Here is a 113,551-nt window from a genome sequence, read left to right on the forward strand (position 1 = left end):
GGAGGGTGGGCGCGGCGGCACCCCGCAGCGCCGGGTTGCGCACGCCCCCGAGCCCTACACCGTCTCCAGATACAGGTTCACGTACCGCTCCACGTCCACGTCCAAGGCCACCTCCACCAAGGCCTGTTCACGCATGCCCTCGTGGATCTCCGACTCCCCGGGCCGTGGCCGGCGGTCGACGATCGTCTGGCCGCGCGCGGGCCCCGGCGCCAGGACGACCTCGACCGGCAGGCGCTCGGTGGTCAGGCCCTTCGGGTCGACGACCGCGCAGACCGCACCCGCGTCACCGAGGCCGCCCATGGGCGTGGGATCGCCGGACGTGGCGGGGTCCCGGTGGGCGAGCAGTTCACCGGCCATCCGCAGGCTCGCCTCCGGGCTCGCCCGCAGCCGCTGCACCTCCCCCGCGGGCACCAGGACCTTCTTGAACACGTCCAGCCCGTACATCGTGATCGGCACACCCGCGGTGAGCAGGACCGCGGCGGCCTCCGGGTCGTGCCACACGTTGAACTCCGCGACCGGCGTGGCGTTCCCCGTCGCCACCGCGCCGCCCATGAACACGATCCGCTCGATGTTGCGGGTCACCTCGGGGTGCGTCCGCAGCAGCAGCGCGATGTTCGTCAGCGGCGCCATGGGAATCAGCGTGACCGGCCTCGGCGAGGCGAGGATCTCGCGACGCAGCAGCGTCACCGCGTCCACGTCGACCGGCACACGGGTCGGCGCGGGCAGCCCCAGATCGCCCATCCCGTCCTGCCCGTGCACATGCCGTGCCGTCCGCACGGGCTCGATCAGCGGACGCTCGGCACCCCGGGCGACGGGAATGTCACCGGCGCCGGCCACCTCCAGCACGGTCAGGGTGTTGCGGACCACGCCGTCCACGTCCGTGTTCCCGGCCACGCAGGTGATCGCCCGCACGTCGAGTGCCGGGTGCCGTACGGCGAACAGCAGGGCGAGGGCGTCGTCGACGCCGGTGTCGCAGTCGATGATCACCGGGATGCGCTGACCGTCCGTCACGACTAGGCCTCCTTTCGCTCCGGCCGCTCCCGGGCGGGGCGGCACCCGCGACCCTACGGCCTGGGGTGGTGATGATTCCGGTGCGGGCCGCCGCTCGTTATCGGGGAGAGCCGACGAAGGAGATCCGCCATGCCCGCACCAGGACCCGCGAAGCAGCCCACGACCGAACTCGACGCCCGTTACAGTTCCGCGCTCAATCCGCGGCCGGGTGCCTCGAACGCCACCGCCGTCGCCTGGACCGAGGCCCAGCGGCATCTGGAGGCCGCCGAGATCTTCTGGGTGTCCACGGTGCGGCCCGACGGCAGACTGCACGTCACGCCCTGCATCGCCGCCTGGCACGACGGAGCGCTGTACTTCTCCACCGGCAGGAGGGAGCAGAAGGCGAAGAACCTCGCGCACGACGCGCACTGCGCGCTGACCACCGGCGCGAACTCGCTCGCCCAGGGGCTCGACCTCGTGGTCGAGGGCACGGCGGAGCCGGTTGCCGACCCGGCGCTGCTGGAGGAGGTGATCACGGCGTTCGAGACGAAGTACGGGCCGCACATCACCTCCCCCGAGGGCACCTTCCACGGCATGGGGGACGCGTTCCGCAGCGGGGACGATGTGGTGTTCGCGGTGGCACCGGCGACGGCGTACGGCTTCGGCCGCGACAACGGCGTCTTCAGCCACACGCGTTGGGCGTTCTGAGCCTGATCAGGCAGCTGCCGGTTCCCACAGACCGGTGGCGCGGGCCGCTACCCGGTCCCCGATACGGCGCAGCAGCTCGGCGGCGGGGAGGGGGTCCGGGCAGTGGCCGTCGCGCACCCGGAGTGCCACGAGCCCGGCGGCGGCCTCCCGCTCGCCGATCACCGCCTGGTACGGGACCAGCCGGGCCTCGCGGACACGGGCGGCGAGGGTGCCGTGCTCGGGGCCGGCGACCTCGGCGCGCAGGCCGAGGTCGTGGGCGCGGCGGGCCAGGGCGTGGGCGTCCTCGCTCTGCTCGTCCCCCACCGGCAGGATCACCAGCTGCACCGGGGCCAGCCAGGGCGGGAAGGCTCCCCCGTGGGCCTCGACGAGGTGGGCGACCGCGCGCTCCACGCTGCCGATGACGCTGCGGTGCACCATGACCGGGCGGTGCTTCGCCCCGTCGGGGCCGATGTAGTGCAGGTCGAAGCGTTCGGGCTGGTGGAAGTCGATCTGGACGGTGGAGAGGGTGGCCTCCCGCCCGGCGGGGTCGGCGATCTGCACGTCGATCTTCGGGCCGTAGAAGGCCGCCTCGCCCTCGGCGGCCTCGTAGGGGATGCCCGAACCGTCCAGGACTTCGCGCAGCAGGGCGGTGGCCCGCCGCCACAGGTCCGGGTCCGCCGCGTACTTGCCGCCCTCGCCGGGGAGGGACAGACGGTGGCGGGCCGCGCGGATGCCCAGGTCCGCGTAGGCACGGCCGATCAGCTCCAGCGCGGCACGCGCCTCCTCGACGGCCTGCTCCAGGGTGCAGAAGATGTGCGCGTCGTTGAGGGTGATGGCCCGTACCCGGGTCAGGCCGCCGAGGACGCCGGACAGCTCCGAGCGGTACATGCCGCCCAACTCCGCCATGCGAAGGGGAAGTTCGCGGTAGCTGTGGGAGCGGGAGCGGTAGATCAGGGCGTGGTGCGGGCACAGGCTCGGGCGGAGCAGGACCTGTTCCGAGCCGAGGTCCATCGGCGGGAACATGTCCTCGCTGTAGTGGTCCCAGTGCCCGGAGATCTCGTACAGCTCGCGTTTGCCGAGGGCGGGCGAGTACACGTGCCGGTAGCCGGCCCGCTGTTCCGCCTCCCGGACGTACTCCTCCAGGGTGTGCCGCACGATCGCGCCGTCGGGCAGCCAGTACGGCAGTCCCGCGCCCATCAGCGGGTCGGTGTCGAAGAGGTTCAGTTCACGGCCGAGCCGTCGGTGGTCGTGCATGGCGTGCTCCTCGGGTCTTGAGGCGAGCACCACACGGCGAAGCTCCGGGGCACTCGCCCCGGGGCTTCGGACATCTGCGTCAGCTGTCAGCGCGCCGGGACACTCTCCGGCGTCGTCGTGAGAGACGGGAACGGCTTGGCGCGCTTCATGGGCGTGACCGTAACAGGAGGGCGGCGTGCGGGGCGACGGCTTTTCCGGGGGCCGGCAGCGCGTGCGCGTCGCGGGCACCGGCCGCGCGTACGCCGCCCTCACCCGAACAGCCCGTCGCACTGGTGTGCCGCCCGTCGCGGTGGTGCCGTAAGGGCATGTACCCGACCTTGGAGAGACCGCCCCGTCCCGAGGCACCTCCATGAACTCCCCGCAGGAGGCCCTCCGATGCCCCACCCTCCGGCCGGCCGACGCGGCCCAGGTGCCCGCGGCCTCCTCGCCTACGCCCTGTCCGTGACGGCCCTGCTGGTCACGGCCGCCTGTTCCGTCCAGGACGAGCCGCGGCCACGGTGGTTCTCCGCCTCCGCCACCCCCACCGGCGCGTCGCCCGCCCACGAGCGGCCCGCGAGCTCCGGTGCCGGCCTCACCGAGGCCCAGGCCCAGGCGGCACTGATCACCGCGGTGGATCTGGGGGAGCCGTGGGGACCGACGCGGGGTGCCAGGACCTGGCGCGACGGGCTGCTCAAGGCGACCACGGAGGACCGTGACTGCCAGCGGCTGCTCGACGTCCTCTACACGGAGGAACTCTTCGGTACCCCGGCCGGCCCGCAGGCGACGGCCGCGTTCGACGACGCCGACACCGACGCCCAGTTGCGCTACCACGTCGCCGTCCACCCCCCGGCGGACGTCGACCGCACCCTGGCCTGGCTGGAGTCGCTGCCGGGGAAGTGCGGCGAGTTCACGGCCGCGACCACGCGTGGCGGCGTCCAGACCGTCCAGGTCGGTGACATGCCGCTGCCGCCGGTGGGGGACGCCCGGCAGGCCCTGCGGGTCACCCTGGCCGGCGAGACGGAAGAGGGGGAGCTGACGTACCTCACGATGGACCTCGCGGCAGTGCGGGTCGGGGAGGAGACGATCACGCTCACCAACGCCGGCCTCGACGAGGTGTACGAGGAGGTCACGCAGCAGACCGCGGAACTCGGGGCGCAACGCCTGTCCGAGATCAGGAAGCAGGGAGAGGCACGGATCTGACACATGCGGGCCGGGGCCCCCGGGCTCCATAACGCTCCGACGCGCCGACCGGATCTCGTCATCGCGATTGGCAACGGGATCTCATCACCACTCCCAGGCCGCCAGCCGAGCCTCGCCCCCATCCCCGCGCCACCAGCCAGGCCACGCCACCGACCGGGCCACGGCCCACTCCCCACGCGCCAGCAGGGCCTCGCCCCTCCCCCACATCACCAGCCAAACCTCGACACCGCTCCCCAGCCGCCGGCCGGGTCTCAGTACCGGTCGAAACGCCTGCGGTGGGCGATCACGTCGCGGGCCGCGGCGAGGGCCGTGCAGTCGCGGGCGAAGGCGTCTGCCCGGAGCCGCGCGAGCGCGTCGTCGGCGCTGATGCCGAGCTGCGCCATGATCATGCCGACGGCCTGGTAGACCTCCTCGTGGTCCGCGCCCAGTCCGCTCAGCCAGGGCTCCTCGTCCCGCCACTCGGCCTCGGCCTCGCGCGGCAGTGCCATCAGGGCCACCGTCATGACACCGGCCACGAGCCGGGCCACGTGCAGTTGCCGGTCGGTGAGCCCGCCGGGGCTGTCGCGGTACAGGTCGAGGGTGCCCACCCACACCGCGTCGCTGCCCAGCGGCACCGCGTACACCGCCCGCACCCCGGCCTCCGTCGCCTGCTGGGCGAAGACCGGCCAGCGGCCCGCGTCACGGCCGGTCGTCAGATCGCAGGCGAGCACGGGCGTCCCGTCCTCCACCGCGCTCTGGCAGGGGCCGTCGCCCAGCGTCGCCTGGATCTGCGCGAGGTGCGCGGCGTGCGCGCTGCTCGCGCTCAGCTGGACGGGCATGCCCTCGCTGCGCAGCGATACGCTCGCGCCGACCACCGGCAGCAGCTCGACCGCCACCTCGCACAGCCGTCCCGGGACCTCCCCGGGTTCGGCGCCGCGCACACCACTGGCGATCACATCGGCGGCCCGGAGCCCGTCCAGGTCCAGGTCACCGCCCCCGGTGCGGCGGGGGCCGGGGTCGCCGCCCGGTGCGCCTCGGGGATCGTCCCTGGGCCGCACGACCACCGCCTCCTTCGATCACCGGCCTTCGCCCTCGACGCTCTTCCGGGCCTGGCCCCGCCGGCCGCCGGCTACGGGATGGGCCGGTGAGCGCCGCCCGCCCGGGCCGGCCGGTGTGCGGCGGCTCCGAGCCCTCCCGGAATCGTGCCCCGACTACCCGTCGCAGGTGGGGCGAAACCCCTGCGCAGGGCCGTCGCCTCGGGTCCGGCCCTCAGCGCTTCTCGTACGGGTTGTCCGGCTGCCGCACCCGCCGTACGGAGGTGGCGTCGAGGACCGGCGGCCAGGCGGCGGCCGAGCCCAGCTCGCCCTCCGGATGCCACGTGCCGGTGACGGCGACCCAGGTGTCGACGGGCGGGGCGCCGGCGCCGCGCACCTCGGCCTTGGCGGTGGTGGCGTCGGCGGCGCAGCAGGAGACGAGGAGGCGGGTGACGTACCAGGTGCCGTCGGCGTCGCGGGTGACGAAGCCGGTGAGCCGGACCGTGCGTCCCGTCAGGGAGCGGCCGCTGTCGTAGACCGCCCGGGAGGCGAAGTCCCCGAGCGTGAGGTCGAGCGGGTTCCCGGCCGGCAGGGCCGGAAAGGTGCCGACGCCCCGGGCCGCACGCCGGTCGGCGTCGCGCTCCGCGCTGTAGGAGCCGAGGGCGGGCGGCGGGAACAGCAGCAGGGCCAGGGCGGGGAGAGTGAGGAACCAGGCGACGCGGGGGCCGGCGGGGCCGTGGGTGTGGCCGGGGTGGGAGTAAAGGTCCTCCGGGTCCTCGTGGCTTTCCGGGTTCTCCGGGTTCTCCGGGTCGTCCTGCTCGCCCGCCGTCCGCACCAGCACCGCCACCACCACCGCGAGCAGTGCCAGCACCACCCCCGACACCACCAGGTACGGCCGCAGCCCGACCTGCACGTACCGCAGATACAGGTCGCTGAAGAGCGACACCCGCAGGATCGCCGCGCCGACGAGGGCGAGCAGTACGGCCGGTCCGTAGCGCCTCACAGCAGCCACCACCCCACCAGGACGCTGCTCGCGACGGCCACCAGCCAGGTCACGGAGGAGAACCGCAGCGCGAAGGACCTGCCGAACGTGCCCGTCTGGAGCGCGATCAGCTTCAGGTCGACCATCGGCCCGACCACCATGAACGCCAGCCGCGCTGTGGGCGAGAAGCCGCTCAGCGACGCCGCCACGAACGCGTCGGCCTCACTGCACACGCACAGCACGACCGCCAGTACGGCCAGGAGCAGCACCGACAGCCAGGCCGACCCGGTGAACACCTCCAGCAGTGACCTCGGCACGACGATGGCGAAGGTCGCCGCGGCCGCCGCGCCGAGCACGAGGAAACCGCCGGCGTGCAGGAAGTCGTGCTGGAGGCCGGAGACGAAGGCCCGCGGCCCGCCGCCCGGCTCGTGCGCGCTGTTCCGCTTCGGCGGCCGCAGCCACTCCTCCCGGCCGAACCGCGCCCACAGCCACCCCATCGCCACGGCCGTGGCGAGCGAGGCGACCAGCCGGCCGAGGACCATCTCCGGCTGCCCCGGGAAGGCGACGGAGGTCGCCACCAGGACGACGGGGTTGATCGCGGGCGCGGACAGCAGGAAGGCGAGGGCGGCCGCCGGGGCGACACCCCGCCGCATCAGGCTGCCCGCCACCGGCACGGACGCGCACTCGCAGCCGGGCAGGACGACTCCCGCCGCCCCCGCGACCGGCACGGCGAGCACCGTACGGCGGGGCAGCAGCCGCTGGAACACCCGCTCGGGCACGAACGCGCCGATCGCCGCCGAGACGACCGTGCCCAGCAGCAGGAAGGGCACGCCCTGGACGGTGATCGCGGTGAACACCGTCCACCAGGCCGCGACGGGTGGCGTGTAGAGATCGAGCGCCAGCATCGGCCCGAGCACGGTCACGACCGTCCCGATGGCGATCAGCGCGGCGCCCCCGAGAACGGCGTACACGAGGGCCCGCAGGCCCAGCCGTATGCCGTCGGCCACCGTCCGTTGGTTCTCCACGCGCCCCGCCCCGGTCGTTCGCATCCCCGGAGGAGGCTAACCCGCACGACGGTGCGAAGCCCCTTTTTCCTCAGAGGGGAGGCTGTGCGGGCGCGGGCCCGAGGGTGGTGGTGCCGGGGGCCGTACGGTGCCCGAGACCCGTCCGGTAGGCGTCCAGGGCCGCCTCCACCCGTCCGGTGCGGCGCAGCAGGTCGCCGAGCAGGCGGCACAGGTCGGCCAGGTCGCCGGCCGTGCCCGCCCGCTCCAGCAGGCTCAGGGCGCGGACGTAGTGCTCCTCGGCGTCCTCGGTGCGGCGGGCGTCCTCGGCGATGATGCCGAGGAGGCGGTGCGCGGCGGCGGAGTGGACGGCGCCGCGCTCGGGGGACAGGCCGTCGAGGACGCCGTGCAGCAGGGCCGCCGCCTCGTCGGACTTGCCGCGCCGGTGGAGGACGTCGGCCAGTTCGACTGCGACCTGGCTGCCGTAGAGGGCGGCGCGCCTGGCCGACAGCATGCCGAGGGCCTCCCGCAACTCGGCCTCCGCCCGTTCCAGCCGGCCGTCCCGGGCGTAGACGTAGCCGCGCATCCAGTGGCAGATGGCGAGTTCGGTGCGGACCTGGAGGGCGCGGTACAGCTCGGCCGCCTTGGCCAGCGAGGCGTCGGCCTCGGCGAGGCGGCCCTCGGCGACCAGGGTGCGGGCGACCGACCGGTGCATGCGCGCGACCAGGGCCGGGTCGCCGGACTGCGGGGCGAGTGCCAGGGCGAACTCGGCGGCCTGGGCGGCGCGGGCGTGCGCGCCCATGTCCATGTACGGTCCGATGGCGCTGGCGTAGAGCAGCAGGAGGGCGTCGGGGTCGTGCAGCCCGCCGCGGTTCAGCTCGTCGAGGGTGGTCTCCAGCAGGTAGACGGCGTACCGGAGTTCCCCGGCGAGGTAGTGCGCGACGGCCCGCCCGCGCAGCGCCGGGACCCGGGCGGGCAGCGGCGCGCCGGCCAGACAGGCCTCGGCCCGCTCGAAGTACTGCCGGCCCGCCACGAGCTCGCCCGTCTCCAGGGCGCACTCGCCGAGCCCGAGCAGCGCGGCGGCCTGCTCCCCGGCCAGCCCCTGCGTCTCGGCCTCGACGAGCAGCTCGGCGTACTGCTCCGCCGCCGCCTCGGCCTCACCGACGGCGAAGAGGCGCTGGGCCTCGGTCAGCCGCAGCCGCAGCTCGGTCACGAGCCGGGCCGAACGCCCGGTGGCCAGTTCGTCGAAGGCGACACCGAGCCGCCCGGCGAGATGCCGCAGGGCGTCGTCGGAGGGCCGCACCCGGCCCGACTCCAGGGTGGAGACATAGGCGGGGGTGTACACGGGCTCCGCCAACTGCCGCTGTGTCAGCCCGCGTTCGGCCCGCAGCCGCTGCACCCGGCGCCCGATGGTCCCCGGATCGTCACGCTCCCCCACCCCGACTCCCCCTGCCCCCCTTTCCGTTCGGCTCCGGCAGCCCCTAGGTTAAACCGAGAGTTAAACGTGCTTAATACGCTGCTGTCGTAGTCGCCGCCCCTGTTGCGAGGTCGCCGTGCTCGAACGCACACGCTCCGCCGAGCGGTATGCCAGAGGCTTCGCCGCCGCCGTCGTCGCTGTCGCGACCCTACTGCTCGCGGCGAACGCGGGGCCGGCGAGAGCGGCGGAGCCGCCGGAACTCCGCGGTGTCCAGTTCGAGGCCGAGGGAGGCGGGGCGTCACCCTAGGCCCGTGTCCGATGGGACTGGTGATGAGCTCAGGCCGGTCCGTCGTGCCGTGCCCCACTCCCACATGCTGCGCACCACCGGCTCCAGCGCCCGGCCCTGACTGGTCAGGATGTAGCGGACGCGGGGAGGCCAGCCGGGGGTGCGGTGGCGCTCGATGACGCCTGCGCTGGTCAACTGGGCCAGCCGGTCCGAGAGGACCTTGTCCGAGAGGGCGGGCAGGGCGGCGGACAGCTCGGAGTAAGTGGCCTGACCGCGGCGCAGGAACTCGCGGAGCACCAGGGGCGTCCATCGGCCGCTCAGCGTGGCCAGGGTGATGTCGACAGGGCATCGCGGCTCGTGGCCCGGCGGAACGAGGGCGCTGTCCGGACAGTCCGTGAGAGGGCCGTCCTGATCACCCGCCGGTGCGTGTCCAACCGTTTGGTGAGTCACGAAGGCCCCTCTTAACGTCCGTCGCGAACAGCCCGCCGCTTCTCCTCCAGGGGGCCTTGTGCGCATCCGTCATCTCAACTGCGGTTCCTTACGGAAGATTCCGCCGCTCGGCGAAGAACCCACGGCAGGCGTCGTGAACCGCGAACGGGCCGCTGTCTGCCATTGCCTGCTCATCGAGACGGACTCGGACGGGCTGGTCCTCGTCGACACCGGCCTCGGCACCGCCGATCTGCAACACCCCGACCGGTCGCTGGGTGCGGACTGGGTGGCCTACGCCCAGCCGGCGCTGAACCCCGAGGAGAGCGCGCTGCACCAGGTCGTCCGCCTCGGGTACGCGCCACAGGACGTGCGGCACATCGTGCTCACCCACCTGCACCGCGACCACGCGGGAGGGCTGCCGGACTTCCCCCACGCACGGGTGCATGTGCACCCCGACGAGTACCGGGCCGTCACCGACCCGGCGGCAGCGCACCACCGGTACAGCCTCGACCGCTTCATGCCGGCGCACCGGGCACACAACCCGCTGCTGACACCCGCGCCCGTGGAGGCGGGCACAGAATGGTTCGGCTTCCCAGGCGTGGCGCGGCCGCAGGGGCCGGCGTGCGAACTGCTGCTGGTGCCGCTGCCCGGCCACTCGGCGGGACACGCGGGCGTCGCCGTGCGCGACGGCGGCGGACAGTGGCTGCTGCACGCGGGCGACGCGTACATGTATCACGGCGAGCTCGAGCACACCCCGCCGCTTTCCCACCCCGCCCTCGAGCCGGTCCAGCAGGGAGCACAGACCGACGCCGCGGCTCGCGTCGAGACCCGCGACCGCCTGCGCTGCCTCCGACGCGACCATGCGGATGAGGTCACCGTCTTCAGCGCGCACGACCCGTGGGAGCTTTCCCGCCTCGCAGCCGTCACGGGCCAGGGGGTGTCGGGCACGTCACCTGAGGTGTGATGCACAGAACCAAGGACGAACAGCGCCACCCCTGCCCGATTTCGGGCAGAAATATGGACCTTTCATGGGTCCCAACCTAGGGTGATCACTCATGATCACCCTAGGCAGTAGGGACATGCGCTCGCTCCCCACCCGCACCGAGGCCGTGGTCTTCGACTGCGACGGCCTGCTGGTCGACACCGAAGCCTGCTGGACCGTTGCGGAATCGGCCATCTTCGCAGCACACGGTCATCCCTTCGGTCCCGAACAGAAGGCGCTGGTCATCGGCCGCACCGTGGAGGCCGCCGGAGAGGCCATGGCCCAGTACCTCGGGCGCCCCCGCGCCGGTGCCGAACTCACCACCGAACTCCTCGAAAGGGTCCGCCAAGAGCTTTCCCGAGGCGCCGCGGCCCTCCCCGGTGCGGTGGAGCTGGTGCGCGCCTGCCGGGCGGCCGTACCCATCGCCGTAGCCAGCAACAGCCCCCGGGAACTGCTGGACGCGGCACTGTGGTCGGCCGGCCTCGCCGACTGCTTCACCCACTCGTTCGCCGCCGACGAAGTGCGCTGCCCCAAGCCCGCACCGGAGCTCTACCTCACGGCGTGCGAGGCACTCGGCACGGCTCCCCAACGCTCCGTCGCCTTCGAGGACTCGGCCACGGGCGTCGCCTCGGCGCGTGCTGCCGGGCTCTACGTCGCAGTGGTGCCGTCTCTTCCCGGAGCCGACCTCGACCACGACTGGCGGGGGACCAGCCTGCTCGAACCCGAACTGCTGGCCTGGGCCGGAGGACTGCGAGACGGCCCGGCCCGCTGATCCGCTCGTCCACCGAGCTGGTCGCCGACGTCGTACGCCACACGCCCGACCGGCGTGCCGCGGTGCTGATGACGCGGCGGCCGGACGGGCGCGGGGTGCGGGTGGAGGTCACGGACACGTGCCCGCGACCGCCGCTGTCCACAGCTGTGGACGAACTCGCCGGACGGACGCGGCGTACTGATCGTCGACGCCGTCACGGACCGATGGGGGTGGACTCCACTGCCCGGCCGGCCCGGCAAGACCGTCTGGTTCGAGTGTGACGTGAGCAAGGAAGTCGATGAGTGAATTCCAGGGGTGAATCCCACTGATGAATTCGGTTAGTGCGAATTCCCGCGGGCGCGAATGTAATGCCAGCCGAAGTAACACACCCCGACCGCTCCACCGGCGGCGCCGACCGCGCAGGCCGCCGTCGCCCACGCCGCCATGTCCTGCGTGATCCACAACAGGCTCACCACGACCAGCGCCATGGAGAACAGCAGGCGTTCTCCATAGCCCGGGCCCCGGCGGCCGGTCAGTCCCCGGTAGCCGTGCACTTGTACGTCACGCCCTTCATCCTGATGTCGCGGTACCCCACCTTCACGGTCGGGCTGGCGGGGGCGGCATCCGTGCCGCCGCCACCGCCGCTGCCCTTCTTGCGGCAGTAGTAGCCGAGCGCATCGAGCTTCTTGATGTCACTCATGGCCTGGTACTTCTTGTAGGAGGCGATCATGGCGGCCCGCTTCTGCGCAGGCGTGGCCTCCTTCGCCTTGGTGTACGCGTAACACCCGACGCTGGCGCCGATCCCCACCCACGAAGCGCCCTTGGCCAGCGCCTTGGTGAGGCCCGCCGCGCCGCTGCCGATCCCGAGGACCGCGCAGATCTCGTCCGCTCCGGCGCGGAGTTCCGGCTGGGCCGGAGCCGCCTGTGCCGCCTGCGCCCCGACGCCGCACAGCGCGCCGGTCATGGCGAAGGTGATGACAGCAGAAATTCCCTTGCTTCGTATGCTCACGAAGTCCGTCCCCGTTTCCCCGTTTTTCGAATTGCATGGTCAGTGCGAAAAAGACGCTACCCACCGGGACACACGCAAGCAATGGAGGAGATGTGAACATCACCGGGAGGAGATTCAACCGGGCAAAATCTTCCTCAATGCCTCGTGAAGGCTTTTCGCGACCTCCGCGTCCCCCGGCCGGCTTCCGCCCGGCCCTCGTGGCGGGCCGTACAGGGCGTCGAGTTCGGTGGTGATGGTGTGGGTCACCGCTCCGTAGAGGGGCGTTCGGGGGCGTTCCACCGCCGCGCCCAGGGCCGGGCGCAGGATTTCGCGGAAGTAGCTGGTGCCGTCGGCCATCCGGTCGGGCGGCATACGGCCTGTGCTCTCGCCGGTGGGGGACGCCGTGGGCCCTTCGGCGTACGCGCGGGCGTGCCGGCAGTCGGGGGCGGTGTCGGCCTCCTCGTAGGCCGAGGCGCGGGTCGCGGCGAAACCGGCGCGCAGCAGGCAGCGTTCGCTGTCCGGGTCGGTGAGGAACGCGATCAGTTCGGCCGCCTTCGCCGCCCGCTGCTCGGACGTGGACGAGGTGACGGCCAGGCTCTGGCCGCCGAGCACCGCCTTGCCGGGCAGCCGGGCCACACCGAGGTTCTCCCCGAAGGTCTCGTGCAGGGTCGGGTAGACGTACGGCCAGTGCCGCAGGAAGGTGGTGCGGCCCTCGGCGAAGGCGCTGAGCGATTCGGCCTCGCGGGACTCGGCGGACCCCTCCAGGAGGTACGGCGACTGCGTGCGCTGCCGCAGTTCGGTCACCCCCCTCGTCAACTGCTCCTCGGTCGCGACGTAGTCGCCGTCGTCGTCGGTCAGCCGAAAGCCCGATTCGGCCGAGGCGAACGCCTCGATCGCGTTGACGGTACGGCCCTCGTAGGCGGCGAGCTGGGTGGTCCAGATCGCCTCGTAGTCATCGATCCCGGCGTCGTCGAGGGGGCCGAGCAGTTCCCGGAGTCCGTCCCAGGTGACGTCGTCGCCGCGGAGGTCGGTCCGGGAGGCGCTCGCTTTCACCAGGTGGTCCTTGCGGTAGTACAGCAGGCCCGCGTCGCTGTTGAAGGGGACCGCGTACCGCTTGCCGTCCCAGTACGACGTCCTGTCCACGGACTTGATGAGGTCCTTGGGGTCCTCGACCGCCGAGTCGCCCAGCGGGCGGATCCGGCCGGCGTCCGCGAACTCCGGGATCCAGGTCACGTCCAGGTTCACCACGTCGTACTCGGCGCTGCCGGACTGGAGGGCGCCGAGCAGCTGGCTGCGCTGCTGGTCGGCGGAGCCGGGCAGCTCCACCAGGCGGGCCCGGTAGCCGTGCTCGCCCTCCTTGGCGTTCCAGGCGTCGATGAGCTGCTGGCGGATGCCGTTCTTGCCGGTGACGTCCTGGCCGCTGGCCACCACGATCCGGGGGGAGGAGTCGGCGTTCGCCGGTTGCTCCCGTACGTCACCGCCGGTGCAGGCCGTGAACGTCAGCAGCGACAGCAGGGACATCGAGGCGGCCGTCAGGCGTCGGGCCATCATTCCTCCCCCGTTCCGGTGCGGGCGACGTCGTCGCGCAGGGCGGGCACGAGGTCGTCCCCGGCGTCCAGGCAGCGGCCCCGGCCGGCCTCCGCGATCCGCGTGCCGGGGCGGTCCCGGTCACAGGCCCCGTTCTTCAGGGTCACCATGGCCACGGGCACGCCGGCGGTGCGGGCCCGGTCGACCACCCGCTCGAGTCCGTCGCCGGTCAGTCGGTTGTCGTCCTCGCCGTCGGTGAGGTACACGATCAGCTGCGGCCGCTCGTCGCCGGTGCCGCGCTCCCGCATGAACGCCAGGGCGTCCAGCAGGGCGGCGGACGGATCGGCTTCCGCGTCCCGCACCCGGGCGGCGTCCAGCGCGCGCTCGGCATCCCGGCGGGCGTGCGTGCCGAAGCCCAACAGGTCGGTGTGCGTACGGCCCTTGAGACCGTGCACCGCCCACACCCCGTACTCGTCCTCCCCGCCGAGCCCGGTCAGGGTCTGCTCGATGATGCCGGGGCCGCCGCTGGACCCGTCCCACAGGCCGGCCATCGAGCCGGAGCTGTCGAGGAGGAACAGGACGCGGCCGGGACCGTGCGCGTTGCCGTAGCGCTCCAGCGCCGTGTCCATCTCCGACGGCTCGGCGGAATCCGCCGGCCGGACCTCGTCGATCAGCCCGTCGCGGGCCGACTTCGGGTCGATCAGGCGCCGCTCGCCTCGGGCGGACCTGAAGCCGTGCTCGCCGAGCACCTTCCGGCCGTCGTCGCCCGTCAGCCAGGAGCGGAAGCGGTCCGTCTCGGTGTCCCGCGCGTCGGCGTCCCGCTCGCCGTCCTCCCAGCGCACCCGCACGAACGTGGGTTCCAGACCTGGGACGTCGTCGGGGTAGGCGGCAGTGCGCGGGGCGCGCGTGGCGGGGTGGCAGCCGACGCCGCTCCTCAGCAGGAACTCCGGGACCAGGGCCGCGCTGCGGTCGTCCACGGCGTGGGCGTCGGCCAGCGTGCACAGCAGCCTGACGGCCGAGGGCTCGGGCCGGCCGGACTGCGTGATGAGCAGCTCCGCGCCGCGCGCGTCGGCTCGGCCGCCGTACAGGCCGACCGTCGCCAGCAACGCCGAGTCGGCGAACGCCGGGTCGGGGCGGCGCACCTCGGCCTCGCCGGGCGCCTGTTCGAGATCGGTGAACAGTTGCGACAGCGACCGCCCGGTGCGCTCGACGGCGCCGTCCATGCCCTTAGGGACGGCCAGTACGACCGGCGAGTACACGAACGGCTCGGTGTCCGGCTCCAGGTGGGCGAAGACGCGGTCGTCCTGGTCCGCGGTGACCCGGCGGACGTCCGCGCGGGTGGCGGGGATCCACACGTCCGGCTGCGGGCCGATGTCCCGCTGCGGGTTGTCGTCGTCGCGCGGTTGCTGCCAGGCGTCGGTCCGCTTGCTCAGCGCGGTCACCACGCCTGCGGCACCGGCGCTGTAGACGGTGACGCCGCTGCGCCGGCAGCCGTCGTCCGTGGTGTTGGCGTCCGAGGTGACGTAGGCGTCCGCGGCCGCCTTCATCGCCGGTTCCAGATCGGGGTCGGTGAGGAGACGCAGCTCCAGCGCGGGCCGACAGCTCCCGGAGCCGGCGATCAGGACGAAGAGACCGTATCCCCCGACGCCGGTGAACAGGAGAGCCAGCAGAAGGATGAGGACGGTACGGCCGAGCCGCTCGGCGACGGCCCTGAACAGCGCGAGGGGGCGCCCGAGCCACGGCGGGGACAGAGACGTGGACGACGACGCGGCAGCGGGCAGGGCACCGACTTCAGAAGCCGCACCGGCCTCGGGAGCCGGTTCGGACTCAGGAGCCGGTTCGGACACGGCCCCGGGTGCCGTCGCTCCAGGTGCCGACGTGGCGCCGGATCCCGCAGCCGACCCGGGTGCGAGCCCCGTGCTCGGCACGGCACCGCCCGAGGCCGCCCCGGGTGCGGCCCCGGGAACCGCCCAGGCGCCAGACCCCGAGGCCGGCCCAGGAACCGCCCCGGGATCCGTCCCGGGGGCCGCCCCGGGATCCGTCCCGGGATCCGTCCCGGGGGCCGCCCCGGGATCCGACGCGGAATCGGCCCTCGGTGCCGCCCCAGAAGCCGTCGGGACAGCGGAAACCGCCGAGGTCCCGGAATCCGACGCGACACCGGAAACCGCCGAGACCCCGGAATCCGACGCGACACCGGAAACCGCCGAGACCCCGGAATCCGACGTGACACCGGAAGCCGACGAGCCGCCGGCCCCCGGGGACGCCCCGGAACCGACAACCGGCGCGACGCCGGGCGCAGCCGACCGCACGGGCCCCGCCGCCAGCAGCACATCCGCGTCCCGGTCCCAGGGAGGGGCCAGCGCCTGCGGCTTCTGCGGGTCGTTGTCCTCCGCCTCGTAGCCCGCGTCCTCCATCCGCTGCCTCACCGCGGTATAGAGCTCGGACAACCACACCTCCCCGCCCCCGTCGAGGACGCGCACCACCTCACGGGTGAACGGCGTCGCGACGTCGGCGTCCCCGCCCAGGATCCAGCGGTTGGACTGCACGCTCATCAGGAGAAGGACCTTCTCCTTGCTCTGCTGCGGAGCTTCGAAACGGTGCCAGATCGCCGCGGCGTTGCCCGCGTAGCAGCAGTCCAGGATCACCAGCACCTTCTCGGCGCGGCTCTCGGGGGCGCAGAGCTCGCCCAGCACCCCCGCGAAACTCACCGCACCGGGCAGTTCCTCGCCCGCGACCATCCGCGCGGTACGCATCTGGAGGTGCAGCTTGTGGGTGTAGGTGTCGGTGACGACGGCGTGCCCGGCGAAGTAGAGCAGCAGCAGCCCCTCGGCCTCGCGGACGGCGCGGTGCAGCGCGCCCGTGAAGTCGCCCCGGGACGGCGAGGCCAGCGCCCTGATCTCCCCCGCGCCGAACACGCCGCCCCGGTACAGCGCGTCCTCGAGCGTCTTCCGGTTGTGCCGCACGGCGGGAAGCTGGCCGGACACACCCTGCGTATCCGGCGCGGTGTGGTCGTACTCGGACACACCGACCAGCAACGCCCGGTTCGCTCTGCCGCGCGGGTCGAAGCGGCTCACCGGACTACTCCCCGTCGGGGCCCAGCTGGCGGATGTCCGTATCGGGTTCGCCGCCATGGAGCCTGCGGCGGTTGTTCTTCCAGGTCTTCACCGCGCGAGCGGTGTAGTCGGTCAGCGCCGCGACCGTCGCTACATCACTGAGCAGCCTGAGGATGAGCTCGACATCGGGCCCCAGCCGTCCCTTGGTGCCGTCCGTCCTGGTCCGCTCCTCGATGCGCAGGTGCTGGGCGGAGAGCAGGTTCTCCAACGGCTCGTCCCGCTCCAGCCACGCCCGCAGTGCTCTGACATCCTCCATGGTCGCCCCGTCGCCCAGCCGGACGCGTACGCCTAAGACAGCCACTCGGTCCCCCTCTGTCATGCCCGACATCATGACACCGGGTCAGGCCTCGGCGGCAGACCTGTGACGCGACCTGTGCAAGCGATTGCACGCCCCCTTCACGCCAGGCGCACACGGCGCACGCGTGGTCAGGGCTGGGTCTGCAACTGCCGCAACTGCCGCTGCACATGATCGAGCGCCCCCTCGCGCCGCCCGGGGACCCGTCCCCGCAACTCGGCGAGTGCCGCGCCCAGTTCACGGGCGCGCGCCGTGTCGCGGATCTGGCCCCACTGGTGGTGGGCCCGGTCCACGGCGGCCTCGACGGCGGGCGCGTCCGGCGCCTGCCCGGCGTTCAGGCGGACGGTGGCCACCGTCAGCCAGGTGTGGCAGCTGCGGCCCGCGTCCCCGGCGAACATCGCCAGGTCGGCCCGGACCTCGGCCCAGTGCAGGGCCTCCTCGGAGGCCGGCCCGTGCGCGGCGACGGCGGCCTGCTCGTGCCGGGCGGCGAGCACGTCGGCGTCGGAGTGGCGGCCGGACTGGACGGCGGCGGTGATGGCTGCGTGCGGATCACCGGCCGAGGGGCCCGGCGTGCTCAGCACGAGGTCGGTGCCCGCGCTCTCCGGCGCGATCCGGGCCAGCGCCTGCTGGTGCAACTGCTCCACCGGCGGCCGGAAGCCGCTGCGCAGGATCGTCGCGACGGCCTTCATGTACGCCGGTGCCGCGACCGTGCGTCTGGACGGCGGGGGCGCGATGCGGCCGTGCACGGCGTTGCCGCGGCCCGAGTCCAGCGGGGTGCCGCGCAGCAGCTCCCAGGTCTCGGCGTCCGCGTGCAGGTCGAGCAGGAGGGTCGTCGCGCCGGCCGGTCTCAGCCGCAGTTCGTCCCGGAACCAGTGCCAGGGGAAGGCCGTGTAGCGGGCGGTGGACGCGGTGGTGCGGGCCAGCGCCAGGTGGGGCAGGCGCTGGCGGCGGTCGAGCTGGAGCTGTCCGGTGACGTACACGGTGAGCGGGCCGGGGGCCGCCGCGGCGGCGCGGAGCCGGGTGAGGACGGCCTGCGGCTCCAGCGGGTCGGCGAGTTCGACGACGTTCGCGGTGTCCGTGCCGGCCAGCACGCCGGGTGGGACGGCGGCCAGGACGGGGAGCACGGACGCGGCGTCCACCAGGCGCCCCTTGCCCACCGGCGAGGCCGCCAGCAGCAGCACGGTTCCGGGCATCTCGTCCCTCCCCCTGTCGATCACGTACGGCAGCACCGTAACCGCTGCGGCTGCAAAGGGGGGCCTCAAGGACCGCAAACGTCCGCCTTCGGGGGCTTCGACCCCCTCCTCGGGGACGGTCCGGCGGCGCACGGCGAAGACGGTCGTGTCGTCGGCCAGGCGCCCGCCGCAGTGGCGCAGCGTGCCGTCCCGTACGAAGGCGGCCAGGCGGTCCGGACCGGCGGTGCGGGGGTCGTCGGCGACGGCCCGGGTCACCTCCTGCAGGGCCTGCCGGTCGCGTTCACCCTGACGGGAGCCAAGGCCGACGAGCGCCAGTGAGCGTAGGACGGGCTGTCCGGTGCGGTCGTGATCCGAGCACCGGGGCGAACGGCCGGGAGTGTACGACCCGCGCTCAGAACTCGGCGACAACCCGGAAGAGCGCGGGGTCGGCGATGGCGAAGTCAGGGGAGGTGGACAGGCGCTGTTGGAAGCGGGGGTCGTGGTCTGCTGTGCGCCATGCGTCGGGGCTGTCCCAGTGCGCGATGCCGACCAGCTGGAAGCGAGTGTCCGGGTCCACGGCACGGTGCAGCCGGTTGTCACGGAAGCCGGGAGCCTTGCTCAGCAGCTCTGCGCGGCCGAGCCAGTGCGGCAGGAATTCATCGATCCGCTCGGCGGGCAGCTCGAAGGCATTGACGAAGGTGATTCCCGGCCCTTCGCCCGAACCGTTTCCCACCGTGCGGAATTCGGCCGCCACCTCATACCAGCCGCCGTGCACGGTGGCATAGCTGGCCGCGATGGCTGCCGACGCGGTGAAGCCGGGATTCGCCAGCGCCTCGTCCCGGGCTTCGATGCTGTCCCAGTGCGCCACATTGACCAGGCCGAGCCGGGACTCCGGGAACAGTCTGCGGTGCAGCCGCGCATCTCGGAAACCGGGGGCGGCGTGGATGAGCCCGACGCGCTCCCGCCAGCGTGCGATGGACTCGTCGATCCGGTCCTCGGGCAGTTCCCACGCGTCGATCAGGGTGATTCCGTTATCAGTCACCGCGCCATCGTGAAACCTCAACCATACTTCAGGTCAAGAGGACCGGTCACGCTGCCCGGCGAGCGACGCAACTATGTCCAGGGCCCGACTGCTTGGTGGGGCTTCTGCGCCACCGGCTGACCCATCACCCGATCCCTGTTTTCCGACCGCTGACCCCTTGGAATCGATCACCTGGTCGGCGGCCACCCGCGCCCCCCGTACCGCGGGCGGGCCGGGCGCGAGGTCCCCGAAGCCGGGCGGCAGCCCGTCCCCGGCCGACAGGCCGCGTACCCCGTGCGGCCCGGCCGCCAGCGGCGGCTCGTGCCCGAAGACGACGGCGTCCACCGCCTCCCGGTCGTCCTCGGGGAAGCCGAGCAGGACGGCCGTGGCGGTGGGGCCCCTGTTCGAGCGAAGCCGAGAACTTGGGGAAGGTCGCCGTCCGCCCGGCCCGGCGCCACCGTGTGCCCGCGGTGCCGGACCATCCGCGTCTCCAGCCGCTCGGCGACCGTCGCGAGGTCCGCCTCGTGGTACGCGGCCTCCCGGGAGGTACCGAGCAGCGCGGCCGCCGCCTCGACCGTGCCCAGGGGGTGTCCGCGAAGTCCCGTCGTCCGCCCGGAGAGCGGGCCGGGCGCGAGGTCCCCGAAGCCGGGCGGCAGCAGTTCCTGGCGCCGCACGGCGTCCCGGCGGCCGGCCCCGGGGGGTACCGGTCGAGCCGGCCTTGCCCCGTGGCGGCGCCTCACGGCTCCAGCGGAACACGGTGCCGCACCCGGTCCGGGCGGCGCGTCCCGCGTTCCGCCGACTTGCCGGTGGGTCCCCGCCGGTGTGCCCTGGTAGGCAGGGGCAGGGAGAGAGGAGAGCTCTCATGGCTCATGCGGCACCCGCCTCACGCAAGGTGACCACGCGACGCCGTACACCCGATGTCTTCAGCCCGCGCGCCCACGCGATGGCGAAGGTCGCGGTACCCGTCGTCCTAGGGCTCGTCTACGGCTACTGGGCCGCGGCCAACCGGCGCGACGCCGGGCCCATCACCGGCTGGAACCTGCTGTTCGGCTTCCTCACCGCGCTCGTGTTCGCCGTGCTGTACGCCGCCGTGCGGAAAGTCGCCCCGCGGCTGCGGCGCGAGCTCCACGCGCTGCTCTGGTTCGCCTTCACCGGCTGCGCGATCGGCTTCCTCTACAGCCAGACCGGCGAGTCCGTGCTGCGGTCCACCGGGCTGGGGCTGGTCGTCGGCGCGGGCGTCCTCGTGACGCTGTTCTACCGCTATTACACACACGAGGACGCCGCCGGCCGACGCGTCGACTGACGACATACCAGTGCGACACCTTCGGCTCGGCATGTGGGCCCGAATGCAGTCACGCCGGTCGCGGGCCGGGCCTCCGGCGCCTTGCCTGGAAGGGTGTCCGAACGCGATCGGGCGCCCGAACCCGAACAGGCGCCCCTACGACCGCGGAACGCCCTGTCGGCCGTTCTGCTGGCCCTCGCGTGCCTGCTCGTGCCGTTCGGGACGCTCGCCGCCTGGGCGGCGCACGGGCTGACCGACACCGGTCGCTACGTCCGGGCGATGGCGCCGCTCGCCGCCGACCCGGACGTGCAGCGCGCGGTCGCGGACGCCATTGGGGACGGCATCATGCGCGAGGCCGGGCACAAGCTCGACACAGGCCCGCCGCGCGGCACGGTCGGGCCCTTCGTCCACGACGCGGTGCGCTCGTTCACCCGCACCGAGGCGTTCCGCACGGGCTGGGACGTGGCGAACCAGGCCGTCCACGACGCGGTGCTGCGCGCCCTGCGCGACGACGGCTCGCGCGCCGCCGCGGTCACCGTCGACCTCGCGCCGGTCGTCGCCCGGGTCAAACGCCAGCTCGCCGACGACCACGTGCCGTTCGCCCACCGCATCCCGGTCCTGCACGCCCGGGTCCCGGTGCTCCCGGCCGACGACGTGGACCGACTGCGCAAGGGATACCACGTGCTGGACACCGCCGCCTTCTGGCTGCCGCTCGCCGCCGCCGTGTGCGCCGCGGCCGGGGTCGCCCTCGCCGTGTGCCGCCGCCGCGCGGTCATCGCGCTCGGCCTCGGCACGGCGCTGGGCGGCGGGCTGCTCGTCCTGGCCGTCGCGATCGGCCGCCGCCTCACCCTCGCCGACCTGCCCGACACGCTCCACCGCCCGGCTGCCGGCGCGGTCTACGACGCCCTGACGGCCACCCTGCTGACAGTGTCCTGGCTGCTGTTCTCCTTCGGCCTGACGGTGGCGCTCGGCTCGTGGCTCACGGGCCGGTACGGTCCCCGGCTCGCCTCGCGGCGACGTGCGCGAGCGTCCGCAGCGCCCGGCGCAGATCCGGCTCCGGAGCCGACGCGATCCCGAGCCTGACGGCGTCGGGCGTGTGGCCGGGGGCGACGGCGAAGGCGGGGCCGGGCGTGACGGCGATGCCGTGCGCGGCGGCGGCCCCCGTGAAGGTGTCCGCGCGCCACGGGGCGGGCAGTTCCCACCAGGCGAAGTAGGCGCCAGGGTCGGACCGTACGGCGAAGCCCGCGAGCTCCTCGGCGAGGATCTTCTGCCTGCGCGCCGCGTCCGCCCGCTTGTCCGCCACCAGCCGCGCCACGGTCCCCTCCCCGGCCCACCGCACGGCCGCCTCCAGCGCGAACCGCCCCGCACTCCACCCGCCCGACCGCACGGCACCGGCCACGGCCCCGACCCGGTGCGGCGGCACCACGAGGAAACCGACGGTGAGCCCCGGCGCGACCCGCTTGGAGAGGCCGTCGACGACATGGGTGAGGGCGGGGGCGTGAGCGGCGAGTGGATCGCCCGGCTCGTGCAGGAAGGACCAGATGCGGTCCTCCACCACGGGCAGGTTCAGGTCGTGGACCAGCTGGGCGAGTTGCAGTAAGCGGGCGCGGCTCGTCGTCAGGGACGTCGGGTTGTGCAGCGTCGGCTGCACGTACAGGGCGGACAGCGGCGCCGAACGGTGCGCGGCGGCGACGGCCTCCGGGAGCAGCCCGGCCGCGTCACCGGCCAGCGGCACCAGGATGATGCCCAGCCGCGCCGCGATCTCCTTGGCCAGCGGATACGTCAACTGCTCCACGCCGACCCGGCCACCCGGCCGGACCAGAGAGGCCAGCACGGCGGCGATGGCCTGCCGTGCGTTGCCGGTGAACAGCAGCCGGTCCGGGGCGGGGCGCCAGCCGGGGGTGGCGAGGAGAGCGGCCGCGGCCTCCCGGGCCGACCCGGTACCGGTGGCGGCGGCCGGCAGCAGCGCCTCGGCCAGCACGTCGGGACGCAGCAGCGGCGCGAGAACGGGGGCGAGGAGCTCCGGCTGGCCGGGCGCGCTGGGGTAACTGAGCTCCAGGTTGACCGGGGCGTCGGCCGCGCCGGGCTCGACGAGCGCCTGCCCCGTCGGCCCGTCCGGGGCGGCCCGTACGAAGGTGCCGCGCCCGACCTCGCCGACGACCAGCCCACGCCGTACGAGTTCGCCGTACACCCGCCCGGCCGTCGACGAGGCGATTCCCCGGCGCCGGGCGAACGCCCGCTGCGGCGGCAGCCGCTGACCGGCCTTCAGCCGCCCGCTGGCGATGTCGTCGGCGATCCTGTCGGCGATACGGCGGTAGTCACCCATCGGTCTCCCCCTTGGATTGCACCGAGAGCAAAGATCTTATTGCACTGAGTAGTTGGAGCTGCCTAGGGTCGTCCCATGGCACCCTTCCTCGCATTCGAGGACAAAGGCCCCGTAACCTCCCGGCAGCCCCTTGTCCCCCTGGTTCTCGTACACGGCCACCCCTTCGACCGCACCATGTGGGCCCCGCAGCTCGGCACGTTCTCCGCGGCCCGCCGCGTCATCGCCCCCGACCTGCGCGGCTACGGCGCCTCCCCGACGGCACCGGCCCTCACGGACTTCTCGCAGTTCGCCCGGGACGTCGAGAGCCTGCTCGACGAACTGGGGGTGGACTCCTTCGTCCTCGCCGGTCTGTCCATGGGTGGCCAGATCGCGATGGACTGCTACCGACTGTTCCCAGGCCGCGTCCGCGGCCTGGTCCTCGCGGACACCTTCCCGGCGGCGGAGACCCCGGAGGGCGTCCGCACCCGCGACGCCATGGCGGACCGCCTCCTGCGGGAGGGCATGCGCGGCTACGCCGACGAGGTCCTGGAGCGGATGGTCGCCCCCTACGCCCCCGCCGAGGTCAAGGCCCACGTCCACCGCATGATGACGGCCACTTCCCCCAAGGGCGCCGCCGCGGCTCTGCGCGCCCGCGCCCGGCGCCCCGACTACGCCGCCCTGCTGACCCGCGTGACCGTCCCGGCCCTGGTCGTCGTGGGAGCCGACGACACCTACACGCCCGTCTCCGACGCCCGGGCCATGCACGCGGCCCTCCCGGACTCGTCCCTGCACGTGATCGAGGGCGCGGCCCACATGCCGAACCTCGAACGCCCCGAGAAGTTCGACAGGGCACTCGGGGAATTCCTGGCCCGCGTCGACGCACAGCCCGTGGACGCCGGCCGGCGGCAACCTTCCGCCGCCCCACCCCGTCTTTGAGGGAGGATTCGGGCACCCCACCCGCGAACGGAAGGCCGGGCCTTGGACACCGCCGCTGCCGAGTGGACCGCCACCGACGGGCCGGAACACCGTCCGCCCGGACGGCGGCTCGGCGCCTGGTGCGCCGCCCTGCTGTTCGCCGCGGTCAGCGTGTTCGTCGGCTTCCGGACCGCCGGCAGCGACGGCATCACGCCCGTCCCGCAGGTCCTCGCCTTCCTCCCCTGGCTGCTCGCCCCCACCGCCCTGGCGCTGCTGCTCGCCCTGCTGTCCCGGTGGTGGCTCGGGACGGCCTGGGGCGTGGTCCTGCTCGGCCTGCTGGCCTGGTTCATCGAGCCGTACGGCAAGGTCGGCGACCCCGTCGGCCGCCCGGTCGCCGAACTGCGCGTACTGACCTCGAACGTCGAGTTCGGGCAGGGCACCGGGTCCCTGGCCGCCGCCGTCCGCCGCGAGAAACCGGACATCGTCTTCGTACAGGAATGCGAATACGAGTGTGACGCGCGACTGACGGCCGACCTCTCCCAGGACTACCCGCACCGCCGGGCCGTCGAGGGCGGCGGCTCCGAGGGCTCCGTCATCCTCAGCCGCTTCCCGCTGCGGCCCACCGGCGGCGTCTCCGGCACCATGGGCATGCCCGGGGCGGTCGCCGACGTCGACGGGCATCCCGTACGACTCCAGCTCGCCCACCCCATGCCCCCGGTCCCCGGCCAGGTGGACCTCTGGAACAGGGAACTCGGTGCCCTGCGCGACGCGGCCACCGCCGACCCCGGCACCCCCTTGATCCTGGCCGGCGACTTCAACGCCTCCCAGGACCACGCCGCCTTCCGCCGCATCCTCGACACCGGCCTGAGCGACGCCGCCCGCCTGGACGACGCCGACCGCACGGCCACCTGGCCGGCCGTGACGGCCCCGACGTTCGGCACGCAGATCGACCACGTCCTGGTGTCTAAGGACTTCGCAGCCGACCGCACGCGCGTCCTGGACGTGGCCGACACGGACCACCGGGCGGTGGTGACGGACCTGACGCTGCACTCAGGTCGGTGAGAGGGGAATGAGAGGGAAAGGGGGACGCCGGACAGACGCCCCCCATGAGTCGCTCTCCTGAGTCACTCTCCGGTCAGGCGCCGATGTCGCAGCCGTCCGCACGCCACACGGCCACGACGGCCGGCCGGACGTACGTCCCGGGCCCGTCGGGCCAGGTGCTGGCCGGCTTCTCCACGGACGCGCCGTCGATCTCGCCGGGGTGCTGCACGGCGACCAGCACGCGCCGGTCCTGGATGATCGGACCGCAGGTCTCGGCACCCTTCGGCACGGTCAGGAACTGCTTCAGCTCACCGCGCCGCTCACCCCGGGTCGCCACGCCGAACAGGCCGTCGTGCGAGCCGAGCTGGGCGCCGTCGGTGGAGATCCACAGATTGCCGTAGGGGTCGAAGGCGACGTTGTCCGGGCAGGAGATCGGGCTGACGCCCTCCTTCGGGAACCCGGCGAAGTAGGTCGCCGGGTCGTCCGGGTCACCGGCGACGAGGAACAACGACCAGGCGAACCTGGTGCTCTCGGGCCGGTTCCAGCGCTCGGTGAGCTCAAGCACATGCCCGTGCTTGTTGGCGTTGCGCGGATTGGCCTCGTCCGCCTTGGCGTTGGAGCCGACGCCACGGTTGCTGTTGTTGGTCAGGGCGACGTACACCTTGCCGGTGACGGGGTTGGGCTCGATGTCCTCGGGCCGGTCCATCTTCGTCGCGCCCACCTTGTCACCGGCGAGCCGCGTGAAGACGAACACCTCCTCGGCGCTCATCCCGTCCACGTGCGAGACGGCACCGTCGGCGGTGGCGGTGGCCAGCGCAATCCACTCGCCGCTCCCGTCGAACTCGCCGTCGTTCGGCAGCTTGCCCGTGCCGTCGATCTCGATGGCGGGAGAGTCACCGGTGAGCTTGGCGACGTACAGCGTCCCCTCGTCGAGCAGGGAGAGGTTGTGCTCGCGCACGGCACGCGACGAGCCGTGCCGCATCCGCTTGCTGCCGACGAACTTGTAGAAGTAGTCGAACCGCTCGTCGTCACCCGAGTACACGACGGGCCGCCCGTCGTGCGTGAGCCGCACGGTGGCGCCCTCGTGCTTGAACCGCCCGAGAGCGGTGTGCTTGCGCGGCGTGGAGCTGGGGTCGTACGGGTCGAACTCCACCACATACCCGAACCGATGCGCCTCGTTCGGCTCCTGGGCGACGTCGAACCGCTTGTCGAACCGCTCCCACTTCCGCTCGCTGGCCCCGGTCCCGATGCCGTACCGCTTGTCGGTCGCCCGGCTGCTGTTGGCGAAGTAGTTGTTGAAGTTCTCCTCGCCGTGCAGGGTCGTGCCCCACGGGGTCACGCCGCCCGAGCAGTTGTTGAGAGTGCCGAGCACCTTGGTGCCGGTCGGGTCGGCGGAGGTCTTGACGAGCTCCGACCCGGCGACGGGCCCGGTGAGCCGGAACTCGGTGGTGGCGGTGACGCGCCGGTTGAGCTGGTGCCGCGGAACGGCGGTGAGCTTCCCGGTCTTGCGGTCCCCCTCCACGACGACGGCGGACAGCCCGTGCGCGGCCCAGGCGATCTCAGCCTGCTCCCGGGTCGGGTTGGCGGAGTCGTACCCCCGGAACATGAGCACCTCATCGGTGTACTCATGATTGGCGACGAGCAACTGCCTGTTCCGCTCCCCGGGCAGCGGAAGGAGCGCGAGGAAGTCGCAGTTGTACCCGAACTGCCCGGCCTGCGCCTTGGCGGTCTGCTTCTCCGGGTCGAAGGCGGGCGCACCGCGCAGGATGGGCTCGCCCCAGCGGATGACGATGTTCTGCCGGTACCCCTCCGGCACGGTCACGGCGTCGGTGGTGTTGGGCGCGACGGGCGCGAAGCGCAGCCCGCGCGCTCCCTTGTGTTTACGCCGAGCGGCCTCGGCGGCGGTACCGGCCGGGGCGGCGTCTGCCGGGGCGGCGCCGGCCTGCGGAGCCTGCCCGACACCCACGGCCCCCGCGCCCGCTGCGGCCACGGTCACCACGGCCGCGGCCCGCATCATCGACCGGCGGCTGAGCGCACCGGCGATCACATCACCGACGTACTCGTTGGAGCTGGTGTTGGGCACCTCGTGGAAGCAGGCGTCACCACACCGGAAACGACAGGTCATGGCGGACCGGCCGCCAGGGTGCGAACCGGACGGCGTTCCGATCAACGGCAGCAGCTTTCGCACTTTGCTCTCTCCTTGGATGCCCATGGTGTCAGCGTGACCGTAGGGGCACATATGTGCGGCAGCCGGGCGCCAGAGTGAACAACGGGTGAACCTGCGGCATCCTTACGGCAGTTACGGCGATTCAGCACGGCGACACCTTCGCAGGCCGGATGTCCCTCTTGACAGCCGGTACCCCGCACACCTGACCCTGCCCAAGATCACCCAGGAGGGCCGCTAACCTTACGTGTCCGTCCTGGCCAGGGATTGACGGGCTTCAACTCACGCGAAGGGTTGCGCGCACATGGGCATTCTCACTCTCTTGCGGAACGCGTTCGGACGGTCACGCAAATCACGGACCGCCGAGGCGGAGGGTGCGGCGCAGACCACGACGACCCCGGCGGAAACGCCTCCCCAGGAATCACCGACGTCCGGGACCCCCACGCCCGCCGCGGCGGACCCGAAGGTCCCGTCCCCCTCCCCGGAACCGACCCCCGACCCGGCACCCAACGTCCCGGAACCCCGCGACGAACACGACCTCGTGTCAATGATCTTCGACAATGTGACGGTGCCCAGGCCTACGCGGTCCGCGGAAGGGGAGCCGGGGAGTACGGAGGAGCCGGGGGGTGCGGATCGGCCGGGGGCTGAGGAGCAGCCCAGGGCTGAGGAGCAGCCGACGGCCGTCGAGGAGCCGGTGGCGGAGAAGCCGACGGCCGTCGAGGAGCCGGTTGTCCGGGAGGAGCCGGCGGTTGTCAAGGAACCGGTGGCGGAGAAGCCGCAGGTTGTAGAGGAGCCGACGGTCGCGGAGAAGCCTGCGACGGTGGCGCCGGAGGCTGAGGCTGAGGCTGAGGCGGAAGCGGAGGCCAAGTCGGCGGTGGAGGAGCCGGCGGACGCCGAAAAGCCGACGGAGGAGGCCACGGCGGAGAAGCCGGTCACCGAGGAGCCGACGGCGCCGGAAGAGGCCACGGCGGAGAAGGCGACCGAGACGGAGAAGCCGACCGTCGCCGAGGCCCCGACGCCTGAGGAACTCGAGTCGTCGTCGGCCCCTGAGCCCGCAGCGCCGGAGAAGCCCGAGGACAAGGCCCAGGCCGAGCCCGAGACGCCCGCAGTCCCGCAGCCCGAGACCGAGCCGACGGCAGAAGCCGAACCGACGGCAGACCCCAAGGCGAAGCTCGCACCCGAGGCCGAGCCCGAGGCGACCTCCGACGCCGAGCCGACGACCGAGGCGGACGCAACAGCCGAGGCGGAGCCGACGACCGAGGCGGGGCCGAAGGCCGAGGCCCAGCCGACGGCCAAGCCGGTGGACGCTCCCGCAGCCGCCGACGGCGAGTCCGCCCCACAGGGGCCACCCGCACCCGACGACGAAAGCAGCACGGGTGGTGCCGGTGGGAACGACACGGCCGAAGCCGAAGGCGAGGCCGCGGCACCGGACGCCACCACCCCCGCCGTCGCCCTCACCCGCATCAAAACCCACGCCCCCACCCTCACCACCGCCTACAAGGCCGCCACCACCACCCTCAAGCAGCACAACCTCACCGGCACCCGGGCCAAGGTCTACCTCGTCCTCGACCGCTCCGCCTCCATGCGCCCGTACTACAAGGACGGCTCCGCCCAGGCCCTCGCCGAACAGACCCTCGCCCTCGCCGCCCACCTCGACCCCGAGGCCACCGTCCCGGTCTTCTTCTTCTCCACCGAACTCGACGGCACCGGCGAAATCACCCTCACCGACCACGAGAACAAGATCGACGACCTGCACGCCGGCCTCGGCCGCATGGGCCGCACCAGCTACCACGCAGCCGTCGAAGCGGTCCTCGCCCACCACGGCAAGGAAGCGACCCCCGCCACCCCGGCCCTGGTGATCTTCCAGACGGACGGCGCCCCCGACGCCAAGACCCCCGCCACCCAGTCCCTCACCGAGGCCGCCAAGACCCACCCCGCCGTCTTCTTCTCCTTCGTCGCCTTCGGCGACCCGGAGAACAAGGCCTTCGACTACCTCCGCAAGCTCAAGATCCCCAACACGTCCCACTTCCTCGCCGGCGAAACCCCCCGCGAGCTCACGGACAAGGAGCTCTACGAGGGCGTACTGGCGAACTGGCGGCCGTAGAGTCCCGGGGGGTGGACAGGGCGGAGTCCCCTGTCCACCCCCCGAAACACGTGTGAGTCGATCTTCAGCGGACCAGTAGGATTTCGACCATGGCGGCCACTGGATCCGAGAAGCAGGGAGCGAAGGCGTACTACGTCTCGACCCCCATCTACTACGTAAACGACGCTCCTCACCTGGGCCACGCCTACACGACCGTCGCAGGCGACGTGCTCACCCGCTGGCACCGCCAGCGCGGCGAGAAGGTGTGGTACCTCACCGGCACGGACGAGCACGGTCAGAAGATCATGCGCACGGCCGAAGCCAACGGGGTCACCCCCCAGGCGTGGGCAGACAAACTCGTCACCGAAGCGTGGAAGCCCCTCTGGGAGCACCTGGAGATCGCGAACGACGACTTCATCCGCACCACGCAGAAGCGGCACACCGACCGCGTCCAGGAGTTCGTCCAGGACCTGTACGACAAGGGCGAGATCTACAAGGGCGGCTACGAGGGCCCGTACTGCGTCGGCTGCGAGGAGTACAAGCTCCCCGGCGAGCTCCTCGACGGCGAGGGCGACTTCGCGGGCCAGAAGCTCTGCACGATCCACAAGAAGCCGGTCGAGATCCTCAGCGAGGAGAACTACTTCTTCAAGCTGAGCGAGTACGGCGAGAAGCTCCTCGCCCACTACGAGGCGAACCCCGGCTTCATCCAGCCCGAGTCCGCGCGCAACGAGGTCGTGAACTTCGTACGGCAGGGTCTGCAGGACCTCTCCATCTCGCGCTCGACGTTCGACTGGGGCATCCCGATCCCGTGGGACGACAAGCACGTGATCTACGTGTGGGTCGACGCCCTGCTGAACTACGCCACGGCGGTCGGCTACAACGAGAACCAGGCCAAGTTCGAGGAGACCTTCCCGGCCGACGTGCACCTGGTCGGCAAGGACATCCTCCGCTTCCACGCGGTGATCTGGCCCGCGATGCTGATGGCACAAGAACTCCCCCTCCCCGGCAAGATCGCCGCCAACGGCTGGCTGATGGTCGGCGGCGAGAAGATGTCGAAGTCGAACCTGACCGGCATCAAGCCGCAGGACCTGACCTCGCACTTCGGCGTGGACGCGTACCGCTGGTACTTCCTGCGCGCGATCGCCTTCGGCCAGGACGGCTCCTTCTCCTGGGAGGACTTCTCCGCCCGCTACACCAGCGAGTTGGCGAACGACTACGGCAACCTGGCGTCCCGCGTCGCGGCGATGGTGGGCAAGTACTTCGGCGGCACCCTGCCGGAGGCCGCGGCGGCCGGCGAGGCGGAGCGGGCGATCCACGAGGGCCTGACGAAGGCGGTCACTGAGGCGGACCGCCGGATCGGCGAGGACCTGGACTTCCAGGGCGGCATCCTGGCGATCTTCGACTTCGTCAAGCAGGTCAACGGCTACATCACGGAACAGGAGCCGTGGAAGGTCGCCAAGGACACCTCCGACGAGGGCAAGGCCCGCCTGGCGACGATCCTCTACACGGCCGCGGAGTCCCTCCGCGCGGTAGCGGTCCTCCTGAACCCGGTCATGCCGGAGACCTCCCAGAAGCTCTGGGACTCGCTCGGCGCGACGGCTTCCCTCGGCGCCCTCGCGGACCAGAAGATCGGCGAGGCCGGCGAGTGGGGCAGGCTCCCCGCCGGCACGACGGTCACCAAGGGCGCGGTCCTCTTCCCGCGCCTGGAGGAGAAGCCAACGGCGTAACAGCCGTAACACGCTCGCTACAGCAACGGGGCCCGGGAGAACGAGAGCTTCTCCCGGGCCCCGAGCTTTGCGAGGATCCGGTGAGAGCGGCCACCCGGCCGCCGCCACACACACGGGGGCTCCCATGGCACTGTTCGGCAACGCACACACCGTAGACCCGGCATCGGCCCAGCAGGACTACGCCCGCCTCCTCGGCCACGGCGAACAGGTCCACGCCGCGTTCCTCCTCATCCGCGACACCATCCTCTTCACCGACCGCCGCCTGATCCTGATCGACAAGCAGGGCATCACCGGCAAGAAGGTGGAGTACCACTCCGTCCCCTACCGCAGCATCACCCACTTCGCGGTCGAAACGGCCGGCACCTTCGACCTCGACGCCGAACTGAAAATCTGGATCTCCGGCACCCCGACCCCCATCGAAAAGACCTTCACCAAGGGCGTCGACATCTACGAGGTCCAGGCGATCCTGACCCAGTTCGTGGCGAGGTAGCGGCACTTCCGGCTTACAGGGGTGGGGCTCCCGGCAACAGGCTCTTCATCTGAACGTTTTTGCCGCTCTCGAAGGAGTGAACACAGCCTCGTTCGCCGAGTACGCCGCACGCTGATGGGCCTAGCTTGCGCGCATGGTCACATCAACCCATGAGACCTCGCACCGGATCTTCCAGGACCATCCGGAGGTACTCATCCCCGTCTTCGAGGCGCTGGGCCTGCCACCGCCCGCGAAGGCGACGATGGAGGCGCTCACCCCTGACGCCACGGAGATCAAGCCGCTGGAACGCCGTGTGGACACGGTGCTCAGGGTCGAGCCGTCCGACGGGGACGGCTTCCTGATCGCCGTCGAGGCGCAGACCGCTCGAACCAGTGACAAGGGGTCCAGCTGGTCCTACTACGTGGCATACCTGCACGCGAAGTTCGACCTGCCGGTACTGCTCGTCGCGGTCTGCAGGAACCGGGCGACGGCGTCCTGAGCAGCCGGGCCCTTCGAGTGCCGCGTAGGCAGCTGGACGACGCAGGCCACGCGTCCCTTCGTGCTCGGCCCGGACAACGTACCGGTGATCAGCGACGAGTCCACGGTCACCCGTGAACCGGCGATGGCCACGTTCTCGGCCCTTGTGCATAGCCACAGCAAAGACGCCCCCGCCATACTGGGCATGCTGGCTCGCGGGATGCGGTCGTTCGACAAGGCAACAGCGAAGTACTGGTGCGAATGGCTTGAAGTCGGACTGGAGGACACTCCGGTCCGGGAGACATGGAGAGAGCTGGAGAAGATGGTCGCCACATACTTCCCGGGCAGGGGAACCCTCTTCGAGGAGACGTACCTGGAGGGCAAGGCGGAAGGCAAAGCCGAGTCCATCCTGAGCGTGCTGGAGAAGCGTGGCATCCCCGTCCCCGAGGACACCCGCGACCGCATCACCTCCTGCCCCGACCTCGACACTCTCACCCTCTGGTTCGACCGCTCCCTGACGGCCACCACGGTGGAGGACCTGTTCGCGGAGGAATGACCAAGCGAGAAGAAGGCTGGGCCCGCTCCTACGACAAGGAGCGGGCCCAGCCCGAGTCGGTGCGCGCCTAGCTCACAGCCGCCTTCCCCGTCACCCCCGCACGATCCCCGCCGCCCGCCCGCGGCCCCCGATTGGTGTGCCGCACGAACGCCACCCCCAAAACCGCCAGGATCGACGCCGCCGACAGGGTGTACAGCCCCCCGTTCGTACTGCCCGTCGTGTCCTTCAGATACCCGAACAGCGTCGGCGACACGAACCCGCCCAGGTTTCCGATGGAGTTGACCAGGGCCAGACCCGGCGCGGCGATCTTCAGGTCGAGGCCAGACTGGGCCATCGGCCAGAACAGGGTGGCCGCGCACTTGCCGCCGACCGCGGCGAGCGTGAGGGCGGCGAGGCCGAACCAGGGGGACCCGAGCGTGGCGAGGAACGTGCCGATCGCGGACAGGACCAGGGCGACCGCGAGGTAGGGGCGACGGTCCGGGGCCCGGTCGGTGAAGTGGCTCATCGTGTACATCGCGATCACCGCGCAGATCCAGGGGATCGCCGACAGCAGCCCGATCTGGAAGGGCGACAGTCCCCCGATCTCCTCCACCAGGCTCGGCAGCCAGAACGTGATCGCGTACCCGGTGAGCGCCATCGCGAAGAAGACCGCGGTCAGGACGGCGACCTGGGGGTGGAAGATCAGCTTCATACGCGACACCGACGGCGCCCGGTCACGCGCCTCCTTGTCCCGCGCCACCGCCTCGCTCAGCGCGTCCTTCTCCTCCTGCGTCAGCCACTTCGCGTCCTGGATCCGGGAGACGAGGAAGAACCCGGCGACGAAGCCGACCAGGATCGAGAAGGCGCCTTCCAGGGCGAACATCCACCGCCAGCCCGCGATACCGCCAGCGCCGTGCAGCTCCAGCAGCGCCCCGGTGACCGGGCCGGTGACGATGTACGCCGTGGCCGAGCCGCCCAGGAAGATCGCACTGGCCCGGCCCCGGCTGGAGTCAGGCAGCCACTGGGTGAAGTAGAGGAGCACACCGGGGAAGAAGCCGGCCTCCGCGACACCGAGCAGGAAGCGCAGGCCGTAGAACATCCACACGTTGTGGATGAAGCACATCGCCACGATCACCGCACCCCAGGTGATCATGATCCGGGTCAGCCAGACCCGGGCCCCCAACCGCTCCAGGAGCATGTTGCTCGGCACCTCGAACAGGGCGTACCCGATGAAGAACAGGCCCGCGCCGAGGCCGTAGGCGGTCGCGCTCACCCCGACATCGGCCCGCAGTTCGTTCTGGACGAAGCCCACGTTCGTCCGGTCCATCTGGTTGACCAGCAGCATCAGGACCAGGATCGGAAGCATGCGGCGCAGGAATTTGCCGACCGCACGCTGCTCGGCCTCGGGAATGGCTGTTGCGACGTCTGACATCGTTGTCTCCCTCGATGTGCACATACGTGAACAGCAGTCACGTACGCGTTGTCGAAGGGACTTTATGGAGGCCCACGTTCCGGGTCAACGGGTTGAGCAGAAGTACATGTACGTGAACACGAGCTGGATGCCGACCCGCCTGGGCATGGAAGTGGCCCGGAACCGACGCCGGTTCCGGGCCACCCACTGTCGCTTACGACTTCTCCGAAGGCCTACTTCGGCTGCGGCTTGCGCACCGACAGGTGCAGCTCCTTCAGCCGCGCCTCCTCCAACTCCGTCGGCGCGCCCATCATCAGGTCCTGGGCGTTGCCGTTGAGCGGGAAGGCGATCGTCTCGCGGATGTTGGGCTCGTCGGCGAGCAGCATCACGATGCGGTCGACGCCCGGGGCGATGCCGCCGTGCGGCGGGGCGCCGAAGCGGAACGCGCGCAGCATGCCGGCGAACTTCTCCTCGACGGTCTCGCGGTCGTACCCGGCGATCTCGAAGGCCTTGAGCATGATCTCCGGCTCGTGGTTCCGGATCGCGCCGGAGGACAGCTCGACGCCGTTGCAGACGATGTCGTACTGCCAGCCCAGGATGTCCAGCGGGTCCTGGGTCTCCAGGGCCTCGAGGCCGCCCTGCGGCATGGAGAAGGGGTTGTGCGAGAAGTCGATCGCGCCGGTCTCCTCGTCCTTCTCGTACATCGGGAAGTCGACGATCCAGCAGAAGCGGAAGACGTTCTCCTCGAAGTGCCCGGCACGCTTGGCTGCTTCCACCCGCACCGCGCCCATGATCTTGGAGACCTCGTCGAACTCGCCCGCGCCGAAGAACACGGCGTGGCCGGCCGCCAGCGACAGGCGCTTGGTCAGCTCGGCGACGTTCTCCTCGGTGAGGAACTTCGCGATCGGGCCGGAGAGGGAGCCGTCCTCGGCGACACGGACCCAGGCCAGGCCCTTGGCGCCCTGCGAGACGGCGTAGTCACCGAGCTGGTCGAAGAACTTGCGGGGCTGCGCGGAGACGTCCGGCACCGGCAGGGCGCGGACGTGCTTGCCGGCGAACGCCTTGAACTCCGAGCCCTCGAAGATGTCGGTGATGTCGACGAGTTCGAGCTGGGCGCGCAGGTCGGGCTTGTCGGAGCCGTACTTCAGCATCGCCTCGCGGAACGGGATCCGCGGGAACGGCGAGGTGACGTGGCGGCCGCCCCCGAACTCCTCGAACAGCTCCGTCATCAGCTTCTCGACGGGCTGGAAGACGTCCTCCTGCTCGACGAAGCTCATCTCGATGTCGAGCTGGTAGAACTCGCCCGGCGACCGGTCGGCGCGCGCGTCCTCGTCACGGAAGCAGGGCGCGATCTGGAAGTAGCGGTCGAACCCGGAGATCATCAGCAGCTGCTTGAACTGCTGGGGCGCCTGGGGGAGGGCGTAGAACTTGCCCGGGTGCAGGCGGGACGGGACGACGAAGTCGCGGGCGCCCTCGGGGGAGGTCGCAGAGAGGATCGGCGTCGCCATCTCGTTGAAGCCGAGGGCCGTCATCTTGTGACGGATCGCCGAGATGACCGCCGTGCGCAGCATGATGTTGCGGTGCATGCGCTCGCGGCGCAGGTCGAGGAAGCGGTACTCCAGACGCCGCTCCTCGTTGACCCCGTCCTCGGCGTTGATCGTGAACGGCAGCGGAGCGGCCGCGCCGAGCAGTTCGACCTCGCCGACCTCGACCTCGACCTCACCGGTCGGCAGCTCGGGGTTGATGTTCTCGGCGCCCCGGGAGACGACCTTGCCGTCGACGCGGACGGTCGACTCCTTGGAGAGCTTGTCGAGGGCCTCGTAGGCGGGCGTGCCGGGCCGGGCCACGAGCTGCGTGATGCCGTAGTGATCGCGCAGATCGATGAAGAGGATGCCGCCCAGGTCGCGCCGATTGTGCAGCCAGCCACTCAGCCGGACGTCGGTGCCGACGTCAGAGGAGCGGAGCTCGCCGCAGGTGTGGGACCTGTACCGATGCATCGTCGTTCATCCAGTCTTCGCTGATCGGGGTCTGTGTTTCACGTGAAACTGGTCCCCAGCGTACCGGCCAGGCGAAGATCGGCTCTCCGCAGTTAACGATCGAGCACACTTCCCTCTTCGGTGGCAGTGTGCGATCGCCTCTTCTTAAAGTAGGTCAATGCGCACTGACGAGCCCCTGCCCGCCGTGGGGGAGGCTCTCGCAGCCCTCGCGACCGGCCTGTGGCACTGGGACACCGCCACCGGGCTGGTCACGGTCGACGCCGAGGCGGCACGGCTGCTCGGGCTGCCCGCCGAACAGATCAGTCTTACGGAGGCCCAGGCCCGGGCCCGGCTGCACCCGGTCGACTGGAACGAGATCACCGGCGTGATCCAGCTCGCCGTCGCCGAGGGCACCCTCGCCGAGGTACGGGTCCGGATCATGGACGAGCAGGGCCGCATCGTCCGGGTCGTCCGCAGCCGCTCCAAGCCGTCCTTCGACCGGGCGCGTAAGGCGTACCGGCTGATCGGCACCCTCCAGGAGGTCACAGAGCCCACGCCGGGCACCCTGGCCGGGCGCAGCGCGGTCACCGGCGACTGGCGGCGCTCCCGGGAGGCGTTCCTGCTGGACGCGGGCCGGGCGCTGGCCGAGGCGCGTTCCACGCAGGAGGTCCTGCGGGTCACGGCCAATCTGTCGATGCCCGGCTTCTCACCGGACGGGCTGGCGGTGTTCGGCGTGGAGGGCGACCGGCTGACGATCATCGGGCACCACGGGCAGCAGCAGGGTGACGACAGCCCGTTCTCCGACATGGCGCTGGACACGGACTATCCGGCCGCCGAGGTGGTGCGGACCGGCCGGGCGGTGTACCTGTCCTCCCCCGAGCAGTACAAGGCCCGCTACCCGCTGACCTGGCCGCTCGCCGAGCGCTTCGGCCGCCGGTCCTGGGCGTTCCTGCCGCTGACCGTGGCCGGCCGCACGATGGGCGCGTGGATGGCGGCCTTCACCTACCCGGTCGCCTTCACACCGGACGAGCGGTCCGTGCTGACCACCGTGGCGCGGATGCTGGCACAGGCGCTGACCCGGGCGGGCGTGGCCGAGAGCGAGCGGGCGCTGACCGACGGACTCCAGCGCACGATGCTGCCGAGGCTCGGTCCGCAGCGCATCCCGGGCATGAGCGTCGCCGCCCGCTACGTCCCCACCGGCGGCGGCCTCCAGGTCGGCGGCGACTGGTACGACGTGATCCCGCTGCCCAGCGGGCGGTTCGCGCTGGTCATCGGTGACGTGCAGGGCCATGACGTGCGGGCGGCGGGCCTGATGGGCCAGCTTCGCATCGCCCTGCGCGCTTACGCCTCCGAGGGCCACCGCCCCGACGCCGTCCTCTCCCGCGCCTCCCGCTTCCTGCACGGCATCAGCGACGAGGACCCCTTCGACCCGCGCTTCGCGACCTGCGTGTACGTGGAGGTCGACCCGGCGACCGGGGTGCTGGACATCGCCCGGGCCGGGCATCCGGACCCGGCGATCCGGATGGCCGACGGCACGGTGCTGACGCGGCCGACGTCGGGCGGCCTGCCGCTGGGCATCGACCCGGACGCCGACTACCCCACGACCCGGCTCGCCCTGGAGTCCGGCGAGACCATGCTGATCTGCACGGACGGCTTGATCGAGACCGGCGGCCACGACCTGGACTCCGGCTGGCGGCGGCTGCGCGCGATCCTGGAGGACCACAAGGGCGACCTGGAGGAACTCGCCGACACCCTGGTGCAGGCCGTGCACGGGCCGTCGTCGCACCACACCACCGGCCCGCTGGCCGACCGCCGTGAGGACGACATCGCGCTGCTGCTGCTGTGCCGGGAGGGCGAGGGTTGCGGCTGCGGCGACACCATGATCGTCCGGGCTCCCGTGCGGCGCACCATGCTGACGGTCGCGCAGGCCGAGCCCGAGCGGGTCGCGGTGGCCCGGCAGCAACTGCGCGAGCTGCTGCACGACTGGTCCTCCCCCGACCAGGTCGACTCGGCGGTGCTGCTGCTGTCCGAGATGCTGACGAACGTCCTCGTGCACACCGACTCCGACGCGCTGCTCGTCGCCGAGATCACCGGTGGGGTGGGTGAACGGCGGCTGCGGATCGAGGTCACCGACGCCGGCGACGACCTGCCGCACAAGCGCAGCCCCGGGGAGCTGGCGTCCTCCGGCCGCGGCCTGGTGCTGATGGAACTGCTCGCGCACGCCTGGGGGGTGGACCCGCGCGGCGAGGGCAAGAGCATCTGGTTCGAGCTCTACGAGTCCGTGGACGGCTCGGGCGACGGGTCGTGGCAGCCGTAGCGGGTCACGACTCCTCGGACGCCGACGGCTCCTGGCTCTCGTAGCGAGTGCGGAGTTCCTGGAGGACGCCGAAGGCGGCGGCGGTGAGCGGCACGGCGAGCAGCATCCCGAGGACACCGGCCACCGACGCCCCGGCCGTGATCGCAACCATCACCACCGCCGGGTGCATCTGCACGGTCCGGCTCTGGATCACCGGCTGGAGCACGTGCCCTTCCAGCACCTGCACCGCGAGCACCACTCCGAGCACCCACAGCGCGATGACGAACCCCCGGTCGGCGAGCGCGACCAGCACGGCCACGGCTCCCGAGATGAAGGCGCCGAGGTAGGGGATGTAGGCCCCGACGAAGACCAGCGCCCCCAGCCCGGCCGCCCCGGGCACGTCGAGGACGAGCAGTCCGACGGTGATGCACAGTGCGTCGATGAGGGCGATGAAGGTGGTGCCGCGCATGAAGCCCTCGACGGCCTGGAAGGCCCGCCGCGCCATGGCCTCCAGGGTGTCGGCCGAGCCACGCGGGGACAGGGCCCGCAGCGTCCCGGCGGCCTTGTCGGAGTCGCGCAGGAAGAAGAAGACGAGCAGCAGCGCGAGCACGGCCATGGCGATGGCCTCGCCGACCACACTGACTCCGCTGATCACACCGGAGGCGGCCGAGCCGCCGAACTTGCCCAGGAGTTCCCGGGCGTTGGAGGCCAGGTCCTCCAGCGAGGTCCCGGCTGCCCCGAAGTGCTCGGAGATGCCCCGCGCGGCCTGCTTGAGCGAGGCGACGATCTCGTCGCCCGTGTCGATGAGCGCGGCGACCACGATGTACACGGCCCCGCCGACCACGGCGACCACCGCGACACAGGTGAGCCCGGCCGCGACCGACCGCTGCACCCCGGCCTTCACCAGCCGCCGGTGAAGGGGCCCGAGCAGGGCCGTCCCGAGCAGCGCGAGCAGCACGGGCACGACGGCGGTCCGGAACTCGTCGCACAGCCGGATCCCGACGTAGACGACTCCGGACACGAGCAGGAGGAGCGCGCACCAGGCGGCGAGACGCCGGAGGGGGTCCGGGAGGAGCGGCCTGGGGCCGGGAGCGGTCGGGTCGGAGGCCTGCACGCCTCCACCCGACCATGCCCGGGGCGGGCCGTCCCGCCGGAAAGGCCCGCTCGGGTGACGGGGCGTCAGCGCCGCTGGCCCGGTCGCCGGTTCAGGTCACCCGGCTGCTGAGACAGTCACCAACGAGAACTGCCCACCAGGTAGGTGATGCCCGCGAGGACGGCGAGGATCAGCGCCGGGATCGCCAGACCCTTCGCGATCGAGGTCAGTGTGTGCGTACCGCTCGCCGCCTGCCTCGTGTACTGCTCCCGCCGTGCTCCCAGATCGTGCCGGGCGAACGCGCCGACGACCAGCGCCACCGCACCGGCGATCAGACACACGGTGAGCGGTGTGAGCGCTCCGTGCTCGCGGATGTTGTCCTCGACGTTGCCGTGCACCCCTTGGTCGCCCCGTTCCATGACGGCCACCACCGCCGCCTGGAGGGCCAGTACGAGCGTGACGACCGCCGTGCCGGCGAGGGCGAGGGCGGCACCGGCAAGGGCGGGAGCGCGTCGGGACGGGGACGACTGGTCCCTTCGCGTCTGGTGTGCAGTGGTCGGGGGCGGCCTCTCGGGTGGGGGCGGGATGCGCGGGGGCTCGACGATCGCCGTGTCCCGCTTGCCGTCCGATCCATGCGTCGTCCTCGGGGAGCCGTTCGAGGGCCCGCCTCCGGGCTCGTGTGCCGGGCCTACCACCGCCTCGACGTGGATCACTGACTCGTCGGCCACACCCTTCAGCACGATGTCGCCGGACAGGTGCCCCTCGGCGGCCGTGTCGACGTGGACCTCCAGACCGCTCCCGGTCGGATCGACCCGCAGCCACGACTGTGTGGGCTGGGCCACGCAGTGACGGGCGAGCAGTGGGCCATGCATGGTCACGGACCGCTTCCGGGGGGTCGATCCCCTCGGTATCAGGCCGAAGTCCAGGTGGTCAGGGGACGGTGTCAGGCGGATCTCGCTCAAGACGTCGGACGCCAGATCGGCGATCTGCTGGATGTCGTTGCGCGCGACCTCCTCCAAGTGCTGACGCGCTCCTTCCGCCACGGGCAGCTCCATGTGCCGCAGTCGTCTGCGCAACTCCATCACGGCGCCCTGCCGTGTAAGGACGTCGCCGCTGTTCATGGCCGCCTGCAAGGAGGGAGGCGAGGGAATGGCGACGATCTTGATGCGGCCACGCCGGCTGTGCGCCAGATGCAGCTCCCCGTGCAGCTCCGCCGCCTTTTTCGGCGTCTGATGGGGGTTCTGCTCCCGTACGTGCCTGTAGACATACTCGTACAGGTCGTCGAGGGAGACTTTTCCGTCCACGTCGAGGTCGGCCTCGCCGGTCTCCAGGCCCTCGACCACTGCGTGCGTGAACACCGAAGGCCGCGGAGCGGAGTTCTCGGCGAGATGGTCGCCCTCGAAGGCGTACTCCATGGAGTCGGACGCGGTGATGACGGCCCAGCCCCGCCCACTGACCGGCTCGTCCTTCGCGAACGACTCGAGGACGTTGACCTCTCCGGAAGCGCGCACGGAGGACGAGCCCCGGGAGAAGGCGCCGCCGTAGCAGCAGTCGAGGAACAAGACGGTGCGGCCCGCCCGGGTGCCGGACATGCAGCCGCGGACGAACTGGGAGGCGACAGCCGTGGCGGCCAGCAGCGGGGGCTCGGTGTCGCTCGCGGCGAAGTACAGCTCGCCGGACTCGCTCTTGAGGCCGTGGCAGGAGAAGTGCAGCAGGAGCGTGTCGGCGCGGCTGCGGTCGTTGAAGAAGCCCTGGATGCGCCTGCGCATGAGGTCGGCCGATGCGTTGTGCACGACCTCCACCTCGAAGTCGCCGATCTGCGGGTCGCGCAGCACCCTCTCGAGGGCCGCGGCGTCCTGGGCAGGGGCCTTGAGCTTCTTGAGCCCCTGGTCGGCGTACCGGTCGTTGGCGATGATCAGCGCGTGTCTGGATTCCGTCATGGCTCGGCTCCGGCCGTGGAATGGCGCTGGAGGAAGATCTTGAACGCCTCCGCGACCTGATCGTCGGTCGCCTCGGACACCTCCAAGACGTCGTCGCCCATCTGCAGGTGCAAGGACGGGTGTGTGTCATGGCGCCGGCCCAGCCACGACCGGATCACGGTCAGCACCTGGCTCAGGGCGGTTGCCGAGCTGCCCAGGGACACCAGGAGGGCACCGATCGCAGTGACGTCCACGGCCCGCGCCCCGGGCGGGACCTCCCCGCCGGTGAGCGCCGTGACGTCGTCCACGTCGAGATCGAGCAGTTCCTCGCGCAGGTAGCCGGTCAGCTCCGCGACGCGTTCGGCTTCCGCGTCCTCTTCGGTGAGGAGGATTTGCAGTTTGTTCTCCACCGGCTCAGCCCCTTGGTTCAGTTCGTGCTCGGTAGGGGCGGCGCAGAGTCGGCCTATCGGTGGGCTCTACGTCATCATTTACAGTTTCTGCTGCTCAGAGCAGGGTGGCAAGTCGCCGATGATGGAATGAGTTTCACGGTTCAACCATAAGGTTCGTCATTCAACTCAAGATGACTCACCGTCGGCAACGTCCATTGACGCAAGGGCAATTCCTCAACCGCCGCAGCGACGCTCCGTGTTGGCCGCTGCGACGGGGGCGTCACCAGGTGCTCCCGGTGACAAGGGCGGGGACCGGCGCCGTCTTAACCTTGCGCGAGCACCCCAGAGCGGGGGCAACCGGTCCGGGTGCGAGTGCGATCAGCTGGTGGGAGCTGACGAACCGTGTTCGGCCCTATCGCGCGTGCGCCCTCAGCCCTCCGTGAATGGCTCTTCCCGGCAACTGGCCGCCCCCGTGCAACCGTTCCAGCCGTAGCCCGGCAACGGCGAAGCCCCGTCGCAGGCCTCTGCCGCCGCACAAGAGCTCCTACGCGACCGAAGCAGCCAGCGATCAGCCGTTGCCGTGATCCACGGCCCACACGTCAGCCCCGTCTGCGCTGCAGACGGGGCTGACTCATCGCGAGAGCCAAGGCCGGTGTCAGTCCTGCGGTCCGCTCGCGGTCATTCCGTGCACCGCCGGGACCGTCCCCAGCCGGCCCTTCTGGAAGTCCTCGAAGGCCTGCATGAGTTCTTCCTTGGTGTTCATCACGAACGGGCCGTAGTGGGCCATGGGCTCACGGATCGGCTGCCCGCCGAGCAGGACGACCTCCAGGTCCGGCGTGTGGGAGTCCTGCTTCTCGTCCGCGCGGACGGTCAGCGAGGATCCGGCGCCGAAGACGGCGGTCTGGCCCGTGTGGACCGGGCGTCGCTCGGTGCCGACGCTGCCGCGCCCGGCCAGCACGTACGCCAGGCCGTTGAAGTCCTCGCGCCACGGCAGGGTCAGCTCCGCCCCCGGCGCCAGCGTCGCGTGGATCATCGTGATCGGCGTGTGCGTGATGCCGGGGCCCTGGTGCCCGTCCAGCTCACCGGCGATGACACGCAGCAGCGCGCCGCCGTCGGGGGTGCTCAGCAGCTGGACCGAACCGCCGCGGATGTCCTGGTAGCGCGGGGCCATCATCTTGTCCTTGGCCGGGAGGTTCACCCACAGCTGGAGGCCGTGGAAGAGCCCGCCGGACATGACGAGATGCTCCGGTGGCGCCTCGATGTGCAGCAGGCCCGAGCCCGCGGTCATCCACTGGGTGTCCCCGTTGGTGATGGTGCCGCCACCGCCGTTGGAGTCCTGGTGGTCGAAGATCCCGTCGATGATGTACGTGACGGTCTCGAAGCCGCGGTGCGGGTGCCACGGCGTGCCCTTGGGCTCGCCCGGCGCGTACTCCACCTCGCCCATCTGGTCCATCATGATGAACGGGTCGAGGTGGCGGTAGTTGATCCCCGCGAACGCCCGGCGCACCGGGAAGCCCTCACCCTCGAAACCGCTCGGAGCGGTCGTGACGGCGAGCACGGGACGTGCCACGGCGTCGGCGGGCGCGGTCACGCGGGGCAGCGTCAACGGGTTCTCGACGGTCACAGCAGGCATGTCGGTTCCTCCTCGTGTACGCCCAGTTTAGTTGAGCGTTGAACTTCTTGCCACCCCCAACAGAAAAAACCAGGTGGGCATTCCCGGGCGACGGCGCAGCGAACCACGGGACACCGGCACGGTGAAAGGCCGGCACCCCCCGCGCTCGGGGTACCGGCCTTTGCGTACGTCCGCGTCAGGCGACGAGCTCGGGCTTCTCGCTCCCGGCCGGGGCGGGCTCGGGCTTGCGGTCCCGCATCACCAGCGTGGCCACGACCGCAGCGGCCAGTACACCGATCGCGCTGATCGTGAAGGTCGTCGACATCGAGGCGGCGAAGGCCTCCCGGGCCGCCCGCACCAGGCCCGTGTCGCCGCCCGCGACAGCCAGGGCCCCGCCGATGGACTCCCTGGCCTGCTCGGAAGCGTCGGCCGGCATCTCGTCCGTGTAGCCACTGGAGAGCAGCGAGCCGAGGATCGCGATGCCGAGGGCGGTGCCGGACTGCTGGATGGTGTCGTTGAGGGCCGAGCCGACGCCCGCCTTCTCCTCCGGGATGGTGCTCATCAGGGCGGCGACCGCGGCCGGCATCGCCAGACCGGCACCCAGGCCCAGGACCCCCAGCGCCACGGCCGGGACCGTGAAGCCGCTGTCGGCGGTGAGCGTGGTCAGCAGCCCGAAGGAGGCGGCCATCAGCAGCATCCCGGCGAGGATGACGAACCGGTTGCCCACCTTCACCGCGAGCTGCGCCCCGGCCGCGTTGCCGGCCAGCGCGGCCACGGCCAGCGGAAGGAAGGCCAGACCCGCCTTGACGGCGGACCATCCGAGGACGAACTGGAGGTACTGGGTCAGGACCAGCAGCAGTCCGGCGTTGCCGATCTGGACGAGCGCCAGGGAGAGCGAACCGCCGCTGAAGTTGCGGTGCTTGAAGAGGACCAGCGGGACCATCGGCGAGCGGGTGACGTTCTCCCAGACCACGAAGCCGGCCAGGGCGACGACCGCGACCGCGAGGATGAGGAGGGAACGGCCGCCGAACGCGCCGTGCTGCGGAATCTCGATGATCCACCACACCAGAGCCGCCATCCCCACCGCCGACAGCACCGCGCCCAGCGGGTCCGGCTTCTGCCAGGGCGCCTTCGACTCCGGCATCAGCAGCACACCGGCCAGCAGCGCCAGGGCGACGATCGGCACGTTGATCAGGAAGATCGCCTGCCAGGCGAAGTGGTCGATCAGCACACCGCCGAGAACCGGGCTGCCGACCAGCCCCAGCATCGACACCGAACCCCACGCCGCCATCGCCTTGGGCCGCTCGTCCTCGTCGAAGACGGTGATCAGGATCGACAGCGTGGACGGCATGATCAGCGCCCCGCCGACTCCCATCGCGATCCGCACCGCGATCAGCTCACCCGGACTGGCGCAGAACACCGCCCCCAGTGAGGCCGCCCCGAACAACAGCAGGCCGATCAGCATCACCTTCCGGCGTCCGAACCGGTCCCCCAGGCTTCCCGAGGTCAGCAGCAGCCCGGCGAAAACCAGGATGTAGGAGTCGAGGATCCACTGCATCTCCTGGGCGCTCGCCCCCAGATCCTCGGTCAGCGCGGGCACGGCGACCGTCAGTGCCATGTTGTCGACGACCAGTACGAGCGTGCTCAGGCACAGCACGATCAGGATCCACCAGCGCCGCGGATTGCGAGCGTCCATTCCAGTTCCCCTCCTGCGAACACCGTTCCTGCAATGCGCACACTGTACGCACAGCGGAACAGCGTGCGCAAGCGTTGAGTTCTGTACGCTGATTGCGCACGCTGTTCGCACGAAGGTGCCGCAGGTCCCAGCAGGAGGAGCAGATGAGCCGGAGCAAGACGACGGACAAGAACCCGATCCCGTCCGTATGGGCCCGCGAGGAACGCCGCGCCGACCAGCCCGCGCTCAGCCGCGAGGCGATCGTCCGGGAGGCGATCGCGATGCTCGACGCGGACGGGATCGAGGCGCTCAGCATGCGCAAGCTCGGCGCCCGGCTGAACGCCGGCGCGACCTCGCTGTACCGGCACGTCGCCACGAAGGACGAGCTGATGGAGCTCGCGGTGGACGAGGTCGCCGCCGAGATCCACGTCCCGCCGGCCGACAGCCCCGACTGGCGCGCGGCCGTGACCGAGGCGGCGAGGTCGTTCCGTACGACGGCGCTACGGCATCCCTGGCTGACCCTGGTCCTGGGCCAGGCGGGGCTCGCCTACCTCGGCCCCAACTACATGAACTTCTCCGAGCGCCTCGCGGCCCTGTTCACCGCGGCGGGGTTCCCCGAGCCGAGCCGTGCGATCGACGCCGTCTTCTCGTACGTCATCGGCATGTCCACCACCGAGGCCGCCTGGCTCACCACGGTCGCCCGTTCCGGCGAGACCGAGTCCGAGTTCGTCGCCCGGCTGCTGCCCACGGCACGGCAGGTCTCTTCCGGCTACGACCACCTGGCGGCCGCCGAAGCCACGACCGGCGCCCAGGCCGCCGACCCCGCCCGGCTCCGCGACGACAAGTTCGCCTACGGCCTGGACGTCGTCCTGGACGGCCTGGCGCTGCGCCTGCCGCAGTCGACGTAGGGGCGGCCGCCGTCCGCGAGGGGAAGGGCGGCTAGCCGTCTGCGGAGCAATGGCGTCTAGCCATACATCCGGCGCATCGCGAACTCGACCATCTGCTCGACGGCCTTCGCGTCGAACACCATGCGGTGCTCGCCCTCCATGTCCAGCACGAAGCCGTAGCCCGTCGGCAGCAGGTCCAGGACCTCGGCGCCGGTGATCACGAAGTACTTGGACTCCTTGCCCGCGTACCGGCGCAGCTCCTTGAGCGTGCTGAACATCGGGATCACCGGCTGCTGGGTGTTGTGCAGGGCGAGAAAGCCGGGGTTGTCGCCGCGCGGGCAGTAGACCTTCGACGTCGCGAAGACCTGCTGGAAGTCCTCGGCGGCCATCTGCCCGGTCGTGAACGCGCGCACCGCGTCCGACAGGGAGGGCGGGGACGGCTCGGGGTACAGCGGCGGCTGCTGTCCGTACCCGCCGGACATCGGCTGCTGCGGAGGGGCGTACTGCTGCTGCGGGCCCGCTGTCTGGTCGTAGCCGTACATGAGCGCAAGAGTACCGAGAGCGGCCGGGCGATCGGGCCGGTACGGCGGGCCCGGCAAACCGACAGCGACTCGACAGCACCGGCTGTGTGGATCGCGGCGTCCGCCGCTCGTAGCGTCGAACCATGAACGGACGCCATGACGAGGGCCCGCACGAGCACGACAGAGGCCTCTCCTACGACCTCCCCGTCCTCGCCCGCCGCCGGATGATCCGGCTGATGGCCGGCGCGAGCCTGATCCCGCTGGTGGGCTGCACGACGGAGGAGAAGACCACCGCGTCCCCCTCCTCTTCCTCCCCTTCTTCCTCTTCCTCCTCGACCGCCGGGTGCGCGGAGATCCCCGAGGAGACGGCCGGGCCCTTCCCCGGCGACGGCTCCAACGGCGTGAACGTCCTGAAGGAGAGCGGCGTCGTCCGCAGCGACATCACGAAGAGCTTCGGCGACTCCGCGGGCGGCACCGCCGAGGGCGTGCCCCTGACGGTCACGCTGACGGTGGTGGACGCGGCCTCCGGCTGCGGCACCCCCAAGCAGGGCGCCGCCGTCTACGTGTGGCACTGCGACCGGGACGGCGCCTACTCCCTGTACTCCGAGGGCGTCACCGAGGAGAACTACCTGCGGGGCGTCCAGGAGACGGACGAGAAGGGCCAGGTCACGTTCACGAGCGTCTTCCCCGGCTGCTACCCGGGCCGCTGGCCGCACATCCACTTCGAGGTCTACGGCTCTCTGGCCGACGCCACCGCCGCCACATCGATCACGAACACCTCGCAGCTCGCCTTCCCGAAGGACGTCTGCGACGCGGTGTACGCCACGGACGGCTACGGCGACAGCGTGCGGAACCTGAGCAGCCTCTCCCTGGAGGACGACGGCATCTTCAGCGACGGCCACGAGCGGCAGCTGGCGACGATGGCGGGCAGTGCGGGGGACGGCTACACCGCGACCTTGACCGTTCCGGTGTGACCTGTCACAGATGACCGGATGGGGTTGCGTCTTATTACTGGCGGGTAGCATCATCGTAGCTACTTGTTGGTACGTGAACTAGAGCGAGGATCCAGTGCCTCGCCGATCTCTCTAGGGAGCCGGGAGCCGTCGCCATGGGGCACTACAAGTCGAATCTCCGCGACATCGAGTTCAACCTCTTCGAAGTACTCGGGCGCGACAAGGTGTACGGCACCGGCCCGTTCGAGGAGACGGACGTCGAGACCGCGAAGAGCATCCTCGAGGAGATGACCCGCCTCTCGGAGAACGAGCTGGCCGAGTCCTTCATCGACGCCGACCGCAACCCGCCGGTCTTCGACCCGGAGACCAACACGGCGCCGGTCCCCGCGTCCTTCAAGAAGAGCTACCAGGCCTTCATGGACTCCGAGTACTGGCGCCTCGGCCTGCCCGAGGAGATCGGCGGCACCACCTCGCCCCGCTCCCTGATCTGGGCGTACGCCGAGCTGATCCTGGGCGCCAACCCGGCCGTGTGGATGTACTCCTCGGGCCCGGCCTTCGCCGGCATCCTCTTCGAGGAGGGCAACGAGGTCCAGAAGCACGTAGCCAAGATCGCCGTGGAGAAGCAGTGGGGCTCCACGATGGTGCTCACCGAGCCCGACGCGGGCTCCGACGTGGGCGCCGGCCGCACCAAGGCCGTACAGCAGGAGGACGGCTCCTGGCACATCGAGGGCGTGAAGCGCTTCATCACGTCCGGTGAGCACGACATGTCGGAGAACATCCTCCACTACGTGCTCGCGCGTCCCGAGGGCGCCGGCCCCGGCACCAAGGGCCTGTCCCTCTTCCTCGTGCCGAAGTACCTCTTCGACTTCGAGACCGGCGAGCTGGGCGAGCGCAACGGCGTCTACGCCACGAACGTCGAGCACAAGATGGGCCTGAAGGCCTCCAACACCTGCGAGATGACCTTCGGCGACCAGCACCCCGCCAAGGGCTGGCTGATCGGCGACAAGCACGACGGCATCCGCCAGATGTTCCGCATCATCGAGTTCGCCCGCATGATGGTCGGCACGAAGGCGATCTCCACGCTGTCCACGGGCTACCTGAACGCGCTGGAGTACGCCAAGGAGCGCGTCCAGGGCCCCGACCTGGCGAACTTCATGGACAAGACCGCGCCCAAGGTCACCATCACCCACCACCCCGACGTGCGCCGCTCACTGATCACGCAGAAGGCGTACGCGGAGGGCATGCGCGCCCTGGTGATGTACACCGCCTCGATCCAGGACGCGATCCAGATCAAGGAGGCCGCCGGCGAGGACGCCTCCGCCGAGCACGCGCTGAACGACCTGCTCCTGCCCATCGTCAAGGGCTACGGCTCCGAGAAGGGCTACGAGCTGCTCGCCCAGTCGCTCCAGACCTTCGGCGGCTCCGGCTTCCTCCAGGAGTACCCGATCGAGCAGTACATCCGGGACTCCAAGATCGACACCCTGTACGAGGGCACCACGGCGATCCAGGGCCAGGACTTCTTCTTCCGGAAGATCGTCCGCAACCAGGGCGCCGCGCTGAACTCCCTCGCCGAGGACATCAAGAAGTTCCTGGCCCTCGGCACGGGCGGCGAGGAGCTGGCCGGTAGCCGCGAGCACCTCGCCAAGGCCGCGGTCGAGCTGGAAGCCATCGTCGGCCTGATGCTCACCGACCTCGCGGCCACCGAGCAGGACGTCAAGAACATCTACAAGGTCGGGCTGAACACCACCCGCCTGCTGATGGCCTCCGGTGACGTCGTCGTCGGCTACCTGCTGCTCAAGGGCGCCGCGATCGCCGCCGAGAAGCTGGAGACCGCCTCCGCCAAGGACAAGGCGTTCTACACCGGCAAGATCGCCGCGGCCAAGTTCTTCGCCGCCAACGTCCTGCCGGGCGTCACCCTGGCCCGCAAGGTCGCCGAGGGTGTCGAGCTGGACCTGATGGAGCTGGACGAGGCCGCGTTCTGATCCTCACGTCCTCTGTTCGAGGGCCTGTTCCCCTACCCGGGGAACAGGCCCTCGTCCGTCGTTAAGGTGAATGCATGACCGAACCAGCGCGCTTCGACCGCGGCCACACCGACGACCTCATGACCTTCCTGGCGGCGAGCCCGTCGCCGTACCACGCCGTGGCCACAGCTGCCGAACGGCTGGAGAAGGCAGGCTTCAAGCAGGTCGCCGAGACGGACGCCTGGGACGGGACGAAAGGCGGCAAGTACGTGCTGCGCGGCGGCGCGATCATCGCCTGGTACGTGCCGGAGGGCGCCGCACCGCACACGCCCTTCCGCATCGTCGGCGCCCACACCGACTCCCCCAACCTGCGCGTCAAGCCGCTCCCCGACAGCGGGGCGCACGGCTGGCGCCAGGTGGCCGTGGAGATCTACGGCGGACCGCTGCTCAACTCCTGGCTGGACCGCGATCTGGGCCTCGCGGGCCGGCTGACCCTGCGCGACGGCTCGACGCGCCTGGTCAACGTCGACCGGCCGCTGCTGCGCGTCCCGCAGCTCGCCATCCACCTGGACCGCTCGGTGACGGCGGACGGCCTCAAGCTCGACAAGCAGCGGCACATGCAGCCGGTCTGGGGCCTGGGCAACGACGTGCGCGACGGCGACCTGATCGCCTTCCTGGAGGAGACGGCCGGCATCCCCGCGGGCGAGGTCACCGGCTGGGACCTGATGACGCACTCCGTGGAACCGCCCGCTTACCTGGGCCGCGACCGCGAACTGCTGGCCGGCCCGCGCATGGACAACCTGTTGTCCGTGCACGCCGGCACGGCGGCCCTCGCTGCCGTGGCCTCCGGCGCGTCCGAGCCGGCCTCCATCCCGGTCCTGGCCGCCTTCGACCACGAGGAGAACGGCTCCCAGTCGGACACGGGCGCGGACGGACCGCTGCTCGGCAACGTGCTGGAGCGCTCGGTGTTCGCGCGCGGCGGCTCGTACGAGGACCGGGCCCGCGCCTTCGCCGGCACGGTCTGCCTGTCCTCCGACACGGGGCACGCCGTCCACCCCAACTACGCGGAGCGGCACGACCCGACGCACCACCCGCGCGTCAACGGCGGCCCGATCCTCAAGGTCAACGTCAACAACCGCTACGCCACGGACGGTTCGGGCCGCGCGGAGTTCACGGCGGCCTGCGAGGCGGCCGACGTGCCCTTCCAGTCCTTCGTCTCCAACAACTCCATGCCCTGCGGCACCACGATCGGCCCGATCACCGCCGCCCGGCACGGCATCAGGACCGTCGACATCGGCGTGGCCATCCTGTCGATGCACAGCGCGCGCGAACTGTGCGGAGCTGACGACCCGTTCCTGCTCGCGAACGCGTTGACGGCGTTCCTCGAGGGATAGAACGGACCGTCACCGCATGGGTGTTCCCCTCGGGGGTACCCGGTGTGCGGACCGGAACGACCGGACCGTACAGGGAGGCGACACTCATGGGCCTCGGCGGATGCATCATCCTCATCGCCGTGGGAGCCATCCTCACGTTCGCGACCGACTGGGACATGCAGGGGGTCAACCTCGATCTCGTCGGCATCATCCTGATGATCGTCGGACTGATCGGCGTCACGACGTTCAGCAGCATCGCCAGGCGCCGGCGCGTGGTGGTGCCGCCCACGACGCCGGTCGTGGACGACGGACGACACCACACGCGCGACGGCTACAGCGACGGATACGGCGTGTGACGCCCGCCCGGATCAGGTGTCCATCCCGGCAAGGACCAGGGGCAGCCGGTCCGTCCCCGACTCGGTGAGACGGACCGGCACGCCCCAGTCCTGCTGGTGGACGTGACAGGCCGGGTACTCGTTGTCGGGGTCGTCGTCGCAGGAGGCGGCCATCGCGGAGACGTGCAGCACACCCTCCGGCACGGAGGGGTCGAGTTCGAGGGCGCGGGACAGCTCGGTTCCCGCGCCCTCGCCGTCGATCAGCAACTCCGGCGGGGTGGACGAGACGAGCAGCCGGGTGGAGGGGCCGATGGGTCCCCTGCTCGAGCGGAGTCGAGAGCTTGGGGGAGGGTGTCCTTGTCCTCCAGCTCGTCCAGGACGTGGGGGCAGTTGATGCAGCAGAACGTCCAGAAAGTCGAGGATGACGATGCGCCCTCGCAGGTCGGCGAGGGTGTACTGCTGCCCGCCCGCGTTCAGCCAGCCACCCTTGCCGGTCAGCTCGGGGGCGCGGACGCGGGCCCGTCGGGTGCGGAGTCGTTCATGCGTCCAGGGTGTCATCCGGCACTGACAGCCGGTCCAGCGCATGGCCGGTCGTGGCGTCCACGTGCGCGGGCACGTCGTCGTGGCGGTCGCCGACCGTGAGGGTACCGGTGGGCTCGAACACGAGGATCGCGGTCGGGACGGGGGCGTAGGGCTTGTGTTCGGTGCCGCGCGGGACGGTGAAGACGCTGCCCCTGGGGAGCACGACCGTGCGCTCACCGGCCGGCTCGCGCAGGCCGATGTGGAGTTCGCCGTCGAGGACGAGGAAAAACTCGTCGGTGTGGTCGTGGACGTGCCAGACGTGCTCGCCCTCGACCTTCGCGACGCGGACGTCGTAGTCGTTGACGGCGGTGACGATGCGCGGGCTCCACTGCTCGGAGAAGGAGGCCAGGGCGTGGGCGAGGGAGACGGGTTCCTGGGTCATGAGGCGATCTTCAGGGGTGCCGTGCGTCTCGCACGAGTGCTAGAAATTGCACATGCCGCAAGGATCCTCGCACCGCCCGCACCAGGTCGCCGTGATCGTCGACAAGGGCACCAACCCCTTCGAGGTGGGGGTGGCCACCGAACTGTTCGGACTGCCACGGCCCGAGCTGGGGCTGCCGGGGCCGTTGTACGAGGTGACGCTGTGCGCGCCCGCGCCGGAGATCCGGATGAACCACGGCTTCTTCACGCTCACGGGCGTCCGGGGCCTGGACGCCGTGGACCGGGCGGACACGCTGGTCGTGCCCGGCCGGCCGGACAACGTCGTACCGCGCGCCCCTGCCGTGCTCGACGCCATCCGGCGCGCACACGCGCGTGGCGCCCGGGTCATGAGCTTCTGCACCGGCACCTTCGCGCTCGCCGAGGCCGGACTGCTGGACGGGCGGCGGGCGGCGACGCACTGGCGCTGGGCTGACTCCTTCCGCCGGCTGCACCCGAAGGTGCTGCTGGAGCCGGACGTGCTGTTCGTGGACGAGGGTGACCTTCTCACCGCCGCCGGCAGTGCGGCCGCGCTCGATCTCGGGCTGCACGTCTGGCGCCGGGACCACGGCGCCGAGATCGCCAACCACGTCTCCCGGCGGCTGGTGTTCGCCACGCACCGGGACGGCGGGCAGCGGCAGTTCGTGGAGCGGCCGGTGCCGGACGTGAAAGACGTGTCCCTGGCACCCCTGCTGGAGTGGGCGCAGGAGCGGCTGGGCGAGCCGCTGACCGTGGCGGACCTGGCCGCACGCGCGCGTGTCAGCCCGGCCACGCTCCACCGGCGCTTCCGCGCCCAGCTCGGGACGACACCGCTCGCGTGGCTGACGGGAGAGCGGGTGGCGCTGGCCTGCCGGCTGATCGAGCGGGGCGAGGAACGGCTGGACGTGGTGGCGGCCCGCAGCGGGCTCGGCACGGCCGCCAACCTGCGCAACCGGCTGCGGCGGGTGACCGGGCTCAGCCCGTCGGCCTATCGACGGCGTTTCGGAGCGGGCGCCGGGGAAGCCCTGGTGTCATGAGATTCCTCGTGTACGACCGACTCCTCGGCTTCGGTGACGACTACTGGATCGAGGACGACAGCGGCTCCAAGGTGTTCCTCGTCGACGGCAAGGCCCTGCGCCTGCGGGACACCTGGGAGCTGAAGGACACCCAGGGGCGCGTCCTGGTCGACATCCACCAGAAGATGCTCGCCCTGCGCGACACGATGGTGCTCCAGCGGGGCGGCGAGCCGCTGGCGACGATCCGCCGGAAACGGCTGTCCCTGCTGCGCAACCACTACCGGGTGTACCTGGCCGACGGCAGCGAGCTGGACGTCAGCGGCAAGATCCTCGACCGCGAGTTCGCCGTCGAGTACGACGGTGAGCTGCTGGCGGTGATCTCCCGGCGGTGGCTGACCGTCCGGGACACCTACGGCGTGGAGGTCGTCCACGAGGACGCGGATCCGGCGCTGCTGATCGCGGTCGCGGTGTGTGTGATCCACCTGGCGGAGAAGGAGCGGGAGGAGTGACGGCCCTGGCCGGCGCCCCCTAAGGCTGCCGGCGAGGAGGCTGGAGCCCCAGCACCCGATCCTTCAGCGCCGGGAACTGCTCCCGCGTCGTCGCGACCTTCCCCGGGTCGAACTCCACCGTCAGGACCTCCTCGCCGGCGCCCGCCTCGGCCAGCACCTCGCCCCACGGGTCGACCACGATCGAGTGACCGGCCTGGGGAACTCCGGCGTGCGTCCCGGCCGTTCCGCACGCGACGACGAACGTCTGGTTCTCGACCGCCCGTGCCTGAGCCAGCAGCGTCCAGTGGGGCCGGCGACGCTCCGGCCAGCCCGCCGGGACCACGAGCGTCTCGGCACCGGCGTCGACGAGACCGCGGAAGAGTTCGGGGAAACGGAGGTCGTAACAGGTGCCTAGGCCCAGGGTGGTCGACGGCAGACGGACCGTCACCAGCTCGGCACCCGCGCCCATCAGCACGGCCTCGCCCTTGTCGAAGCCGAAGCGGTGGATCTTGCGGTAGACGGCGGAGAGGTCGCCGGAGGGGGAGAAGACCAGGGAGGTGTTGTAGAGGGGCCCCTCAGGATCCCGCTCCGGGATCGAGCCCGCGTGCAGCCACACGCCGGCGTCGCTCGCGGCCTTCGCCATCGCCTCGTACGTCGGCCCTTCGAGCGGCTCGGCCTCCTGCCCGAACTCCTCGTAGGCGAAGGCACCCGTGGTCCACAGCTCCGGCAGGACGACGAGATCGGCCCCGGCCTGATCGCGGACCATCGAAGCCACCCGTCGGCGGCGCGATTCGACCGATTCGCCCTCGTTTACGGCGATCTGGATCACAGAGGCGCGCACACTACCACCGTCCTGGCATTCGGCCCGTCCAACAAGGGCTTCCCCACGGGCCTACGATCGTCACACGAAAGCACTGCCGGGGTGCCTCACAGCAGCGTAACTTAGCTGCCAAGACACCCGCCGACAGCCGCCACCTCCCACTGGCAACCGCCACCACCTGCCCGTGCACCGACCGCCGAGGGGTCCCGTTCCGTGAGTCTGCATCCCACCCTCCAGCCCTACGCCGACGCCTGGACCCACTCCGTCGAAGCGATATCCGAGCTGCTCCAGCCGCTCGCGGAGGCCGAGTGGAACCGGCGGACGCCGTGCCCCGGGTGGTCGGTGCGGGACGTGGTCTCCCATGTCATCGGCCTGGACTGCGAGATGCTGGGCGACCCGCGCCCCATCCACACGCTGCCGCGCGACCTCTTCCACGTGACGAACGACCACCAGCGCTACATGGAGATGCAGGTCGACGTCCGCCGTCACCACACGGCGCCGGAGATGACCTCCGAGCTGGAGTACGTGATCATCCGCCGCAACCGCCAGCTGCGCAACGACTCGCGTGACCCGGGCACGAAGGTGCGCGGCCCGCTCGGCACGGAGCTGACCCTGGAGGAGTCCATGCGCCGGCACGCCTTCGACGTGTGGGTGCACGAGCAGGACCTGCGCACGGCCCTCGGCCGGCCCGGCAACCTCGACTCCCCCGGCGCGCACGTCGCCCGTGACGTGCTGCTCGGCGAACTCCCTCGCGTGGTCGCCGAGGGCGCGCAGGCACCACGCAGCTCGGCCGTCGTCTTCGACGTCCACGGCCCCATCGAGTTCCTGCGCACGATCCGCGTCGACATCCAGGGCCGCGGCACCCTGGAAACGGCCCCCGCCCTCGGCCCCGCCGCCACGCTCACCCTCGACTGGGAGACGTACGTACGCCTGGCCTGCGGCCGCGTGACGCCGGAGTCGGTGACCGACAGGGTGAAGACGGAGGGCGACCCGGACCTGACGGCGGCGATCCTGAGGAACTTCACGGTGACGAAGTAGCCCTGGCTGCGGGCAGTCGTGCCTCCCCCAGCGCCTTAAGGGCCTGGGAGGTGCCCCCAGGGCGGCACGGGTGGGCGCAGCGGCACCTCGCCGCGCCGAGCTGCGCACCCACCCGCCCCCAGCACCAACGGCCCGTGCCGCAAAATCCCCATGCCGCCCGCCCACCACCCCACGTACCGTCCCTGCGCATGACCACCCCGCCCCGCCACACACGCCTCACTTTCCACGGCCCGCTGTCCGGAGCACGGGCCGACCAACTCGTGACGCGCCTAGCCGGCAACACCCCCACAACCGTCCTCGACATCGGCTGCGGCTGGGGCGAGCTGATGCTCCGCGTCCTGACCGCCACCCCGGAGGCGACCGGCACCGGCATCGACATCAACGCCGAGGACCTGGCCCGCGGCCGACAAGCCGCCGAGGCACGAGGCCTCACGGCCCGAGCCCGTTTCCTCGAAGAGTCGGCCACCGGAACCCCCCACGGCCCAGCCGACCTCGTCCTGTGCGTCGGCGCGAGCCAGGCACTCGGCAGCCAACTGCCCCAAGCCCTCGGCGAACTGCGCAGGCTCGTCTCCGACCACGGCCGCGTCCTCCTGGGCGAAGGCTTCTGGCACCGCACCCCGACCGAGGCCGAACTGTCCCGCATGTGGCCGGACGCGAAAGCCACCGACCACCCCGACCTCGCGACCCTCGTCGGCCTGGCCGTCGACGCGGGGTTCCGGCCGGAGTGGACGGAGACCGCGAGCCTCGACGAATGGGAGGAGTTCGAGTCGGCGTACCTCGCGGACACCGAGGTGTGGCTCGCCCGGCACCCCGGCCACCCCCTGACCGCCGAGACCCGGGAGCGCGCCGACCGGCACCGAGCCGCCTGGCTCACCTACCGCGGCGTCCTCGGGCTCGCGTACCTCACCCTGGTACCGGTGGTGGCCCGTTGATCTACGCCTGTGCCGGGACGTGCACCGTCTCCACCCGGCTCGCCACCAGCCGCTCCCGCTCGCGCCGGGCCGCCTGCTTGCGCAGCCGCAGGATCTGCGCGACCCCGAGCGCCTGGAGTACGAACACCACCGAGAAGGCCACGGTGTAGTCGTCGCCGGTGGCGTCCAGCAGCACCCCGATCGCGAACAGCGTGGTCATGGAGGCCACGAAGCCGCCCATGTTGGTGATGCCGGAGGCCGTGCCCTGCCGCTCGGGCGGGTTCGCCGGGCGGGCGAAGTCGAAGCCGAGCATCGACGCGGGCCCGCATGCCCCGAGGACCGTGCACAGCACGATCAGCAGCCACATCGGGGCGTGCGGGCCGGGGTAGGCCAGCGTCGCCGCCCACAGGGCCGCCGTCGTCCCGACCGTGCCGAGCGCGAGCGGCAGCCGCGCCCCGTGGTGCCGGGCGACGATCTGGCCGTAGACCAGGCCGACGACCATGTTCGACAGCACGACCAGCGTGAGGAGTTCGCCGGCCGTGGCCCGGGACAGTCCCTGGGCCTCGACGAGGAACGGCAGGCCCCACAGCAGCAGGAACACCATCGCCGGGAACTGGGTCGTGAAGTGCACCCACAGGCCGAGCCGCGTCCCCGGCTCCCGCCAGGCCGCGGCGATCTGCCGTCGTACGTAGGCCGCGCCCTGGTGCGGGAGGGGCTCCGGCTCGTGGCCCTCGGGGTGGTCCTTCAGGAACAGCAGCACCAGGACGAACACCACGGCCCCGGCGGCCGCGCTGCCCGCGAAGGCCGCCGTCCAGCCGACGCCGTGCAGCAGCCGGGCCAGGACGAGCGTGGAGACGAGGTTGCCCGCCATGCCCACCAGCCCCGCGAACTGGGCGACGAGCGGCCCGCGCCGGGCCGGGAACCACCGGCCGCCCAGCCGCAGCACGCTGATGAAGGTCAGCGCGTCACCGCAGCCGAGCAGCGCCCGGGAGGCGAGTGCCATGCCGTACGACGGGGAGAACGCGAAGCCCAGCTGCCCGGCCGTGAACAGCACCGCCCCGAGGGCCAGCACCTTCTTGGTGCCGAGCCGGTCGACGAGCAGGCCGACGGGTATCTGCATGCCCGCGTAGACCAGCAGCTGGAGGATGGAGAAGGTGGACAGCGCGGAGGCGTTGACGTGGAAGCGGTCGGCGGCGTCGAGGCCGGCGACGCCCAGGGACGTGCGGAAGATGACCGCGACGAAGTAGACCGAGACGCCGATGCCCCAGACCGCCAGTGCGCGCCGGCCGCCCGGAGGATCGCCCGGCAGCGTGCTGCTCATCGGACCTCCCCCCGGGCCAGGTCCGAGAACCAGCCGACGTGCCGGTGGACCAGCCCGACGGCCGCCTCGGCGTCCCCGGCACGCAGCGCGTCGAGGATCTCCTCGTGCTCGGCGAGGGTCTTGGCGATCCGGTCGGGGTGGGAGTGCATGACGGCGACACCCATCCGCAGCTGGCGGTCGCGCAGCTGGTCGTAGAGCCGGGAGAGGATCTCGTTGCCGCCGCTGCGGACGATCTCGGCGTGGAAACAGCGGTCGGTGACGGCGGCGCCCGCGAGGTCTCCGGCGGCGGCCTGCTTCTTCTGCCGGGCCAGCAGTTCCTCAAGGCGCTCGATGAGCCCGGCGGGCGCGGGCACGGCCTTGCGCGCCGCGTGCTCCTCGACGAGCAGCCGGGTCTCGACGACATCGGCGATCTCCTGCGCGGAGACCGGCAGGACGAGGGCGCCCTTCTTCGGGTAGAGCCGGATCAGCCCTTCGGCCTCCAGCCGGAGCAGCGCCTCACGCACCGGAGTGCGCGAGACCCCGACGGCCTCGGCGAGCTCGCCCTCGGTGAGGAGGGTCCCGCCCTCGTAACGGCGTTCCAGGACGCCCTGCTTGACGTGGGCGTAGACGCGGTCGGCGGCGGGAGGTTGCTTCACGGCCAAGGTCATGCCGACAGCATAGATACAACAGGTACGCATGGATGCATTCGTCCAGTATGCGGACTCGAATGTCACACATCTGCGGCAAAGCGGGGGTCCCGCTCGGCAAGGACACCACCACGTGTGCTAGTTACGAGTGAGACACGTGCGGCCCCCTTTCCCGTCGTCCTCAATTCGGCCGCACCGATGGGGCATTCAACGTAATCGGGGTACTTCACTTGATAACCGGCATTCAGGGCACCCGTCTCCGCAGAGCCGCGGCCGTCGCCGTGACCACCGGCGCCATGCTCGCGACCGGAGCTCTCACCGTCGCGCCGGCGCAGGCCGCCACGGCGCCCTCGATCGCCGCCAAGGGCGGCTACGTGATGAACAACGCGACCGGCAAGTCGCTGTACACCAAGGCGGCCGACACGCGCCGCTCCACCGGCTCGACCACCAAGATCATGACGGCCCTGGTGGTGCTGAAGCAGCCGAAGCTCAACCTGGACAGCAAGGTCACGGTCCAGAAGGCGTACAGCGACTACATCGTCGACAACAACTGGGCGTCGAACGCCAAGCTGATCGTCGGCGACAAGGTCACCGTCCGCCAGCTGCTGTACGGGCTGATGCTGCCGTCCGGCTGCGACGCGGCGTACGCGCTCGCCGACAAGTTCGGCTCGGGCTCGACGCGGGCGGCGCGCGTGAAGTCGTTCATCGGCAAGATGAACACCACCGCCAAGGACCTGGGTCTGAAGAACACCCACTTCGACTCGTTCGACGGCATCGGCAAGGGCGCCAACTACTCCACGCCGCGCGACCTGACGAAGATCGCCAGCAGCGCCATGAAGAACTCCACGTTCCGCACGGTCGTCAAGACGAAGAAGTACACGGCGAAGACGACCACCAAGTCCGGCGGCACGCGGACGATGGCCCCGTGGGAGAACACCAACCCGCTGCTCTCGAGTTACTCCGGCGCGATCGGCGTGAAGACCGGTTCCGGCCCGGAGGCCAAGTACTGCCTGGTCTTCGCCGCCACCCGGAACGGCAAGACGGTCATCGGCACGGTCCTCGCCTCGACCGACGGGACCACGCGGAAGTCGGACGCGACGAAGCTCCTGAACTACGGGTTCGCGAAGTAACACAAGCAGGACGGGCGCCACGAAGGGGGGCTCACCGCCGATGGCGGTGAGCCCCCCTTCCACTCGTCACGCAGCGGTCCGCTGCCGACGCTCCAGCGCCCTGGCCGCCTTGCGCCGACTGCCCGCCAGTACGTTCACCGGGGAGCCCGCACCGGCTCCCGGCTCCAGTTGCCAGCCGCGGATCCGCGCCGCGACCTGGGCCAGCCGCTTGTCGCCGGGCCGTACGTCGATGGAGAACAGCGACTCGTCGGGCGTGGGGTCGTCGCCGCCCCAGCGGACGACGCCGCCGAGCTCGGCGAGAATGTCGCGGATCACGACCTCCTGCTGCGGGAAGAAGCCGCCCCGGGCGCCGCGCGGGTAGAAGCCCGGCCGGATCCGCACCGCCGTGCCGGACGCCAGGTTGGACTCCGGGCGGCCCTTGCCGACGCCGGACGGGTCGTGCCAGCCGACGACGTCGCCCCGGCGCAGCCGGTCGACCTCGTAGTGGAACCGGCGCACCAGGTGGACGAGGACGGTCTCCACGTCGCCCATGCGGACGGCGATGCCCGTGAGCGGGGTACCGGGCACGGGACGGGTGTAGACGGTGCCGCCGTCGTCCGCGACGTTCTCCATCTCCCAGCCGTTGTGGGAGCGCGAACCGGCCAGCACGCGCCGGGTCCGGTCCTGCGCGCTGCGCAGGGCGTCCCGTACGCGGCCCGGGATGGGGTTGTGCGCGTCGGCGTACGCCTGGGACAGGAAGTGCGAGACGGGCAGGGCGGCGACGCCCACGGCACCGCCGACGGCGGCGACACGGGCGAGCAGGGCGCGGCGGGACAGACCGCGGCGGTGCGAGCCGCCGGACTCGGGATCTCTGCGGGTCACGCGGGGGAGGTTGAGCTTCAACGGAGTCTCTTCCTGAAGATCTCTGCGAACACGCGCTCAGGCGTTGCGGAGGATGCTGTTGTACTTCTCGAAGATCTGGTAGACGGCCATGCTCTGGTGCGTCTGGGACTCCACGTCGGGGTCCCAGGCCCGGTAGCGGCGCAGGAGTTCGGTGATCTCGAACTCGGCGAGGTCGAGGCGCATGGTCCGCGGGGTGGTGACGCGGTCGCCGGGGGGCAGCTGGCCGCCGGGCCTGCCCCGGGCGCCCCACAGGTGGAGCAGGGCCGCGGTGCGCACGCTGAACGCGTTGTCCTTGTTCAGCTGCTGCCACACGGCCCAGACGTCGGCGTCCTTGGCCGGATCGCGCCGGTCACCGGTGGTGAAACCCCAGCCGACGCAGTGGTTCCAGGCCTGGATGGCGTCGGTCGCGCTGATCTCGCCGATGCCGGTGTGCGAGTCCTTCACGGAGCCGGAGCCCGAGAGGTGGTGGTCGGCGACCTGCTGGTCGGTGGCCTGGTCGGCGAGGCTGTAGTCGCGCATGGCCCAGTAGACGGCCGTCTGGATCAGCGCCTTGCGCATCTTGTACGTGTGCGACAGCTCGGTGATCAGCTCGTCCTGGTCCTGGATGGCCTCGACGGTCTGAGCGTTCGTGTAGAGCCGCGCGTCGCCGCCGATGCCGCCGATGTCCGGGCGCCCGATCGACTGCATGTAACGCGCGAGGTCGGCCCGCAGCGGCGGCACCTGGCGTGCGTCGAAGGCGACGTCCGGGACAGCGGGCCGCGGCCGGTTGAACGAGCCCTGCCCGGTGTCACGCCCGGAGGCGATGTCGATGTCGACCTCCAGCTGTCCGCCGCCGGAGCCGAGCGGGCGGATGACGATCTGATCGTAGGCCCAGTCCTTCGGCAGCGGGTGCCCGGCGTTGCCCTCGAAACCCGACGACATGTCCGCCACGAAGCTCGCCGTCGAGTAACCGGCCGCGCCGACCCGCGCGCACACGTTGCGGGAGCCGTAGACACCGATCTCGTACGGGTGTCCGGAGTCGGCCATCGCCTCCTTGATGCCCTTGAAATGGGGCAGGACGTTCGCGGAGATCTCGGCGTCGATCGCGTCGAAGTCGACGGCGAAGAAGATCCGGGTGCCCTTCTTGAAGCCGTGATCGAGGGCGGCGTTGACCGCCGCGTACCCGGCGGTCCGGCCGGCGACGTAGTCGAAGTCGCCTGCGTCGTTGTTGACGGTCTGGTAGATCGGGAAACAGCGCAGGCCGTTCTGTGCGATGGTCGCCAGCTCGCCCGGCTGGATGGCCTTCTCCGGCAGGGACTTGGCGCTCGGGTTGGTGAGGTAGCGGCCGACGTACTTGATGCCGGCCGCCTTGAGCGTCGCGGCACGTGCCGGGGTGACCTTCGCGATGGTGTCGCAGGCCTGGCCCGGGCGCGACTGGTCGCCGTAGGAGGCCAGGAGGGAGGCGAAGGTGGAGAAGTCGCCGTCGCCCGTGGCCGGGAGCGCCACGAAGGTCTGGAAGGCCCGGACGGCCGCGGCGAGGGCGGAGTCGAAGGTGTCGGTGAGGGCGGCGGGCCGCTGGTTGACGACCATTCCGGCGGAGAACAGCTGGACGTAGACGCCCTTGTCGCCCTGCTTCACCGGGTGCGATTTCAGGGCCGACTGAGTGCCGGGGCCGAAGTTGCCGTTGGCGGTGCCGTCCGCCATGCCGACCTCGTACTGCACGCCGAACACCACCGCCCGGGTCGTGTCCCGGGTCACGCGCCCGTCGCAGGCGATGACGAAGAAGTCCTGGCGGTTGAGATACCGCCCGTTGAGCCACCGCTGGACGTCACGGACCTGCTGGGTGCCGGAGCCGCCGAGGACGTACGAGTCCATCGTCAGCAGTGCTTTGAACACCTTGGGCGTCAGATCGGCACCGGGGAAGGCCTGTTCGACGCCCATGTCCGTCTTCAGCTTCGTGACGGCCGCCTGGACCCGCTCGCTGTACGTGCCGTCCAGGTCGCCGCCGTCGTAACCCTTGCAGTACAGGCCTGCCTGGATGATGCGGCAGAAGTCGGGGGAGGGGACGGTGTCCGCGTTGAGCTTGGGGTACTTGTCGGTCAGGGTGGAGAGGGTAGTGGGCCCGAAGCTGTCGGACAGGGCCGTGATGCCCAGTTCGTACTGCAGGGCACGGGTCAGGGCGTACAGCGTCGACCAGTCGGCCTCGCCGGTCTCCTCCACGGTCATGCCGATACGGCTGGCGTAGACGGAGTTCACGAATCTCTGGGCTTTGAGCACCATCGCGTCGCGCATGGGGGGTTGACTCACTTTCAAGGAGTGATCGAGCCCGTCGCAGCCCTGGAACCGGACTCCCCCCCCTGACGCCGGACAAATGATCGATCTCGTGGTGAGGGTGATCGTATGTCCGGTTAAACCGCTTACTGTGCGGTACTTGGAAGGGTTCGAGGAGACTTTTGTGCCCCTCGGAGAACTGCTGGTTAACCCCGCCGGCAGACGCCGGCGGCCCCTCCGCCCGGGGGCAGGGGGCCGCCGCGGTCGCTTCACGCCCAGGTGATCAGGCGCTTCGGCTGCTCCAGGATCGCCGCCACGTCCGCCAGGACCTTCGAGCCCAGCTCGCCGTCGACCAGCCGGTGGTCGAACGACAGGGCCAGCGTGGTGACCTGGCGGGGCTTCACCTTGCCCTTGTGCACCCACGGCTGGGGCTTGATCGCACCGACCGCGAGGATCGCGGACTCGCCTGGGTTGAGGATCGGCGTGCCCGTGTCGACGCCGAAGACGCCGACGTTGGTGATCGTCACCGTGCCGCCCTGCATGGCCGCCGGGGACGTCTTGCCGTCCCTGGCGGTCGACACCAGCTCGCCCAGCGACTCGGCCAGCTGCGGCAGCGTCTTGGCGTGGGCGTCCTTGATGTTCGGCACGATCAGGCCACGCGGGGTCGCGGCCGCGATGCCCAGGTTCACGTAGTGCTTGACCACGATCTCCTGGGCCGCCTCGTCCCAGGACGCGTTGACGTCCGGGTTCCGCTTGATCGCGACGAGCAGTGCCTTGGCGATCAGCAGGAGGGGGTTCACGCGCAGGCCCGTGAACTCCTTGTCCTCCTTCAGCTCCTCGACCAGCTTCATCGTGCGCGTCACGTCGACGGTCACGAACTCCGTCACATGCGGCGCGGTGAACGCCGAGCCGACCATCGCCGCCGCCGTCGCCTTGCGGACGCCCTTGACCGGGATACGAGTCTCGCGGGTGGTGTCGTACGACACCGCCGTCTGCGCGGGTGCCGGGGCGGCGGCCACGGGGGCCTCCTGCTGCGGTGCCTGGGTCCGGGCCACCGCCGCGTGCACGTCCTCGCGGGTGATGATGCCGTCCGGGCCGGTCGGGACGACCGTCGTCAGATCGACGCCCAGGTCCTTGGCCAGCTTGCGGACCGGAGGCTTGGCGAGGGGGCGTTCCTTGACGGCGGGGGCGGCCGGGGGCGCCGCCCCGTGGCCGTTCAGCTCCGTCTGGATCGCCGTCGAGGCCTGCTGGACCGGGACCTCAGGGCCCTTGCGAGGGCGGCGGCGGGTGGAGGACGTCGCCACCCCGTAGCCGACCAGGACCGGCTGGCGGCCGGAGCCCTCCGCCTTCGGCTCCTCCGCGGGCGGGGGCGCCGAAGGCTGCTCGGAGGCGGGCTGGGGCGGGGGCGCGGTCCCTCCGCTCACGTCCACGGCGATGATCGCCGTGCCCACGTCGACCGTGGTGCCCTCGGGGAAGTGCAGCTCACGGACCACGCCGTCGTACGGGATGGGCAGCTCGACGGCCGCCTTCGCCGTCTCGACCTCGCACACCACCTGGCCGTCCGTGACCGTGTCACCGGGCTGGACGTACCACTTGAGGATCTCGGCCTCGGTGAGTCCCTCGCCCACGTCGGGCATCTTGAACTCGCGCACGGACGCTTCCGTCATCGTCGTCACGACCTCTCCTCAGTACGCCAGCGAGCGGTCGACGGCATCCAGCACCCGGTCCAGGTTCGGCAGGTACTCCTCCTCCAGGCGGGCCGGCGGGTACGGCGCGTGGTAGCCGCCGACCCGGAGCACCGGGGCCTCCAGGTGGTAGAAGCAGCGCTCCGTGATCCGCGCGGCGATCTCCGCGCCCGAGCCGAAGAACACCGGTGCCTCGTGGACGACGACCAGGCGGCGGGTCTTCTCCACCGACGCCTGGATCGAGTCGAAGTCGATCGGGGAGACCGAGCGCAGGTCGAGGACCTCCAGGTGCCTGCCCTCCTCGGCGGCCGCGTCGGCGACCTCCTGGCAGAGCTTCACCATCGGGCCGTAGGCGGCGAGGGTGAGGTCGGTGCCCTCGCGGACCACCTGGGCCTTGTGCAGCGGGCCCGGGATCGCCTCCGTGTTGACCTCGCCCTTGTCCCAGTAGCGGCGCTTGGGCTCGAAGAAGATCACCGGGTCGTCGCTCTGGATGGCCTGCTGCATCATCCAGTAGGCGTCCGACGCGTTCGAGGGGCTGACGATCTTCAGACCCGCCACGTGCGCGAAGAGCGACTCGGGGGACTCCGAGTGGTGCTCCACCGCGCCGATACCGCCGCCGTAGGGGATGCGGACGACGACCGGGAGCTTGACCTTGCCCAGCGAGCGGGCGTGCATCTTGGCGAGCTGCGTGACGATCTGGTCGTAGGCCGGGAAGACGAAGCCGTCGAACTGGATCTCCACCACCGGGCGGTAGCCGCGCAGGGCCAGGCCGATCGCCGTGCCGACGATGCCCGACTCGGCGAGCGGGGTGTCGATGACGCGGCTCTCGCCGAAGTCCTTCTGGAGGCCGTCCGTCACGCGGAAGACGCCACCGAGCTTGCCGACGTCCTCGCCCATGATCAGGACCTTGGGGTCGGAGTCCAGGGCGCGGCGCAGCGACTCGTTGATCGCCTTGGCCAGAGCCATCTTGTCGGCCATCTCAGTTACCCCCCTCATCGGCGAACGACGCCTGGTACGCGGCGAACTGGGCTCGCTCCTCGTCGACGAGGGCGTGTCCGTCCGCGTAGACGTTCTCGAAGATGGCGAAGTGGTCCGGGTCCGGCATGGCTCGGACCGCCTCGCGCACTCGCTTGCCCAACGCCTCGGACTCGGCCTCCAGTTCCGCGAAGAACCCCTCGTCCGCGTGGTTTGACGCCTCCAGGTAGCGGCGCAGGCGCAGGATCGGGTCCTTGGCCTCCCAGGCCTGGCGCTCCTCGTCGCCCCGGTACCGGGTCGGGTCGTCGGAGGTGGTGTGGGCGCCCATGCGGTAGGTGAACGCCTCGACGAGGGTCGGGCCCTCGCCGGCGCGCGCCCGCTCCAGGGCCCACCGGGTGACCGCGAGGCAGCCGAGCACGTCGTTGCCGTCCACACGGACGCCCGGGAAGCCGAAGCCCTGCGCGCGCTGGTAGATCGGGACGCGGGACTGCTTCTCGGTCGGCTCGGAGATGGCCCACTGGTTGTTCTGGCAGAAGAACACGACGGGGGCGTTGTAGACCGCGGAGAAGGTGAACGACTCGGCCACGTCGCCCTGGCTGGAGGCGCCGTCGCCGAAGTAGGCGATCACCGCGCTGTCCGCGCCGTCCTTGGCGATGCCCATGGCGTAGCCGGTGGCGTGCAGCGTCTGGGAGCCGATGACGATCGTGTAGAGCTGGAAGTTGTTGCCGTTGGGGTCCCAGCCGCCGTTGTTCACGCCGCGGAACATCCCGAGCAGGTTGGTCGGGTCCACGCCGCGGCACCAGGCGACGCCGTGCTCCCGGTAGGTGGGGAAGACGTAGTCGTCGTCGCGCAGGGCCCGGCCGGAGCCGATCTGGGCGGCCTCCTGGCCGAGCAGCGAGGCCCACAGGCCCAGCTCGCCCTGGCGCTGGAGGGAGGTCGCCTCGGCGTCGAAGCGGCGGGTGAGCACCATGTCTCGGTACAGGCCGCGGAGCTCGTCCGGGGTGACACCGGCGACGTACTTGTCGAACTCGGCGTTCTTGACGCGCTTGCCTTCGGGCGTCAGCAGCTGCACGAGCTGGGGCTCGGTGCCCTTCGCGCCGGCGTCCTTCTTGGCGGTCGTGCGAGTGGTGCGCTTGGTGCCGGTGGTGCCGGCCTTGCTTCCGGCGCTGCGTCGCGGTGTGCGCGCGGCAGTGCTCTCCACGGTCACGTGTGCTCCTCCGTCGGTCCGGCCCCCGGGGTTGCCGGTAGGCCAGTGCGGCTCACCTGTTCCGACCACCGGGCACGGGGTGGGTGCCACTCGACCGGGAACAGGCGGGACAGGTGCCCCGGCGAGCGCCCTGCAAAAGGCACGTTACCCAGTGCATCACATTTCTGTGAAACCCCTTCTGACCTGCGATTTTGCTTGGATATCCAAGTAAATCGGGAAGGCGTGGAAGGGGCCCTGGTCACAGCCTTGCAGGAGGCCGGAGCAACCGCACGTTAACCCGGTGACCCAGGTCACGGGAAGAGTCCACTTTCCGGCGCGGCGAAACGGCACGCGCGCGTGGGGCCCGTTTCCGGGTCCCACGCGCGCGTGGATCATCCGTTTTGTTCCGGTCCGGTCAAGGAGCCGGTCTCGGGTCAGCCGCCCTCGCCGCCCGCGCCTGCGACGGCACCGGTCGCGCCGCCCGCGTCGGTGCCGCCCGTGTCGTCCGGCGGCGTCGCCGGGTCCGAGGGCTCCGGGTCCGTGGGCTCGTCGGTCGGCTCCTGCGAGGTCGGCTGGTCCGTCGGCTGGCCGGTGGGCGACTCGGGAGCGCTCTGCGACGGCGTGTAGGACGGCGTGTACGACGGTGTCCACTCGCCGCCGCCGGAACTCGTGCCGGTGCCGTCGTCCGTGGACGTGTCGGTCGGCTCGTCGGTCACCTCTTCGCTCGGCGTCTCGCTGGGCGTCTTCTCCTCGGTCGTCTGCGAGGTGGTCGGCGACTCCTTGACGTCGGGACCATCGTTTCCGTTGCCCGTCGTCTTCAGTGCCAGCGCGACGCCCACGGCGACGGCGATCACCGCGAGCACGGCGAGGATCCACAGCTTGCCGCGTCCGCCGCCCTTGTTGCCGTGGCCCTCGAAGCCGCCGTCGTCCCCGCCGCCGTAGCCGGCGGGCAGGATCGGCGACGGGATCTGCGCGGTGCCGGAGGGATCCCCGGGGTGGCCCATCACGGCCGTACTGGCGAAGCCGCCCGAGGGGGTGTGCCGGCCCTCGTGCATGTCGACCGGGCCGGTGTTCCAGGTGCCGGTGTGGCCGCCCTGGTCGTAGAGCATCTGGAGCGCGTACTGGACCAGCCCGCGCATCTCCTCGGCTGTCTGGAAACGGTCGTCCGGCTCCTTGGCGAGGGAGCGCATGACCAGGCCGTCGAGCTCGGGCGGGCAGGCGTCGGAGGCCTCGGAGGGAGGCGTCGGGATGTCCTGGACGTGCTGGTAGACCACCGACAGCGGGGTCTCGCCGGTGAACGGCGGGCGCAGCGAGAGCAGTTCGTAGAGCAGGCAGCCCGTGGCGTACAGGTCGGAGCGGTGGTCGACGGCCTTGCCGAGCGCCTGCTCGGGGGACAGGTACTGGGGGGTGCCCATGACCATGCCGGTCTGCGTCATCGTGGACTGCGCGCCGTGCAGGGCGCGGGCGATGCCGAAGTCCATCACCTTCACGGCGCCGCTGTGCGTGATGATGACGTTGGCCGGCTTGATGTCGCGGTGCACGATGCCGTGCTGGTGCGAATAGGCGAGCGCCTCCAGGACGCCCGAGACGATGATCAGGGCCTGCTCGGGGCCCGGCGCCTCGGCGTTCAGCAGCAGGTCGCGGATCGTGCGGCCCTCGACCAGCTCCATGACGATGTAGGGCACGGACTGGCCGCCGACGACATCCTCGCCGGAGTCGTACACGGCGACGATCGCGTGGTGGTTGAGGCCGGCGACCGACTGGGCCTCGCGCGTGAAGCGCGCCTTGGACACCGGGTCCTCGGCGAGGTCGGAACGGAGCAGCTTGACGGCTACGGTGCGCCCGAGGCGGACGTCCTCGGCTGCGAACACCTCGGCCATGCCGCCCCGGCCGAGTCTGCCGGTCAGCCGGTACCGGCCGTCCCCGACGAGCCCGCCGTTACCCCAGGACTCCGGCGCGTCCGACATGCCGCCGCCAGTCGCCTCGGGTTCGGACGGGCCCTGAGCGCGCTGCTGCTGTGCCATCAGTCCTCGCCGTCGTTTCTGCCCGCGGTGCGCGCGGTGTTGTTACGGTCTCCGTCGGCCACGCTACAGCCTCGGCGCAAGCCGCCGGTCCGAGACGGGTACCAGGGCGGGCACGGGACGGACGCGTCATGAAACCTTCACTCCGTACTGTCGTGCAAATTCTGTGCACCGGGCGCACGTCCCCTGTAACGCTTCCGCGACGCTTCCTTCGCGTACGGTCACGGAACGGGCACCGAGCTTGACGTGTCGGTGCCCTGGGGCAGACTTGGCCGGGAATGGCGGTTTGGATCAACGCGGTCAGCGGCGGATCAGCGGCAGTCGGCGGCGCCTCAAGGGCTACGGGGGAAACGGAACATGAGCCAGGACGGCGCACAGGGCCAGTACACGGGGCGGGCGCTCGCCAATAGCCGCTATCAGCTGCGTGATCTGCTCGGCCAGGGCGGCATGGCCTCGGTGCACCTCGCGTACGACAGCGTGCTCGACCGACAGGTCGCGATCAAGACACTTCACACCGATCTCGGTCGGGAACAGGCCTTCCGCGAGCGGTTCCGCCGCGAGGCCCAGTCCGTGGCCAAGCTCACGCACACCAACATCGTCTCGGTCTTCGACACCGGCGAGGACACCCTCGACGGCATGACGACGCCGTACATCGTCATGGAGTACGTCGAGGGCCGCCCGCTCGGCTCGGTGCTCGACGGGGACGTGCGGCAGCAGGGCGCGATGCCCGCCGACAAGGCCCTGAAGATCACCGGGGACGTGCTCGCCGCGCTGGAGATCAGCCACGAGATGGGCCTGGTCCACCGCGACATCAAGCCGGGCAACGTGATGGTGACCAAGCGCGGCGTGGTCAAGGTCATGGACTTCGGCATCGCACGCGCCATGCAGTCCGGTGTGACGTCGATGACGCAGACCGGCATGGTCGTCGGCACCCCGCAGTACCTCTCGCCGGAACAGGCCCTCGGCCGCGGTGTGGACGCCCGCTCCGACCTGTACTCGGTCGGCATCATGCTGTTCCAACTGGTCACCGGGCGGCTGCCGTTCGACGCGGACTCGCCGCTGGCCATCGCGTACGCGCACGTGCAGGAGGAGCCGCCGGTCGCGTCCTCGATCAACCGCGCGCTGCCGCCGGCCGTGGACGCGCTGATCGCCCGCGCGCTGAAGAAGAACCCGAACGAGCGCTTCCCGAGCGCCGAGGCCATGCGGGACGAGTGCCTGCGCGTGGCGGCGTCCATCCAGGCCACCCCGCCGAGCATCGTCCCGGGCGCGCAGACCCCGAGCGGCGCGGGCGTCGGCTCGGCCGTGTTCCCGCCGGTCGACCAAGCGGCCCCGGCGCCCTCGGGCCAGGTGCAGACGCCGTACCAGCCGACTCCGCCCCCGAACCCGTACGGCACACCCGCCCCGGCGGCGCCGTCCCCGGCCTACGGCTATCCGCAGCAGGGCGGCTACCAGACGCCGTCCCCCGCCGCGTACTCCCCGCAGCCGGGTCCGTCGACCCCGCCGCCGTACAACCTCTCGCCGCAGACCGCGCCGGGTTCCTCGGGCGGCGGCAAGAGCAACAAGCCGGTGATCATCGGCTCGGTCGTGGTGTCCGTCGTCGCGGTCGGCGGCCTGATCGCGGCCCTGCTGATGAGCGGCGGCAGCAAGGACGACCAGGGCGGCGGGGGCAGCAGCGCGAGTGCCTCGACGTCGGCGGCCAAGAAGCCGGGCTACCGCGGGCCGGACCCGTCGAAGACGATCGACACCGAGGAGTGCACGGAGCCGCAGGAGTCGTACAACGACCCCGAGAAGATCCGGATGCCCAACTTCAAGTTCAAGAACATCGACTCGGTCAAGGCCTGCCTCCAGGCGGCCGGCTGGGAAAAGTCGATCGACTTCATTGACGAGAACACCTACGGCGACGGCGCGGTCATGAACCAGTTCCCGTCCGCCGGTACCGACGTGGACCCGACGGACATGCCCGAGATCGAGCTCAACGTCTCCACCGGCAACCCGCCGGCCTGACCCGCCCGCGCGGAAGGGCCCGGCAGCTTCGGCTGCCGGGCCCTTCGCATGGCCGGTACGCGGATGCGTTACAGATGCGGACGCGTTACAGGTACGGCCCGCCCGAACGGCCGCCCGGGTGCTGCTCGTCGAGGCCCTCACTGCCGACGCCCGGCGGGAGGGCTCGGCGCATCTGCTCCAGTTGGGCGCGGGCCGCCATCTGCTGGGCGAACAGCGTGGTCTGGATCCCGTGGAAGAGCCCCTCCAACCAGCCGACCAGCTGGGCCTGCGCGATGCGCAGCTCCGCGTCGCTCGGGGTCGTCTCGTCCGTGAAGGGCAGGGAGAGCCGCTCCAGCTCCTCGACCAGCTCGGGCGCCAGACCGTCCTCCAGTTCCTTCACGGAGCTGGCGTGGATCTCCTTGAGCCGGACCCGGCTGGCCTCGTCCAGGGGAGCCGCGCGCACTTCCTCCAGAAGCTGCTTGATCATGCTGCCGATCCGCATGACCTTCGCGGGCTGCTCCACTTGTTCCGTGACGGGAGTCTCGCGGGAGTCCTCGTCTCCTCCGCCGCCGCTGAGCGCCATGCCGTCCTGGCCCACGACCAGGATCTGCGGGTTCTCCGGCGACCTTTCGTTCCTCGGCATCTCCATGCCGCCATTCTCGCGCACGCCTGCACCTCCCCTCTGTGGTGCCCCCACGGGAGGCTGGTCCACCGTGTGGGAGGAGACGTGCGGGTGAGGCCCCGGGGTTGCTCACCAAAGGGTGAATCCGGCTCGTGCGGCGATTCCGCCTGTCGGCCGAACCCGGAGTGCCGCGGGAGTGGGGCGGTGTGAGGCTGATTGCCTCGATATGACCGAACTTGCCGAATTTGCCCTACCGGGCACGGCGGGAGGGGGTCACCAACGTGACTCCATGGCAACGCGCACTGCGGGCGACGGGACTGGTGGTCGCCCTGGGGGCGGGCGCGGTCGTCTCACCGTACGGGGCCGGCGCCTCGTACGGAGCTGTCCAGTCCGACCAGTCGTACGGCTCTGTCGTCGCGCACGGCGTCCTCGCGCACGACGACGCCCCCGGGGGCGGTGCCCTCGCCGCCCCCTCCGCCCCGGGCGAGCCCTCGCGGGCCGGGACCCGGGCCGGCGAGGGGCGGCAGCGGCCAGGGCGGCCCGAGGACGCCGAGCGGGAGCGGGGCACCGGTGAGGCCACCGCCGTCCCCGAGGAACCCGGGGAAGCCGTCCCCGAGCCCTCCGCGCAGACGGAGCAGCCCGTACGGGAGGCCGCCGCGCGCGCCGAGCGCCCCGTCGGGCCGGTCCTGCGCATCCTGCCGCTGGGCAGCGGCCTGGTGCTGATCGGCCTCGGATTCGGACTCGCCTTCTTCGCCCTGCGACTGCGGCGGGTCTAGGCCTGTCGACCGGGGCCTGTCTTCCGGTACCTCAGGCGCCCTGCGGGGTGATCAGCAGCACCTTGCCGATGTGGCCGCTCTCCTCCACGACCCGGTGCGCGGCGGCCGCGTCCCGCATCGGGAGCTCGCGGTCGACGACCGGGCGCAGGTGGCCGCCGGCGAACAGGGGCCAGACGTGTTCGCGCACGGCCGCGACGATGGCCGCCTTCTCCTCCAGCGGCCGGGCGCGCAGGGACGTCGCGCTGATGGCGGCACGCTTGGCGAGCAGGGCGCCGATGTTCAGCTCCCCCTTGACGCCGCCCTGCATGCCGATGATCGCGAGCCGGCCGTTGACGGCGAGCGCCCTGACGTTGCGCTCCAGGTACTTGGCGCCCATGTTGTCGAGGATGACGTCGGCACCGGCGCCGTCCGTGGCCTTCCTGACCTCCTCGACGAAGTCCTGCTCGCGGTAGTTGACCAGGATGTCGGCGCCCAGTTCGGCGCACCGGTCCAGCTTCTCCTGGGTACCGGCCGTGACGGCCACCCGCGCGCCGACGGCCTTGGCGAGCTGGATGGCCATGGTGCCGATGCCGCTGGAGCCGCCGTGCACGAGCAGAGTCTCGCCCGGGCGCAGGTGGGCGATCATGAAGACGTTCGACCAGACGGTGCAGGTCACCTCGGGCAGTGCCGCGGCCTGCGTGAGACCGATGCCTTGCGGCACGGGCAGCAGCTGTCCGGCCGGGACGACCGCCTTCTCGGCGTAGCCGCCGCCGGAGAGCAGCGCGCACACCTCGTCGCCGACGTTCCAGCCGGAGACACCGGGGCCGATCTCGGCGACCCGCCCGGAGCACTCCAGGCCGGGGTAGGGGGACGCGCCGGGCGGCGGATCGTAGAAGCCCTGCCGTTGCAGGATGTCGGCCCGATTGACAGCACCGGCCGCCACGTCGACCAGGACCTCGCCCTCGCCGGGCGCGGGATCCGGGACCTCGTCCCAGACCAGCGCCTCGGGCCCACCAGGTTCGGGAATCGTGATCGCATACATGAAGGGGACGGTACCCCTCGGTCGCCGGACGGACTCCGCTCCGCCCCCGGGTGGACTCCGCCTCCGTCGTTGGTCCGGTCCTGGCCGAATTCCATATGCGGGACCGATGAGTTTGCGCGACCGTAAAGGTCTCCCCATGCGTAGCCCACGTACTCGGAAGGACCGAAACATGAGCACGCAGACGTCCGGCCTGGCGATCGAGACCGCGGGCCTGGTGAAAACGTTCGGCGAGACGAGGGCGGTCGACGGAGTGGACCTGTCCGTGCCCGCGGGCGCGGTCTACGGCGTCCTCGGCCCGAACGGCGCCGGCAAGACCACCACCGTGAAGATGCTCGCCACCCTGCTCCGGCCGGACGGTGGTGAGGCTCATGTCTTCGGCCACGACATCGTCCGCGAGGCCGACGAGGTGCGTGGCAGGGTGAGCCTCACCGGCCAGTACGCGTCAGTGGACGAGGACCTCACCGGCACCGAGAACCTGGTCCTGCTGGGCCGGCTGCTCGGCCACCACAAAAAGGCCGCCCGGGACCGTGCCGCCCAGCTCCTGGAGGCCTTCGGGCTCACGGAGGCGGCCGCGAAGCAGGTCAAGCACTACTCGGGCGGCATGCGGCGCCGCATCGACATCGCCGCGTCCATCCTGAACACCCCCGACCTGCTGTTCCTCGACGAGCCGACCACCGGCCTCGACCCGCGCAGCCGTAACCAGGTCTGGGACATCGTGCGGGCTGTCGTCGCCCAGGGCACCACCGTGCTGCTGACCACGCAGTACCTGGACGAGGCCGACCAGCTGGCGTCCCGGATCGCCGTCATCGACCGCGGCCGTGTGATCGCCGAGGGCACCAAGGGCGAGCTGAAGTCGTCCGTCGGCGCCGGGTCCGTCCATCTACGGCTGCGAGATCCGGACCAGCGGGCCCTGGCGGCGGATCTGCTGCACCGGGTCCTCGACGCGCAGGTACAGCTGGAACACGACCCGGTGGCCCTGACCGCCCGCCTCGGTACGGCGGCGAGCGACGACAGCGCGGCCCAGCAGGCGTCCCGCGCGCTGAGCGAGCTGGCCCACGCCGGGATAACCGTCGACAACTTCTCGCTGGGCCAGCCCAGCCTGGACGAGGTGTTCCTCGCCCTCACCGGACACGACACGCACGACTCCGACCACGCCGACGACTCCCACGACCCGAAGGACGAGGTGGCGGCATGAGCACCGCGACGACCACGGAGAGCAAGGAACTCGCCCCGGTCAGCGCCGAATCCCTCGCCGCGCTGCTCATCTCCAAAGAGCGTCCGCCCCGGCCCAGCGCCTGGTCGGCCTCGATGACCTTCGGCTGGCGGGCGATCCTCAAGATCAAGCACGTGCCGGAGCAGCTCTTCGACGTCACGGCGTTCCCGATCATGATGGTGCTGATGTACACGTACCTGTTCGGCGGGGCGCTGGCCGGCTCGCCGAAGGAGTACATCCAGTTCCTGCTGCCGGGCATCCTCGTGATGTCGGTCGTGATGATCACGATGTACACGGGCGTCTCGGTCAACACCGACATCGAGAAGGGCGTCTTCGACCGGTTCCGCAGCCTGCCGATCTGGCGGCCGTCGACGATGGTCGGCTATCTGCTCGGCGATGCCCTGCGGTACACGATCGCGTCCGTCGTGATGCTCACCGTCGGCATCATCCTCGGCTACCGGCCGGACGGCGGGATCGGCGGTGTGCTCGCCGGGATCGCCCTGCTGGTGCTCTTCTCGTTCGCCTTCTCGTGGATCTGGACGATGTTCGGGCTGATGCTGCGCACCGAGAAGTCGGTGATGGGCGTCAGCATGATGGTGATCTTCCCGCTCACCTTCCTGTCCAACGTCTTCGTCGACCCGAAGACGATGCCGGGCTGGCTCCAGGCCTTCGTCAACAACAGCCCCATCACCCATCTGGCGTCGGCGGTGCGCGGCCTGATGGGCGGCGACTGGCCGGCCGCCGAGGTCGCCTGGTCGCTGGGCTGGGCAGGGCTGTTCGTCCTGGTCTTCGGGCCGATCACGATGCGGCTGTACAACCGGAAGTAGGTCTGGGGCCTTGGCGGCCGGCCGTCGCGCACGGGGGGAGTGCGTGGCGGCCGGCCTCTCGTCCTGCCGGTCAGCTGCGGGGCATCGGCGGCAACGGCCGCGTGTCGGGCGCGACCTGTGTGCCGGGCGTCGCCCGCACGATCGTGATGAGCCGGTCGGTCAGCTCCAGCTTCCCGACGGCCGCATCGTCGTAGCCGAGCACCCGGTGACCGCGTATGACGCTCACCACCAGGTCGGTGATCTCCCGCGGGGTCTTGCCCACCTCGGCCTTGACCACCGGCCGTTCGACGATGTCGAGCCCGCTGCCCTGCTGGATGAGGTCCTCCATCACCATGCCCGCTGAGGGGCTGAGGACGGAGAGGCCGAGCAGACGGCCTGCGGCGCTGGCGCTGGTGATGACCGCGTCGGCGCCGGACTGCTTCAGCAGCGGCGCGTTCTCCTCCTCCCGCACCGCGGCCACGATGTTCGCCCCGCGGTTGAGCTGCCGGGCCGTCAGCGCCACCAGGACCGCCGTGTCGTCGCGCTGCGTGGCGATGATGATCTGGCGCGCCCTGTGCACCTCGGCCCGCTTCAGCACCTCGCTGCGCGTCGCGTCCCCGACGATGCCCACGTAGCCCTCGGCGGTCGCGGCGTCGATCGCCTTGGAGCTGGGGTCGACCACGACCACCTGTTCCTTCTTCAGACCCGTCGCACAGACAGTCCGGATCGCCGACCTGCCCTTCGTGCCAAAGCCGATGACGACGGTGTGATCGCGCAACGTGGACCTCCAGCGGTTCAGTCGCCACTCCTCCCGCGTGCGTTCGGTGAGGGCTTCGAGGGTGGTGCCGACCAGGATGATCAGGAACAGCACGCGCAGGGGCGTGATGACGAGGATGTTCGTGAGCCGGGCGGCGTCACTGGCGGGGGTGATGTCGCCGTAGCCGGTGGTGGAGAGCGTGACGGTCGCGTAGTAGAACGCGTCGAGGAGGGTGAGGCCGCCACCCCCGTTGTCGTTGTAGCCGTCGCGGTCGACGTAGACGATCAGCGCGGTCACGAGGAGAACCACCAGTGCCATGGAGAGCCTCTTGGCGACCTGGCGGATCGGGTGCTCCACCACTTTCCTCGGGAGTTTCACCCGATGGGTCACCAGATGCTCGTCCGCCTGGCGGGCAATCGCGTCCTGGCCCGGAAGTTTCACGTGAAACACACCCCGATTCCTCCGGACGCCCAGGGCAGGTCGAGCAGTTCCGCCTCCTGTCCCGGACGTACGCCGCCCGGGGGTACGACGGCCAGCGCGTCGGCCGCCGCGATACCGCGCAGCATGGCCGGTCCGTTGTAGCGCAGCGGCACGGCCTGGTCGCCCCGCAGGACGACGGGGACGAGCCGGGTGTCGTACGGGTGCCCGTGCACGGCGTCCCTGGTCGGCAGCGTGTACGGCTCCGGGGCCGGACGGGCCGCGAGGGTCCGCAACAACGGCTCGGCGAGCGTCAGCAGCCCGGAGACGGCGGCGAGCGGGTTTCCGGGCAGGCCGACCAGGTGCTGGGTCTCCGTGATGCGGGCCAGCAGCATGGGGTGGCCGGGGCGCACCTTGACGCCGTCCACGAGGAGTTCGGCACCGATCCGGCGCAGCGTGGGGTGCACGTGGTCGACGGGGCCCGCGGCGGTGCCGCCGGTGGTGACGACGACATCGGCGTCGGACGTGGTGATCGCCTGGTGCAGGGCGCCGGCGTCGTCGCGGACGCGTCGTACGGCGGTGACCTCGGCGCCGAGCGCCCGCAGCCAGGGCGGCAGCATCGGACCGAGCGCGTCCCGGATCAGCCCGTCGTGCGGCCGTCCCTCGGTGAGCAACTCGTCGCCCAGGACCAGGATCTCGGCACGAGGCCGTGGGACAGCGGTGACGGTGTCGTATCCGGCCGCTGCGGCGAGCCCGAGTACGGCAGGGGTGACGAGGGCGCCGACGGGGAGCAACTGGTCACCGCTGCGGCACTCCTGGCCGCGCGGGCGGATGTCCTGGCCGGGGACGACGTCCCTGGTCGCGTACAGGCGGCCCTTTTCGTCGGTGCGGCCGTGCTCGCTGCGCAGAACGGCGGTGGTGTCCGGGGGGATGCGGGCGCCGGTGGCGATCCGGACGGCCTCGCCGTCGGTCAAGGGCGCGTGCACGGGGTGCCCGGCCAGGACGCCGTCGTCCCGTACGTCCCAGGGGGCGGGCCCGGCGACCGCCCAGCCGTCCATCGCGGAGGTGTCGAAGGAGGGGAGGTCGGTGAGGGCGTCGAGGGGAGCGGCCAGGGTGAGGCCGAGGGCGGCTTCGAGAGGCACGGAGACCGGCTGGCGGCGGGTGGCCCGGGCGGCGCGTCCGGCGGTGGCCCGGGCCTCCGGCCAGGGGGTGGCGTGGTGGCGGGCGTCGGGCGGAGGAGAGGTTGCCGGCTGGCCGGAGGCGCGGCGGCTGTCCGTCTCAGCCCGGCCGGCGGGGCCGGACAGGTCGTTGCTGTTGTTCACGAGGGCGAGCACCTCCTCGACGTCGAGGTCCTCGGCGTCCTCACCGGCGCGTGTGCCGTGCGGGGTCATCCGGCGTCCGGGCGGGTGTCGGGCGTCGCGTCGGGGGCGACGTCGGGCTGGGGCCGGGTGCCGGAGATCTGGTCCTCTGCGGCACTTTCTTCCGCCCAGCGGGCGGCGAGAGCCTCGGCCCTGCGGGCGGCCTCGGCGACCGCCTCGGGGCCGCCGCCCGCCCGTGCGGCCGCGTAGCCGACGAGGAAGGTGGTCAGCGGCGCCGCCGGCCGGTCCACACCGTGGGCGGCGTCGCGGGCGAGGTCGAGCAGAAGGTGGGTGTCGACGTCGAGGTCGATCCCGAGGTCGTCCTTGACTGCGGAAATCCATTCATCCAACACGTGCCCATGCTCCCTGATGCGTGCCCTGGCGGTGGCGATGTCGTCCCAGGTGTCGCAGTCGAAGGACGCGACGGGGTCGGAGATGCGGGTGAGGTTCAGCTCGGCGACGAGGCGCCGCAGCGGGAGACCGGCGAGACCCTCGTGCCGGTCGGTGAGGAGTGCGAGCACCTCGCGCAGCCGCGGCGCGGCGTACGCGGCCACGAGCGGCTGGTCACGGCCCTCGGGGTCGGTCAGCAGCACGCCGTGGGCGGCACTCGCCCGGAGCGTGCTCAGCAGCCGGTCGACCGTGCGCTCCTCCAGGAACGGCAGATCGGCGGAGAGCACCACGACATGCTCCGCCGTGGTGTGCCGGAGCCCGGCGTCGAGCGCGGCGAGCGGGCCGCCGCCGGGCGGGTCCTCGTGGGCCCAGGTCACGGGCCGTGCCGTCGGCCGGGGCGCGGCGACGACGACGGTGGCGCGGGCGCCCGCGCACGCGGCGAGCACGCGGTCGAGCAGGGCCCTGCCGCCCACGCGCACACCGGGTTTGTCCGCGCCGCCGAGCCGGCGGGCGGCACCCCCGGCGAGCACGACGGCGTCGTACGCGGCGGGGTCCGGCCGCTGCGCGGGGCCGGAACCGGTGCCGGGTTCACCCGGGAACTCGTAGGCGGTCACACCCCGAGTATGCGTGCCCCCGCGATCACAAGGAACGCGGGGGAACGGACACGATCACGGGCACCGGCTCGCGGGCCGAACAGGAATCACAGCGTCCGCAGCAGCACAGCCGGCTGTTCCACGCAGTCCGCCACGTAGCGCAGGAAGCCGCCCGCCGTGCCGCCGTCGCACACCCGGTGGTCGAAGGTGAGCGAGAGCTGGACGACCTGCCGCACCGCCAGCTCGCCCTCGTGCACCCAGGGCTTGGGGACGATGCGGCCGACGCCGAGCATGGCCGCCTCGGGGTGGTTGATGATCGGTGTGGAGCCGTCGACGCCGAAGACTCCGTAGTTGTTCAGCGTGAAGGTCCCGCCGGTGAGTTCCGCGGGCGTCAGCGTCCCGGTCCGGCCCGCCTCGGTCAGCCGGGCGAACTCCGCGGTCAGCGACTCGGCGTCGCGCGCGTGCGCGTCCCGGACGACCGGGACGACGAGCCCGCGGTCGGTCTGCGCGGCGAAGCCCAGGTGCACGTGGTCGAACCGGACGACCTCCCTGGCCTCCGCGTCCACCGTCGAGTTGAGCTCGGGGAAGCGGGTGAGGGCCGCCGTGCAGATCCGGGCCAGCAGGGCCAGGAGGGAGATCTTCGGGCCGCCGGCCGCGTTCATGGCCGTGCGTGCCCGCATGAGCTCCGTGGCGTCGGCGTCCACCCAGCAGGTGGCGTCCGGGATCTCGCGGCGGCTGCGCGCCAGCTTGTCGGCGACAGCGCCCCGGACGCCCTTGAGCGGGGTGCGGATCTCGCCGTGGGCAGGTGTCCCGGTGGGCCGCGGTGCGGGGGCCGTGCCCGGTGCCTGCGGCACGCGCGGGCGCGGCTGTGCCGACGGTGCGGCCGCAGCGCCCTGGCCGGCGGCACGCAGCGCGTACTCCACGTCCGCCCGCAGGATCAGCCCGTCGGGGCCGGACCCGGTCAGCTCCCGCAGGTCGAGGCCGTTCTGCCGGGCCAGCCGACGGACCAGGGGCGAGATCACGGGGACGGGGCCGTCCTCCGCCTCGGCACCGGCATGCCCGTTCACCGCCCGGGAGCCTGCCGCGGACGCACCGGACACCGGCCTTCCCTGCCGCACCCTGCGTCGCCGCGCGGGCGCCTCGGACGTGCCGTATCCGACCAGGACGTTGCCCGAGCCCTCGGCACCGGAGCCGGCGCCGGCGGACTCCCCGCTCGCGGACTCCGCCGAGCCGCCGGAAGCCGCCGAGCCGCCGGAGGACGTAGGCCGCTCCCCCACCGCCACCGTGATCAGCGGCGCCCCGACGGGCAGTTCCGTGCCCTCCTCGCCGAAACGGGCCGTGACCACACCGCCGTAGGGGCAGGGCACCTCGACCATCGCCTTGGCCGTCTCGACCTCGACGACCGGCTGGTCGATGGCGACCACGTCGCCGACCTCTACCAGCCAGCGCACGATCTCCGCCTCGGTGAGCCCCTCACCCAGGTCGGGCAGCTTGAACTCGAGCACCTGTGCCATCAGCTCTCGGCCTCCCACTGAAGACGCCCCACGGCGTCCAGGATCCGGTCCACTCCGGGCAGGTGGTGGCGCTCCAGCATCGGCGGCGGATACGGGACGTCGAACCCGGCCACACGCAGCACCGGCGCCTCCAGGTGGTGGAAGCAGCGCTCCGTGACCCGGGCCGCGATCTCCCCGCCCGGGCCGCCGAAGGAGCCCGACTCGTGGACGACGACCGCGCGTCCCGTCCGCCGCACCGAGGCGCACACCGTCTCGTCGTCGAACGGCACCAGGGAGCGCAGATCGACGACTTCGAGGTCCCAGCCCTCGGCCCGGGCCGCCTCGGCCGCCTCCATGCAGACGGGTACGGACGGCCCGTACGTGATGAGCGTGGCGCTCCGGCCCGAGCGCCGCACCACCGCGCGGCCGATCGGTTCAACGGGCGCCGGCTCCTCGGGGTTCCAGGAGTCCTTCGACCAGTACAGCCGCTTGGGTTCCAGGAAGACGACCGGGTCGTCGGAGGCGATCGCGGCGCGCAGCAGACCGTAGGCGTCGGCGACGGTGGCCGGCGTGACGACATGGAGCCCCGGAGTGGCCATGTAGTACGCCTCGGAGGAGTCGCTGTGGTGCTCGACGCCGCCGATGCCGCCGCCGTAGGGGACGCGGATGGTGACCGGGAGGGGCATCTTGCCGCGGGTGCGGTTGCGCATGCGGGACACGTGCGAGATGAGCTGCTCGAACGCCGGGTAGGCGAACGCGTCGAACTGCATCTCCACGACCGGGCGCAGGCCGTACATGGCCATGCCCACCGCCGTGCCAAGAATCCCCGCCTCCGCGAGCGGGGTGTCCGTGCAGCGGTCCTCGCCGAACTCCTTGGCGAGTCCGTCGGTGACGCGGAAGACGCCGCCGAGGGTGCCGACGTCCTCGCCCATGACGTGCACGGCGGGGTCGGCGGCCATGGCGTCGCGCAGCGCGCGCGTGAGGGCCTGCGCCATGGTGGCCGGCTTGACGGCGACGGTGGTCATCGGTGCGTGCCCCCTTCCGGCGCGGTCTCGGCCGCGGCCTCCAGCTCGGCCCGCAACTGGTCCCGCTGGTCGCGCAGTTGGGGGGTGGGCTCGGCGTAGACGTGGGCGAACAGGTCCATGGGGTCGAGGGCCGGGTCCTGGTTCATGTGCTCGCGCAGGCCGGCGGCCATCGCCTCGGCGGCATCCCGGGCGGCCTGCTTTCCGGCCTCGTCGAGCAGGCCGCGCGCGGTCAGCTCCCGCTCCAGCAGCTGGATCGGGTCGTGCTCGCGCCAGGTCTCGACCTCGGCGTCGCCGCGGTAGCGGGTCGCGTCGTCGGCGTTGGTGTGGGCGTCGACGCGGTAGGTGATCGCCTCGACGAGGGTGGGTCCGCCGCCTGCGCGGGCGTGGCGCACGGCGTCGCTCAGCACCTCGTGCACGGCGGCGGCGTCGTTGCCGTCGACCAGGCGGCCGGGCATGCCGTAGCCGACGGCCTTGTGGGCCAGCGACGGGGCCGCGGTCTGCTTGGCGAGCGGGACGGAGATCGCGAAGCCGTTGTTCTGCACCAGGAAGACGACGGGGGCCTGCCAGACGGCGGCGAAGTTCAGCGCCTCGTGGAAGTCGCCCTCGCTGGTGCCGCCGTCGCCGACCATGGCCAGCGCGACCACGTCGTCGCCCTTCAGGCGGGCGGCGTGCGCGAGGCCCACGGCGTGCGGCAGCTGGGTGGCGAGCGGGGTGGACAGGGGGGCGACCCGGTGCTCGTACGGGTCGTAGCCGGTGTGCCAGTCGCCGCGCAGCAGCGTGAGCGCCTCGACGGGGTCCACACCGCGGGCCACGACGGCGAGCGTGTCGCGGTAGCTGGGGAAGAGCCAGTCCTGCTCCTCCAGCACGAGCGCGGCGGCGATCTCGCAAGCCTCCTGGCCGGTGGTGGAGGGGTAGACGGCCAGGCGGCCCTGCTTGGTGAGCGCGGTGGCCTGCGCGTTGTAGCGGCGACCGCGGACCAGCTGGGCGTACAGCGTCCGCAACAGCTCCGGGTCGGCCTTCGCGGCCGCCTCGGTGCCGAGGACGCGGTACGGCTCGGCGTCGGGCAGCAGCGGCGCGGGGTCCGTGCGGGGCTGCCAGGCGGGCGGCGGGGTCGGCCGGTACGCGCCCCGCTGCTCCATGACCGTCATGACGGCACCTCCTCGTGGGAGCGGCTTCGTGCAGGCGCGTCGGCTGTGATGCGCCTCACCTACCGATTGTTCGGTCGTCGGCACATTTTGGCTACGGGTGGCCCCAGGCTGTGGACAAACGGTTCTCCACAGCCTGTGATGGACGCAGTACGTCCATGGTAGGGAGGCGGGCGCAGGTGGCATCTGAACAAATGGCCGAAAGCCAGGACGACAGCGGCCTGCCGCCACCGCCGCGTCCGCTGGACGCCATCGACCAGGACATCCTGCGCATGCTCCAGGCGGACGGCCGCGCCTCGATAAGGTCGGTCGCCGAGCGGGTCCACGTCTCGCGCGCCAACGCCTACGCCCGCATCAACCGGCTCGTCGAGGACGGCGTCATCCGCGGCTTCGGCGCCCGCGTCAACCACGAGCGGGCAGGCCAGGGCACGTCCGCGTACATCACGCTGAAGATCGTGCAGAACTCCTGGCGCACGGTGCGCGAGGAGCTCAGACAACTGCCCGGCGCCTCCCACATCGCCCTGGTGGGCGGCGACTTCGACGTGCTGCTGCTGGTGCACGTGTCCGACAACCGGGCGCTGCGCGAGCTGGTGCTGACCCGGCTCCAGGCGATCCCGCAGGTGCTCAGCACGCGCACGCTGCTGGTGTTCGAGGAGGAGGACCTGGAACCGCAGGGGTGAACGCCCGGGCCGCGCCGTCAGCTCGACGAGGCCACCGCGAGGCCGAGCAGCACCGCGAACAGCACCGGGAGCAGCGCGCACCCGAGCCCGGTGCCGGCCGCCACGATCCGCAGTCCGCGCAGGGACCGGCGGTGCGGCAGCACCCAGGCGAGCACGAGCAGTCCGGTCGCCCAGAACAGCACACCCGAGAAAGCGCCGGGGCCGTCCTGGGCGGCGAACCAGCGGTACTCCAGCGCGAGGAGCGGCAGGCCTAGCAGGGTGGCCACGAGCGGCGCCCGCCACCACGTCCGGTGGGCGGCGGGGGAGGGCGGCGCGTCATTTCCGGGCATGCGCCCCACCCCATCACCGCGGGGTGGCCGGGACATCGTCGCGCCTACTCACCCCGCCCACGCGCGGATACTCACGCGGGGGGACGCCGTCAGGCGGCTCTGCACAGGCCGGTCAGGCGGCTCTGCACAGGCCGGTCAGGCGGCTCTGCGCAGGCCGGAGAAGGCCAGCTGCACCACCGCGTCGGCCACCTCGCGCTCGCTCATGCCGCGGACGTCCGGCCGGTACCACTCGACGATCGAGTTGATCATGCCGAAGACCAGCCGGGTCACCAGCCGGACCTCTATGTCGGCGCGCACGTCGCCGTCGGCGGCGGCCGCCTTGAGCAGGTCGGCGACCCGGTGGTCGAAGTCGCGGCGCCGCTCCAGGGCCCACCGCTCGGTGTCGGTGTTGCCCCGCACCCGCAGCAGGAGAGTCACGTAGGGCAGTTCGGCGATGAGCACCTCGACCATGCGCCGGACGACGTACTCCAGGCGGTCGGCGGCGCGCCCCACGCGCGCGTGCTCCTCGTCGAGGATCCCGAAGAGGCCGTCCAGGGCCCGGCTCACTGCCCGCCGCAGCAGCTCCTCCTTGCCGGCCACGTGGTGGTAGATCGACGACTTGGAGATGCCGGCCGCCTTGGAGAGGTGCTCCATGGAGGTGCCGTCGTAACCGCGCTCGTTGAACACCCGGACGGCGACGGACAGCAGGGTGTCCGGCGTGTAGGTGTCGCGCTTGGCGGTGGTCATGAGGCTGTGCCCTCCCGCTTGTCGGAGGCGTGGGCGTGGCGGTACAGCGCGAGGGACGGCGCGTAGCGCCCCGAGGGGTCCCGCAGGTGGAGGTCGTCCAGGAGCGCGTAAGCCCAGTAACGGCCGAGCCGGCGGCTCCACTCGAAGGGGCCCAGGGGGTAGTTGACGCCGAGGCGCATCGCGGTGTCGATGTCCTCCTCGGTGGCCACGCCCTTGGCGACGGCGTCGTGCGCCAGGTCGATGATCCGCGCGACCGCGCGGGCGACGATCATGCCGGGGACGTCACCGATGACGCTGACCTGCTTGCCGAGCGCCTGGAACAGTCCGATGGCCTCGGCGAGGGTCTGCGGGGAGGTGTCCTGGGAGGCGGCCAGGGCGATCCGGGTGGCCTTGCGGTAGTCCAGGGCGAGGTCGAAGTAGACGACGTCCCGGAACTCCACGGAGGTCTGCCCGTCGGCGAGGGCGAGCTGGCCGCCGCTCGGCAGCACCATGCGGGTGCCGTTGTCCTCGTCCTCGTCTCGGACCGGGATGCCCGCCTCGCGGATCAGCGCGAGCAGGTCACCGGCCGGGCCCAGGTCACCCTCCGCGACGACGTACGCCGGCGGCTGCCGCTGCTCCGCCGTGTCGGGTTCCGGACGCTCGGCGCCGTCCCGGTGGTCGTACCAGCCGTGGCCGGTCTTGCGGCCCAGCCGGCCGGACTCGACCAGGCGCCGCTGGGCGAGGGACGGCGTGAAGCGTACATCCTGGAAGAAGGACTGCCAGACCGACCGCGTGACGGACTCGTTCACGTCCTGGCCGATCAGGTCGGTCAGCTCGAACGCGCCCATCTTGAAGCCGCCCGACTCGCGCAGCACGGCGTCGATGGTGGCCGGGTCGGCGCCCTGCGCCTCGTAGACCGCGAAGGCCTCGGCGTAGAAGGGCCGGGCGATGCGGTTGACGATGAAGCCGGGGGTGTCCGCGCAGGCGACCGGCGTCTTGCCCCAGGCGCGGGCGGTCTCGTACGCGCGCGTGGCGTACGTGACGTCGGTGGCGAACCCGGAGACGACCTCGACCAGCGGCAGCAGCGGGGCGGGGTTGAAGAAGTGCAGGCCGACGAAGCGGCCGGGGGAGCGCAGGGCGCCGCCGATGGCGGTGACGGACAGGGACGAGGTGTTGGTGGCGAGCAGGCAGTCGTCGGCGACGATGCCCTCCAGCCCGCGGAACAGGTCCTGTTTGACGTCCAGCCGCTCCAGGACCGCCTCGACGACCAGGGAGCAGTCCGCCAGCTCGGAGAGGTCTTCGGCGGGCAGCAGCCGGGCGCGGGCGGCGTCCCGCTCGGTGCCGGTGAGTCGGTCCTTCTCGACGAGCCGGTCCAGGCGGGCGCCGATAGCGTCGGCGGCTCCCCGTGCGCGCCCGGGGATGGTGTCGTACAGCCGTACGGGATGGCCCGCGACCAGCGCGACCTGGGCGATTCCCTGACCCATGGTGCCGGTGCCGACGACGGCCACGGGGCTGCTGAGGTCGAGTGCTGTCATGTGCGCGATCCTCCCGCACGGGGTTTTCCACAGATGCGGCGGACCCCCTTGAACCGACCGATCGTTCGGTTACTCTAGCTCTGTCCGAGTGTTCCTGCCCAGGTTTCTGCCCAGGTCATGAACTCGACGAGGAGTTCTTGAGACGAGGAGTTGGTCACCCATGACCGCCGCACTCTCGGCGCACGAGCTGATCGCCCGGCACCGGTCCACCCTCGACCAGGCGCTGGAAGCGATCCGCACGCGCGCGTACTGGTCCCCGCACCCCGAGCACCCCAAGGCCTACGGGGAGGACGGCAGCCTGGACGCGGCCGCAGGCAAGGCCGCCTTCGACGCCCTGCTCGGCACCCGCCTCGACCTCGGCCAGCCGGGCACGGACGACTGGGTGGGCGGCGAGACGTCCCCGTACGGCATCGACCTGGGCGTGACGTACCCGCACGCGGACCTCGACGTGCTGCTGCCCGCCATGAAGGCCGGGCAGCGGGCCTGGCGGGACGCGGGCGCGGAGCAGCGCGCGGTGGTCTGCCTGGAGATCCTCAAGCGCATCAGCGACCGGACGCACGAGTTCGCGCACGCGGTCATGCACACCTCCGGCCAGGCGTTCATGATGGCGTTCCAGGCGGGCGGGCCGCACGCGCAGGACCGCGGCCTGGAGGCGGTGGCGTACGCGTACGTGGAACAGGTGCGCACACCCGACAACGCCGAGTGGACCAAGCCGCAGGGCAAGCGCGACCCGCTGGCCATGACCAAGCAGTTCACGCCGGTCCCGCGCGGCATCGGCCTGGTGATCGGCTGCAACACCTTCCCGACGTGGAACGGCTACCCGGGCCTGTTCGCCTCCCTCGCCACCGGCAACGCGGTCCTGGTCAAGCCCCACCCGCGCGCGGTGCTGCCCCTCGCGCTCACGGTGCAGGTCGCTCGCGAAGTGCTCGCCGAGACCGGCTTCGATCCGAACCTGGTGGCGCTGGCCGCCGAGCGCCCTCGCGAGGGCATCGCCAAGACCCTCGCGCTGCGCCCCGAGATCCGGATCATCGACTACACGGGCTCGACCGAGTTCGGCGACTGGCTGGAGGCCAACGCCCGCCAGGCGCAGGTCTACACGGAGAAGGCCGGCGTCAACACGGTCGTCGTCCACTCCACGTCCGACTACAAGGGCATGCTCTCCAACCTGGCGTTCTCGCTGTCCCTCTACAGCGGCCAGATGTGCACGACCCCGCAGAACCTGCTCGTCCCGCGCGAGGGCATCTCCACGGACCAGGGCCCCAAGTCGTACGACGAGGTGGTCGCGGATCTCGCCAAGGCGGTCGACGGGCTCCTGGGCGACGACGCCCGGGCGAACGCGCTGCTGGGCGCGATCGTCAACCCGGACGTGAAGGCCCGGCTGGAGGGCGCGGCGGGGCTGGGCGAGGTCGCCCTGGCCTCCCGGGAGATCGCCAACCCGGACTTCCCGGGCGCGGTCGTCCGTACGCCGGTGATCGTGAAGCTGGACAGGGCCAAGCCGGATGCCGAGGCCGCGTACATGAGCGAGTGCTTCGGGCCGGTCTCCTTCGCCGTGGCGGTCGACTCGGCGGCGGACGCGGCGGAGTTGTTGCGGCGGACCGTCCGTGAGAAGGGCGCGATGACCGTCGGGGCGTACACGACCGACCCGGAGGTCGAGCGGGACGTGCGGGAGGTGTGCCTGGAGGAGGCGGCGCAGTTGTCGCTGAATCTCACGGGCGGGGTGTATGTGAACCAGACGGCCGCGTTCTCCGACTTCCACGGCTCGGGCGGTAATCCGGCGGCCAGTGCGGCGCTCTGCGACGGGGCGTTCGTCGCCAACCGCTTCAGGGTCGTCGAGGTGCGGCGGGAGGCCTAAGCCGCCCCGCAGCTCCAGTGGTACAGGGTCATCGCCACGCTCGTCGCCAGGTTGTAGCTGCTGACCTGGGGACGCATCGGCAGGGACAGCAAGTGGTCGGCCCTGGCGCGCAGTTCGGGCGAAAGGCCCGTGCGTTCCGAGCCGAAGGCCAGGACAGCGTCGTCCGGGAGCTTCATGGCCCGGATGTCGTCGCCCTCCGGGTCGAGTGCGAACAGCGGGCCGGGCGGCAGATCGGACACCTCCAGCCGCTCCACCGCCGTCGCGAAGTGCAGCCCGGCCCCGCCGCGGACGACCGTGGGGTGCCAGGGGTCGACCGTCCCGGTGGTGACCACGCCCGTCGCCCCGAAGCCGGCCGCCAGGCGGATCACCGCCCCCGCGTTGCCCAGGTTGCGCGGGTTGTCGAGGACCACGACGGGGGCCGTGCGGGGCGTGTGCGCCAGCTTCTCGAGGTTGGACGCGCGGGAGGGCCGTACGGCCAGGGCGGCCACGGCGGTGGGGTGCGGGCGCGGGACGAACGACGCGTACGTCTCGTGCGGCACCTCCGTCAGCAGCCCGGCCAGCGCTTCCCGTACGTCCGGGGCCAGCTCGTCGGCGAGGGCGAGCGTGGCCGCCCGGTCGGCGGTGACCGCGACCGGCACCTCGGCGCCGAACCGCACGGCGTGCTTGAGGGCGTGGAAGCCGTCGAGCAGGACGGTGCTGCCGGCGAGCCGGCGCCAGACGGTCACGGGGTCGGTCATGTCCCGAAGCCTACGTGCGTGGCCTCGGGGCGCTCGTGGGCGTGCTGCTGCTCGGGGGCCTGTCCGGACCCGCCGCGCCGCAGCAGACGGTCACGGGCGCGTGCGGCCCAGCCGCCCATGCGGCGCAGGAAGGTCGTCGGCAGGAACACCGCGTCCGCCGCGATCATCGCCAGTGAGAAGAACGGCAGTCCGAGGACGACGGCGATCACGGCGTGCTCGGTGATCATGACGGCCAGCAGGACGTTCTTCACCCGCCGGTTGAACAGCGTGAACGGGAAGGCGACCTGTACCAGGACCGTCCCGTAGGTCACGAGCATCACCATCGTGCCGCTGGCGGACAGCAGGTCGGCGAGCCCGGGCCAGGGCGAGAAGTACTCCAGGTGGAGCGGGTAGTAGACGGCGGTGCCGTCCTGCCAGCGGGAGCCCTGAATCTTGTACCAGCCGGCCGTCGCGTAGATCAGGCACGCCTCGGCCATGATCACGAGCAGGGCGCCGTTGTGCACGATGTCGGCGACCACGTCGAGCATGATCCGTAGTTCACCGGGCTTCGCGCGGCGCCCGGCCAGCCACCACAGGACCTGCGTCACCCACACGGTCCACAGCAGCGCCGGTATCAGCCAGTCGCCGTCCATCCGGCCGGCCAGGGTCGCTCCGGCCAGCACGAGCCCGAGCACACCCCACAGCGCCGGGCCGGTCCGGTCCCTGACCCGCTCGCCCCGCGCGTGTGCCGCCCGGGCGCGCGCGGCCCGGCGGGCGTCCAGCGACCACACCTGGGCACAGCGCGTGAACACCAGGTAGACCGACATCAGGTGCAGCACGTTGTCGCCGCCGTCGCCCATGAAGACGCTGCGGTTCTGGAGCGACAGCACACCGACCATGAACAGCACCGACATGGTGCGGGTGCGCCAGCCCAGCATCAGCAGGGCACTGGCGAGGATCGCGAGCAGGTAGACGGTCTCGAACCAGATCACGCCGTCCGACCACATGAGAGTGGTGAAGGCCTTGTTGGTCCCGATCAGCTGCTCGGCCAGACCCCAGCTCCAGGGCCCGCCGGGGCCGTAGAGCTCGTGGCGGTGGGGGAACTCACGCAGCAGGAACAGCAGCCAGGTCGCGCTGAAGCCGATGCGGATCACGGCGGTCTGGTACGGGCCGAGGGCGGCCTCGGTGACCCGGGCGATAACGCGCGAGGCGGCCAGGGAGAAGCGGTTCACCGCACGCCACCCCCGGTCTCGTCCTCCGGCACCGGCCACCACGGCAGCTCGCGGTAGGCCGGTGTCGTGGAGACCTTCTCCCGGCTCCACTTCGGCGGGGGCACGTTGCTGGTGCGGGAGCGGACCTGGACGCGCTCGATGGTGCCGCCGCCCCCGGTGGCGGCCCGCACGGCGTCGTCGCGGCCGAGGCGCAGCACCACGATCCGGCGCAGGTACGACTCGGAGAGCGAGCCGCGCAGGCCCACCGCGCGGTTCTCGCCGTCGTGCGTCGCGAGGAAGAAATCCCAGGCGCGACGCAGCTCGTTCTGCTGGGTGTGGCTGGGCAGCAGGTTGCCGTCGATGGCCCGGCCGTCCTCGGCGGACAGGTCGTACCAGCCGGTGGTCAGCGTCCCGCCCTCCCCGTCCCGGACCTCGGCACGGACCTGGATCGATATGTTCTGCTGGAGCGGGTTCGGCGCGAAGAGCTTCCAGTTCTGCTCGAACTCCGGATAGATCCAGTCGTCCACGGCCTTGCCGTGCTCCCTGGTGACGGTGTTCGGCGGCGCGACGTGCAGGAACATCATCCCGACGTGCACACAGACCCCCACCGCGACGGCCGCGAGCGCCAGCGCGACACCGATCCGGTAGCGGAGGGAGAGCGCGGCGATACCGGCGCGGGGTTCGGTGGGCGGGTCCGGCTCGGCAGGCCCGCCCGACTCGGCAGGCACACCCGGCCCGGCCGGCCCGTGCCGGGCGTCCGAGCCTCCGTCGTACGCGTCCATTCAGCCCCGTTCCACGATCCCGGTCCGTCGTTCCGTCCGCCCGGCCGCGAGGGCGTCGTACCGCCCGCGCACCACCGCGCGACATCGGCACGGGCACGGTACTCAGGCCGCCCACCCGGGCACAGCCTCTTGCGCCGGTTCCGCCCGTGGCCGTCACCACACCGCGGAAGCCGACCCGAAGCCGACCCGAAGTTGATCGGAAGCCGACCGTACGGTGCCCGCGGCGGCCGGGAGCGGCGGTCCCCCTGGTCCACAGGGGACCCCCGCAGGTTATCCACAGGGCGCCCGGACAGGTCGCCCACAGGAGTGACACCCTACGGCCCCCGCCCGCACACCCATTCCCTTCTTCTAGAACCTGTTCTATCTTCCGGCCCGTCAGCTCACGTCAGCTCAACGGGACCGGCCGGAAGGACAGGCACCGTGGACTTCACCTTCACCGAGGAGCAGCAGGCCGCGGCCGAGGCGGCGAAGGGCGTGTTCGCCGGGGTCGCGCCCGACGCCGTGCCCAGTCCGGCCCTCACCCCCGGCGCCGTCGCCGACGCCTGCGACCGCGCCCTGTGGGCCAAACTCGCCGAAGCCGACCTGCTGAGCCTGCTGCTGGACGCCCGGTACGGCGGGGCCGGCCTGGACGCGATCGCGCTGTGCCTGGTGCTGCGGGAGTCGGCGCGGGTGCTGGCCAGGGTGCCGCTGCTGGAGAGCAGCGCGGCCGCGGCCGCCGTACAGGCCTTCGGCGGCGAGGAGGCGAAGTCGGCGCTGCTGCCCCGGGCGGGCCGGGGCGAGCTCGTGCTGACCGTCGCCGCGCACGGCCGCACCGGCCACGACCCGGCCGAGCTCGCCGTGACCGCACGGCAGGACGGCGAGGCATGGGTGCTGGACGGAGTGCAGACGGCGGTGCCGTGGGCGTACGACGCGGACGTCACGGTCGTCCCCGCGCGCACGGGGACCGGGCGGACCGGGCTGGCCCTGGTCCCGCGGGGGCACGAGGGGATGGTCCTGGCCGAGCAGTTCTCCACGAGCGGTGAGCGGCTCGGCGAGCTGCGGCTGGAGTCGGCGCGGCTGGCCGCCCGGGACGTGATCGACGCCGACGGCGCGTGGGAGTGGCTGCGTGACCTGCTGGCCACCGGGACGTGTGCGCTGGCGCTCGGGCTCGGGGAGCGCGTGCTGCGCATGACCGGGGAGTACACGAGCAAGCGGGAGCAGTTCGGCTTCCCGATCGCGACCTTCCAGGCCGTCGCCGTGCAGGCCGCCGACCGCTACATCGACCTGCGCGCGATGGAGGCCACACTGTGGCAGGCCGCGTGGCGGATCGCCTCGGGGTCGCCGGGCGCGCTGCCCGCCGCCGGTGATGTCGCCGTCGCCAAGATCTGGGCAGCGGAGGGCGTACGCCGGGTCGTGCAGACGGCGCAGCATCTGCACGGCGGGTTCGGCGCCGACGTCGACTACCCCCTGCACCGGTACCACGCCTGGGCCAAGCACCTGGAGCTGTCACTCGGCCCGGCGGCGGCACACGAGGAGGCCCTGGGCGACCTGCTGGCCGCCCACCCGTTGGCCTGAACCCGCCGGGGGGCGGGCGCTTGCAGGCGCTACAGGCGCTACAGGCGCTACAGGACGAACCCGGGCTGGCCGTCGTCCGTGACGACGGGACGGCCCGCCGCCTCCCACACCTGCATGCCGCCGTCGACGTTCACGGCGTCGATGCCCTGCTGGGCCAGGTACATCGTGACCTGGGCGGAACGTCCGCCGGAGCGGCAGATCACATGGACCCGGCCGTCCTGCGGGGCGGCCTCGGTCAGCTCCCCGTACCGGGCGACGAACTCGCTGATGGGGATGTGCAGCGCCCCTTCGGCGTGACCGGCCTCCCACTCGTCGTCCTCCCGGACGTCCAGCAGGAAGTCGCCGTCCTTGAGGTCCGCGACCTCGACCGTGGGCACACCAGCTCCGAAACTCATACGTCCGACGCTACCCGAACCGGCGCGTGACCCGGCCGGAGCGGGGCTCAACGCTAGGGTCCGTCCGGCGGATCATGCCGCGGACGCGGGGCCTGGCACCTGCGACTTTGATCAGCCGGCCAGACCCTAGCCCGCGCCCTCGCCGAGCAGCGCGGCCAGTTCCCGCTCCCGCTCGGTGACCTGGGTGAGCAACTGCTGCCCGATCTCGTCCAGGAGGCCGTCCGGGTCGTCCGGGGCCAGCTGGAGCATGTGGCCTATGGCGCTCTCCTCCAGCTCCTTGGCGAGCAGGGCGAGCAGTTCCTTGCGCTGGGCGAGCCATTCGAGGCGGGCATAGAGCTCCTCGGCGCGGCTCGGGCCCCGCTTCAGCTCCGGCCCCTTGGCCCATTCCTCGGCGAGTTCGCGCAGCTCCGCCTCGTCGCCCCGGGCGTAGGCGGCGTTCACCCGGGTGATGAACTCCTCGCGCCGCTCGCGTTCCTTCTCCTCCTGCGCCAGGTCCGGGTGGGCCTTGCGGGCCAGCTCGCGGTAGAGCTTGCGGGCCTCCTCGCTGGGGCGGACCCGCTGCGGTGGCCGGACCGCCTGGTCCGTGAGCATCGCCACGGCCTCCGGGAACAGACCGCTGTCGTCCATCCAGCCGTGCAGCAGTTCCTCGACGCCGGGGATCGGCGCGAGCCGGGCCCTGGCCTCCTCCGCCCGGCGCCGGTCCTCCAGGTCGCCGCTGCGGGCGGCCCTGGCCTCGAGGATCCGGGCGTCCAGCTCCTCGAGCCGGCCGTAGAGGGGCCCGAGCTTCTGTTCGTGCAGCCGGGAGAAGTTCTCGATCTCGACGCGGAAGGTCTCCACCGCGATCTCGTACTCGATCAGCGCTTGCTCGGCGGCCCGCACGGCCCGCTCCAGCCGCGCCTCGGGCCGCGCCGCCTCGTCTTCGGTGTGCGCCGCGCCGCCCTCGGGGCGATCCTCGCCGCCCTCTGCACGCGCCGCGTCACCTTCGGGCGTCACCCGTTCCTCACCGGCGCCGCCACCACCCTGCTCAGCTTCCGGGGTCGTCACCCGACCAGCGTAGGCCACGGCCCGACCGCTCCCGCGCTGCGGACAACCACACGCCCGATGGTCCTGAGGGTTCAGACCCCCATCTCCGCTGCGACCTTCCCCGCCCGCACCCCCGCCACCAGGTCCGCATGGTCCGCCTCCGTACGGTCCGCATAGGCGACGGCGAAATCCGCCATCGCCTCGTCCAGCTCCTCGCTCTTGCCGCAGTAGCCGGCGATGAGGCGGGGGTCGGCGCTGTGAGCGTGGGCGCGGGCCAGGAGGGCGCCGGTCATCCGTCCGTAGTCGTCCATCTGGTCGGCGGCCAGGGCGGCCGGATCGACGCTGCCCTTGCGGTTGCGGAACTGGCGGACCTGGAAGGGATGCCCGTCGACCGTTGTCCAACCGAGCAGAATGTCGCTGACGACCTGCATCCGCTTCTGCCCCAGCACGACCCGCCGCCCCTCGTGGTCGACCACAGGCGCGTCGAAACCGGCCGTCACCAAATGCGGCACCAGCGCCGACGCCCGCGCCTCCTTCACCTGGAGCACCAGCGGCTCACCCCGGTGGTCCAGGAGCAGCACGACGTAGGACCGGGTGCCGACACTGCCGGTGCCGACGACGCGGAACGCCACGTCGTGCACCGCGTGCCGGGCGAGGAGCGGCCGGCGGTCCTCCGGCAGCGTGCCGACGTACTCCTCCAGGGACGCCGCCACCGCCGCGGCCTCCGCGTCCGGGACGCGCCGCAGCACCGGCGGGGCGTCGACGAAGCGGCGCCCGCCGTCCTCCGTGGCCTCCGTCGACCTTGCCGCGAAACGGCCGCTGGTGTTGTGGCGGGCCTTCTCGGAGACCCGCTCCAGCGTGCCGAGCAGGTCGTGGGCGTCCGTGTGGGAGACGAGTTCCTCGTCCGCGATGGCGTTCCACGCGTCCAGCACCGGGAGCCTGGCCAGCAGCCGCATGGTGCGGCGGTAGGCGCCCACCGCGTCGTAGGCCGCCTTTCGGCACCTCTCCTCGTCCGCTCCGGCCTCCCGGCCCGCGAGCACCAGGGAGGCCGCGAGGCGCTTCACGTCCCACTCCCAGGGGCCGAGCACCGTCTCGTCGAAGTCGTTCAGATCGATGACCAGGCCGCCGCGCGCGTCGCCGTACAGGCCGAAACTGGCCGCATGGGCGTCACCGCAGATCTGCGCCTTGATCCGGGTCATGGGGGTTCGCGCCAGGTCGTAGGCCATCAGGCCCGCGGCGCCGCGCAGGAACGCGAACGGTGTGGCGGCCATGCGGCCGACCCGGATCGGCGTGAGCTCAGGGAGCCGGCCGCGGCCCGACTCCTCGACCGCGCTCACCGCGTCGGGCCGGGACGCGTCCAGGTCGAGCGTGGCGTGCGCGCGGCGTGGGATCCGCTTGCGCAGGGCCTTGCCCTCGTCCTTGGGCGAGCCCTCGGCGGGCCACTCGGCGAAACCGCGCACCCGGGGCAGCCGACGGGTCCCCCCATGCGCCGCCCTGCCCTCATCCCCAGCACTGTCCCTGGTCACACCGACCGCCTCCCCCGCACGCGCACGAACATCAACTCGTGCGACCGTACAGCCGGTGGCCGAAACGCGTCAGACCCTGTGGACAACTCCACAGCTGTGGACAACCCGTGCGGGAACCGCCAGGGAGCAGACAGGGGCAGTCGAACTCCTGCCGACTCCTACGCCCCCGACGAAAATCCGACGAAAACCCGACGAAAGACGACTCCTACGCCCCCGACGAGACCTGCGCCGGCACAGCCTCCTCCTGAACCTCCACCGGCCCCCGCCTCTCCACCTGCACCTGCACCTGCACCTGCGCCAGCACCCACTCCACCCGCTCCACCGAGATGTCGAGCCGGGCCAGCACCGCGGGGACGGCGATGCTCGGCAGGAAGTGTTCGAACATCACGACGACGCGGCGCTCCAGATCCTGCCGCTGGCACCGCAACTGGGACAGCAGCTGCACCCCCGAGAAGCTGCCGACCAGCAACTCCGCCGTCTCCGCCACGTCGACATGCGGCAGCAGTTCGCCCTGCGCCTTCGCCTCCGCCAGCCGCTGTACGTTCTGGTCGAACCACATACGGAAGGCCGGCGTACGGTCGAGTTCCATGGCCCCCTGGTCGAGGGCGAGCCCCACACTGGCGCGAACCAGCGGTTCGGAGCGCAGTCTGCGGGCCAGCACCAGCCCGGAGTCGACGAGTTCCTGGAGTTTGCTGGACTGCGGCGGGAGCGTGATCGCGAGCTGCTCCTCGAACACCCCCACCGCCAGCTCCTCCTTGGAACCGAAGTGGAAGTACAGCGCGCCCTTGGTGACACCCGCCCGGTCCAGGATCTCCCCGATGGTCGCCGAGGTGTAGCCCCGTTCGTCGAAGACGGCCGCGGCCGCTTCAAGGATGGTCCGCCGGGTGCGGATCGCGCGCTCCTGTCGCGCCATCGGGTGCCTCCTGATCTCCGTCGATTCCTGTGAAATCGCTGTGCGGCGGGGGCGCGGGAGCCCGTCCCAGCGGTTTGGCTCACCCTTTGAAAAAGACCGGCTCGTCCGTATCTTAGTCAAACGCCGACCTCAGCCAGGCTGCCGATCGTGGGGGTTCTCATGCCGCACTCAGAACCTTTAAGCGCGCCCACGGACGATCAGACCGGACAGGTGGGCCGTCCGGCAAACAGATCCACTGCGGCCGTCGAGAACGCGCCACACGCCGCAGTCGTCGATCCCGCCGATCCCCTCGAGCCCGCCGAAGCCACCGAACCCACCTCGGTCACCAAGGAACTCGCCCACCGCACCAACGAAGCAGATGTCTTTCCCACCCAGTGGCGCCGTATCTCCGAAGCCCGCTTCCGCTTCACCGCTCACTGGCCGGCCGCCCATCCCTTCTTCGGCCCCGTGGACGACCACCATCAGGATCCGATGATCGTGGGCGAAACGTTGCGGCAGGCCTCGATGGTGCTCGCGCACGCCGAGTTCGGAGCCCCCGCCGACACCCACTTCGTCATGTGGGACCTGACGGTCCACACCGACCCGTCCGCGCTCCTGCTGTCGGCCGCCGCCGAGCCGGTCGACGTCGACGTCGTGTGCTCCGAGCTGCGCCGTCGCGGTCGCGGCCTGCACAGCATGCGGACCACCATGGAGTTCCGCCGTGCGGGACGCTTCCTCGCCCGCGGCACCGGCAGCACCGGCTGCACCTCGCCGCTCGCCTACCGCCGTCTGCGGCAGAAGCAGCTGGCCGCACTGGGCACCCCGGTGCCGCTGCTGCCGGGCATACCCCCGGCGCTCGCCGGCCGCTCCCGCGCCGAGGACGTCGTCCTCGCCCCCGCCGACCGCCCCGGCGTCTGGCGGCTGCGCGTGGACACCGGCCACCCGGTGCTCTTCCCGCGGCCCAACGACCACGTGCCCGGCATGGTCCTGTTCGAGGCGGCCCGGCAGGCAGCGGCCGCCGCGTCCGGCCGGCACCCCTTCCTGCCCCGCTCGATGACGGCGACCTTCGCCCGGTACGCCGAGCTGCACAGCCCGTGCTGGATCGAGACGGAGGTGCTCGACGAGAAGGATCCGGGAGATCCGGGAGAGACGACCGTACGGGTGTCCGGGCGGCAGGACGGCGAGTCCGTCTTCAGCGCCACGCTGACCTGCGCGCAGCCGGCCCGGGTACGGTCGCTGTCGTGACGGTCGATTTTCTGATCACGGGCGGGAGCGGCTTCGCCGGGAGCAGGGTCGCGGCCGCCGCACACCGGCAACCCGGCGTCCGCGTAAGGCACTTGTCGCGCCGTACCCGACCGGAATCCGACCCCGGCGAGTTCGTCCACGGCGACCTCGGCGACCCGCCCTCCCTGCGCGGCACCTGTGCGGGCGCCGATGTCCTGGTGCACTGCGCCACGCGGGTCGACGGCGACGCCGAGACCGTCGAGGCCGTCAACGACCTGGGCACGCGAGCCCTGGTGGAGGAGGCCGTGCGCGCCGGGGTGCGCCGGATCGTGTACGTGAGCACGGCCGCCGTGTACGGCCGGGGCCCCTTCCGCGGAGTGCGCCCCGGGGAAGTGCCGATCGCCCCCGCGTCGGCCACCAGCCGCACCCGGGCCGCCGCCGAACGGCACGTCCTCGACGCGGGCGGCCTGGTGCTGCGCCCGCACCTGGTGTACGGCGAGGGCGACCGGTGGGTCGTCCCCGGACTGGTTTGGCTGCTGGGCGAGTTGTCGGCGACCCTGACCGGATGCGAGGCGCTCCAGTCGATGATCGACGTGGACACCCTGGGCCGTGCGGTGGTGGCCGCGGCCCTGTCCCCGGCGCACGAGGGCGGTGTGCACCACGTCAACCACCCCGAGCCCGTGGGGGCCTCTGAGCTGCTCCGGGCGGCGGGCACCCTGCTGGAGGAGCCCGGCGGCGGTGCGGCGGTGGACGTCGCCACCGCCCTGGACCGGGCCGCCGGGAAGCCGCTCGCCCTCCATCACCTCGGCATGCTCACGGTCGACCACTGGTTCGTTGACGACGCCTTCTGGAAGGACCTCGACTGCTCCCCCGGCGAGGGGTTCGCGGCCGGATTCAGGCGCGCGGCACCCTGGTACCGCTCGTTCCTCCAGGGCCGGAAAGCCTCCTGATCGCCTCCGCCTCCTCCGCACGCGGACCCGGTGCCGACCCGCGGTCCCGGCCGTGCAGCAGCACGGGCAACTCCTGGTGCCCCGTGGAGATGATGGAGCGCAGCCGCTTCGGAGGCCGGGACGGATCGGCCAGGGCCAGCCGCGGGAAACGGTCGAACAACGACGTCAGAGCCACCGTCGCCTCGGCCATGGCCAAGGGCCGGCCCAGGCAGTGGTGCACGCCGTGGCCGAAGGAGATGTGGTCGCGGCTGGTGGACCGGGTGACGTCGAACCGTTCGGCGTCCGGGCCGTGCCGCTCGGGGTCGCGTCCGGCACCGGCGAAGGAGACCACGACGGGATCACCCTTCGGGATCTTCAGGCCTGGCTCGATCTCGATGTCCTCGACGGCGTAGCGCAGACCCGACATGGCACCGGGCGCCTCGAAGCGCAGCGACTCCTCGATTGCGTCCTCCCAGGTCACCTGCCCGGAGCAGACGAGTTCGAGCTGGTCGGGGTGGGCGAGCAGGCTGTGCACCGTGTTGTCGATGAGGTTGACGGTCGTCTCGAACCCCGCGGTGAGCAGCAGGATCAGGTTGTCCATCAACTCCTGTTCGCTGAGGCTGCCTTCGTCGTGCGCGGCCATGAGGGCCGTCGTCAGGTCGTCGGCCGGGTGCTCGCGCTTGTACTGGAGGAACGCGGTCAGCGTGCCGTACAGCTCGACCCCGTTGGCCTGGGCGTCCTCCAGGGAGATCGCCGTGTCGAAGAAGCGGTTGATGATGCGGTAGAGGGACGCCCGCGGGCCGTCCTCACCGGGCGGTACGCCGAAGAGTTCGCACACCACCTCGTGCGGTACCGGCGCCGCGAACGCCGCCCGCAGGTCGACGACTTCACCCTCGGGGATCCGCTCCAGGTCGTCCAGGGCCCGGTCGACGATCTCCTGGACGCGCGGGAGCAACGCGTCGACGCGGCGCTTGGTGAAGGCGGCGGACATCGGCTTGCGCAGCCGGCTGTGGTCGGTGCCGTAGGCCGTGACCATGTTGCGCACCGACACCCAGATCGCGAGCGGCCAGGTGCGGGAGATGTCCCCGTTGATCCAGGCCGGCCAGTGCTGGAAGGCGTCCTTGCTCGTCTCGGGTCCGGCCAGGAGCCGCTTGTTCAGCTCCAGGCCGTTGATCCACCATGCCCGTACGCCGCCCGGGAGTTCGACCTCCACGGCGGGTGCCTGGGCCCGGATCCGGGCTATCTCGTCGTAGAGGTCCTGGCCGGACGGGTCGACCGCCAGGAAGGGGCAGGCCTGCTGTGCCATGACTCATCGCTCCTTGGTCCAGAGGCTGGGGAACCATCGTGCGATTGAAGTGACGAAAAAACTTGGCAACCGGTTTGTTTGGGCCACCACTTCAACCACTGTCGGCCATGGGAAGGCCGACCGGAAGCCGACCGACAGCCGACCGGGACGCCCCGCTATCGCAGCGCGAGCCCCGCCCGGCCCGGCTCCTCCAACGCCCCGTCCGCCTCCCTGCCGACGTCCGGCTCCCTGCCGACGTCCGGCTCCCTGCCGACGTCCGGCTCCCCGTGGTCCGGCTCGGTCCCGGCCGGGTCCAGCGCGCCGGCCAGGTGCGGCGCGACCACGCACGGCAGAAGCAGGTGCCACAGGTCGGTCAGGGAGAACCGGGCGAGCCAGCCGGGGTCCTCCCGGGCAGCACCTCGATGCCGGTCGTGGCGGCGAGGACGACCGCGCTGGAGCGGTGCGGCGGGCATCCGGCGGCGAGTTCCCCCTTGCGCTCCGCCTCGGCCAGCGGCTCGTGCACGCACTCCCACCACTCCCGGCGCAGGTCACGCGCCCGCCCGGCGACCGCCTCGGCCTTGAGCCGCAGCCCCGCGCGCACCACGACGTCGGCGCACAGCAGCCGGGCGACGTGGTGCGTGACGTCCACGAGGCGCTGGAGGGCGCACCCGTCGCCGCCGCGGCCCCCGGCCCGCGACCTGGCGCAGGGCACGGGGCGGCCGCGTGCTCGACGGCCTCGGACACGGCGGCCTTGTTCGCGAAGTGGAAGTGCAGCGCGCCGGAGCTGACGCCGGCTCCCGCGCTGATCTCCGACAGACCGTCCCGGACGCAACCCCGTGCCTCGAACTGCTCGGCCGCCGACCGGATCAGCGCAAGACGGGTCCGGACGGCCCGGTCCTGTTTGGTCACCCCTGGCTCCCCTGGAGGGCTCTGATGGCGACGCAATGAAACCAACTCATTGGTTTCCCCCAACGCACGGACGAGCCGAAGGCCTCGGCTCCGGCCGGGCCGCCCGCCAGGCCCGCCCCCTTAGGCTCGCAGATACGCCAGCACGGCCAGCACCCGGCGATGGGTCTCGTCCGCCGGCGGCAGGTCCAGCTTGGTGAGGATGCCGGAGATGTGCTTGCCGACGGCCGCCTCGGAGACGACCAGTTCGCGGGCGATCGCGCCGTTGGACCTGCCCTCCGCGATCAGCGCCAGCACCTCCCGCTCACGCGGGGTGAGGCGCTCCAGCGGGTCACGGCGGCGGCGCAGTAACTGCCGTACGACCTCCGGGTCGACGACCGTGCCGCCGTCGGCCACCTCGCCGAGCGCCTCGACGAACTCCTCGACCTGGCCGACACGGTCCTTGAGCAGATAGCCCACGCCCGTGCCGTCGCCGGAGTCCAGCAGCTCGGCGGCGTAGCGGCGCTGCACGTACTGGCTGAGGACCAGGACGGGAAGCGTGGGCCGCTCCCCGCGCAGCCGCACGGCCGCGTGCAGGCCCTCGTCCTGGAACCCGGGCGGCATCCGCACGTCCGTCACGACCACGTCGGGGGTGTGCTCCTCGACGGCCGTGATCAGTGCCTCGGCATCTCCCACGGCCGCGACGACCTCGTGTCCGCAGCGTTCGAGCAACCCGACGAGCCCGTCCCGCAGCAGCACGCTGTCCTCGGCCAGGACCACCCGCAGCGGTCGCTCAACTCGCAGGGGCACAAGGGATCTCCACACGCAGCAGGGTCGGTCCGCCGAGCGGACTGGACAGGGAGAGTCTGCCATCGAGCACCGACACCCGGTCGGCGAGTCCGGTCAGTCCGCTGCCCTGCCCGGCCCGCGCACCGCCGCACCCGTCGTCGCGGATCCGAAGGACCAGCCGGCCGTCGCTCAGCCCCCCGCTCACCTCCGCCCGGCTCGCCCCGCTGTGCCTGCCCACGTTGGCGAGCGCCTCGCACACCACGAAGTACGCGGCAGCCTCGACGGCTTGGGAGAGCCGTCCGGGCAGCTCCAGATCGACGTCCACGGGCACGGCCGAGCGGTCGGCGGCGTCGGCGACGGCGGCTTCGAGGCCGTAGTCGGCGAGGACCTTGGGGTGGATGCCGTGGATGAGCTCGCGCAGTTCCGCGAGGGCCGTGCCCGCCTCCTCATGGGCCTTGGCGAGCTGGTCGGCCAGCGGACCCGGCGGGGCGTCCAGCCGGGCCAGGCCCAGCGTCATCGTCAGTGCGACGAGCCGCTGCTGCGCCCCGTCGTGCAGATCGCGCTCGATCCGCCGCCGTTCCGCCTCGAAGGCGTCCACCAACCGCACCCGGGAGCGCGCCAGTTCGACCACCCTGGCCCCCAGGTCGGCCTCGCGCGGGGCGATCAGCAGCCGCGCCAGCCCGGCCCGCGCACCGGCCGCGACGCCCAGCAGGTAGGCGCCCAGGGCCAGCAGGCCCAGCCCGCAGGCGGCGAATCCGAAGGCCGCCGGCCAGCCGGTGACGGTCCACAGCTTGAGGACCTTCGCCTCCTGCCCGTCGCCGACGGTGGCCATCAGCAGCGGCGTGAGCGCCACGGACAGCGGGCAGAGCAGGGCGACGGACAGCGCGAGGGCGTCGACCGGCCACAACACCCCCGCGAACAACAGGGCGTGGCCGAGCTCGCGCCAGGTGGCCCTCTCCCGCAGCCGGGTCGTCAGCCACGCCCGCAGGCCCGGCTCGCCGGGCGTCCCGTGCTGCGCGGGCGCCGGGTCCGGGTCGACGAGCCGCAGCCTGTGCCGCTCCACCGCGGCGACCGGGATGCCCGCCAGGACCGTGCACAGGAGCAGCGGCAGCCCCACCAGGACGAGCGCCAGCACACCCCCGACCACGACCGAGGCCACGATCCCCACGAACACGACGACGCCGGTCACCACACCGGTGAGCAGGTACACGGCGGAGCGCCACGGCCACGCCGACATCAGGTAGCCGGGGCGGGCCATGGCCTGCCACACGTTCGGAGGCTGCATGGGGATCACCGTAGAAGCCCGCCGGGGCCCCGGCCATGGGCTCAGGCGGAGGCCCAGGGGTAGGCCTGGCCCTACCCCAGGTCTACGCCCTGCCGCACTGCGCCGACCCGCCTCCGCGCGATTGCGTGGAGGCCAACGGCCAATCGACATGAGGCGGGGATTTTCGGTGGAACCCGACGGTCGATCGACACGAGGCAGGGAACCCATGACAGACGACACACACGACGCCATCCGGCTGGACTCCGTCACCAGGGCATACGGCTCCGTGACCGCACTCGACGACGTCACCCTGGCGTTCCCCGCCGGGACCTTCACCGCCGTCATGGGCCCCTCCGGCTCCGGCAAGTCGACCCTGCTCCAGTGCGCCGCCGGCCTGGACCGGCCCACCTCCGGCTCGGTCACCGTCGCCGGCACGGAACTGACCGGGCTGAGCGAGCGGCGGCTGACCCTGCTGCGCCGCGAGCGCGTCGGGTTCGTCTTCCAGGCGTTCAACCTGCTGCCCGCGCTGACCGCCGAGCAGAACGTCGTCCTGCCCCTGCGCCTGGCCGGCCGGCGCGTCCCGAAGGCCCGGGTGCGCCAGGCGCTCCAGCAGGTCGGCCTCGCCGAACGGGCCCGGCACAGACCTGGGCAGATGTCCGGCGGCCAGCAGCAACGCGTCGCCCTGGCCCGCGCGTTGATCACCCGGCCGGACGTTCTGTTCGCCGACGAACCGACCGGCGCCCTGGACACGCGGACCGGCCGCGAGGTGCTCGGGCTGCTGCGCGGCATGGTCGACCGCGAGGACCAGACGGTCGTCATGGTCACGCACGACCCGGTGGCCGCCGCCCACGCCGACCGCGTGCTCTTCCTCGTCGACGGGCGCTTCCACGGGGAGTTGACCGCTCCGGGCGCCGACGCCGTCGCCGCGCGCATGACCCGCCTGGAGGCCGTGCCGTGCTGAGCGTCGCCCTGCGCACCCTGCGCGCCCGCTGGGCCACCTTCACCGGCAGCTTCGTCGCGCTCTGTCTGGGCGTGGCACTGCTGACCGTGACGGGCCTGGCCCTGGCCTCGTCGGCCACCGCCCCGCAGCGGGCCCCCGAGCGCTTCGCTGCGGCATCGGTCGTCGTCAAGGGCCAGGACACGCTGCGCGTACCGACCCCGACCGGCGACCGCGAGTCCCGGCTCGCCCACCCGCGACCGGTCCCCGCCGCGACCGTCGCGAAGTTGCGGAAGCTGGGCCCGGTCGTGGCCGACAGATCCTTCGCCGTCCGCGCCGCGGACGCCCCCGCGGACCTTGTCGGCCACCCCTGGTCCACCGCCGCGTTCGCCCCCTACGACCTCGCCACCGGACGGGCCCCCCGCACCGCCGACGAGGTCGCCGTCACCGGCGACTGGACACGCCCGGGCCGACAGCTCCACACCGACCGGGGCCCGGTGCGCGTCGTCGGCACGCTCACCTCACGCGGCTTCGAGAACGCCGTGTTCTTCACCGACGCCCGCGCCGCCCGACTGTCCCCCTCGGTCACGCAGGTGGCCGTCGACGCCGATCCGGCAGCCGTAGGGGAGGCGGTGGGCGACAGCGCACAGGTCCTCACCGGGAATGCCCGCCGCCTCGCCGACGCCGACCCCGGCCGGGACGGTGAGGCGCTGACGGCGATGAACTCCCTGTTCGGCACGGCCGGCGGCGTCACCGCCTTCGTGTCGGTCTTCGTCGTGGCGTCCACCTTCGCCTTCGCGGTCGCCCAGCGGCGCCGGGAGTTCGCCCTGCTGCGCACCGCCGGCGCCACCCCGGGCCAGATCCGCCGGAGCGTCCTCACCGAGGCCCTCGCCGTCGGCGCCCTCGCCTCGGCCACCGGCTGCGCCCTCGGCTCCCACGGAGCGCCCCGCCTCGCGGCCTGGGTCGTCGACAACGGCCTCGCCCCGGCCTGGTTCACCATCGGCGACCACACCTGGCCCTACCACGCAGCCTTCTGGACCGGCCTGCTCGTCGCGCTGTGCGGAGCGACCGCCGCGTCCTGGCGGGCCGGCCGCACCGGCCCCACCGAGGCGCTGCGCGAGGCCTCGGCGGAGAGCGGGACCATCACCCGGGGCCGCCTGCTGTACGGCACGGCCCTGCTGCTGACCGCCGCGGTGACACTGGGCCTGTCCCTCGCCGGCGACCCTGCCGGCCTGCTGCACCGCAAGTCCTACATCAGCCGCCCGATGCTGCTGATCACCGCGGCCGCCCTGCTCTCCCCGCTCGTGCTGCGCCCCCTGACCCGGTTGCTGACGTGGCTGCCGGGCCCCTGCGCCCTGCTGGTCCGCGAGAACGCCGCGGCCGGGATGCGCCGCACCGCCGCGCTCGCGGCCCCCGTCCTGGTCACCGTCGCCCTCGCGGGTTCCCTGCTCGGCGCCACCGCGACCCTGAACCGGGCGAAGACCGCCGAGACGAGCGAGCGCACCACCGCCGCCTTCGTCGTGACCCCGCCGGCCGGCACCGGCTTCGACGCCGCCGCCCTGCGCAGACTGCATGCCGTCCCGGGCACCGAGATGTCACCGACGTCCTCGACGGCTGTCCACGTCCTGGAGGACGACGTGGCCCTCGTCCGCTCCGAGGCCCGCGCCGCCACCCCCGGCCCCCTCGCGGCCACCACCCGCCTCCCCCTGGCCGCCGGCGCGGTGAGCGACCTCGACGACGACTCGATCATCGTCAACGAGGAGTGGCAGCGGCACCGGGTGGGCGACCGGGTCCGCGTCTGGCTCGGCGACGGAACGCCGCGGACCCTGCGGATCGCCGCGGTGATGACCGCCGGCACCGGCGACAACGGCGTCTACGTCACCCCGCGCAACGCCCCGGGCGCCACGGCCGACCGGATCGACGTGGCCCTGACCGGCGGCGCGGACCCGAAAACCGTCGCCACCGCCCTGCGCGAGGCGCTCGGCACCGGGAACGGACAGGTCCTCACCCGCGAGGCGTGGATCCGGGCCACCCACCCCGAGACCCACCGCACCACCCGCCTCGGCCTCCTGCTGGTCCTCGGCATCGCCCTCCTCTACACGGGCATCTCCGTGGCCAACACCATGGTCATGGCGACGTCCGACCGGGCCCGCGACCTGGCCGTGCTGCGGCTGGCCGGAGCCACCCGCCGGCAGGTGCTGCGGCTGACCGGCGCCGAGGCCCTGACGGTCGTGGCGGCCGGCGCCCTCCTCGGCCTCCTGGTCGCCGCCGTCAACCTGGCCGGCATGGCGAGCGCCCTCGCCCTGCTGTCGGCCCCGGCCACGATCGAGCTCCCCTGGCAGGCCCTCGGCACGACCACAGCCGTCTGCGCCCTCCTCGCCACAGCCTCCGCACTCGCCCCGGCCGCCCTCGCCCTGCGCCGCCGCCCGGCGGAACTGGCGGGCGTACGGGAGTGACAGGTACAGGGGCGCCCCGGGGCCGGGTCCATCTCATGACGAAACCGATAACCTGGCAGCCGTGAAACGGACCTCGTTCGACAGCTGGCCCTGCTCCATCGCCCGCACCGCCGACATCCTGGGCGACGCCTGGAGCCTGCTGGTGTTGCGCGAGGTCTTCTACGGCGAATCCCGCTTCGACGGCTTCATCGGCTCGCTCGGCATCGCCCGCAACACCCTCACCGACCGGCTGCGGCGCCTGGAGGCCGAGGGCCTGCTGCGGCGGCAGGCCTACCAGAGCGACCCGGTCCGCCACGAGTACCTCTGACGGACAAGGGCCGCGACTTCTTCGGCGTACTCGCCGCGATCAGCGCCTGGGGCGACCGCTGGCTGGCCGGCGACGAGGGCGCCCCGGTGGTCCTGCATCACACGCCCTGCGACCACGACACCGAGGCCCGGGTCGTCTGCTCCTCCTGCGGCGAGCAACTGCGCCACCAGGACATGACCGCCCGCACCGGCCCCGGCTACCCGGCCCGCCTCCTCGACGACCCCGCCGTACGGCAACGCTTCACCGCCGGCCGGCCGCTGGGGGTCGCCCGAGCCGACCAGGCCTGAGAGCTTCCTCAATGAAGCTCTTCGAAGGGACGTCGCCCTCGGCGCGAGCTGTCGCGCCGCTCGGCGGGCGACGCACGGGCCCGGTTGTTCCTCGGCTCGTTCGCAGCCCGGGTGCCGGTTGGAGGCCTCCCGCAGGCGGTGGCCTCCCAGGTACTCCTGGCGATCAGAGGCGGCTGGCCATCCCCGGAATGCCCGTGGGTGTCGGGAGCGGCAGCCGGTTGGGGACGTTGCGTTCGTCTGCGGCCGGAGCGGCCTTGCAGGTCATGTCCTTCATGGGGAGCTTGCCGGTGGTCAGGTAGGTGGTGGCCGTCTTGTCTGCGCACGACTTGGTGCCGTAGATGCCGTGTCCCACACCTCCGGCGACCGTGACCATCTTGGAGCCCTTCATGGCGCGGCGCAGGCCCTGGCCGCTGGTCAGCGGCGTCTGGGAATCCCACTCGTTCTGGAGGATCAGCGCACGCGCCTTGTTACCGATCCTGGTGGCGAGCTCGCTGCCGTTCTTCTTCCAGAAGGCGCACGGCTTGATGTGCGAGGCGAATTCGCCGTACAGCGGGTACCTGGCCTTGTCCCGGATCGCGTCCTTGCGGTACCGCTCGGGATCGCGCGGCCAAGCGCGGGTGTCGGCGCAGACGACGGCCCAGAAGCCGGCGTCGCCGTTGTCCTCCGGCACGGTCCGGCCGAAGGACGGCGGAAGGGGCTCGGGCGTCCTGACCTCCCGGTCGGCGGACGGGCGAGCCCCGGCGGCGGCCTTCTTCAACTCGGCGACCGCTTCGGCGGCGTCGCGCGCGCCGAAGAACGTGCCCCGAAGGCCGTGGCGGATGTCATCGCCGGTCAGCAGCGTGCCGTCGAGGTCGATCGGCTTGCGGTCGGCCTGAGCGACCAGGCCGTAGAAGGTCTTGCGGACCGCCTCGGGAGTCCGGCCCAGCTTGTAGGTGGCATGCCGCGCGGCGGTCCACTCGGTCCATCGGGTGAAGGCGGGCTCGGCGCCCTCCGCCCAGACCTGGATCATCCCGCGCCAGACCCGGGCCGGGTCGACGGCGCTGTCCAGCACGAAGCGGTCGGTGCGCTTGGGGAACATCTGCGTGTAGACGGCGCCGAGGTAGGTGCCGTAGGAGTATCCGAGGTAGGAGATCTTCTTCTCGCCGAGCACGGCGCGGATGACGTCCATATCCCGGGCGGTGTTGCGGGTGGTGATGTGGGGCAGCTTGTCGCCCTGCCTTTTGTCGCATTTCTCGGCGACGGCCCGTGCCCACTTCACGTCCTTGGTGAACGTCTCGGCCTTGTAAGGCCGTTCCCAGTTCCGCTCCTCGGACGTCAGGCCACAGCCGACGGGGGAACTCCGGCCGATGCCCCGCGGGTCGAAGCCGACGAGGTCGTACTTGTCCTTCACGGACTTCGGCAGCTCGTCGGCCATGTACTGCGGCATGTCGACGCCCGGCCCGCCCGGGCCACCCGGGTTGAGCAGAAGCACACCGCGCCGTTCCTTTTTGGTGCTCGTCTTCATCCTGGATATCGCGAGGTCGAGTTTCTTGGCGCCCGGTCTGCCGTAGTCGAGCGGCACTTTGATCGTGGCGCACTGAAGGGAGGCGGGCAGCTCCGTGCCGCAGCGGTGCCAGGCCGGTTTCTGCTGGAGGTAGGGGCGAAGGGGGTTCTCCGCGGCGGATGCCGTGGCGGGGGTCAGCGCGGGGACCAGCGTGGTGACGGCGCTGACCGCCAGGAAGAGGGGTATTCGACTGTTGCGCACGTGCGTTGGGTCCTTGGGTCGATGCGTACGGGACGCACCCACCCTGCCGCGCGCGGAATGCGGATTGATCCCTCCACGGGGCAGTGTTTCTCCCACCTTGGACGTACGGGGAGTTGGGGCGGATAGTGCTGGAGTCGGACAACCGCGACTGGCTCTGTGCCGTCTACCTCAAGTTGGCGTGCTGAAATGAAGTTGAGTCGTGCACGATTCCAAGTGATCCGCGTTTCAAGGAAGTTATTCGTCTCCTTGCGGTGCCAGATGTGATTCCACCGGCGTCTTCGACAAGAGGCCTGATCCAAGCGGGACGTTCCGGTCGGAAGTCGTGATCCTTTTCACGCGTCCTCTCTTATGTCGGACGGAACAGCCCGCCACCAGTGCCGCCCTGCTCGCCACTGCGGCTCCCAGCGCCACCGACGCCTCGACAGCCGGGGAACGGCTCGCGCCGTGACTGCCTCAGCCGCGACGCAGGCTCCTGAACTGCCTGCGGGGCAAAGCCAGTTCATCGACTAGGAGAATGGGACCGGAGGCACTGGCCGAGATCGAGAAGGGCATGAGCCGGTCCGGTGGCTTCGCGTCGTCTGGAAGTTCCTGCCGGGCTGAGTCAAGAGCAAGGCCGTCAACATGGATCGCCTTCGTCATCAAGTAAATCCGCTGAAGTTGTTCGACACCGCGCGAATCCTGGGGCGTCCATGGCCTACATCTTCATCTTCGGTTGCTTCCTCCTACTGGGCGTGGCCAGTTCGCTGGCCGCACGCACCGGATACCGGGGCAAGGTCTGTGACCGGTCCGACGGGTACGAGGTCCCTGCGGAGGTGAAGTCCGACCCGGGGCTGAGGAAACGGGCGAACGACCTGGTGGCCTTCTGGTGCACCGGGGCCGCGGCGCTCAGCTTCGCTCCGTTGGTGCCGATCGGCACGGTCGTCATGAGCGGCGGTGGCCGCACGGTCGACACCTGGGGACTTGTGGCCCTCGCCCTCTACGGCCTGGCCGTGGTAATCGTGGGTGCCTACCCCTTCGAGAAGATCAAGAGCCTGGGACGGTCCGCCGAACGGTGAACAGATCCGGTGCTGCTACGTCGTGCGGCCGGCCGGAGCGGACGCCCCGAGCACGGGGCCGGGGGCGGCCGGCGGACCTGACCCGTGGCGAAGACCGTGATGGTGCCCGTGTGCGCCGTCACGGTGCTCGTCCGTGCCCGTTCGCCGGCGGGGGCCGCCAGACGGTGGACCCCACGACGTCATGAGGGCGGAGCCGGTCTGTTCGCGGTTTACGCCCCACACCGGGGCCATCTCGCTCGGCACCGCTCCCGCCCCTCATGGGAACCGGTGCCGATGGCGGTCCGCCTGCCGGCGACACTCACCCTGGGACCTGCGGCGCCGCTGTTCAGCGGCACACATGGGCGGGTGAGTCCACGCTCTGACCGCGGCGGCGGACATCGACGGCCTGGCGGAGCCCGATCGGCGTCCGGCCCTGTTCACCTCCTTCGCCGCCCACCAAGAAGGGCAAGCCCAAGGCCTCTCAGGACAGGAAGAAGACGCACTCAAGAAGAAACACCTCTTCGGCTACGGCGCCCACCTCATCGTGACCCGAGACGCCGTACTCCTCGATGACGGCGCCCCCGACCTCGAAGTGCTCCCGGCTCTCGTCCTCGGCGTCACCCTCGACAAGCCCGGTCACCGCCCGGCGTACAACGGCCTGGAGGTCCTCGACCGACTCCGGGAGCGTGGATACAAACCCGTCTACGACTACCGCGCGGACCAGCTCGGCAAGCAGGCCGGCACACACGGCGCGATCCTCGCCGAGGGCGCTGGTACTGCCCGTCCATGCCAGAGCCCTGATCAGCGCCACCATCCCCCTGCACGCCGATCGCATCGACCGGAGGCGTAGGTCCGGCTGATCGCCGCTCGACGCGGCTACCGCATCATGCCGAAAGAGAACCCCCGACGCCGACGGCTGCCAGCGGATGATGTGTCCCGCCGAGCCGGGCAAGGCCCAGTGCCCCATCAAGCCGCACCCACCACCGCCCGAAGAAAGAGGCGAGGAGCTGGACCCCGACCGGCCACCTGGGTCCAAGGGCATAGATCAACCCGGACCAGCGCAGCAGCACAACGAAGACAGGCCCCACCCGTGAGATAGGTCACGCGTCGGGGCCTGCTGTGTGTCCTGACCGGTCTGTGGGATGCCCCACAGAGGCCAGGGAATGAGAAACGGGCCCCTGCGGTGACTTCCGTCACCTTCAGAGACCCGTTTCGTCGGTACCTCACGGTGCGCGAGGGGGGAGTTGAACCCCCACGCCCTTGCGGGCACTGGAACCTGAATCCAGCGCGTCTGCCTATTCCGCCACCCGCGCATTGGGTGTGTCGTGGGCTCCTGCCCCTTGGGGCCTGGCGCCTTCCGACACCCAGAACATTAGCACGCGGGGCGGGGTGGATTCACATCCCTTCTTCCGCAGGCAGACCCGCCTCCGAACCTTCGGTGCCCTGGCCACGTATCAACGCGTAACGCTTCACGTATCAACCTCGTACCGGTACCCCCTGTCTCCCCGGCAGGCGGTCGGGGTCCACAGCCGGGTGCGGGACACTGGTCGTCGGCCGCCTCTACGATCCTTGTCAGAAGTACGCGAGAGCGGTTGCGCGCCAGCCGTACCACCGGAGGAGTTCGAAGGGGAGCTCCACAGGGAACTTCGTCATGCGTCGACATCCGTCGGCCGTACTGACAGGGGGAACCAGCCGATCGAGCGGCGCGTGGATACGATCAGTAAGCAGTACCAGGCAAGCGGCCCGCAGAGCAGTACACAGGACGGCAGCGACGGAGGAGGTGCCCCATGGGAGTCCTGAAGAAGTTCGAGCAGCGTCTCGAAGGTCTGGTCAACGGCACCTTCGCCAAGGTGTTCAAGTCCGAGGTCCAGCCCGTGGAGATCGCCGGAGCGCTCCAGCGTGAGTGCGACAACAACGCCACCATCTGGAACCGCGACCGGACGGTCGTACCCAACGACTTCATCGTGGAGCTGAGCACACCCGACTTCGAGCGGCTCAGCCCCTACTCCGGCCAGCTCGGCGACGAGCTGGCCGGCATGGTGCGTGACTACGCCAAGCAGCAGCGCTACACCTTCATGGGCCCGATCAAGGTGCACCTGGAGAAGGCGGAGGACCTGGACACCGGCCTGTACCGGGTCCGCAGCCGTACGCTCGCCTCCTCCAGCAGCCAGCAGGCCCCGTCAGGCGCCGCCGCGCCCGCAGCCCCGCCCGCCGGACGCCCCGGCGGCTACGGCTACCCGCCGGCCGCCGCGCCCGCGGGCGCCCCGCCCATGCCGGCCGCGCCACCGCCCGGCGGACGCCCCGGCGGCTACGGCTACCCGCAGCCCGCGGACGCCCAGCGGCCCCCGGCCGCCCCGGCGGCCGGCGGACGCACCCGCCACTGGATCGAGATCAACGGCACGCGCCATCAGATCTCCCGCCCGACGCTGGTGCTGGGCCGCAGCACCGACGCCGACGTGCGGATCGACGACCCCGGCGTCTCCCGCCGGCACTGCGAGATCCGGACCGGAACGCCCTCGACGATCCAGGATCTCGGATCCACCAACGGCATCGTGGTGGACGGGCAGCACACCACCCGCGCTACGCTCCGCGACGGCTCGCGGATCGTCGTGGGCAGCACCACCATCATTTACCGGCAAGCCGAAGGGTGAAGCGGGGGCAATGTCAGAGCTGACCCTCACGGTCATGCGGCTGGGTTTCCTGGCCGTTCTGTGGCTGTTCGTGATCGTGGCCGTGCAGGTCATCCGGAGCGACCTGTTCGGTACGCGCGTCACCCAGCGCGGATCGCGACGGGAGGCCGGACGGCAGCAGCAGGCCGCCCGTCAGGCGCCGCCGCAGCAGCGCCAGCAGTCCGGCGGCGGCCGCCGCGGCCGTAACGCCCCCACCAAGCTGGTCGTGACCGAGGGCACCCTCACCGGCACCACGGTCGCGCTCCAGGGCCAGACCATCACCCTGGGCCGGGCGCACGACTCGACGATCGTGCTGGACGACGACTACGCCTCCAGCCGCCATGCCAGGATCTACCCGGACCGCGACGGCCAGTGGATCGTCGAGGACCTCGGCTCCACCAACGGCACGTACCTGGACCGGAACCGGCTGACGACTCCCACACCGATTGCGCTGGGCGCGCCGATCCGCATCGGCAAGACCGTCATCGAGCTGCGGAAGTAGTACGACAATGAGCGAGCGGAGCGAGCACGCAGTGGCGGGCCCCACCCCGGGCCCCGGCGCGCTCCCGACCGGAGGGTGGGCAGTGTGGCTCGACACGACCGGCTGTACCCGGAGCCGACAGGCGAGGTGCGCATGAGTCTGTCACTGCGCTTCGCGGCCGGATCGCACAAGGGGATGATCCGGGAGGGCAACGAGGACTCCGGATACGCCGGCCCGCGCCTGCTCGCCATCGCCGACGGCATGGGTGGCGCCGCGGCGGGCGAGGTCGCCTCCTCCGAGGCCATCTCCACGATCGTCGCGCTCGACGACGACGTCCCCGGCTCCGACATCCTCACCTCGCTCGCCACGGCCGTACAGCGCGCCAACGACCAGCTGCGCTCGATGGTCGAGGAGGACCCCCAGCTGGAGGGCATGGGGACCACCCTCACCGCCCTGCTGTGGACCGGCCAGCGCCTCGGCCTGGTCCACGTCGGCGACTCCCGCGCGTACCTCCTCCGCGACGGCGTCCTGACGCAGATCACGCAGGACCACACCTGGGTGCAGCGCCTGGTCGACGAGGGCCGTATCACCGAGGAAGAGGCCACCACCCACCCGCAGCGCTCCCTCCTCATGCGCGCGCTCGGCAGCGGCGACCACGTCGAACCGGACCTGTCCATCCGCGAGGTCCGCGCCGGCGACCGCTACCTGATCTGCTCCGACGGCCTGTCCGGCGTGGTGTCCCACCAGACCCTGGAGGACACCCTCGCCAGCTACCAGGGCCCCCAGGAGACCGTCCAGAACCTGATCCAGCTGGCGCTGCGCGGCGGCGGCCCGGACAACATCACCGTCATCGTCGCCGACGTCCTCGACCTCGACACCGGCGACACCCTCGCGGGGCAGTTGTCCGACACCCCCGTCGTCGTCGGCGCCGTCGCCGAGAACCAGCACCAGCTGCACGACAACGGCATCATGCAGACCCCCGCCGGCCGCGCCTCCGGGCTCGGCCGCCAAGGGCACGGCCAGGGCGGCGGAGGCGGCGAGTTCGGTCCGCCCGGCTCCGGCGACACCACCGGCTACATCCCGGCGGCCGGCCTGGGCTACGGCGACGACGACTTCGACAAGCCCCGCAAGAAGGGCCGCTGGCTGAAGAGATCCCTCTACGGCGCCCTCGCGCTGGCCGTCATCGGCGGCGGCCTGTACGGCGGCTGGCGCTGGACGCAGACGCAGTACTACGTCGGCGCCGAGGGCGAGCACGTCGCGCTGTACCGGGGCATCAGCCAGGACCTGGCGTGGGTGTCGTTGTCGAAGGTCGAGAAGGACCACCCCGAGATCGAACTCAAGTACCTGCCGCCCTACCAGCAGAAGCTGGTCAAGGCGACCATCGCCGAGGGCGGGCTGGAGAACGCCCGGGCGAAGGTCCAGGAACTGTCGGTGCAGGCCTCCGCGTGCAAGAAGGAAGCGCAGCGGCGCCAAGCCGAGAGCCAGAACAACTCCAAGACCGGCGAGGGCGAGGCCGGGGGCACCACGGGAACCACTCCCGCCTCCTTCACGTCCAAGGCCACACCGACACCGAACCCGTCCACCCCGTCGGGCTCGCCGTCGGCGCCTGAGAAGTCCCCGAACCCGTCCACGACCGCACCTACTCCCAGCCCCGGCCCCAGCCTCTCGGAGGAAGAGCAGAAGGTCGTCTCGCTGTGCGGTAAGCAGTAGGCAAGCCGTGAGAGGCCCTGTTACACGATGAGCGGTACGAACACATCGCATTCGCCGACGCACCACACGTCCACGATCGGCGCGATCGGTGCGCCGAGCCGGCGCAACACCGAGCTGGCGCTGCTGGCGTTCGCCGTGGTCATTCCGGTGTTCGCCTATGCCAACGTCGGGCTGGCCATCAACGACTCGGTGCCGCCGGGCCTGCTGAGCTACGGGCTCGGACTCGGCCTGCTCGCGGGCGTCGGCCATCTCGCCGTACGGAAGTTCGCGCCGTACGCGGACCCGCTGATGCTGCCGCTGGCGACGCTGCTGAACGGGCTCGGTCTGGTCGCCATCTGGCGGCTGGACCAGTCGAAGAAGCTCCAGGCGTCCGACCAGTTCGTCGAGGCGGCACCCCGCCAGTTGCTGTACTCCGCGATGGGCGTCGCCCTGCTGGTGGCCGTGCTGATCTTCCTCAAGGACCACCGCGTCCTGCAGCGCTACACCTACATCTCCATGGCCGGCGCGCTGTTCCTGCTGGTTCTGCCGCTCGTGCCCGGACTCGGCGCGAACATCTACGGTGCCAAGATCTGGATCAAGATCCCCGGTCTCGGCACGCTCCAGCCCGGCGAGTTCGCGAAGATCGCACTCGCTGTCTTCTTCGCCGGCTACCTCATGGTCAAGAGGGACGCCCTGGCTCTGGCCAGCCGCCGTTTCATGGGCCTGTACCTGCCGCGCGGCCGCGACCTCGGTCCGATCCTCGTCGTCTGGGTGATCTCGATCCTCATCCTGGTCTTCGAGACCGATCTCGGTACGTCGCTGCTGTTCTTCGGAATGTTCGTCATCATGCTGTACGTCGCCACCGAGCGGACCAGCTGGATCGTCTTCGGTCTGCTGATGTCCGCGGCCGGCGCCGTCGGCGTGGCGAGTTTCGAACCGCACATCAAGACGCGTGTGCA

At 71.5% G+C, this 113,551-nt stretch carries 101 protein-coding genes, 1 tRNA gene and 3 pseudogenes (1 of these 105 cut by a window edge); 42 read left to right on the forward strand and 63 right to left on the reverse strand.

Going from position 1 to position 113,551, the window contains the following annotated elements:
• Positions 1 to 54: 54 nt before the first annotated feature.
• Positions 55 to 1,011 carry a nucleoside hydrolase gene (locus AOQ53_RS12135; protein ID WP_059417031.1) on the reverse strand — a complete coding sequence of 319 codons (957 nt, stop codon included), beginning with the start codon at positions 1,009 to 1,011 and terminating at the stop codon, positions 55 to 57.
• A 129-nt stretch (positions 1,012 to 1,140) separates the two neighbouring features.
• Here AOQ53_RS12135 and AOQ53_RS12140 point away from each other — a divergent pair, with 129 nt between their 5' ends.
• Positions 1,141 to 1,698, forward strand: a complete 558-nt coding sequence (locus AOQ53_RS12140) for a pyridoxamine 5'-phosphate oxidase family protein (RefSeq protein WP_059417032.1) — start codon at positions 1,141 to 1,143, stop codon at positions 1,696 to 1,698.
• 6 nt (positions 1,699 to 1,704) lie between these two features.
• Here AOQ53_RS12140 and thrS read toward each other — a convergent pair whose 3' ends face one another.
• Entirely contained in the window at positions 1,705 to 2,961 is a 1,257-nt protein-coding gene (thrS, locus tag AOQ53_RS12145) for a threonine--tRNA ligase (RefSeq protein WP_408055158.1), read from the reverse strand.
• 345 nt (positions 2,962 to 3,306) lie between these two features.
• Here thrS and AOQ53_RS12150 point away from each other — a divergent pair, with 345 nt between their 5' ends.
• Complete coding sequence (locus AOQ53_RS12150) at positions 3,307 to 4,110, forward strand: hypothetical protein (RefSeq protein ID WP_059417034.1); 804 nt, start codon at positions 3,307 to 3,309, stop codon at positions 4,108 to 4,110.
• Between the two features lie 251 nt (positions 4,111 to 4,361).
• Here the strand turns inward: AOQ53_RS12150 and AOQ53_RS12155 are convergent, their stop codons facing one another.
• From AOQ53_RS12155 to AOQ53_RS47350, 5 genes are all read right to left on the reverse strand, one after another.
• Positions 4,362 to 5,153 (reverse strand): GAF and ANTAR domain-containing protein, encoded by a 792-nt coding sequence (locus AOQ53_RS12155; protein ID WP_059417035.1) that lies wholly within the window; start codon positions 5,151 to 5,153, stop codon positions 4,362 to 4,364.
• A 205-nt stretch (positions 5,154 to 5,358) separates the two neighbouring features.
• Complete coding sequence (locus AOQ53_RS12160) at positions 5,359 to 6,126, reverse strand: TIGR03943 family putative permease subunit (protein WP_059417036.1); 768 nt, start codon at positions 6,124 to 6,126, stop codon at positions 5,359 to 5,361.
• Positions 6,123 to 7,154 carry a permease gene (locus tag AOQ53_RS12165; RefSeq protein WP_059417037.1) on the reverse strand — a complete coding sequence of 344 codons (1,032 nt, stop codon included), beginning with the start codon at positions 7,152 to 7,154 and terminating at the stop codon, positions 6,123 to 6,125. The genes AOQ53_RS12160 and AOQ53_RS12165 overlap by 4 nt, the downstream gene beginning before the upstream one ends.
• Before the next feature lie 46 nt (positions 7,155 to 7,200).
• Complete coding sequence (locus AOQ53_RS12170; protein WP_059417038.1) at positions 7,201 to 8,544, reverse strand: helix-turn-helix domain-containing protein; 1,344 nt, start codon at positions 8,542 to 8,544, stop codon at positions 7,201 to 7,203.
• A 277-nt stretch (positions 8,545 to 8,821) separates the two neighbouring features.
• On the reverse strand, positions 8,822 to 9,325 hold the full coding sequence (locus AOQ53_RS47350; RefSeq protein ID WP_099054585.1) for a winged helix-turn-helix transcriptional regulator: 504 nt from the start codon (positions 9,323 to 9,325) through the stop codon (positions 8,822 to 8,824).
• 67 nt (positions 9,326 to 9,392) lie between these two features.
• Here AOQ53_RS47350 and AOQ53_RS12180 point away from each other — a divergent pair, with 67 nt between their 5' ends.
• Positions 9,393 to 10,202, forward strand: coding sequence for an MBL fold metallo-hydrolase (locus AOQ53_RS12180; protein WP_236711667.1), 810 nt, complete (start codon positions 9,393 to 9,395; stop codon positions 10,200 to 10,202).
• Positions 10,203 to 10,317: 115 nt separating this feature from the next.
• Complete coding sequence (locus AOQ53_RS12185; protein ID WP_059417041.1) at positions 10,318 to 10,992, forward strand: HAD family hydrolase; 675 nt, start codon at positions 10,318 to 10,320, stop codon at positions 10,990 to 10,992.
• Between the two features lie 317 nt (positions 10,993 to 11,309).
• Here AOQ53_RS12185 and AOQ53_RS12190 read toward each other — a convergent pair whose 3' ends face one another.
• The 8 genes and pseudogenes from AOQ53_RS12190 to AOQ53_RS12220 form a co-directional block, all read right to left on the reverse strand.
• A complete protein-coding gene (locus AOQ53_RS12190; RefSeq protein ID WP_059417042.1) occupies positions 11,310 to 11,525 on the reverse strand; it encodes a hypothetical protein in 216 nt (71 codons plus the stop codon).
• The gene (locus AOQ53_RS12195) at positions 11,504 to 11,980 is read right to left on the reverse strand and encodes a hypothetical protein (RefSeq protein WP_059417043.1); all 477 of its coding nucleotides are present in this window, start codon (positions 11,978 to 11,980) and stop codon (positions 11,504 to 11,506) included. Before AOQ53_RS12195 ends, AOQ53_RS12190 begins: the two co-directional genes overlap by 22 nt.
• A 114-nt stretch (positions 11,981 to 12,094) precedes the next feature.
• Positions 12,095 to 13,507, reverse strand: coding sequence for an extracellular solute-binding protein (locus tag AOQ53_RS12200; RefSeq protein WP_059417044.1), 1,413 nt, complete (start codon positions 13,505 to 13,507; stop codon positions 12,095 to 12,097).
• A complete protein-coding gene (locus AOQ53_RS12205) occupies positions 13,507 to 16,560 on the reverse strand; it encodes a caspase family protein (RefSeq protein ID WP_236711668.1) in 3,054 nt (1,017 codons plus the stop codon). The genes AOQ53_RS12200 and AOQ53_RS12205 overlap by 1 nt, the downstream gene beginning before the upstream one ends.
• A gap of 4 nt (positions 16,561 to 16,564) precedes the next feature.
• Positions 16,565 to 16,918 (reverse strand): hypothetical protein, encoded by a 354-nt coding sequence (locus AOQ53_RS12210; protein ID WP_236711669.1) that lies wholly within the window; start codon positions 16,916 to 16,918, stop codon positions 16,565 to 16,567.
• Positions 16,919 to 17,025: 107 nt separating this feature from the next.
• Complete coding sequence (locus AOQ53_RS12215; protein WP_059417138.1) at positions 17,026 to 18,087, reverse strand: serine/threonine-protein kinase; 1,062 nt, start codon at positions 18,085 to 18,087, stop codon at positions 17,026 to 17,028.
• Between the two features lie 84 nt (positions 18,088 to 18,171).
• Positions 18,172 to 18,348: pseudogene (locus tag AOQ53_RS44125) on the reverse strand (serine/threonine-protein phosphatase); the annotation flags it as partial.
• A 130-nt stretch (positions 18,349 to 18,478) separates the two neighbouring features.
• Complete coding sequence (locus AOQ53_RS12220) at positions 18,479 to 19,129, reverse strand: antibiotic biosynthesis monooxygenase family protein (RefSeq protein WP_201785072.1); 651 nt, start codon at positions 19,127 to 19,129, stop codon at positions 18,479 to 18,481.
• Between the two features lie 820 nt (positions 19,130 to 19,949).
• Between AOQ53_RS12220 and AOQ53_RS12225 the strand changes: the two genes are divergently transcribed.
• Together AOQ53_RS12225 and AOQ53_RS12230 are read left to right on the forward strand one after the other, a co-directional pair.
• Entirely contained in the window at positions 19,950 to 20,390 is a 441-nt protein-coding gene (locus AOQ53_RS12225; RefSeq protein WP_059417047.1) for a hypothetical protein, read from the forward strand.
• Between the two features lie 93 nt (positions 20,391 to 20,483).
• Entirely contained in the window at positions 20,484 to 21,452 is a 969-nt protein-coding gene (locus tag AOQ53_RS12230) for a hypothetical protein (protein ID WP_059417048.1), read from the forward strand.
• Here the strand turns inward: AOQ53_RS12230 and AOQ53_RS12235 are convergent.
• A complete protein-coding gene (locus AOQ53_RS12235) occupies positions 21,349 to 22,695 on the reverse strand; it encodes an aminotransferase-like domain-containing protein (protein ID WP_059417049.1) in 1,347 nt (448 codons plus the stop codon). The genes AOQ53_RS12230 and AOQ53_RS12235 overlap by 104 nt on opposite strands.
• Positions 22,696 to 22,770: 75 nt before the next feature.
• On the opposite strand from AOQ53_RS12235, the gene AOQ53_RS12240 reads away from it, so the two are divergent.
• Both AOQ53_RS12240 and AOQ53_RS12245 read left to right on the forward strand, forming a co-directional pair.
• Positions 22,771 to 23,610 carry an alpha/beta fold hydrolase gene (locus AOQ53_RS12240; RefSeq protein WP_059417050.1) on the forward strand — a complete coding sequence of 280 codons (840 nt, stop codon included), beginning with the start codon at positions 22,771 to 22,773 and terminating at the stop codon, positions 23,608 to 23,610.
• Between the two features lie 42 nt (positions 23,611 to 23,652).
• Positions 23,653 to 24,651, forward strand: a complete 999-nt coding sequence (locus AOQ53_RS12245) for an endonuclease/exonuclease/phosphatase family protein (RefSeq protein WP_059417051.1) — start codon at positions 23,653 to 23,655, stop codon at positions 24,649 to 24,651.
• 73 nt (positions 24,652 to 24,724) lie between these two features.
• On the opposite strand, the gene AOQ53_RS12250 is transcribed toward AOQ53_RS12245, so the two are convergent.
• The gene (locus tag AOQ53_RS12250) at positions 24,725 to 26,818 is read right to left on the reverse strand and encodes a PhoX family protein (RefSeq protein ID WP_059417052.1); all 2,094 of its coding nucleotides are present in this window, start codon (positions 26,816 to 26,818) and stop codon (positions 24,725 to 24,727) included.
• Between the two features lie 670 nt (positions 26,819 to 27,488).
• On the opposite strand from AOQ53_RS12250, the gene AOQ53_RS12255 reads away from it, so the two are divergent.
• The 5 genes from AOQ53_RS12255 to AOQ53_RS47695 all read left to right on the forward strand — a co-directional run bounded on the left by AOQ53_RS12255 (position 27,489) and on the right by AOQ53_RS47695 (position 32,106).
• On the forward strand, positions 27,489 to 28,898 hold the full coding sequence (locus tag AOQ53_RS12255) for a VWA domain-containing protein (RefSeq protein WP_330219325.1): 1,410 nt from the start codon (positions 27,489 to 27,491) through the stop codon (positions 28,896 to 28,898).
• 89 nt (positions 28,899 to 28,987) lie between these two features.
• Positions 28,988 to 30,604, forward strand: a complete 1,617-nt coding sequence (gene metG, locus AOQ53_RS12260) for a methionine--tRNA ligase (protein WP_059417054.1) — start codon at positions 28,988 to 28,990, stop codon at positions 30,602 to 30,604.
• Between the two features lie 124 nt (positions 30,605 to 30,728).
• Complete coding sequence (locus AOQ53_RS12265) at positions 30,729 to 31,094, forward strand: PH domain-containing protein (RefSeq protein ID WP_059417055.1); 366 nt, start codon at positions 30,729 to 30,731, stop codon at positions 31,092 to 31,094.
• 133 nt (positions 31,095 to 31,227) lie between these two features.
• Positions 31,228 to 31,572 carry a hypothetical protein gene (locus AOQ53_RS47690; protein ID WP_330219326.1) on the forward strand — a complete coding sequence of 115 codons (345 nt, stop codon included), beginning with the start codon at positions 31,228 to 31,230 and terminating at the stop codon, positions 31,570 to 31,572.
• Between the two features lie 60 nt (positions 31,573 to 31,632).
• The gene (locus AOQ53_RS47695) at positions 31,633 to 32,106 is read left to right on the forward strand and encodes a hypothetical protein (protein ID WP_330219327.1); all 474 of its coding nucleotides are present in this window, start codon (positions 31,633 to 31,635) and stop codon (positions 32,104 to 32,106) included.
• A 67-nt stretch (positions 32,107 to 32,173) separates the two neighbouring features.
• Here AOQ53_RS47695 and AOQ53_RS12275 read toward each other — a convergent pair whose 3' ends face one another.
• Both AOQ53_RS12275 and aspS read right to left on the reverse strand, forming a co-directional pair.
• The gene (locus AOQ53_RS12275) at positions 32,174 to 33,517 is read right to left on the reverse strand and encodes an MFS transporter (RefSeq protein WP_059417056.1); all 1,344 of its coding nucleotides are present in this window, start codon (positions 33,515 to 33,517) and stop codon (positions 32,174 to 32,176) included.
• Positions 33,518 to 33,729: 212 nt separating this feature from the next.
• Positions 33,730 to 35,493, reverse strand: a complete 1,764-nt coding sequence (gene aspS / locus AOQ53_RS12280) for an aspartate--tRNA ligase (protein ID WP_059417057.1) — start codon at positions 35,491 to 35,493, stop codon at positions 33,730 to 33,732.
• Positions 35,494 to 35,650: 157 nt separating this feature from the next.
• Between aspS and AOQ53_RS12285 the strand changes: the two genes are divergently transcribed.
• Entirely contained in the window at positions 35,651 to 37,789 is a 2,139-nt protein-coding gene (locus AOQ53_RS12285) for a SpoIIE family protein phosphatase (protein ID WP_059417058.1), read from the forward strand.
• Between the two features lie 4 nt (positions 37,790 to 37,793).
• Here AOQ53_RS12285 and AOQ53_RS12290 read toward each other — a convergent pair whose 3' ends face one another.
• From AOQ53_RS12290 to AOQ53_RS12310, 5 genes are all read right to left on the reverse strand, one after another.
• A complete protein-coding gene (locus tag AOQ53_RS12290) occupies positions 37,794 to 38,882 on the reverse strand; it encodes an AI-2E family transporter (RefSeq protein WP_059417059.1) in 1,089 nt (362 codons plus the stop codon).
• A 116-nt stretch (positions 38,883 to 38,998) separates the two neighbouring features.
• On the reverse strand, positions 38,999 to 40,801 hold the full coding sequence (locus AOQ53_RS12295; RefSeq protein WP_059417060.1) for a caspase family protein: 1,803 nt from the start codon (positions 40,799 to 40,801) through the stop codon (positions 38,999 to 39,001).
• Positions 40,798 to 41,190: a hypothetical protein gene (locus AOQ53_RS12300; protein ID WP_059417061.1), complete on the reverse strand. Its 393-nt coding sequence runs from the start codon at positions 41,188 to 41,190 to the stop codon at positions 40,798 to 40,800. The genes AOQ53_RS12295 and AOQ53_RS12300 overlap by 4 nt, the downstream gene beginning before the upstream one ends.
• A gap of 634 nt (positions 41,191 to 41,824) precedes the next feature.
• A complete protein-coding gene (locus AOQ53_RS12305) occupies positions 41,825 to 42,802 on the reverse strand; it encodes a pirin family protein (RefSeq protein WP_059417062.1) in 978 nt (325 codons plus the stop codon).
• Between the two features lie 175 nt (positions 42,803 to 42,977).
• Positions 42,978 to 44,477: an MFS transporter gene (locus tag AOQ53_RS12310; RefSeq protein ID WP_059417063.1), complete on the reverse strand. Its 1,500-nt coding sequence runs from the start codon at positions 44,475 to 44,477 to the stop codon at positions 42,978 to 42,980.
• Positions 44,478 to 44,620: 143 nt separating this feature from the next.
• Here AOQ53_RS12310 and AOQ53_RS12315 point away from each other — a divergent pair, with 143 nt between their 5' ends.
• Positions 44,621 to 45,364: a TetR/AcrR family transcriptional regulator C-terminal domain-containing protein gene (locus tag AOQ53_RS12315; RefSeq protein WP_059417064.1), complete on the forward strand. Its 744-nt coding sequence runs from the start codon at positions 44,621 to 44,623 to the stop codon at positions 45,362 to 45,364.
• Between the two features lie 56 nt (positions 45,365 to 45,420).
• On the opposite strand, the gene AOQ53_RS12320 is transcribed toward AOQ53_RS12315, so the two are convergent.
• Entirely contained in the window at positions 45,421 to 45,885 is a 465-nt protein-coding gene (locus AOQ53_RS12320; protein ID WP_059417065.1) for an SseB family protein, read from the reverse strand.
• Positions 45,886 to 46,007: 122 nt separating this feature from the next.
• On the opposite strand from AOQ53_RS12320, the gene AOQ53_RS12325 reads away from it, so the two are divergent.
• From AOQ53_RS12325 to AOQ53_RS12340, 4 genes are all read left to right on the forward strand, one after another.
• On the forward strand, positions 46,008 to 46,838 hold the full coding sequence (locus AOQ53_RS12325) for an intradiol ring-cleavage dioxygenase (protein WP_059417066.1): 831 nt from the start codon (positions 46,008 to 46,010) through the stop codon (positions 46,836 to 46,838).
• Between the two features lie 134 nt (positions 46,839 to 46,972).
• Entirely contained in the window at positions 46,973 to 48,799 is a 1,827-nt protein-coding gene (locus tag AOQ53_RS12330) for an acyl-CoA dehydrogenase (RefSeq protein ID WP_059417067.1), read from the forward strand.
• 74 nt (positions 48,800 to 48,873) lie between these two features.
• The gene (locus tag AOQ53_RS12335) at positions 48,874 to 50,172 is read left to right on the forward strand and encodes a M18 family aminopeptidase (RefSeq protein WP_059417068.1); all 1,299 of its coding nucleotides are present in this window, start codon (positions 48,874 to 48,876) and stop codon (positions 50,170 to 50,172) included.
• An 86-nt stretch (positions 50,173 to 50,258) separates the two neighbouring features.
• On the forward strand, positions 50,259 to 50,507 hold the full coding sequence (locus AOQ53_RS12340; RefSeq protein ID WP_010032488.1) for a DUF6458 family protein: 249 nt from the start codon (positions 50,259 to 50,261) through the stop codon (positions 50,505 to 50,507).
• Positions 50,508 to 50,519: 12 nt separating this feature from the next.
• Here the strand turns inward: AOQ53_RS12340 and AOQ53_RS12345 are convergent.
• Positions 50,520 to 50,795 (reverse strand): annotated as a pseudogene (locus AOQ53_RS12345) (alkyl hydroperoxide reductase); the annotation flags it as partial.
• Between the two features lie 229 nt (positions 50,796 to 51,024).
• Positions 51,025 to 51,450, reverse strand: a complete 426-nt coding sequence (locus tag AOQ53_RS12350; RefSeq protein WP_059417070.1) for a cupin domain-containing protein — start codon at positions 51,448 to 51,450, stop codon at positions 51,025 to 51,027.
• A 52-nt stretch (positions 51,451 to 51,502) separates the two neighbouring features.
• Between AOQ53_RS12350 and AOQ53_RS12355 the strand changes: the two genes are divergently transcribed.
• Both AOQ53_RS12355 and AOQ53_RS12360 read left to right on the forward strand, forming a co-directional pair.
• Complete coding sequence (locus AOQ53_RS12355; protein ID WP_059417071.1) at positions 51,503 to 52,501, forward strand: helix-turn-helix domain-containing protein; 999 nt, start codon at positions 51,503 to 51,505, stop codon at positions 52,499 to 52,501.
• Positions 52,498 to 52,989: an LURP-one-related/scramblase family protein gene (locus tag AOQ53_RS12360; RefSeq protein WP_059417072.1), complete on the forward strand. Its 492-nt coding sequence runs from the start codon at positions 52,498 to 52,500 to the stop codon at positions 52,987 to 52,989. The genes AOQ53_RS12355 and AOQ53_RS12360 overlap by 4 nt, the downstream gene beginning before the upstream one ends.
• Before the next feature lie 19 nt (positions 52,990 to 53,008).
• Here the strand turns inward: AOQ53_RS12360 and AOQ53_RS12365 are convergent, their stop codons facing one another.
• Positions 53,009 to 53,809, reverse strand: a complete 801-nt coding sequence (locus AOQ53_RS12365; protein ID WP_059417073.1) for a carbon-nitrogen family hydrolase — start codon at positions 53,807 to 53,809, stop codon at positions 53,009 to 53,011.
• A gap of 192 nt (positions 53,810 to 54,001) precedes the next feature.
• Here AOQ53_RS12365 and AOQ53_RS12370 point away from each other — a divergent pair, with 192 nt between their 5' ends.
• Both AOQ53_RS12370 and AOQ53_RS12375 read left to right on the forward strand, forming a co-directional pair.
• Positions 54,002 to 54,826, forward strand: coding sequence for a maleylpyruvate isomerase family mycothiol-dependent enzyme (locus AOQ53_RS12370; RefSeq protein ID WP_059417074.1), 825 nt, complete (start codon positions 54,002 to 54,004; stop codon positions 54,824 to 54,826).
• A 188-nt stretch (positions 54,827 to 55,014) separates the two neighbouring features.
• Entirely contained in the window at positions 55,015 to 55,758 is a 744-nt protein-coding gene (locus AOQ53_RS12375; protein WP_059417075.1) for a class I SAM-dependent methyltransferase, read from the forward strand.
• A gap of 1 nt (position 55,759) precedes the next feature.
• Here AOQ53_RS12375 and AOQ53_RS12380 read toward each other — a convergent pair whose 3' ends face one another.
• Positions 55,760 to 57,058: an MFS transporter gene (locus tag AOQ53_RS12380; RefSeq protein ID WP_059417076.1), complete on the reverse strand. Its 1,299-nt coding sequence runs from the start codon at positions 57,056 to 57,058 to the stop codon at positions 55,760 to 55,762.
• The gene (locus tag AOQ53_RS12385) at positions 57,055 to 57,705 is read right to left on the reverse strand and encodes a GntR family transcriptional regulator (RefSeq protein WP_059417077.1); all 651 of its coding nucleotides are present in this window, start codon (positions 57,703 to 57,705) and stop codon (positions 57,055 to 57,057) included. The genes AOQ53_RS12380 and AOQ53_RS12385 overlap by 4 nt, the downstream gene beginning before the upstream one ends.
• Before the next feature lie 209 nt (positions 57,706 to 57,914).
• Here AOQ53_RS12385 and AOQ53_RS12390 point away from each other — a divergent pair, with 209 nt between their 5' ends.
• Positions 57,915 to 58,814: a D-alanyl-D-alanine carboxypeptidase family protein gene (locus tag AOQ53_RS12390; protein WP_059417078.1), complete on the forward strand. Its 900-nt coding sequence runs from the start codon at positions 57,915 to 57,917 to the stop codon at positions 58,812 to 58,814.
• 66 nt (positions 58,815 to 58,880) lie between these two features.
• Here the strand turns inward: AOQ53_RS12390 and AOQ53_RS12395 are convergent, their stop codons facing one another.
• From AOQ53_RS12395 to AOQ53_RS12420, 6 genes are all read right to left on the reverse strand, one after another.
• The gene (locus AOQ53_RS12395; protein WP_078945281.1) at positions 58,881 to 59,675 is read right to left on the reverse strand and encodes a twin-arginine translocation signal domain-containing protein; all 795 of its coding nucleotides are present in this window, start codon (positions 59,673 to 59,675) and stop codon (positions 58,881 to 58,883) included.
• A gap of 57 nt (positions 59,676 to 59,732) precedes the next feature.
• The gene (locus tag AOQ53_RS12400) at positions 59,733 to 61,967 is read right to left on the reverse strand and encodes a glycoside hydrolase domain-containing protein (RefSeq protein ID WP_059417079.1); all 2,235 of its coding nucleotides are present in this window, start codon (positions 61,965 to 61,967) and stop codon (positions 59,733 to 59,735) included.
• 248 nt (positions 61,968 to 62,215) lie between these two features.
• Positions 62,216 to 63,622, reverse strand: a complete 1,407-nt coding sequence (locus AOQ53_RS12405; RefSeq protein ID WP_059417080.1) for a dihydrolipoamide acetyltransferase family protein — start codon at positions 63,620 to 63,622, stop codon at positions 62,216 to 62,218.
• 9 nt (positions 63,623 to 63,631) lie between these two features.
• Positions 63,632 to 64,609, reverse strand: a complete 978-nt coding sequence (locus AOQ53_RS12410; RefSeq protein ID WP_059417081.1) for an alpha-ketoacid dehydrogenase subunit beta — start codon at positions 64,607 to 64,609, stop codon at positions 63,632 to 63,634.
• Position 64,610: 1 nt separating this feature from the next.
• A complete protein-coding gene (pdhA, locus tag AOQ53_RS12415) occupies positions 64,611 to 65,813 on the reverse strand; it encodes a pyruvate dehydrogenase (acetyl-transferring) E1 component subunit alpha (RefSeq protein WP_059417082.1) in 1,203 nt (400 codons plus the stop codon).
• Positions 65,814 to 66,226: 413 nt separating this feature from the next.
• The gene (locus AOQ53_RS12420) at positions 66,227 to 67,816 is read right to left on the reverse strand and encodes a protein kinase domain-containing protein (protein ID WP_059417083.1); all 1,590 of its coding nucleotides are present in this window, start codon (positions 67,814 to 67,816) and stop codon (positions 66,227 to 66,229) included.
• 354 nt (positions 67,817 to 68,170) lie between these two features.
• On the opposite strand from AOQ53_RS12420, the gene AOQ53_RS12425 reads away from it, so the two are divergent.
• Positions 68,171 to 69,817, forward strand: coding sequence for a Stk1 family PASTA domain-containing Ser/Thr kinase (locus AOQ53_RS12425; RefSeq protein ID WP_059417084.1), 1,647 nt, complete (start codon positions 68,171 to 68,173; stop codon positions 69,815 to 69,817).
• A gap of 85 nt (positions 69,818 to 69,902) precedes the next feature.
• Here the strand turns inward: AOQ53_RS12425 and AOQ53_RS12430 are convergent, their stop codons facing one another.
• Positions 69,903 to 70,445, reverse strand: coding sequence for a bacterial proteasome activator family protein (locus AOQ53_RS12430; RefSeq protein ID WP_059417085.1), 543 nt, complete (start codon positions 70,443 to 70,445; stop codon positions 69,903 to 69,905).
• 254 nt (positions 70,446 to 70,699) lie between these two features.
• Here AOQ53_RS12430 and AOQ53_RS12435 point away from each other — a divergent pair, with 254 nt between their 5' ends.
• Positions 70,700 to 71,194, forward strand: coding sequence for a hypothetical protein (locus tag AOQ53_RS12435; protein WP_236711670.1), 495 nt, complete (start codon positions 70,700 to 70,702; stop codon positions 71,192 to 71,194).
• A 31-nt stretch (positions 71,195 to 71,225) separates the two neighbouring features.
• On the opposite strand, the gene AOQ53_RS12440 is transcribed toward AOQ53_RS12435, so the two are convergent.
• Positions 71,226 to 72,215 carry an NAD(P)H-quinone oxidoreductase gene (locus tag AOQ53_RS12440; RefSeq protein ID WP_059417087.1) on the reverse strand — a complete coding sequence of 330 codons (990 nt, stop codon included), beginning with the start codon at positions 72,213 to 72,215 and terminating at the stop codon, positions 71,226 to 71,228.
• A gap of 169 nt (positions 72,216 to 72,384) precedes the next feature.
• Here AOQ53_RS12440 and AOQ53_RS12445 point away from each other — a divergent pair, with 169 nt between their 5' ends.
• Both AOQ53_RS12445 and AOQ53_RS12450 read left to right on the forward strand, forming a co-directional pair.
• Positions 72,385 to 73,410, forward strand: coding sequence for an ATP-binding cassette domain-containing protein (locus AOQ53_RS12445; RefSeq protein WP_059417088.1), 1,026 nt, complete (start codon positions 72,385 to 72,387; stop codon positions 73,408 to 73,410).
• Positions 73,407 to 74,255 carry an ABC transporter permease gene (locus AOQ53_RS12450; protein WP_059417089.1) on the forward strand — a complete coding sequence of 283 codons (849 nt, stop codon included), beginning with the start codon at positions 73,407 to 73,409 and terminating at the stop codon, positions 74,253 to 74,255. The genes AOQ53_RS12445 and AOQ53_RS12450 overlap by 4 nt, the downstream gene beginning before the upstream one ends.
• Before the next feature lie 70 nt (positions 74,256 to 74,325).
• On the opposite strand, the gene AOQ53_RS12455 is transcribed toward AOQ53_RS12450, so the two are convergent.
• From AOQ53_RS12455 to pdhA (AOQ53_RS12480), 6 genes are all read right to left on the reverse strand, one after another.
• Positions 74,326 to 75,432, reverse strand: coding sequence for a potassium channel family protein (locus AOQ53_RS12455; RefSeq protein ID WP_059417090.1), 1,107 nt, complete (start codon positions 75,430 to 75,432; stop codon positions 74,326 to 74,328).
• Complete coding sequence (locus tag AOQ53_RS12460) at positions 75,429 to 76,799, reverse strand: molybdopterin molybdotransferase MoeA (RefSeq protein WP_059417091.1); 1,371 nt, start codon at positions 76,797 to 76,799, stop codon at positions 75,429 to 75,431. Before AOQ53_RS12460 ends, AOQ53_RS12455 begins: the two co-directional genes overlap by 4 nt.
• Positions 76,796 to 77,770, reverse strand: coding sequence for an NTP transferase domain-containing protein (locus AOQ53_RS12465; protein ID WP_059417092.1), 975 nt, complete (start codon positions 77,768 to 77,770; stop codon positions 76,796 to 76,798). Before AOQ53_RS12465 ends, AOQ53_RS12460 begins: the two co-directional genes overlap by 4 nt.
• An 86-nt stretch (positions 77,771 to 77,856) precedes the next feature.
• Positions 77,857 to 79,263, reverse strand: a complete 1,407-nt coding sequence (locus tag AOQ53_RS12470) for a dihydrolipoamide acetyltransferase family protein (protein WP_059417093.1) — start codon at positions 79,261 to 79,263, stop codon at positions 77,857 to 77,859.
• A complete protein-coding gene (locus tag AOQ53_RS12475) occupies positions 79,263 to 80,267 on the reverse strand; it encodes an alpha-ketoacid dehydrogenase subunit beta (protein WP_059417094.1) in 1,005 nt (334 codons plus the stop codon). Before AOQ53_RS12475 ends, AOQ53_RS12470 begins: the two co-directional genes overlap by 1 nt.
• Positions 80,264 to 81,415 (reverse strand): pyruvate dehydrogenase (acetyl-transferring) E1 component subunit alpha, encoded by a 1,152-nt coding sequence (pdhA, locus tag AOQ53_RS12480; protein WP_059417095.1) that lies wholly within the window; start codon positions 81,413 to 81,415, stop codon positions 80,264 to 80,266. The genes AOQ53_RS12475 and pdhA (AOQ53_RS12480) overlap by 4 nt, the downstream gene beginning before the upstream one ends.
• A gap of 191 nt (positions 81,416 to 81,606) precedes the next feature.
• Here pdhA (AOQ53_RS12480) and AOQ53_RS12485 point away from each other — a divergent pair, with 191 nt between their 5' ends.
• Positions 81,607 to 82,092 carry an Lrp/AsnC family transcriptional regulator gene (locus tag AOQ53_RS12485; protein ID WP_059417096.1) on the forward strand — a complete coding sequence of 162 codons (486 nt, stop codon included), beginning with the start codon at positions 81,607 to 81,609 and terminating at the stop codon, positions 82,090 to 82,092.
• 17 nt (positions 82,093 to 82,109) lie between these two features.
• Here the strand turns inward: AOQ53_RS12485 and AOQ53_RS12490 are convergent, their stop codons facing one another.
• The 3 genes from AOQ53_RS12490 to AOQ53_RS12500 form a co-directional block, all read right to left on the reverse strand.
• Complete coding sequence (locus AOQ53_RS12490) at positions 82,110 to 82,421, reverse strand: hypothetical protein (protein WP_148640316.1); 312 nt, start codon at positions 82,419 to 82,421, stop codon at positions 82,110 to 82,112.
• A 135-nt stretch (positions 82,422 to 82,556) separates the two neighbouring features.
• Complete coding sequence (locus AOQ53_RS12495; RefSeq protein WP_059417098.1) at positions 82,557 to 83,147, reverse strand: TetR/AcrR family transcriptional regulator; 591 nt, start codon at positions 83,145 to 83,147, stop codon at positions 82,557 to 82,559.
• A complete protein-coding gene (locus AOQ53_RS12500) occupies positions 83,144 to 84,661 on the reverse strand; it encodes a 3-hydroxyacyl-CoA dehydrogenase (protein ID WP_059417099.1) in 1,518 nt (505 codons plus the stop codon). Before AOQ53_RS12500 ends, AOQ53_RS12495 begins: the two co-directional genes overlap by 4 nt.
• Before the next feature lie 160 nt (positions 84,662 to 84,821).
• Here AOQ53_RS12500 and paaN point away from each other — a divergent pair, with 160 nt between their 5' ends.
• Entirely contained in the window at positions 84,822 to 86,513 is a 1,692-nt protein-coding gene (paaN, locus tag AOQ53_RS12505) for a phenylacetic acid degradation protein PaaN (RefSeq protein ID WP_059417100.1), read from the forward strand.
• On the opposite strand, the gene AOQ53_RS12510 is transcribed toward paaN, so the two are convergent.
• The 3 genes from AOQ53_RS12510 to AOQ53_RS12520 are packed head-to-tail and all read right to left on the reverse strand — an operon-like array spanning position 86,510 to position 89,222.
• A complete protein-coding gene (locus AOQ53_RS12510; protein WP_059417101.1) occupies positions 86,510 to 87,250 on the reverse strand; it encodes a TrmH family RNA methyltransferase in 741 nt (246 codons plus the stop codon). The genes paaN and AOQ53_RS12510 overlap by 4 nt on opposite strands.
• A complete protein-coding gene (locus AOQ53_RS12515) occupies positions 87,247 to 88,461 on the reverse strand; it encodes an HTTM domain-containing protein (RefSeq protein WP_059417102.1) in 1,215 nt (404 codons plus the stop codon). Before AOQ53_RS12515 ends, AOQ53_RS12510 begins: the two co-directional genes overlap by 4 nt.
• Entirely contained in the window at positions 88,458 to 89,222 is a 765-nt protein-coding gene (locus tag AOQ53_RS12520; protein ID WP_059417103.1) for a DUF5819 family protein, read from the reverse strand. The genes AOQ53_RS12515 and AOQ53_RS12520 overlap by 4 nt, the downstream gene beginning before the upstream one ends.
• A 420-nt stretch (positions 89,223 to 89,642) precedes the next feature.
• On the opposite strand from AOQ53_RS12520, the gene AOQ53_RS12525 reads away from it, so the two are divergent.
• On the forward strand, positions 89,643 to 90,776 hold the full coding sequence (locus AOQ53_RS12525) for an acyl-CoA dehydrogenase family protein (RefSeq protein ID WP_059417104.1): 1,134 nt from the start codon (positions 89,643 to 89,645) through the stop codon (positions 90,774 to 90,776).
• A 47-nt stretch (positions 90,777 to 90,823) separates the two neighbouring features.
• Here AOQ53_RS12525 and AOQ53_RS12530 read toward each other — a convergent pair whose 3' ends face one another.
• The 4 genes from AOQ53_RS12530 to AOQ53_RS47355 all read right to left on the reverse strand — a co-directional run bounded on the left by AOQ53_RS12530 (position 90,824) and on the right by AOQ53_RS47355 (position 94,633).
• Positions 90,824 to 91,153 carry a rhodanese-like domain-containing protein gene (locus AOQ53_RS12530; protein ID WP_059417105.1) on the reverse strand — a complete coding sequence of 110 codons (330 nt, stop codon included), beginning with the start codon at positions 91,151 to 91,153 and terminating at the stop codon, positions 90,824 to 90,826.
• Positions 91,154 to 91,297: 144 nt separating this feature from the next.
• The gene (locus AOQ53_RS12535) at positions 91,298 to 92,215 is read right to left on the reverse strand and encodes a hypothetical protein (RefSeq protein ID WP_174523274.1); all 918 of its coding nucleotides are present in this window, start codon (positions 92,213 to 92,215) and stop codon (positions 91,298 to 91,300) included.
• Positions 92,216 to 92,286: 71 nt separating this feature from the next.
• Positions 92,287 to 93,720 (reverse strand): DUF2252 domain-containing protein, encoded by a 1,434-nt coding sequence (locus AOQ53_RS12540; protein ID WP_059417106.1) that lies wholly within the window; start codon positions 93,718 to 93,720, stop codon positions 92,287 to 92,289.
• Between the two features lie 205 nt (positions 93,721 to 93,925).
• Positions 93,926 to 94,633: a ScbR family autoregulator-binding transcription factor gene (locus tag AOQ53_RS47355; protein ID WP_059417107.1), complete on the reverse strand. Its 708-nt coding sequence runs from the start codon at positions 94,631 to 94,633 to the stop codon at positions 93,926 to 93,928.
• 210 nt (positions 94,634 to 94,843) lie between these two features.
• Between AOQ53_RS47355 and AOQ53_RS12550 the strand changes: the two genes are divergently transcribed.
• The gene (locus AOQ53_RS12550; protein ID WP_236711671.1) at positions 94,844 to 95,857 is read left to right on the forward strand and encodes a ScbA/BarX family gamma-butyrolactone biosynthesis protein; all 1,014 of its coding nucleotides are present in this window, start codon (positions 94,844 to 94,846) and stop codon (positions 95,855 to 95,857) included.
• Positions 95,854 to 96,786, forward strand: a complete 933-nt coding sequence (locus AOQ53_RS12555; RefSeq protein WP_059417109.1) for an NAD-dependent epimerase/dehydratase family protein — start codon at positions 95,854 to 95,856, stop codon at positions 96,784 to 96,786. The genes AOQ53_RS12550 and AOQ53_RS12555 overlap by 4 nt, the downstream gene beginning before the upstream one ends.
• Here AOQ53_RS12555 and AOQ53_RS12560 read toward each other — a convergent pair.
• The 6 genes and pseudogenes from AOQ53_RS12560 to AOQ53_RS12575 all read right to left on the reverse strand — a co-directional run bounded on the left by AOQ53_RS12560 (position 96,731) and on the right by AOQ53_RS12575 (position 101,009).
• On the reverse strand, positions 96,731 to 98,071 hold the full coding sequence (locus AOQ53_RS12560; protein ID WP_059417110.1) for a cytochrome P450 family protein: 1,341 nt from the start codon (positions 98,069 to 98,071) through the stop codon (positions 96,731 to 96,733). The genes AOQ53_RS12555 and AOQ53_RS12560 overlap by 56 nt on opposite strands.
• 155 nt (positions 98,072 to 98,226) lie before the next feature.
• Positions 98,227 to 98,394 carry a hypothetical protein gene (locus AOQ53_RS46100; RefSeq protein ID WP_236711672.1) on the reverse strand — a complete coding sequence of 56 codons (168 nt, stop codon included), beginning with the start codon at positions 98,392 to 98,394 and terminating at the stop codon, positions 98,227 to 98,229.
• 29 nt (positions 98,395 to 98,423) lie between these two features.
• The gene (locus AOQ53_RS46105; protein ID WP_059417111.1) at positions 98,424 to 98,699 is read right to left on the reverse strand and encodes a hypothetical protein; all 276 of its coding nucleotides are present in this window, start codon (positions 98,697 to 98,699) and stop codon (positions 98,424 to 98,426) included.
• Positions 98,700 to 98,839: 140 nt separating this feature from the next.
• Positions 98,840 to 98,959, reverse strand: a pseudogene (locus tag AOQ53_RS46110) (ScbR family autoregulator-binding transcription factor); the annotation flags it as partial.
• 120 nt (positions 98,960 to 99,079) lie between these two features.
• The gene (locus AOQ53_RS12570; protein WP_174523275.1) at positions 99,080 to 99,739 is read right to left on the reverse strand and encodes a response regulator transcription factor; all 660 of its coding nucleotides are present in this window, start codon (positions 99,737 to 99,739) and stop codon (positions 99,080 to 99,082) included.
• Complete coding sequence (locus AOQ53_RS12575; RefSeq protein ID WP_408055157.1) at positions 99,729 to 101,009, reverse strand: sensor histidine kinase; 1,281 nt, start codon at positions 101,007 to 101,009, stop codon at positions 99,729 to 99,731. Before AOQ53_RS12575 ends, AOQ53_RS12570 begins: the two co-directional genes overlap by 11 nt.
• 205 nt (positions 101,010 to 101,214) lie before the next feature.
• On the opposite strand from AOQ53_RS12575, the gene AOQ53_RS12580 reads away from it, so the two are divergent.
• The 4 genes from AOQ53_RS12580 to AOQ53_RS46120 all read left to right on the forward strand — a co-directional run bounded on the left by AOQ53_RS12580 (position 101,215) and on the right by AOQ53_RS46120 (position 104,975).
• Complete coding sequence (locus tag AOQ53_RS12580) at positions 101,215 to 101,949, forward strand: ABC transporter ATP-binding protein (RefSeq protein WP_099054586.1); 735 nt, start codon at positions 101,215 to 101,217, stop codon at positions 101,947 to 101,949.
• Positions 101,943 to 104,381 carry an FtsX-like permease family protein gene (locus AOQ53_RS12585; protein WP_059417114.1) on the forward strand — a complete coding sequence of 813 codons (2,439 nt, stop codon included), beginning with the start codon at positions 101,943 to 101,945 and terminating at the stop codon, positions 104,379 to 104,381. Before AOQ53_RS12580 ends, AOQ53_RS12585 begins: the two co-directional genes overlap by 7 nt.
• 61 nt (positions 104,382 to 104,442) lie before the next feature.
• Complete coding sequence (locus AOQ53_RS46115; protein WP_236711673.1) at positions 104,443 to 104,688, forward strand: winged helix-turn-helix transcriptional regulator; 246 nt, start codon at positions 104,443 to 104,445, stop codon at positions 104,686 to 104,688.
• Between the two features lie 86 nt (positions 104,689 to 104,774).
• The gene (locus AOQ53_RS46120) at positions 104,775 to 104,975 is read left to right on the forward strand and encodes a hypothetical protein (RefSeq protein WP_236711674.1); all 201 of its coding nucleotides are present in this window, start codon (positions 104,775 to 104,777) and stop codon (positions 104,973 to 104,975) included.
• Positions 104,976 to 105,138: 163 nt separating this feature from the next.
• On the opposite strand, the gene AOQ53_RS12595 is transcribed toward AOQ53_RS46120, so the two are convergent.
• Positions 105,139 to 106,719 (reverse strand): alpha/beta fold hydrolase, encoded by a 1,581-nt coding sequence (locus tag AOQ53_RS12595; RefSeq protein WP_059417115.1) that lies wholly within the window; start codon positions 106,717 to 106,719, stop codon positions 105,139 to 105,141.
• A 689-nt stretch (positions 106,720 to 107,408) separates the two neighbouring features.
• On the opposite strand from AOQ53_RS12595, the gene AOQ53_RS12600 reads away from it, so the two are divergent.
• Positions 107,409 to 107,774, forward strand: coding sequence for a hypothetical protein (locus AOQ53_RS12600; RefSeq protein WP_059417116.1), 366 nt, complete (start codon positions 107,409 to 107,411; stop codon positions 107,772 to 107,774).
• Between the two features lie 460 nt (positions 107,775 to 108,234).
• Here AOQ53_RS12600 and AOQ53_RS44600 read toward each other — a convergent pair whose 3' ends face one another.
• Both AOQ53_RS44600 and AOQ53_RS12610 read right to left on the reverse strand, forming a co-directional pair.
• Positions 108,235 to 108,567: a hypothetical protein gene (locus AOQ53_RS44600; RefSeq protein WP_167745711.1), complete on the reverse strand. Its 333-nt coding sequence runs from the start codon at positions 108,565 to 108,567 to the stop codon at positions 108,235 to 108,237.
• A 415-nt stretch (positions 108,568 to 108,982) separates the two neighbouring features.
• Positions 108,983 to 109,066, reverse strand: a tRNA-Leu gene (locus tag AOQ53_RS12610).
• A gap of 474 nt (positions 109,067 to 109,540) precedes the next feature.
• Between AOQ53_RS12610 and AOQ53_RS12615 the strand changes: the two genes are divergently transcribed.
• The 4 genes from AOQ53_RS12615 to AOQ53_RS12630 all read left to right on the forward strand — a co-directional run.
• Entirely contained in the window at positions 109,541 to 110,404 is an 864-nt protein-coding gene (locus AOQ53_RS12615; RefSeq protein WP_059417118.1) for an FhaA domain-containing protein, read from the forward strand.
• Positions 110,405 to 110,414: 10 nt separating this feature from the next.
• On the forward strand, positions 110,415 to 110,924 hold the full coding sequence (locus tag AOQ53_RS12620; protein ID WP_020273104.1) for an FHA domain-containing protein FhaB/FipA: 510 nt from the start codon (positions 110,415 to 110,417) through the stop codon (positions 110,922 to 110,924).
• Positions 110,925 to 111,056: 132 nt separating this feature from the next.
• Complete coding sequence (locus AOQ53_RS12625) at positions 111,057 to 112,613, forward strand: Stp1/IreP family PP2C-type Ser/Thr phosphatase (protein WP_059417119.1); 1,557 nt, start codon at positions 111,057 to 111,059, stop codon at positions 112,611 to 112,613.
• A gap of 27 nt (positions 112,614 to 112,640) precedes the next feature.
• On the forward strand, positions 112,641 to 113,551 hold the 5' portion of the coding sequence (locus tag AOQ53_RS12630) for an FtsW/RodA/SpoVE family cell cycle protein (protein ID WP_059417120.1). 535 nt of this gene lie beyond the right edge of the window; 911 of the gene's 1,446 nt are visible here — the first part of the coding sequence; its start codon is at positions 112,641 to 112,643; its stop codon lies beyond the right edge, outside the window.

This window comes from Streptomyces azureus, from assembly GCF_001270025.1.
GTDB classification, from domain to species: domain Bacteria; phylum Actinomycetota; class Actinomycetes; order Streptomycetales; family Streptomycetaceae; genus Streptomyces; species Streptomyces azureus.

Excerpts from the sequence above, each read along its gene's own strand:
- AOQ53_RS12140 (WP_059417032.1), top strand. The coding sequence starts at position 1,141 with ATGCCCGCACCAGGACCCGCGAAGCAGCCCACGACCGAACTCGACGCC.
- AOQ53_RS12150 (WP_059417034.1), top strand. The coding sequence starts at position 3,307 with ATGCCCCACCCTCCGGCCGGCCGACGCGGCCCAGGTGCCCGCGGCCTC.
- AOQ53_RS12165 (WP_059417037.1), bottom strand. The coding sequence starts at position 7,154 with ATGCGAACGACCGGGGCGGGGCGCGTGGAGAACCAACGGACGGTGGCC.
- AOQ53_RS47350 (WP_099054585.1), bottom strand. The coding sequence starts at position 9,325 with ATGCGCACAAGGCCCCCTGGAGGAGAAGCGGCGGGCTGTTCGCGACGG.
- AOQ53_RS12185 (WP_059417041.1), top strand. The coding sequence starts at position 10,318 with ATGCGCTCGCTCCCCACCCGCACCGAGGCCGTGGTCTTCGACTGCGAC.
- AOQ53_RS12200 (WP_059417044.1), bottom strand. The coding sequence starts at position 13,507 with ATGGCCCGACGCCTGACGGCCGCCTCGATGTCCCTGCTGTCGCTGCTG.
- AOQ53_RS12210 (WP_236711669.1), bottom strand. The coding sequence starts at position 16,918 with ATGACAGAGGGGGACCGAGTGGCTGTCTTAGGCGTACGCGTCCGGCTG.
- AOQ53_RS12215 (WP_059417138.1), bottom strand. The coding sequence starts at position 18,087 with ATGCCCGGAACCGTGCTGCTGCTGGCGGCCTCGCCGGTGGGCAAGGGG.
- AOQ53_RS12225 (WP_059417047.1), top strand. The coding sequence starts at position 19,950 with ATGGCTCATGCGGCACCCGCCTCACGCAAGGTGACCACGCGACGCCGT.
- AOQ53_RS12235 (WP_059417049.1), bottom strand. The coding sequence starts at position 22,695 with ATGGGTGACTACCGCCGTATCGCCGACAGGATCGCCGACGACATCGCC.
- AOQ53_RS12240 (WP_059417050.1), top strand. The coding sequence starts at position 22,771 with ATGGCACCCTTCCTCGCATTCGAGGACAAAGGCCCCGTAACCTCCCGG.
- metG (WP_059417054.1), top strand. The coding sequence starts at position 28,988 with ATGGCGGCCACTGGATCCGAGAAGCAGGGAGCGAAGGCGTACTACGTC.
- AOQ53_RS12265 (WP_059417055.1), top strand. The coding sequence starts at position 30,729 with ATGGCACTGTTCGGCAACGCACACACCGTAGACCCGGCATCGGCCCAG.
- AOQ53_RS47690 (WP_330219326.1), top strand. The coding sequence starts at position 31,228 with ATGGTCACATCAACCCATGAGACCTCGCACCGGATCTTCCAGGACCAT.
- AOQ53_RS12275 (WP_059417056.1), bottom strand. The coding sequence starts at position 33,517 with ATGTCAGACGTCGCAACAGCCATTCCCGAGGCCGAGCAGCGTGCGGTC.
- aspS (WP_059417057.1), bottom strand. The coding sequence starts at position 35,493 with ATGCATCGGTACAGGTCCCACACCTGCGGCGAGCTCCGCTCCTCTGAC.
- AOQ53_RS12285 (WP_059417058.1), top strand. The coding sequence starts at position 35,651 with ATGCGCACTGACGAGCCCCTGCCCGCCGTGGGGGAGGCTCTCGCAGCC.
- AOQ53_RS12295 (WP_059417060.1), bottom strand. The coding sequence starts at position 40,801 with ATGACGGAATCCAGACACGCGCTGATCATCGCCAACGACCGGTACGCC.
- AOQ53_RS12305 (WP_059417062.1), bottom strand. The coding sequence starts at position 42,802 with ATGCCTGCTGTGACCGTCGAGAACCCGTTGACGCTGCCCCGCGTGACC.
- AOQ53_RS12310 (WP_059417063.1), bottom strand. The coding sequence starts at position 44,477 with ATGGACGCTCGCAATCCGCGGCGCTGGTGGATCCTGATCGTGCTGTGC.
- AOQ53_RS12315 (WP_059417064.1), top strand. The coding sequence starts at position 44,621 with ATGAGCCGGAGCAAGACGACGGACAAGAACCCGATCCCGTCCGTATGG.
- AOQ53_RS12320 (WP_059417065.1), bottom strand. The coding sequence starts at position 45,885 with ATGTACGGCTACGACCAGACAGCGGGCCCGCAGCAGCAGTACGCCCCT.
- AOQ53_RS12325 (WP_059417066.1), top strand. The coding sequence starts at position 46,008 with ATGAACGGACGCCATGACGAGGGCCCGCACGAGCACGACAGAGGCCTC.
- AOQ53_RS12330 (WP_059417067.1), top strand. The coding sequence starts at position 46,973 with ATGGGGCACTACAAGTCGAATCTCCGCGACATCGAGTTCAACCTCTTC.
- AOQ53_RS12335 (WP_059417068.1), top strand. The coding sequence starts at position 48,874 with ATGACCGAACCAGCGCGCTTCGACCGCGGCCACACCGACGACCTCATG.
- AOQ53_RS12340 (WP_010032488.1), top strand. The coding sequence starts at position 50,259 with ATGGGCCTCGGCGGATGCATCATCCTCATCGCCGTGGGAGCCATCCTC.
- AOQ53_RS12350 (WP_059417070.1), bottom strand. The coding sequence starts at position 51,450 with ATGACCCAGGAACCCGTCTCCCTCGCCCACGCCCTGGCCTCCTTCTCC.
- AOQ53_RS12355 (WP_059417071.1), top strand. The coding sequence starts at position 51,503 with ATGCCGCAAGGATCCTCGCACCGCCCGCACCAGGTCGCCGTGATCGTC.
- AOQ53_RS12360 (WP_059417072.1), top strand. The coding sequence starts at position 52,498 with ATGAGATTCCTCGTGTACGACCGACTCCTCGGCTTCGGTGACGACTAC.
- AOQ53_RS12375 (WP_059417075.1), top strand. The coding sequence starts at position 55,015 with ATGACCACCCCGCCCCGCCACACACGCCTCACTTTCCACGGCCCGCTG.
- AOQ53_RS12380 (WP_059417076.1), bottom strand. The coding sequence starts at position 57,058 with ATGAGCAGCACGCTGCCGGGCGATCCTCCGGGCGGCCGGCGCGCACTG.
- AOQ53_RS12385 (WP_059417077.1), bottom strand. The coding sequence starts at position 57,705 with ATGACCTTGGCCGTGAAGCAACCTCCCGCCGCCGACCGCGTCTACGCC.
- AOQ53_RS12400 (WP_059417079.1), bottom strand. The coding sequence starts at position 61,967 with ATGCGCGACGCGATGGTGCTCAAAGCCCAGAGATTCGTGAACTCCGTC.
- AOQ53_RS12410 (WP_059417081.1), bottom strand. The coding sequence starts at position 64,609 with ATGGCCGACAAGATGGCTCTGGCCAAGGCGATCAACGAGTCGCTGCGC.
- AOQ53_RS12420 (WP_059417083.1), bottom strand. The coding sequence starts at position 67,816 with ATGGCACAGCAGCAGCGCGCTCAGGGCCCGTCCGAACCCGAGGCGACT.
- AOQ53_RS12425 (WP_059417084.1), top strand. The coding sequence starts at position 68,171 with ATGAGCCAGGACGGCGCACAGGGCCAGTACACGGGGCGGGCGCTCGCC.
- AOQ53_RS12430 (WP_059417085.1), bottom strand. The coding sequence starts at position 70,445 with ATGGAGATGCCGAGGAACGAAAGGTCGCCGGAGAACCCGCAGATCCTG.
- AOQ53_RS12440 (WP_059417087.1), bottom strand. The coding sequence starts at position 72,215 with ATGTATGCGATCACGATTCCCGAACCTGGTGGGCCCGAGGCGCTGGTC.
- AOQ53_RS12445 (WP_059417088.1), top strand. The coding sequence starts at position 72,385 with ATGAGCACGCAGACGTCCGGCCTGGCGATCGAGACCGCGGGCCTGGTG.
- AOQ53_RS12450 (WP_059417089.1), top strand. The coding sequence starts at position 73,407 with ATGAGCACCGCGACGACCACGGAGAGCAAGGAACTCGCCCCGGTCAGC.
- AOQ53_RS12460 (WP_059417091.1), bottom strand. The coding sequence starts at position 76,799 with ATGACCCCGCACGGCACACGCGCCGGTGAGGACGCCGAGGACCTCGAC.
- AOQ53_RS12470 (WP_059417093.1), bottom strand. The coding sequence starts at position 79,263 with ATGGCACAGGTGCTCGAGTTCAAGCTGCCCGACCTGGGTGAGGGGCTC.
- AOQ53_RS12475 (WP_059417094.1), bottom strand. The coding sequence starts at position 80,267 with ATGACCACCGTCGCCGTCAAGCCGGCCACCATGGCGCAGGCCCTCACG.
- pdhA (WP_059417095.1), bottom strand. The coding sequence starts at position 81,415 with ATGACGGTCATGGAGCAGCGGGGCGCGTACCGGCCGACCCCGCCGCCC.
- AOQ53_RS12485 (WP_059417096.1), top strand. The coding sequence starts at position 81,607 with ATGGCCGAAAGCCAGGACGACAGCGGCCTGCCGCCACCGCCGCGTCCG.
- AOQ53_RS12490 (WP_148640316.1), bottom strand. The coding sequence starts at position 82,421 with ATGCCCGGAAATGACGCGCCGCCCTCCCCCGCCGCCCACCGGACGTGG.
- AOQ53_RS12495 (WP_059417098.1), bottom strand. The coding sequence starts at position 83,147 with ATGACCACCGCCAAGCGCGACACCTACACGCCGGACACCCTGCTGTCC.
- AOQ53_RS12500 (WP_059417099.1), bottom strand. The coding sequence starts at position 84,661 with ATGACAGCACTCGACCTCAGCAGCCCCGTGGCCGTCGTCGGCACCGGC.
- paaN (WP_059417100.1), top strand. The coding sequence starts at position 84,822 with ATGACCGCCGCACTCTCGGCGCACGAGCTGATCGCCCGGCACCGGTCC.
- AOQ53_RS12510 (WP_059417101.1), bottom strand. The coding sequence starts at position 87,250 with ATGACCGACCCCGTGACCGTCTGGCGCCGGCTCGCCGGCAGCACCGTC.
- AOQ53_RS12520 (WP_059417103.1), bottom strand. The coding sequence starts at position 89,222 with ATGGACGCGTACGACGGAGGCTCGGACGCCCGGCACGGGCCGGCCGGG.
- AOQ53_RS47355 (WP_059417107.1), bottom strand. The coding sequence starts at position 94,633 with ATGGCGCGACAGGAGCGCGCGATCCGCACCCGGCGGACCATCCTTGAA.
- AOQ53_RS12560 (WP_059417110.1), bottom strand. The coding sequence starts at position 98,071 with ATGGCACAGCAGGCCTGCCCCTTCCTGGCGGTCGACCCGTCCGGCCAG.
- AOQ53_RS12575 (WP_408055157.1), bottom strand. The coding sequence starts at position 101,009 with ATGCAGCCTCCGAACGTGTGGCAGGCCATGGCCCGCCCCGGCTACCTG.
- AOQ53_RS12580 (WP_099054586.1), top strand. The coding sequence starts at position 101,215 with ATGACAGACGACACACACGACGCCATCCGGCTGGACTCCGTCACCAGG.
- AOQ53_RS12600 (WP_059417116.1), top strand. The coding sequence starts at position 107,409 with ATGGCCTACATCTTCATCTTCGGTTGCTTCCTCCTACTGGGCGTGGCC.
- AOQ53_RS44600 (WP_167745711.1), bottom strand. The coding sequence starts at position 108,567 with ATGGTGGCGCTGATCAGGGCTCTGGCATGGACGGGCAGTACCAGCGCC.
- AOQ53_RS12615 (WP_059417118.1), top strand. The coding sequence starts at position 109,541 with ATGGGAGTCCTGAAGAAGTTCGAGCAGCGTCTCGAAGGTCTGGTCAAC.
- AOQ53_RS12620 (WP_020273104.1), top strand. The coding sequence starts at position 110,415 with ATGTCAGAGCTGACCCTCACGGTCATGCGGCTGGGTTTCCTGGCCGTT.
- AOQ53_RS12625 (WP_059417119.1), top strand. The coding sequence starts at position 111,057 with ATGAGTCTGTCACTGCGCTTCGCGGCCGGATCGCACAAGGGGATGATC.